The organism is Methyloversatilis thermotolerans, from assembly GCF_000372885.1.
In the GTDB taxonomy this organism is placed as follows: domain Bacteria; phylum Pseudomonadota; class Gammaproteobacteria; order Burkholderiales; family Rhodocyclaceae; genus Methyloversatilis; species Methyloversatilis thermotolerans.
This window is the reverse complement of the sequence record NZ_KB889967.1, coordinates 1663840-1777083: the sequence shown is the minus strand read 5'-3', so window position 1 is coordinate 1777083 and position 113244 is coordinate 1663840. Positions and strand designations below refer to the sequence as shown.

The 113244-nt window shown below is 65.1% G+C and carries 104 protein-coding genes and 1 tRNA gene (1 of these 105 only partly in view); 40 read left to right on the top strand and 65 right to left on the bottom strand.

Features of this window, described 5'->3' with window-relative positions; genetic code table 11:
• Positions 1-17: 17 nt before the first annotated feature.
• Complete coding sequence (locus A3Q7_RS0107750; RefSeq protein WP_018411291.1) at positions 18-935, top strand: helix-turn-helix transcriptional regulator; 918 nt, start codon at positions 18-20, stop codon at positions 933-935.
• Between the two features lie 51 nt (positions 936-986).
• Here the strand turns inward: A3Q7_RS0107750 and A3Q7_RS19615 are convergent, their stop codons facing one another.
• The 6 genes from A3Q7_RS19615 to A3Q7_RS0107720 form a co-directional block, all read right to left on the bottom strand.
• Complete coding sequence (locus A3Q7_RS19615) at positions 987-3338, bottom strand: serine protease (protein ID WP_018411290.1); 2352 nt, start codon at positions 3336-3338, stop codon at positions 987-989.
• Complete coding sequence (locus tag A3Q7_RS0107740) at positions 3335-5197, bottom strand: tetratricopeptide repeat-containing S1 family peptidase (RefSeq protein ID WP_018411289.1); 1863 nt, start codon at positions 5195-5197, stop codon at positions 3335-3337. Before A3Q7_RS0107740 ends, A3Q7_RS19615 begins: the two co-directional genes overlap by 4 nt.
• A 73-nt stretch (positions 5198-5270) precedes the next feature.
• On the bottom strand, positions 5271-7532 hold the full coding sequence (locus A3Q7_RS20275) for a S8 family peptidase (protein WP_198289166.1): 2262 nt from the start codon (positions 7530-7532) through the stop codon (positions 5271-5273).
• A gap of 88 nt (positions 7533-7620) precedes the next feature.
• Positions 7621-8283 carry a hypothetical protein gene (locus tag A3Q7_RS0107730; RefSeq protein WP_018411287.1) on the bottom strand — a complete coding sequence of 221 codons (663 nt, stop codon included), beginning with the start codon at positions 8281-8283 and terminating at the stop codon, positions 7621-7623.
• Positions 8284-8293: 10 nt separating this feature from the next.
• On the bottom strand, positions 8294-8845 hold the full coding sequence (locus A3Q7_RS19605; protein ID WP_018411286.1) for a hypothetical protein: 552 nt from the start codon (positions 8843-8845) through the stop codon (positions 8294-8296).
• 93 nt (positions 8846-8938) lie between these two features.
• The gene (locus A3Q7_RS0107720) at positions 8939-9721 is read right to left on the bottom strand and encodes a DNRLRE domain-containing protein (protein WP_018411285.1); all 783 of its coding nucleotides are present in this window, start codon (positions 9719-9721) and stop codon (positions 8939-8941) included.
• Between the two features lie 324 nt (positions 9722-10045).
• Between A3Q7_RS0107720 and A3Q7_RS0107715 the strand changes: the two genes are divergently transcribed.
• Positions 10046-10384 carry a P-II family nitrogen regulator gene (locus A3Q7_RS0107715; protein WP_018411284.1) on the top strand — a complete coding sequence of 113 codons (339 nt, stop codon included), beginning with the start codon at positions 10046-10048 and terminating at the stop codon, positions 10382-10384.
• Between the two features lie 34 nt (positions 10385-10418).
• Here the strand turns inward: A3Q7_RS0107715 and A3Q7_RS0107710 are convergent, their stop codons facing one another.
• Both A3Q7_RS0107710 and trxB read right to left on the bottom strand, forming a co-directional pair.
• A complete protein-coding gene (locus A3Q7_RS0107710) occupies positions 10419-10991 on the bottom strand; it encodes a Smr/MutS family protein (protein WP_018411283.1) in 573 nt (190 codons plus the stop codon).
• Positions 10992-11033: 42 nt separating this feature from the next.
• On the bottom strand, positions 11034-11990 hold the full coding sequence (trxB, locus tag A3Q7_RS0107705) for a thioredoxin-disulfide reductase (RefSeq protein ID WP_018411282.1): 957 nt from the start codon (positions 11988-11990) through the stop codon (positions 11034-11036).
• 409 nt (positions 11991-12399) lie between these two features.
• Here trxB and A3Q7_RS0107700 point away from each other — a divergent pair, with 409 nt between their 5' ends.
• The 4 genes from A3Q7_RS0107700 to A3Q7_RS0107685 all read left to right on the top strand — a co-directional run bounded on the left by A3Q7_RS0107700 (position 12400) and on the right by A3Q7_RS0107685 (position 17413).
• Positions 12400-13023: a Crp/Fnr family transcriptional regulator gene (locus A3Q7_RS0107700; protein ID WP_018411281.1), complete on the top strand. Its 624-nt coding sequence runs from the start codon at positions 12400-12402 to the stop codon at positions 13021-13023.
• 104 nt (positions 13024-13127) lie between these two features.
• Positions 13128-15407: a DNA translocase FtsK gene (locus tag A3Q7_RS0107695; RefSeq protein ID WP_018411280.1), complete on the top strand. Its 2280-nt coding sequence runs from the start codon at positions 13128-13130 to the stop codon at positions 15405-15407.
• Positions 15408-15412: 5 nt separating this feature from the next.
• Complete coding sequence (gene lolA, locus A3Q7_RS0107690) at positions 15413-16048, top strand: outer membrane lipoprotein chaperone LolA (RefSeq protein WP_026224603.1); 636 nt, start codon at positions 15413-15415, stop codon at positions 16046-16048.
• A gap of 6 nt (positions 16049-16054) precedes the next feature.
• Positions 16055-17413, top strand: a complete 1359-nt coding sequence (locus A3Q7_RS0107685; RefSeq protein WP_018411278.1) for a replication-associated recombination protein A — start codon at positions 16055-16057, stop codon at positions 17411-17413.
• Positions 17414-17541: 128 nt separating this feature from the next.
• Here A3Q7_RS0107685 and A3Q7_RS0107680 read toward each other — a convergent pair whose 3' ends face one another.
• Entirely contained in the window at positions 17542-17808 is a 267-nt protein-coding gene (locus A3Q7_RS0107680; RefSeq protein ID WP_018411277.1) for a hypothetical protein, read from the bottom strand.
• Between the two features lie 160 nt (positions 17809-17968).
• On the opposite strand from A3Q7_RS0107680, the gene serS reads away from it, so the two are divergent.
• From serS to A3Q7_RS0107665, 3 genes are all read left to right on the top strand, one after another.
• Positions 17969-19249, top strand: coding sequence for a serine--tRNA ligase (gene serS, locus A3Q7_RS0107675; protein ID WP_026224602.1), 1281 nt, complete (start codon positions 17969-17971; stop codon positions 19247-19249).
• A 92-nt stretch (positions 19250-19341) separates the two neighbouring features.
• Positions 19342-19431, top strand: a tRNA-Ser gene (locus A3Q7_RS0107670).
• Positions 19432-19491: 60 nt separating this feature from the next.
• The gene (locus tag A3Q7_RS0107665; protein WP_332309903.1) at positions 19492-20781 is read left to right on the top strand and encodes a DUF2254 domain-containing protein; all 1290 of its coding nucleotides are present in this window, start codon (positions 19492-19494) and stop codon (positions 20779-20781) included.
• A 258-nt stretch (positions 20782-21039) separates the two neighbouring features.
• On the opposite strand, the gene A3Q7_RS0107660 is transcribed toward A3Q7_RS0107665, so the two are convergent.
• From A3Q7_RS0107660 to A3Q7_RS0107580, 17 genes are all read right to left on the bottom strand, one after another.
• Positions 21040-21942, bottom strand: a complete 903-nt coding sequence (locus tag A3Q7_RS0107660; protein ID WP_018411274.1) for an NAD(P)-dependent methylenetetrahydromethanopterin dehydrogenase — start codon at positions 21940-21942, stop codon at positions 21040-21042.
• A gap of 140 nt (positions 21943-22082) precedes the next feature.
• Positions 22083-22517 carry a hypothetical protein gene (locus A3Q7_RS0107655; protein WP_018411273.1) on the bottom strand — a complete coding sequence of 145 codons (435 nt, stop codon included), beginning with the start codon at positions 22515-22517 and terminating at the stop codon, positions 22083-22085.
• 13 nt (positions 22518-22530) lie between these two features.
• The gene (locus A3Q7_RS0107650; protein WP_232417861.1) at positions 22531-22809 is read right to left on the bottom strand and encodes a hypothetical protein; all 279 of its coding nucleotides are present in this window, start codon (positions 22807-22809) and stop codon (positions 22531-22533) included.
• A 47-nt stretch (positions 22810-22856) separates the two neighbouring features.
• Entirely contained in the window at positions 22857-23639 is a 783-nt protein-coding gene (locus A3Q7_RS0107645; protein WP_018411271.1) for a peptidylprolyl isomerase, read from the bottom strand.
• Between the two features lie 130 nt (positions 23640-23769).
• Positions 23770-24777: a S1 family peptidase gene (locus A3Q7_RS0107640; protein WP_018411270.1), complete on the bottom strand. Its 1008-nt coding sequence runs from the start codon at positions 24775-24777 to the stop codon at positions 23770-23772.
• On the bottom strand, positions 24774-25553 hold the full coding sequence (locus tag A3Q7_RS0107635) for a quinoprotein dehydrogenase-associated SoxYZ-like carrier (RefSeq protein ID WP_018411269.1): 780 nt from the start codon (positions 25551-25553) through the stop codon (positions 24774-24776). Before A3Q7_RS0107635 ends, A3Q7_RS0107640 begins: the two co-directional genes overlap by 4 nt.
• Positions 25554-25564: 11 nt before the next feature.
• The gene (locus A3Q7_RS0107630) at positions 25565-26095 is read right to left on the bottom strand and encodes an SRPBCC family protein (RefSeq protein WP_018411268.1); all 531 of its coding nucleotides are present in this window, start codon (positions 26093-26095) and stop codon (positions 25565-25567) included.
• Between the two features lie 66 nt (positions 26096-26161).
• Complete coding sequence (locus A3Q7_RS0107625; RefSeq protein ID WP_018411267.1) at positions 26162-27196, bottom strand: vWA domain-containing protein; 1035 nt, start codon at positions 27194-27196, stop codon at positions 26162-26164.
• Positions 27193-27789, bottom strand: a complete 597-nt coding sequence (locus A3Q7_RS19600; protein ID WP_018411266.1) for a hypothetical protein — start codon at positions 27787-27789, stop codon at positions 27193-27195. The genes A3Q7_RS0107625 and A3Q7_RS19600 overlap by 4 nt, the downstream gene beginning before the upstream one ends.
• Positions 27789-28769, bottom strand: a complete 981-nt coding sequence (locus A3Q7_RS0107615; protein WP_018411265.1) for a vWA domain-containing protein — start codon at positions 28767-28769, stop codon at positions 27789-27791. The genes A3Q7_RS19600 and A3Q7_RS0107615 overlap by 1 nt, the downstream gene beginning before the upstream one ends.
• Before the next feature lie 7 nt (positions 28770-28776).
• The gene (locus A3Q7_RS0107610) at positions 28777-29721 is read right to left on the bottom strand and encodes a hypothetical protein (protein WP_018411264.1); all 945 of its coding nucleotides are present in this window, start codon (positions 29719-29721) and stop codon (positions 28777-28779) included.
• On the bottom strand, positions 29718-30563 hold the full coding sequence (locus A3Q7_RS0107605; protein ID WP_018411263.1) for a DUF58 domain-containing protein: 846 nt from the start codon (positions 30561-30563) through the stop codon (positions 29718-29720). The genes A3Q7_RS0107610 and A3Q7_RS0107605 overlap by 4 nt, the downstream gene beginning before the upstream one ends.
• The gene (locus A3Q7_RS0107600) at positions 30560-31582 is read right to left on the bottom strand and encodes an AAA family ATPase (protein WP_018411262.1); all 1023 of its coding nucleotides are present in this window, start codon (positions 31580-31582) and stop codon (positions 30560-30562) included. Before A3Q7_RS0107600 ends, A3Q7_RS0107605 begins: the two co-directional genes overlap by 4 nt.
• Before the next feature lie 90 nt (positions 31583-31672).
• A complete protein-coding gene (locus A3Q7_RS0107595; RefSeq protein ID WP_018411261.1) occupies positions 31673-31954 on the bottom strand; it encodes a hypothetical protein in 282 nt (93 codons plus the stop codon).
• Between the two features lie 78 nt (positions 31955-32032).
• Complete coding sequence (moxG, locus tag A3Q7_RS0107590) at positions 32033-32521, bottom strand: cytochrome c(L), periplasmic (protein WP_018411260.1); 489 nt, start codon at positions 32519-32521, stop codon at positions 32033-32035.
• Complete coding sequence (moxJ, locus tag A3Q7_RS0107585; RefSeq protein WP_026224599.1) at positions 32518-33357, bottom strand: methanol oxidation system protein MoxJ; 840 nt, start codon at positions 33355-33357, stop codon at positions 32518-32520. The genes moxG and moxJ overlap by 4 nt, the downstream gene beginning before the upstream one ends.
• A 57-nt stretch (positions 33358-33414) precedes the next feature.
• Entirely contained in the window at positions 33415-35241 is a 1827-nt protein-coding gene (locus tag A3Q7_RS0107580) for a methanol/ethanol family PQQ-dependent dehydrogenase (protein ID WP_018411258.1), read from the bottom strand.
• Between the two features lie 289 nt (positions 35242-35530).
• Between A3Q7_RS0107580 and A3Q7_RS0107575 the strand changes: the two genes are divergently transcribed.
• The gene (locus A3Q7_RS0107575) at positions 35531-36892 is read left to right on the top strand and encodes an ATP-binding protein (protein ID WP_018411257.1); all 1362 of its coding nucleotides are present in this window, start codon (positions 35531-35533) and stop codon (positions 36890-36892) included.
• Entirely contained in the window at positions 36889-37569 is a 681-nt protein-coding gene (locus A3Q7_RS0107570; RefSeq protein WP_018411256.1) for a response regulator, read from the top strand. The genes A3Q7_RS0107575 and A3Q7_RS0107570 overlap by 4 nt, the downstream gene beginning before the upstream one ends.
• A gap of 117 nt (positions 37570-37686) precedes the next feature.
• On the opposite strand, the gene zigA is transcribed toward A3Q7_RS0107570, so the two are convergent.
• The 3 genes from zigA to A3Q7_RS0107555 form a co-directional block, all read right to left on the bottom strand.
• Positions 37687-38904, bottom strand: a complete 1218-nt coding sequence (zigA, locus tag A3Q7_RS0107565; protein WP_018411255.1) for a zinc metallochaperone GTPase ZigA — start codon at positions 38902-38904, stop codon at positions 37687-37689.
• Positions 38905-38910: 6 nt separating this feature from the next.
• The gene (locus A3Q7_RS0107560) at positions 38911-39549 is read right to left on the bottom strand and encodes a DUF1826 domain-containing protein (RefSeq protein WP_018411254.1); all 639 of its coding nucleotides are present in this window, start codon (positions 39547-39549) and stop codon (positions 38911-38913) included.
• A 70-nt stretch (positions 39550-39619) separates the two neighbouring features.
• Positions 39620-40474 carry an all3515 family Zur-repressed PEP-CTERM protein gene (locus tag A3Q7_RS0107555; RefSeq protein WP_018411253.1) on the bottom strand — a complete coding sequence of 285 codons (855 nt, stop codon included), beginning with the start codon at positions 40472-40474 and terminating at the stop codon, positions 39620-39622.
• A 189-nt stretch (positions 40475-40663) separates the two neighbouring features.
• Here A3Q7_RS0107555 and A3Q7_RS0107550 point away from each other — a divergent pair, with 189 nt between their 5' ends.
• A complete protein-coding gene (locus tag A3Q7_RS0107550) occupies positions 40664-41536 on the top strand; it encodes a PEPxxWA-CTERM sorting domain-containing protein (protein ID WP_232417859.1) in 873 nt (290 codons plus the stop codon).
• A 103-nt stretch (positions 41537-41639) separates the two neighbouring features.
• On the opposite strand, the gene A3Q7_RS0107545 is transcribed toward A3Q7_RS0107550, so the two are convergent.
• On the bottom strand, positions 41640-43574 hold the full coding sequence (locus A3Q7_RS0107545; protein WP_408630408.1) for a TonB-dependent receptor: 1935 nt from the start codon (positions 43572-43574) through the stop codon (positions 41640-41642).
• Positions 43575-43647: 73 nt separating this feature from the next.
• Here A3Q7_RS0107545 and A3Q7_RS0107540 point away from each other — a divergent pair, with 73 nt between their 5' ends.
• Positions 43648-44580: a PEP-CTERM sorting domain-containing protein gene (locus A3Q7_RS0107540; RefSeq protein WP_232417856.1), complete on the top strand. Its 933-nt coding sequence runs from the start codon at positions 43648-43650 to the stop codon at positions 44578-44580.
• A 52-nt stretch (positions 44581-44632) separates the two neighbouring features.
• On the opposite strand, the gene A3Q7_RS19595 is transcribed toward A3Q7_RS0107540, so the two are convergent.
• The 4 genes from A3Q7_RS19595 to A3Q7_RS0107520 are packed head-to-tail and all read right to left on the bottom strand — an operon-like array spanning position 44633 to position 47537.
• Positions 44633-45055 (bottom strand): Fur family transcriptional regulator, encoded by a 423-nt coding sequence (locus A3Q7_RS19595; RefSeq protein WP_018411249.1) that lies wholly within the window; start codon positions 45053-45055, stop codon positions 44633-44635.
• 6 nt (positions 45056-45061) lie between these two features.
• Positions 45062-45751: a histidinol-phosphatase gene (locus A3Q7_RS0107530; RefSeq protein WP_018411248.1), complete on the bottom strand. Its 690-nt coding sequence runs from the start codon at positions 45749-45751 to the stop codon at positions 45062-45064.
• An 11-nt stretch (positions 45752-45762) separates the two neighbouring features.
• A complete protein-coding gene (hda, locus tag A3Q7_RS0107525) occupies positions 45763-46455 on the bottom strand; it encodes a DnaA regulatory inactivator Hda (protein ID WP_018411247.1) in 693 nt (230 codons plus the stop codon).
• The gene (locus tag A3Q7_RS0107520) at positions 46452-47537 is read right to left on the bottom strand and encodes an AI-2E family transporter (protein WP_018411246.1); all 1086 of its coding nucleotides are present in this window, start codon (positions 47535-47537) and stop codon (positions 46452-46454) included. Before A3Q7_RS0107520 ends, hda begins: the two co-directional genes overlap by 4 nt.
• Positions 47538-47681: 144 nt before the next feature.
• On the opposite strand from A3Q7_RS0107520, the gene purM reads away from it, so the two are divergent.
• Positions 47682-48737: a phosphoribosylformylglycinamidine cyclo-ligase gene (gene purM, locus A3Q7_RS0107515; protein ID WP_018411245.1), complete on the top strand. Its 1056-nt coding sequence runs from the start codon at positions 47682-47684 to the stop codon at positions 48735-48737.
• Between the two features lie 193 nt (positions 48738-48930).
• On the opposite strand, the gene rpmG is transcribed toward purM, so the two are convergent.
• The 3 genes from rpmG to radC all read right to left on the bottom strand — a co-directional run bounded on the left by rpmG (position 48931) and on the right by radC (position 50366).
• Positions 48931-49098, bottom strand: coding sequence for a 50S ribosomal protein L33 (gene rpmG / locus A3Q7_RS0107510; RefSeq protein ID WP_018411244.1), 168 nt, complete (start codon positions 49096-49098; stop codon positions 48931-48933).
• A 193-nt stretch (positions 49099-49291) separates the two neighbouring features.
• On the bottom strand, positions 49292-49528 hold the full coding sequence (gene rpmB / locus A3Q7_RS0107505; RefSeq protein WP_026224596.1) for a 50S ribosomal protein L28: 237 nt from the start codon (positions 49526-49528) through the stop codon (positions 49292-49294).
• Positions 49529-49688: 160 nt separating this feature from the next.
• Positions 49689-50366, bottom strand: coding sequence for a RadC family protein (gene radC, locus A3Q7_RS0107500; protein WP_018411242.1), 678 nt, complete (start codon positions 50364-50366; stop codon positions 49689-49691).
• A 45-nt stretch (positions 50367-50411) separates the two neighbouring features.
• Here radC and coaBC point away from each other — a divergent pair, with 45 nt between their 5' ends.
• From coaBC to A3Q7_RS0107485, 3 genes are all read left to right on the top strand, one after another.
• Entirely contained in the window at positions 50412-51620 is a 1209-nt protein-coding gene (gene coaBC, locus A3Q7_RS0107495; protein ID WP_018411241.1) for a bifunctional phosphopantothenoylcysteine decarboxylase/phosphopantothenate--cysteine ligase CoaBC, read from the top strand.
• Positions 51617-52066 carry a dUTP diphosphatase gene (dut, locus tag A3Q7_RS0107490; RefSeq protein ID WP_018411240.1) on the top strand — a complete coding sequence of 150 codons (450 nt, stop codon included), beginning with the start codon at positions 51617-51619 and terminating at the stop codon, positions 52064-52066. The genes coaBC and dut overlap by 4 nt, the downstream gene beginning before the upstream one ends.
• A 169-nt stretch (positions 52067-52235) precedes the next feature.
• Positions 52236-52616, top strand: coding sequence for a c-type cytochrome (locus tag A3Q7_RS0107485; RefSeq protein WP_026224595.1), 381 nt, complete (start codon positions 52236-52238; stop codon positions 52614-52616).
• A gap of 157 nt (positions 52617-52773) precedes the next feature.
• Here A3Q7_RS0107485 and aceB read toward each other — a convergent pair whose 3' ends face one another.
• Positions 52774-54396 carry a malate synthase A gene (gene aceB / locus A3Q7_RS0107480; RefSeq protein ID WP_018411238.1) on the bottom strand — a complete coding sequence of 541 codons (1623 nt, stop codon included), beginning with the start codon at positions 54394-54396 and terminating at the stop codon, positions 52774-52776.
• Positions 54397-54652: 256 nt separating this feature from the next.
• On the opposite strand from aceB, the gene A3Q7_RS19590 reads away from it, so the two are divergent.
• The gene (locus A3Q7_RS19590) at positions 54653-55609 is read left to right on the top strand and encodes a LysR family transcriptional regulator (RefSeq protein ID WP_040570859.1); all 957 of its coding nucleotides are present in this window, start codon (positions 54653-54655) and stop codon (positions 55607-55609) included.
• On the opposite strand, the gene A3Q7_RS0107470 is transcribed toward A3Q7_RS19590, so the two are convergent.
• From A3Q7_RS0107470 to clpS, 5 genes are all read right to left on the bottom strand, one after another.
• The gene (locus tag A3Q7_RS0107470; protein WP_018411236.1) at positions 55599-56207 is read right to left on the bottom strand and encodes a nitroreductase family protein; all 609 of its coding nucleotides are present in this window, start codon (positions 56205-56207) and stop codon (positions 55599-55601) included. The two genes, A3Q7_RS19590 and A3Q7_RS0107470, sit on opposite strands and share 11 nt — an antisense overlap.
• 137 nt (positions 56208-56344) lie before the next feature.
• Positions 56345-57643, bottom strand: coding sequence for an isocitrate lyase (gene aceA / locus A3Q7_RS0107465; protein WP_018411235.1), 1299 nt, complete (start codon positions 57641-57643; stop codon positions 56345-56347).
• A gap of 611 nt (positions 57644-58254) precedes the next feature.
• Positions 58255-58734, bottom strand: coding sequence for a ribonuclease E activity regulator RraA (rraA, locus tag A3Q7_RS0107460; RefSeq protein ID WP_018411234.1), 480 nt, complete (start codon positions 58732-58734; stop codon positions 58255-58257).
• Positions 58735-58817: 83 nt separating this feature from the next.
• Positions 58818-61088, bottom strand: coding sequence for an ATP-dependent Clp protease ATP-binding subunit ClpA (gene clpA / locus A3Q7_RS0107455; RefSeq protein WP_026224593.1), 2271 nt, complete (start codon positions 61086-61088; stop codon positions 58818-58820).
• 1 nt (position 61089) lies between these two features.
• Positions 61090-61398 carry an ATP-dependent Clp protease adapter ClpS gene (clpS, locus tag A3Q7_RS0107450; RefSeq protein WP_018411232.1) on the bottom strand — a complete coding sequence of 103 codons (309 nt, stop codon included), beginning with the start codon at positions 61396-61398 and terminating at the stop codon, positions 61090-61092.
• A 401-nt stretch (positions 61399-61799) separates the two neighbouring features.
• Here clpS and cspE point away from each other — a divergent pair, with 401 nt between their 5' ends.
• Positions 61800-62003 carry a transcription antiterminator/RNA stability regulator CspE gene (cspE, locus tag A3Q7_RS0107445; protein ID WP_018411231.1) on the top strand — a complete coding sequence of 68 codons (204 nt, stop codon included), beginning with the start codon at positions 61800-61802 and terminating at the stop codon, positions 62001-62003.
• Between the two features lie 82 nt (positions 62004-62085).
• Here the strand turns inward: cspE and icd are convergent, their stop codons facing one another.
• Positions 62086-63330 (bottom strand): NADP-dependent isocitrate dehydrogenase, encoded by a 1245-nt coding sequence (icd, locus tag A3Q7_RS0107440; protein WP_018411230.1) that lies wholly within the window; start codon positions 63328-63330, stop codon positions 62086-62088.
• Positions 63331-63507: 177 nt separating this feature from the next.
• On the opposite strand from icd, the gene aceK reads away from it, so the two are divergent.
• From aceK to pdxH, 4 genes are all read left to right on the top strand, one after another.
• Positions 63508-65298: a bifunctional isocitrate dehydrogenase kinase/phosphatase gene (gene aceK / locus A3Q7_RS0107435; protein WP_018411229.1), complete on the top strand. Its 1791-nt coding sequence runs from the start codon at positions 63508-63510 to the stop codon at positions 65296-65298.
• Complete coding sequence (locus A3Q7_RS0107430; RefSeq protein ID WP_018411228.1) at positions 65295-65864, top strand: pseudouridine synthase; 570 nt, start codon at positions 65295-65297, stop codon at positions 65862-65864. Before aceK ends, A3Q7_RS0107430 begins: the two co-directional genes overlap by 4 nt.
• 106 nt (positions 65865-65970) lie before the next feature.
• On the top strand, positions 65971-66408 hold the full coding sequence (locus tag A3Q7_RS0107425) for a DUF192 domain-containing protein (RefSeq protein ID WP_018411227.1): 438 nt from the start codon (positions 65971-65973) through the stop codon (positions 66406-66408).
• Positions 66409-66421: 13 nt separating this feature from the next.
• Positions 66422-67054 carry a pyridoxamine 5'-phosphate oxidase gene (gene pdxH, locus A3Q7_RS0107420; RefSeq protein ID WP_018411226.1) on the top strand — a complete coding sequence of 211 codons (633 nt, stop codon included), beginning with the start codon at positions 66422-66424 and terminating at the stop codon, positions 67052-67054.
• Between the two features lie 75 nt (positions 67055-67129).
• Here the strand turns inward: pdxH and pgi are convergent, their stop codons facing one another.
• From pgi to A3Q7_RS0107395, 5 genes are all read right to left on the bottom strand, one after another.
• The gene (gene pgi, locus A3Q7_RS0107415) at positions 67130-68725 is read right to left on the bottom strand and encodes a glucose-6-phosphate isomerase (RefSeq protein WP_018411225.1); all 1596 of its coding nucleotides are present in this window, start codon (positions 68723-68725) and stop codon (positions 67130-67132) included.
• 31 nt (positions 68726-68756) lie between these two features.
• On the bottom strand, positions 68757-70421 hold the full coding sequence (locus tag A3Q7_RS0107410; RefSeq protein ID WP_026224591.1) for an ArnT family glycosyltransferase: 1665 nt from the start codon (positions 70419-70421) through the stop codon (positions 68757-68759).
• A 186-nt stretch (positions 70422-70607) separates the two neighbouring features.
• Positions 70608-70820 carry a 50S ribosomal protein L31 gene (gene rpmE, locus A3Q7_RS0107405; protein ID WP_018411223.1) on the bottom strand — a complete coding sequence of 71 codons (213 nt, stop codon included), beginning with the start codon at positions 70818-70820 and terminating at the stop codon, positions 70608-70610.
• Between the two features lie 160 nt (positions 70821-70980).
• On the bottom strand, positions 70981-71919 hold the full coding sequence (locus A3Q7_RS0107400; protein ID WP_018411222.1) for a transglutaminase family protein: 939 nt from the start codon (positions 71917-71919) through the stop codon (positions 70981-70983).
• Positions 71916-74372 (bottom strand): circularly permuted type 2 ATP-grasp protein, encoded by a 2457-nt coding sequence (locus tag A3Q7_RS0107395; RefSeq protein ID WP_018411221.1) that lies wholly within the window; start codon positions 74370-74372, stop codon positions 71916-71918. The genes A3Q7_RS0107400 and A3Q7_RS0107395 overlap by 4 nt, the downstream gene beginning before the upstream one ends.
• An 87-nt stretch (positions 74373-74459) precedes the next feature.
• On the opposite strand from A3Q7_RS0107395, the gene A3Q7_RS0107390 reads away from it, so the two are divergent.
• The gene (locus tag A3Q7_RS0107390; protein WP_018411220.1) at positions 74460-75440 is read left to right on the top strand and encodes an NAD(P)/FAD-dependent oxidoreductase; all 981 of its coding nucleotides are present in this window, start codon (positions 74460-74462) and stop codon (positions 75438-75440) included.
• Positions 75441-75791: 351 nt separating this feature from the next.
• Here the strand turns inward: A3Q7_RS0107390 and A3Q7_RS0107385 are convergent, their stop codons facing one another.
• From A3Q7_RS0107385 to urtA, 12 genes are all read right to left on the bottom strand, one after another.
• Positions 75792-77381 carry a methyl-accepting chemotaxis protein gene (locus A3Q7_RS0107385; RefSeq protein WP_018411219.1) on the bottom strand — a complete coding sequence of 530 codons (1590 nt, stop codon included), beginning with the start codon at positions 77379-77381 and terminating at the stop codon, positions 75792-75794.
• A gap of 266 nt (positions 77382-77647) precedes the next feature.
• On the bottom strand, positions 77648-79516 hold the full coding sequence (gene mnmC, locus A3Q7_RS0107380) for a bifunctional tRNA (5-methylaminomethyl-2-thiouridine)(34)-methyltransferase MnmD/FAD-dependent 5-carboxymethylaminomethyl-2-thiouridine(34) oxidoreductase MnmC (RefSeq protein ID WP_040570858.1): 1869 nt from the start codon (positions 79514-79516) through the stop codon (positions 77648-77650).
• Positions 79517-79611: 95 nt separating this feature from the next.
• Positions 79612-81111, bottom strand: coding sequence for a lysine--tRNA ligase (lysS, locus tag A3Q7_RS0107375; RefSeq protein WP_018411217.1), 1500 nt, complete (start codon positions 81109-81111; stop codon positions 79612-79614).
• Between the two features lie 102 nt (positions 81112-81213).
• The gene (gene sugE, locus A3Q7_RS0107370) at positions 81214-81531 is read right to left on the bottom strand and encodes a quaternary ammonium compound efflux SMR transporter SugE (protein ID WP_018411216.1); all 318 of its coding nucleotides are present in this window, start codon (positions 81529-81531) and stop codon (positions 81214-81216) included.
• Between the two features lie 165 nt (positions 81532-81696).
• Positions 81697-82851, bottom strand: coding sequence for a porin family protein (locus A3Q7_RS0107365; protein ID WP_018411215.1), 1155 nt, complete (start codon positions 82849-82851; stop codon positions 81697-81699).
• A gap of 78 nt (positions 82852-82929) precedes the next feature.
• Complete coding sequence (locus tag A3Q7_RS0107360) at positions 82930-83262, bottom strand: FmdB family zinc ribbon protein (protein WP_018411214.1); 333 nt, start codon at positions 83260-83262, stop codon at positions 82930-82932.
• Between the two features lie 10 nt (positions 83263-83272).
• Positions 83273-84505, bottom strand: a complete 1233-nt coding sequence (fmdA, locus tag A3Q7_RS0107355) for a formamidase (protein WP_026224590.1) — start codon at positions 84503-84505, stop codon at positions 83273-83275.
• A 49-nt stretch (positions 84506-84554) separates the two neighbouring features.
• Complete coding sequence (gene urtE / locus A3Q7_RS0107350) at positions 84555-85244, bottom strand: urea ABC transporter ATP-binding subunit UrtE (RefSeq protein ID WP_018411212.1); 690 nt, start codon at positions 85242-85244, stop codon at positions 84555-84557.
• 51 nt (positions 85245-85295) lie between these two features.
• The gene (urtD, locus tag A3Q7_RS0107345; RefSeq protein ID WP_018411211.1) at positions 85296-86039 is read right to left on the bottom strand and encodes an urea ABC transporter ATP-binding protein UrtD; all 744 of its coding nucleotides are present in this window, start codon (positions 86037-86039) and stop codon (positions 85296-85298) included.
• 25 nt (positions 86040-86064) lie between these two features.
• Positions 86065-87249, bottom strand: coding sequence for an urea ABC transporter permease subunit UrtC (gene urtC, locus A3Q7_RS0107340; protein ID WP_018411210.1), 1185 nt, complete (start codon positions 87247-87249; stop codon positions 86065-86067).
• A gap of 37 nt (positions 87250-87286) precedes the next feature.
• On the bottom strand, positions 87287-88201 hold the full coding sequence (gene urtB / locus A3Q7_RS0107335) for an urea ABC transporter permease subunit UrtB (protein ID WP_018411209.1): 915 nt from the start codon (positions 88199-88201) through the stop codon (positions 87287-87289).
• Positions 88202-88282: 81 nt separating this feature from the next.
• The gene (urtA, locus tag A3Q7_RS0107330; RefSeq protein WP_018411208.1) at positions 88283-89554 is read right to left on the bottom strand and encodes an urea ABC transporter substrate-binding protein; all 1272 of its coding nucleotides are present in this window, start codon (positions 89552-89554) and stop codon (positions 88283-88285) included.
• Between the two features lie 352 nt (positions 89555-89906).
• On the opposite strand from urtA, the gene A3Q7_RS0107325 reads away from it, so the two are divergent.
• The 3 genes from A3Q7_RS0107325 to A3Q7_RS0107315 all read left to right on the top strand — a co-directional run bounded on the left by A3Q7_RS0107325 (position 89907) and on the right by A3Q7_RS0107315 (position 95347).
• The gene (locus tag A3Q7_RS0107325) at positions 89907-93305 is read left to right on the top strand and encodes an ATP-binding protein (RefSeq protein WP_018411207.1); all 3399 of its coding nucleotides are present in this window, start codon (positions 89907-89909) and stop codon (positions 93303-93305) included.
• A complete protein-coding gene (locus tag A3Q7_RS0107320; protein ID WP_018411206.1) occupies positions 93289-94200 on the top strand; it encodes a response regulator in 912 nt (303 codons plus the stop codon). The genes A3Q7_RS0107325 and A3Q7_RS0107320 overlap by 17 nt, the downstream gene beginning before the upstream one ends.
• A gap of 112 nt (positions 94201-94312) precedes the next feature.
• Positions 94313-95347 carry a hypothetical protein gene (locus A3Q7_RS0107315; RefSeq protein WP_018411205.1) on the top strand — a complete coding sequence of 345 codons (1035 nt, stop codon included), beginning with the start codon at positions 94313-94315 and terminating at the stop codon, positions 95345-95347.
• Positions 95348-95364: 17 nt separating this feature from the next.
• Here A3Q7_RS0107315 and A3Q7_RS0107310 read toward each other — a convergent pair whose 3' ends face one another.
• On the bottom strand, positions 95365-96321 hold the full coding sequence (locus A3Q7_RS0107310; protein WP_077231329.1) for a glycosyltransferase family protein: 957 nt from the start codon (positions 96319-96321) through the stop codon (positions 95365-95367).
• On the opposite strand from A3Q7_RS0107310, the gene A3Q7_RS0107305 reads away from it, so the two are divergent.
• The 7 genes from A3Q7_RS0107305 (at position 96320) to A3Q7_RS0107275 (ending at position 102251) form a co-directional block, all read left to right on the top strand.
• Entirely contained in the window at positions 96320-97456 is a 1137-nt protein-coding gene (locus tag A3Q7_RS0107305) for an O-antigen ligase family protein (RefSeq protein ID WP_077231328.1), read from the top strand. The genes A3Q7_RS0107310 and A3Q7_RS0107305 overlap by 2 nt on opposite strands.
• Before the next feature lie 81 nt (positions 97457-97537).
• Positions 97538-98524: a glycosyltransferase family 9 protein gene (locus tag A3Q7_RS0107300; RefSeq protein ID WP_018411202.1), complete on the top strand. Its 987-nt coding sequence runs from the start codon at positions 97538-97540 to the stop codon at positions 98522-98524.
• On the top strand, positions 98521-99552 hold the full coding sequence (locus A3Q7_RS0107295; protein ID WP_018411201.1) for a glycosyltransferase family 9 protein: 1032 nt from the start codon (positions 98521-98523) through the stop codon (positions 99550-99552). Before A3Q7_RS0107300 ends, A3Q7_RS0107295 begins: the two co-directional genes overlap by 4 nt.
• Positions 99549-100628 carry a glycosyltransferase gene (locus tag A3Q7_RS0107290; protein WP_018411200.1) on the top strand — a complete coding sequence of 360 codons (1080 nt, stop codon included), beginning with the start codon at positions 99549-99551 and terminating at the stop codon, positions 100626-100628. Before A3Q7_RS0107295 ends, A3Q7_RS0107290 begins: the two co-directional genes overlap by 4 nt.
• 21 nt (positions 100629-100649) lie before the next feature.
• The gene (locus A3Q7_RS0107285) at positions 100650-101294 is read left to right on the top strand and encodes a hypothetical protein (protein WP_018411199.1); all 645 of its coding nucleotides are present in this window, start codon (positions 100650-100652) and stop codon (positions 101292-101294) included.
• Positions 101291-101947: a tRNA (guanine(46)-N(7))-methyltransferase TrmB gene (gene trmB / locus A3Q7_RS0107280; protein WP_018411198.1), complete on the top strand. Its 657-nt coding sequence runs from the start codon at positions 101291-101293 to the stop codon at positions 101945-101947. The genes A3Q7_RS0107285 and trmB overlap by 4 nt, the downstream gene beginning before the upstream one ends.
• Positions 101940-102251 carry a YkgJ family cysteine cluster protein gene (locus tag A3Q7_RS0107275; protein WP_018411197.1) on the top strand — a complete coding sequence of 104 codons (312 nt, stop codon included), beginning with the start codon at positions 101940-101942 and terminating at the stop codon, positions 102249-102251. Before trmB ends, A3Q7_RS0107275 begins: the two co-directional genes overlap by 8 nt.
• Before the next feature lie 8 nt (positions 102252-102259).
• Here the strand turns inward: A3Q7_RS0107275 and murB are convergent, their stop codons facing one another.
• On the bottom strand, positions 102260-103282 hold the full coding sequence (murB, locus tag A3Q7_RS0107270) for a UDP-N-acetylmuramate dehydrogenase (protein WP_026224587.1): 1023 nt from the start codon (positions 103280-103282) through the stop codon (positions 102260-102262).
• Positions 103283-103560: 278 nt separating this feature from the next.
• Between murB and acnB the strand changes: the two genes are divergently transcribed.
• The 3 genes from acnB (at position 103561) to A3Q7_RS0107255 (ending at position 108932) form a co-directional block, all read left to right on the top strand.
• The gene (acnB, locus tag A3Q7_RS0107265) at positions 103561-106152 is read left to right on the top strand and encodes a bifunctional aconitate hydratase 2/2-methylisocitrate dehydratase (RefSeq protein ID WP_018411195.1); all 2592 of its coding nucleotides are present in this window, start codon (positions 103561-103563) and stop codon (positions 106150-106152) included.
• A 424-nt stretch (positions 106153-106576) separates the two neighbouring features.
• Positions 106577-107380 carry a response regulator transcription factor gene (locus A3Q7_RS0107260; protein WP_018411194.1) on the top strand — a complete coding sequence of 268 codons (804 nt, stop codon included), beginning with the start codon at positions 106577-106579 and terminating at the stop codon, positions 107378-107380.
• 46 nt (positions 107381-107426) lie between these two features.
• Positions 107427-108932, top strand: a complete 1506-nt coding sequence (locus A3Q7_RS0107255; protein ID WP_051079117.1) for an FMN-binding glutamate synthase family protein — start codon at positions 107427-107429, stop codon at positions 108930-108932.
• Here A3Q7_RS0107255 and A3Q7_RS0107250 read toward each other — a convergent pair.
• Positions 108923-110002, bottom strand: a complete 1080-nt coding sequence (locus A3Q7_RS0107250) for a 3-deoxy-7-phosphoheptulonate synthase (protein WP_077231399.1) — start codon at positions 110000-110002, stop codon at positions 108923-108925. The genes A3Q7_RS0107255 and A3Q7_RS0107250 overlap by 10 nt on opposite strands.
• Positions 110003-110182: 180 nt before the next feature.
• The gene (locus A3Q7_RS0107245) at positions 110183-111259 is read right to left on the bottom strand and encodes a PQQ-dependent sugar dehydrogenase (protein WP_051079116.1); all 1077 of its coding nucleotides are present in this window, start codon (positions 111257-111259) and stop codon (positions 110183-110185) included.
• 123 nt (positions 111260-111382) lie between these two features.
• Here A3Q7_RS0107245 and A3Q7_RS0107240 point away from each other — a divergent pair, with 123 nt between their 5' ends.
• From A3Q7_RS0107240 to greB, 3 genes are all read left to right on the top strand, one after another.
• Complete coding sequence (locus tag A3Q7_RS0107240; RefSeq protein ID WP_018411190.1) at positions 111383-112234, top strand: endonuclease/exonuclease/phosphatase family protein; 852 nt, start codon at positions 111383-111385, stop codon at positions 112232-112234.
• 422 nt (positions 112235-112656) lie between these two features.
• Entirely contained in the window at positions 112657-112896 is a 240-nt protein-coding gene (locus tag A3Q7_RS0107235) for a DUF3567 family protein (protein ID WP_026224585.1), read from the top strand.
• 135 nt (positions 112897-113031) lie between these two features.
• A protein-coding gene (greB, locus tag A3Q7_RS0107230; RefSeq protein WP_018411188.1) for a transcription elongation factor GreB crosses the window boundary here: on the top strand, positions 113032-113244 show its 5' portion. Its footprint extends 330 nt past the window's final position; the window shows 213 of its 543 coding nt (coding positions 1-213); its start codon is at positions 113032-113034; its stop codon lies beyond the right edge, outside the window.

Genomic DNA, 113244 nt, shown 5'->3' with positions numbered 1-113244 from the left:
GCAGCGGCATCAAGCTGATGGAAGAGGACGGCGTGGCGGTCATTTTCGCGGTGACGCGGCGGTCGGACAGTGGGCCTCTCGCTGGCGACGATTTCGCGCTGTGCGACCGGCTGTCCTGGCATGTCGCGAAGGCTTTTCGCCTGACCTGGGAGCGCCGGGTATCGGCGGACGCAACCGGTGTTGGCTTCGCGGTCATCAACCAGATCGGCGTGCCGGTTTTCCTGCTCGATGGCGATTGCCGTATCGGCTTTTCCAACCGCAGTGCGCGTTCGCTGATATCGGCCGGTGGCGCGCTGTACGCGCTGGATGGCCGCCTTGCGCTGCGACATGCCGACAATGATCGCGCGTTTCGCGCGCTGGCGAAGTCGCTCCATGGCAAGGCGGGCGACGATCGTTTTCCGGCGAGTGCTTACCTGCCTCTCGCGGCGAGTGGACACGAAGGGGTTGTGCGGCCTGCGCGCAGGCATGTGGCCGGCATGATGCTCAGTTCGCTGTTGCCCGAGCGCACGATAGGCGCGTTTGGCACAAGTCCGGCCTTGCTGGCGGTCGCGCACGAACAGCACGGGATGTCGGAACCCGATCCGGCGGTCGTGGCGAGCGCCTTCGGTCTGACCCGGGCGGAAGCGCGCATCGCCATCGCGTTCGCGCTGGGTCTGTCGGTGGAACAGATCGCGGCGCGCCGCTGCAAGGCGGTGAGCACGGTGCGCAGCCAGGTGAAGTCCATGCTCGCCAAGATGGGGTGTACGCGGCAGAGCGAGGTGGTGAGCCGCGTGCTGGCCTTGCCCCTCATCTTTCTGGGCCTGCAGTGCGGTCGTGGCGTGGCGCTCGGGCGGTCAGGACGTGCCCGCGAGGCGACCCTTCAGGCGGGCGCGGTCGTCAGCGCGCGTGGCAGTCGTGCGGCGCATGTGCGCACTGCGCCGGGCGGTCGCGCCTGACGGGCTGCCGTTTCGCGCTCGGCGGCGCGTCCTTCGGTTCCCGTTCGACCCTCACGGCTCCGACACCGCCTTGCTCATCGCTGGCATGTTCTTGATCACCAGCATGCGCAACTGTTCGGCCGACGGCGGGTGCATGCTTTTCAGGCGCACATAGACCTGCTGCAGCTTTTCGGCGTCGCCGCGCTGCGCGTGCACGAAGCCCTTGAGTGACAGTGCCTTGCTGAGCGTCGGGTTCCACGCGATCAGTGAATCCAGGCGCTGCAGTGCCTTGTCGGTCTGGCCGGTGGCGGCGTAGGCCTGCGCGAGATAGAAGCGACCGTCCTCGGCGTCGGGGGCGAGCTGTTCCGCGCGCTCGAGCGCCTCGACCGCGCGCCTCAGTTGCTTCTGATGCAGCAGTGCGTTGCCGAGGTTGATCCAGCTATTGCCGAGATCGGGTTCCAGCCGCACCGCGGTTTCCAGCGCCGACACCGCTTCGGCATAGCGACCCATGCGGTGCAGGGTGTAACCGCGCGTGCTCCAGGCGGCGCCGGATGTCGGGTGCAGCGTGGTGGCGTGGATGGACTGTGCCAGCGCCTTGTCCTGGTCGCCACGCTGGGCTTCGAGTGCGATCTGCGCGAGCAGCGTGTCCAGATCGTCCGGCGTTTCGCGCAGCGCGTCGGCAAGCAGCGCTGCCGCCTCCGCCAGTTCGTTGCTGCGTATCAGCAGATGCGCGACGCCCACCTTGTCCTTGACCTCGGCCCCGGGCGCCGCGGCCAGTCGCCGGCCGTAGGCGATGGCGCCGGGCAGGTCGTTGTCCGCAAATTCGACCGCCATCAGGGCGCGCAATGTCTGCACGTCGTCCGGTCGCTTCGCGAGCACCTTGTCGAGCACGCCGCTCGCCGCGGAGAACTTGCGGTCGCGGGTCAGCAGGCGCGCCTTCAGACGCAGTCCTTCCACGTCCTCGGGATCGCGCTTGAGCACGTCCTCGAGCATCTGCCGGCCGCTGCCGTCGCGGCCGGTTTCGATCAGGATGGCCGCCAGCGTGACCGCGGCCTGGGTGGCCGAGGGGTCGAGTTCAAGCGCCTTGCGCAGCGCGTCCTCGGCATCGGCCAGCCGTCCCTTCGCATAGGCTTCGTTACCCAGAGTGATCAACTGGCCGGCGCGCGAGAAGGCGTCCATGCCCTCGGTCGCGCGCTGCGCGCCGCGCAGATCGCCCTGTGCGAGCAGCACGCGCGACAGCGCGGCCGACCATGCCGCTTCGCCCGGCTGCTGTGCCAGCGCCACGCGCCATGCGCGCGCCGCCTCCGGGTAGCGTTTCGTGCGCTCGGCCAGCTCGGCCAGCAGGGCCCAGGCGAGCGGGTCGCCGGAGCCGCGAGTCGTTGCGCGCAGCGCCAGGGCATAAGCCTGTTCCATGTCACCGAGCCGGGCGAAGTGTCCCGCTTCGATCCGGTCGGCGTATCCGCGCTGGGGGACGAGCGCGCGCACGCGGGCCAGCATGTCGGTCGCATCCTGGTCGCGGCCCGTTTCGTCGAGCAGCGCGTAGAGCTCGATCAATGCCTGGTCGTTGCGCGGGTTCAGTTCGAGTGCCTGCCGCAGGCGCTTCTCGGCGAGTTCGTGCTGGCCGAGATTGCGCAGGGCGAGTGCCTGCAGGCGCCAGGCGTGGCTCACCTCGGGCAGGGCCTGCTGCCACTCGGCGCACAGGGCGTCCAGACCGGCCCAGTCGCGGGCGATGCGCAGGGCCTCGGCCCGGGCCGGCCAGTCGACTTCCGGCGCGGGCGCTGGCGGCAGCACGGGCGCCGGCTTGCCGCGTGCCGGCAGTTCATCGATCCAGGCCACCGGGATCGCGATATTGGTGTTCTGGCCGGTCACCATGACCGCCGTGGTGATGCCGATCAGCCGTCCGCGTCCGTCGAACAGGCCGCCGCCGCTGGATCCGGGCGACAGCGGCGCGGACACGATGAGCACAGGCTGTCCGTCACGTTCCACGATGGCGGACAGCAGGCCGCTGCTGGTGGCAATGCCGAGACCGAGCGGATTGCCCACCGTGACGACCGGTTCGCCGGTCTGCGGCGCTTCGGATGCCGGGCGCCGCTGTGCCGCCGGACCGGCCAGGCCGGGCACGTCGAGGCGACACAGATCGCGCTCCATGTCGGCGAGCACGGCGTTCACCGGCAGATCGCGGCCGTCGCTGCCACGCACCGTGATGGTCCGGGCGAAGCGCACCACATGGCAGTTCGTGACCACCTGCTGCGCGCCGACGATGACGCCGCTGCCTTGTCCGCTTTCGCCGTCTTCGGCCTGCGCGCCTATGGTGACGACCGAGGGCCGGGCGATGTCGAAAGCCGACGGCGCGGCGTGAGCGCTACCGCAGGCCAGCAGCGCCAGCGGCGCGGCCCATCGCTTGAATGTCTGCAGCCGTTTCATCGCGCACCGACCTCCAGCGGAACAATGCAGCACAGTCTCGCCACCTCCGCCTGCGCGGGGTCGAGTTCGCGCAGGCGCAGCCAGGCGCGGCGCACATCGTCGGGCCGGCCCATCGCGGTATAGCTTTCCATCAGCAGATGCCATACGAGGGGCTGGCGTGCTTCCAGTTCCAGCGAGCGCTGGTAATGGGTGTTGGCCTGCGCGTACTGCCCGCGCATGTGGAGCACGACGCCGGTCTGCCGCCAGCCATCGGGCGAATCCGGCCAGCGCGTGGTCCACTCGCTGAACAGGTCCATCGCCTCGTCGAGCATGAGCGCGTCCTTCAGCGCGACCGCGAGCGCCCAGCGCCAGCCCTCCTGTTCGGGTGCGCCCTGCACCGCCTTGCGATAGGCATCCACCGCCTGCGGCAGCATGCCCAGACCGTAGCTCGCATCGCCCAGCGCCTTCCACACCCAGGCTGGGTTGGAGGGGGTGTGCTCGAGACTGCGCCGCAAGGTGGTCAGTGCGTCTCCAGGACGTTTGGCGGCGATCAGCACGAGTCCACGGGCGTACAGCAGGTCGCCGTTGCTGTCGTGATCGGGAAAGGCGTCGATCAAGGCCATGGCGCGCGCAACGCGGCCATTCGCGATCAGCGCGTCGACATAGCCCATCAGGGCCGGCGCCGAGGACGGCGCCAGTTCCCATACCGCCGACTGGTGATGCAGCCAGGCCAAATTGTCGCCGCGCGACTGTGCAAGCCAGCCCAGCAGGTAATGCGATGCCACATTCCATGGCTGCATGGCGAGCGCCCGGCGAGCGGCGCGTTCGGCGGCGTCCGCATCCTGTCTCATCGCGTGGCTGCGCGACAGCGAAATCCAGGCGTCGACATCGGCCGGCCAGCGTTCGGTGAGCGTCTGCGCGGTCTGCAGCGCGTCATTGTCGTTCAGTGCGAACTGCGTGCGCCACAGACCGAAGGCGGCGGCTTTCAGGTCAGCGGCCTGCGCGAGCGCCTGCCGATAGTCGGCGCGCGCCGCCGCCAGTTCGCTGGCCGCTTCGGCGGCTTCGGCGCGCGCACGCAGCGCTTCCGCGTCCTGCGGATGGCGCGTCACCCAGGCCTGCGCATGCTCGCGCAGCCCGGTCCAGTCGCGCGCGGCGCGCAGTTCGTCGGCGCGGGCGATCAGCGCGTCGCGCTCCGACCGCTGCGCGCTGCGCAGTGCGGCGCGCGCGGCGATGTCGTCGAGCCGGGCGGCCGGTACGGCGAGATTCACGTTCTGGCCGCCTTCGAGCGGGCGGTCGATGATGCCGACCAGCCGGCCCTCGGTGTCGAACAGTCCGCCGCCTTCCGAGCCGGCCGCGATGGCGGCGGTGAACTGGATGCGCGCGTCCTCGCCCTGACGATGCAGCTTGGACACCACCCCTTCACTGATGCCGGTGCCCAGGCCGAGCGCATTGCCGAGCGCGAACACGCGGCTGCCCGCCTGGGGCGTCGGCGCGGTCGGCACAGCCGGCAAGGCGGCGAGTTCGGGCGACTCGAGCAGACACAGCTCGCTGTCCGGGTCGCGCGCAGTCACGGCGAGCAGGCGGCTTGCCGTGCCGTCGATGGCCTCGAAGCGGCCCGACAGTTCGCCGCAGCGCGACACGAAACGCCCGCCGCCGAGCGAAACCGCGCTCAGGTTCGCCAGCCGCTGGCCGTCGCCGTCGCTCACCGTCAGCGGCAGCACGAAAGGTGCGCTGGACGTGAATACGGCGCGCGGAATGTTGTCGGCGTGCGCAGCGTCGTCTGCATGCGCGGGGGCCATCGCACCCAGCGCGAGGCAGAGCAGGGCAGCCGCGGTCGGGCTGCGTGGCCGGTCGGCGGACCGGTGTGGCGTCGGGTGCATGCACGGCTCCAGGAATGAGCGCGGCATTATGCAGGATGTGTGTGTCCGCGCGATGTGCAGCCGCGCGACGAAATCAGCGCCGCTTCGCCGCCGCGCCGGCGAGCGCGGCGCCGAGCAGCACCAGTGCCCAGCCGGGCAGCGGCACGTCGCCGTCGCTGCCGGCCACGCTGGCGGTCAGGGCGGTGATGGCGAAACTCACGCTGACCGGCGCGGCGGCGAGCCAGTTCTCGTTGCCGGGCTGGCTGGCCTGCACGGTGCAGGTGCCCGTGGCGATCAGGCTGGCCTGGCTGCCGCTGATGACGCAGACGGCGGGCGTCAGGCTGGCGTAGCTCACGGCAAGCCCGGAACTGGCGCTGGCGGTGAGCGCGACCGGGCCGGCGTCGAGCGCAGTGGCGGCAGGGGTGGGGAAGGCGATGGTCTGGCTGGCGCGTGCCGGCTTGATGGTGAAACTTACCGCGACTGACGCGGCAGCGAGGTAGTCGCCATTTCCGCTCTGGCTGGCAGTGAGGCTGCAGGTGCCGGTGGCGATCAGGGTGGCGGTGCTGCCGCTGACGCTGCAGGTGGCGGGCGTGGTCGATGCGTAAGTCACGGCGAGGCCGGAACTGGCGAGCGCTTCCAGCGTCACGCTGCCCTGGTCCAGCCAGACATCGCCCGGCGACGGGAACACGATGGTCTGTTCCGCGCGTTCGTCGAAAGCGAGCTTGAGCACGACGCTGCCGGTGGCCGCATTGAAGCCATCGACGGCGATGCGGTACTGCGTGCCGGCCGCGACGACGAGGTCCAGCTTGCTCTGCGATCCGTCGCCGCTGTCGTCGTCGCTCGCCCGCAGCGTGAGCGAGGCAAGCGCGCTGCCGGTATAGACCGCGAGCATGGTGTCGAAACTGCTGCCGTTGGTGTCCAGCGTGAGTACGCCGGATGCCGGCGCGGTCCAGGTCCACCACAGCGAACGCGTGGCGGCCGTGCCGTCGTGCGCGGGTTCGTCCGGTTCGCTGCTGGCCAGGGCGTTGCTGCCGCTGTCGCTGTCGGCCGTGCCGCTCAGTTCGCGCGCCGCGGCGAAGGCGTCGTTGCTTTCGGTGCCGACACCGGCCAGCGCGGCGCCCAGGGCCAGGCGCGGGCGCTGCAGGCCGTTGCGCGCGTCGGTGACCGTCGTTCCGCTGAGCGTGAGCCGGCTTTCGATCTGTGCCGGCGTATCGAGCGGGAAGCGCTGCTTCAGCACCGCCACGGCACCCGCCACCATGGGCGACGCGAACGATGTGCCATCCAGCGTGTAGCCATTGACCGTGAGCACGGATCCTGGCGCGAACAGATCGAGCGGTGCGCCGCTGTTGGAATAGCAGGTCACCTTGTCGGCCGCCGTCGTGCTGTCGGTGCAGCCGCTGAACGCGCGCTGGCCGACATTGGCGTCATAGGTGGCGCCGACCGCCAGCGCATTCGCCACGCAGGCCGGCTCGGCGATGCCGGCGGTGAAACTGTCGTTGCCGGTCGCGATCGCCACCACCAGGCCGGCGTTGCGCGCGCGGCGGATTGCCGCGACATAGGGCGAACTGGTGCACGCGCTGGCGTTCTGGGTGCTGTCGCCCAGGCTCAGGTTCAGCGCGACGATGTTGTAGGTCGCGCGCTGCGCGATCGCCCAGTCCATGCCTTCGATCACGTCGGAGTCCCACGCGCCCTCGGGTTCGAACACGTCGATGGCGACGATGGATGTCTGCGGCGCGACCGCCAGCGCGGTCAATGCCACCCGCGTGCCATGGCCGTTGGCGTCGCGCGCATTGTCCTCGGTGGCGGCCTCGTAGGCGGCCACCACCTTGCAGCCGGTGCCCGGCGCCGCGCAGGCACCGAAGGCGCTCAGCGCATGGTCGACGCCGGTATCCAGCACCGCCACGGCCGTGCCTGCGCCCTGGTAGCCGGCGCTCACCGCCGCTGGCTGGCCGATCAGCGGCAGCGCCTGCGCGGAAATCGGCTGGCGCAGCTTGTCCGGGTAGATGGCTTCGACGCGCTCATCGTCGCGCAGGGCGCGCAGTGCCTCCGGCTTCTGCAGCGTCATGGCCAGCATGGGCAGCACGCTGTAGCGACGGCGCACGCTGCCCGCATCATCCGGCACGACCGCGATCACCGCCGCTTTCAGCGCATCGCGGCGGCGCCGCGTCGCGCTGAGGTCGAACACACTGCCGTCGTCCTTCAGTTCGACGATCACCCGAGGCGCTTCGCCGCGATCGAGTGCCGCCGCCAGGTCGGCGTCGACAAAACGCGGCGCAGCCTGTGCCGGCAGGCCGGCCAGCAACGACAGCACGGCGCAGCAGAGCACAGGCACCGGGCGTGGAATTCGGGGGGGCATCGCGATGCTCGCAAACGGGGGGGGCAACCGCGAACCTAGCCCCCGCATGTTCCGCCCGTATTGCATTTTCCTCGTTGGCGAATGGTTGTCATGCGATGGGCTCACCCGCGCGCGAACGCGGCGCTGCAGCGACTCGGGCGGCGGTCCGGCTCGCGAGCGCGATCAGAGGCAGCGCCACAACGCCCGCCAGCACGAAGCGGCCGCCGGATTTCAGGAAGGCGGACCAGACCAGGATGGGTGATGTGCTGTCAGGTGCATGGGCATCGCGGTGCAGTGCCCACAGGTGGGCATCGAGGACGAAAGGCGCGTCGACGGCAAGAAGCAGGGCCAGTGCCGGCAGCGCGAGCAGGCTTCGCAGCGGCCATTCGATCACACGTTGCGCGGGCCATGCGGCGAGCAGTGCGATCAGCGCGGTGGGGGCCAGCCAGAAGGCCGCCAGCGGCGTGGTGATGACGGCGCGCGCGCGCGGATCGGCGAAGGTGACGTGGCTGCCGGTCACCACCAGACGGCGCAAGCCGGCGTCCAGCCTGATCACCGTGTCGGCGCCGCTGCGGGTGACGGACAGTCCGATCACGCGGTGATGCGGGTCGATGGCGTCGATCAGGCTGGCCAGCGGGGCCCGCAGCACCTGCATCAGCGCTTCGCCGTGGCCGATCAGCAAGGCGCCGGTGAGGCACAGCGCGAGCAGTGCGCGCAGCACGGCGCTGCGGAGTGTGCGGCGGTCGACGCGTGCGGCGCCGAGAGGGCTCATGCCTGCGAGCTTACCCATATCCAACGGGCGCTTCGGCGTGCGGCCGGGGCGCGCGCTGCATGATCCATTGCACGTACAGCGCGAGCAGCACCACCAGCGCGAGCGGGCCGATGTAGTTGTGCAGCCAGTCGAACCATTGCGCATCGTGGCGCCACGCGAAGAACAGCGCGGTGATGCGGCCGATGTTGAGCAGCCACACCAGCAGCAGGCCAGTCAGCCAGCCGCCCAGTCGCCAGCGCCAGGGCAGCGGGGCGACCGCGAAGGCGGCACTGATCAGCCACAGCAGTTCGGCGCCGTCGCAGCCCTGCAGTACATTGAGCCCCCCGCCAGGCGCGCGGATGCGCGCACCATCGGCGTAGGCGCCCAGTTCGGGCGCCAGTGCGGATATTGCGGCCACCGTGACGTCGACATTGAGCGTTTCCACCCAGAGACGCCACAGCCATCCGTCCTGCGCGGCGGACCACGCGGCCTGCAGTGCGACGAACAGCGCCACGAAGGCGATCAGTCGCCACCAGGGCAGCCCGTGACCGGTGACATCGGGGGTCGGCGATGGGGTGCTCATCGAGTGTTCAGGATGCGAATGAAAGCTTGCGGACTATGCCCGTGCGGACCCGCTTGATGCGGCCAGGCTGCGCGCACGCGTGCCGCGATGGTATCAGCCCTTGCGCGCGCCATTGCGGCGTCGCTGAACGGCGCTGACCAGTGCGCCACCGAGCAGCGCCAGCGCCCAGCCGGGCAATGGCACGTCGCCGTTGTCGGACATCGCGGGCGGCGTGTATTCAATGGTGAGCATCGGCGCGTCCGGCCCGCCCTCGCGACTGAACAGGCGCTTCGCGTTCTGCGAGCGCACTTCGTCGTCGCGCAGCAGCCAGCCGTGGTTGCTGGCCGGATTGTCGACCCAGGCCTGGATGTGCTGGCGCAGCGTCGGGCTGTCCTGCAGGGTATGGACGCCGGTGCCGGGCATGGTCACGCTGGCGGGCGAACCGGCGTAGTCACCGCCGGCCTGTGCCCACGGTCGCGGCGGTTGCGCGAGGTAGACGCGGTCGGTCCAGGTCACGTCTCCGGCAGTCGCGACATCGCCGCCTCCGCCCGAGCTTTCCGATGGCCCTTCACCCCATGCCGCAGTGAGCGGGTAGAGCAGGGCGCGGTCCTCGGGGGAGGAGCCGACCCCGGCCCGGTTGACCACCAGACGCAGGCTGGCGGCCTGTATGGTCGAACCGGGCGGAATGCCGCTCAGATCGAAGCGCAGCAAGGCGCGCCGGGCTTCGCCACTGGCGATCGAACCGATGAACAGAAAGGCGCCGGACCCGCTGGCGCGGTCGCCGGACGGCGCGAACAAGGTGGCATCGGCGACCGGACGAAGCTGCACGGTGGCCGCGTGCGCGGCAAGCGGGCAGACAAGAATCCACAGGACGGCGATCGACCGGACCCGGCTCATGGCGCAGCTCCGCTGTACAGGGTGCGCAGATTATTTGCATCGAGTTTGACGGTATCGTGTCAACCGCGACGGCGCTTCGCGATGCCACGGCCGGTGACGATCACGGCGACCGTTGCATCGGAGAGGGGGCCGTCGGCAAGCCGGTCGCGGCGGGCGCCGTCAGGCTTTCGCGCTGCGCGCGGGAAGCGGAGGTGGGGCGCCGGCACCGCCGGGCCGACGGGTCGATTTCACCCTGCACAAGCGCACCACGCCCGGGTTTGCAGGCTTGTGCGGTAAGCCCGGCCGATACCTTTATACTTGGCGGCCCCAGCGAGGAGACCACTCATGAAGAAAATCGAAGCCGTCATCAAACCCTTCAAGCTCGACGAAGTGCGCGAGGCGCTTTCGGAAGTCGGCGTCACCGGCCTGACGGTGACCGAAGTCAAGGGTTTCGGTCGGCAGAAGGGCCACACCGAGCTGTATCGTGGCGCCGAGTACGTCGTCGATTTCCTGCCCAAGATCAAGATCGAGGTCATCATTCCGGACGAAGCGGTCGATCCGGCCATCGAAGCCATCATCAAGGCCGCACGTACCGGCAAGATCGGCGACGGCAAGATTTTCGTGATGCCGGTCGAACAGGTGGTGCGCATCCGCACCGGGGAAACCGGAGAATCGGCGATCTGATCGCCGCGCCGAAGCGCTGACGGGTCAGGGCGCTTCAGTCGCGCCCGGACGGCTTGAGCAGCACCATCACGGCACCGGCGCCGCCTTCGTGCGGCCGCGCCTGACAGAAGGCGAGCACTTCGGGTCGGTGCATCAGCCAGCGCAGCACCAGCCCCTTCAGCACCGGCTCGCGTCCGGGTGATCCCAATCCCTTTCCGTGTATCACCCGCACGCAGCGCAGGCCGCGCCGATGCGCGTCGTGCAGGAAACCGATCACGATGTCGTGGGCGGCATCCCGCGTGGCGCCATGCAGATCGATCTGCCCCTGCGACACCCAGCGTCCGCGACGCAGGTCGCGCAATACCTGTCGCGTCAATCCTGCGCGCAGGAAGGACGGTTCCTCGCCGCCCTCGAGACGCAGATCGACGGACAGCGGGCCGCATATCGACTCGGACAGTACCGACATGTCGTCCGCCTCGCGCTGCAGAGGCCAGGCGCGCGGCGGCGGCGTGTCGAGCACGACGCGGTCGTGATGGATGGGATGCACGCCCACCACGGCCTGCCGGAACAGCGCGATGTCTTCCTCGCTGGGGCCGGGCGGAGGTGGACGTTTCTTCTTTGATGACATGACGCCGCGGGCACGGGCGAAACGGACGTGGCGCGGGCGGCCTCAGGCCAGACCGAGGGCATCCAGATAACGCTCGGCATCCAGTGCCGCCATGCAACCGGTACCTGCGCTGGTCACTGCCTGACGGTAGATGTGATCCTGCACATCGCCGGCGGCGAACACGCCGGGAATGCTGGTCGCGGTGAAATTGCCGTTGCGCCCGGCCTGGGTGACGATGTAGCCGCCTTCCATGTCGAGCTGACCTTCGAACAGTGACGTATTCGGCTGGTGGCCGATGGCGATGAACACGCCGGACAGTGCGATGTCCTCGGTGCTGCCATCCTGCGTGGACTTGATGCGCATGCCGGTCACGCCGGTCTTGTCGCCCAGCACCTCGTCGAGGGTACTGTGCCAGCGTATGGTCACCTTGCCCTGTTTGGCCTTGTCGAACAGCTTGTCCTGCAGGATTTTCTCGGACTTGAACTTGTCGCGACGATGAACGACCGTGACGTGGCGGGCGATGTTCGACAGGTAGAGCGCTTCCTCGACCGCAGTATTGCCGCCGCCGATCACCGCGACGTCCTGGTTGCGGTAGAAGAATCCGTCGCAGGTCGCGCAGGCCGACACGCCCTTGCCGGCGAAAGCCTCTTCCGATGGCAGGCCGAGGTATTTGGCGCTGGCGCCGGTGGCGATGATGAGCGCGTCGCAGGTGTATTCGCCACTGTCGCCCACCAGCCGTATCGGCTTTTCCTTCAGATGGGCGGTGTGGATATGGTCGAACACCAGTTCGGTTTCGAAGCGCTCGGCATGCTTCTGGAAACGCGCCATCAGATCAGGCCCCTGAACGCCGTCGGCGTCGGCCGGCCAGTTGTCGACTTCGGTCGTGGTCATGAGCTGGCCGCCCTGCGCGAGACCGGTGACGAGCACAGGCTTCAGGTTGGCGCGTGCGGCATAGACTGCAGCCGTGTAGCCGGCCGGGCCCGAGCCGAGGATGAGGAGGCGGGAATGACGTGCTGCCATGGCTGGAATCCGTTCTTTTCGAATGAGGGGTCAGGTGCTGGAATTGTCGGCTGATTATAGCGACGCGCTGCGGGCCCGCCGGCCGGGCCGGGCGACTGCTCCGTTGCTGCAACACAGATGAAGACTCCGGGACAAACTCTCAAGTTCGCGTCGACCGTGACCGATACTGCTGATAGATATTGGGTCAGTTTGTTTCCGCTGTGAAAAACTACCTATAATCAGGGCCGCTTCAGTGTTTGTGGCTCAAAGGGGTTTGAAACGCCGCGCGGCAGCGGCTTTTGAATTGACCACAGGCGCGACGATCCATTCTGCGGCGCAGCCTGTCTCTCCATCCGGCATGCCCGTATCAGGAGGTTATTTGATGGTAACGGCTCACCCCGTTTCAATTACCGCGCTGCGGACCTTTTCGATGTTCAGCGGGCTGTCCGACAGCAGCCTGGAGCCGGTTGCCAAGGTATCCAATATGCGCCGGGTACCACGCGGATCCATCGTGGTGCGTGCCGGCGACAAGACCGATTTCGTCTACCTCGTCCTGTCCGGCAGCCTGAAGGTTCTGGTGAGCGACGAGGAGGGCCGGGAAGTCATCCTGTCCATGCTCGGTCCGGGCGAACTGTTCGGCGAAATGGGGGTGCTGGACGACAACCCGCGCTCCGCCACCGTCGTGACCGTGGTGCCGAGCGACCTCATCGTGATCGCCAAGAGCGATTTCAAGCGCGTGCTGCAGGAGAACTTCGAGGTGTCGATGTTCATCATGCGCAATCTGGTGGCCCGCCTGCGCACCGCCGACCGCAAGATCGAAAGCCTGGCGCTGATGGATGTCTATGGTCGCGTCGCCCGCCTGCTGCTCGAAATGGCGGATGACGTGAACGGCGAGAAGGTGGTGAACCGCAAGATTTCCAAGCAGGACATCGCGAAAATGATCGGTGCTTCGCGCGAAATGGTGTCCCGCGTCATGAAGGACCTGCACCTGCAGGGCCTGATCGAGGAAACCAATGGCAAGATCCTGTTGCGCGAGCGACTGGAAACCGTCTGACGCCTGCAACCGTTGCAGGCTGATCCACACGGGCCGCGGATGCGGCCCGTGTGCTTTGTATAATCCCGCTTTGCCTTTCCTCCGGCCCTGAGCCATTTTCCTCTGTGGCGAAAGACGCTCAGCAACTACCTCTTCCCGAACGCATCGCCGCCGTCCTGCACGAAGCGCGCTGGCTGGTCCTGGCGGCACTGGCGCTTTACCTTGTCATGGTGCTGGGCGGCTACGATCGCGCCGACCCCGGCTGGTCGCACGCATCGGTGGTCGACACCTTGAGCAATCCGGGGGGGCGCTTCGGTGCCTGGCTTTCCGACCTGGCGCTGTTCCTGTTCGGGCTGTCGGCCTGGTGGTGGGTCATCATGCTGATCGGTGGCTGCTTCTGGCTGTCCGGTCATCCGGACAGCCGCAGCGATCGCCGGCCGCTGTTCATCGCGCTCGGCGGCTTCCTCGTCGTGCTGCTGTCGAGCTGCGCGCTGGAAGCCATGCGTTTCCATAGCCTGGCCGCGCAATTGCCGGTCGGGCCGGGTGGCATGGTGGGCATCGAGTTGGGTCGTCTGCTCACATCCGCCTTCGGGTTTACCGGCAGCACGCTGTTGTTGCTGGTGGCCATCGGCGTTGGTCTGAGTGCGATGACCGGCGTCACCTGGCTGCGCGCGGCCGAGGCGGTCGGGCGCGGGCTGGAACTGGCGTGGTATGGTGCCCTGAGTGCCTGGGCGCGCTGGCGCGATCGCCGCATCGGCGAACAGGTGGCGGAAAAGCGCGAGGCGGTGGTCGAGGCGGAACGGCGCAAGCCGACGCGCAGGCGCGAGCCGGTGCGCATCGAGGTACCCGAGGTCGAGGTGCAGAAGTCGGAACGGGTGGAGAAGGAGCGCCAGCAGACGCTGTTTGCCGATCTGCCGGGTTCGCTGCCGCCGCTGGCGCTGCTCGACGAGGCAAAAGCGGACATCGATCCGCCCAGTCCGGAATCGCTGGAACTGATTTCCCGTCAGATCGAACGCAAGCTGGCTGATTTCAATGTCGAGGTGAAGGTGCTGGCGGCCTATCCGGGCCCGGTCATCACGCGCTACGAAATCGAGCCGGCGACCGGCGTGAAGGGCAGCCAGATCGTCAATCTGGTGAAGGACCTGGCGCGCGCGCTGTCGGTCATGAGCATACGCGTGGTGGAAACGATTCCGGGCAAGAGCTGCATGGGCCTGGAGATTCCGAACACACGGCGGCAGATCGTGCGCTTGTCGGAAATCCTCGGCTCGGCGGTCTATCACGACATGTCCAGCCCGCTCACGATGGCGCTGGGCAAGGACATCGGCGGCCAGCCCATGGTGGCCGATCTCGCGCGCATGCCGCACGTGCTGGTGGCCGGTACCACCGGCTCCGGCAAGTCGGTGGCGATCAACGCGATGATCCTGTCGCTGCTGTACAAGGCCGATCCGAGCAAGGTGCGGCTCATCATGGTCGACCCGAAGATGCTGGAGCTGTCGGTCTACGAGGGTATTCCGCACCTGCTGGCGCCGGTGGTGACCGACATGCGGCACGCGGCGAACGCGCTGAACTGGTGCGTGGGCGAGATGGACCGGCGCTACAAGCTCATGTCGGCGATGGGCGTGCGCAACCTCGCCGGCTACAACAGCAAGATCGCCGACGCCGAAAAGGCGGGCACGCCGCTCACCAATCCGTTCTCGATCACGCCGGAAACGCCCGAGCCGCTGTCCACAATGCCGATGATCGTCGTGGTGATCGACGAACTGGCCGACCTGATGATGGTGGCCGGCAAGAAGATCGAGGAACTGATCGCCCGTCTGGCGCAGAAGGCGCGCGCCGCCGGCATCCACCTGATCCTCGCGACGCAGCGGCCGTCGGTCGACGTGATCACCGGCCTGATCAAGGCCAATGTGCCGACGCGCATCGCCTTCCAGGTGTCGAGCAAGATCGATTCGCGCACCATCCTCGACCAGATGGGCGCCGAGGCGCTGCTTGGGCAGGGCGACATGCTCTATCTCGCGCCCGGCACCGGTGTGCCGATGCGGGTGCACGGTGCTTTCGTCGCCGATGGCGAGGTGCACAAGGTGGTCGAACACCTGAAGACCACCGGTGCGCCGGATTATGTCGAAGGCATCCTCAGCGGCACCGGTGACGACGACGGCGGCGAACTGTCGCTCGACGGCGCCGGTGGCGGTGGCGCCGACGGCGAGTCGGACCCTTTGTACGATCAGGCGGTCGAAGTGGTGCTCAAGACCCGGCGACCGTCCATTTCGCTGGTGCAGCGCCATCTGCGCATCGGCTACAACCGCGCGGCGCGACTGATCGAACAGATGGAACGGTCGGGACTGGTGTCGCCGATGAATGCTACCGGCGGTCGCGAAGTGCTCGCGCCCGCCCGCGAGGAATGATCGTGATGCGCTTGCTTGCCCGCTTTTCCCCCATCGTGCTGATTCTTGGAATGCCGGCGCTTGCCGGCGCCGCCGACGCGATCGGCCAGTTGCGTGCCTTCATCGAATCCACCCAGTCCGGCCGCGCCAGCTTCGACCAGCAGGTGACCGCGAAATCGGGTCGCAAGCCTCAGAACGCCAGCGGCACCATGGCCTTTTCGCGTCCCGGCAAGTTCCGCTGGACCTATGACAAACCGTACTACCAGTTGCTGGTGGGCGACGGCACAAAGCTCTGGGTGCACGACCGCGACCTGAACCAGGTGACGGTGAAGACGCTGGGCGACGCGCTGGCGTCCACCCCGGCCGCGCTGCTCGCCGGGCGCAACGAGCTCGAAAAGAACTTCGAGCTCAGCGAAGGCGGCAGCGAGGATGGCCTGGACTGGGTCGACGCCAAGCCGAAGGCGAACGAAGGCGGCTTCGAAGCGGTGCGCATAGGTTTCAAGGACGGTCTGTTGCGCGGCATGGTGTTGCGCGACAGCTTCGGCCAGACGACGAAGCTGCGTTTTTCCTCCTTCGAGCGCAACCCGGCCATCGATCCGGCACAGTTCCAGTTCACGCCACCGGCGGGTGCCGATGTGATCAGCGACGACCCGAAGAAGTGATGCGCCGTGACTGATCTGTTCGGAGCGCCAGACGAGCCGGAAACGTCACGCGGTGGCCGCGCGGGCGGCCCGACGCCCATCGCCAACGCACCGTTGGCGGAACTGCTTCGTCCGAAGACACCGGACGAGGTGATCGGCCAGCAGCATCTGCTCGGTCCGGGCAAGCCACTGCGGCTTGCGTTCGAATCGGGCGTGCCGCATTCCATGATCCTGTGGGGGCCGCCGGGCGTCGGCAAGACCACGCTGGCGCGGCTGATGGCAAACGCCTTCGACGCGGAATTCATTGCGCTGTCGGCGGTGTTTTCCGGCGTGAAGGACATCCGCGAGGCGATGCAGCGCGCGGAAACGGTCAATGCGAACACCGGCCGGCGCACCATCCTGTTCGTGGACGAGGTGCACCGCTTCAACAAGGCACAGCAGGATGCCTTTCTGCCTTTTGTCGAATCCGGGCTGGTCACCTTCATCGGTGCCACCACCGAAAATCCGAGCTTCGAAGTCAATTCGGCGCTGCTGTCTCGCGCCTCGGTCTATGTGCTGCAGAGCCTGACCGAGGACGAGATGGTGACGCTGTTCGAGCGCGCGCGCAGCGGCGCGCTCGGCGGGCTGACCTTCGATGACGACGCGCGTGCGCGGCTGATCGGTTTTGCCGACGGCGACGCGCGCAAGCTGCTCAATCTGCTCGAACAGCTCAATACCGCGGCGCGCACGGCAAAGGTCGAGCCGGTGACCGCAGCTTTCGTTGACAGCACGCTGTCGCGCAATCTGCGCCGCTTCGACAAGGGCGGCGACGCCTTCTATGACCAGATATCGGCATTGCACAAATCGGTGCGCGGATCGAATCCCGATGCCGCGCTGTACTGGTTCGTGCGCATGCTCGACGGGGGCGCCGACCCGCTCTACCTCGGCCGGCGCATCGTCCGCATGGCGGTGGAGGACATCGGGCTGGCCGATCCGCGCGGGCTGGAACTGTCGCTGCAGGCCTGCCAGACCTATGAGCGTCTGGGTTCTCCGGAAGGCGAACTGGCGCTTGCGCAGGCGGTCGTCTTCCTCGCCTGCGCCGCGAAATCCAATGCGGTCTATATGGCCTATAACGAGGTCCGCCGCTTCGTCGCCGAAGACGGCTCGCGCCCGGTGCCGCTGCATCTGCGCAATGCACCGACCAAGCTCATGAAGAATATGGGCTTCGGCGCCGAGTACCGCTACGCGCACGACGAGGAAGGCGGCTACGCCGCGGGCGAGCGCTATCTGCCCGACGGCATGAAAGACATGCAGTGGTACCGCCCGACCGACCGCGGCATGGAAGCCAAGATCGCCGAAAAGCTGGCCTGGCTGCGCGAACAGGACCGCAAGGTCCGGGGCGACTGAAACTTCGAGCGCTGGACAACATCCGGGATCGAAACCCGCGGCCGGCATGTGCCGCATCGCGGCCAGAGGCCGCTCCCACAACGGCTCGCCCGGACCACGAACGGAGCCGGATTTTTGTGGGAGCGGGCTCAGTGCAGTTCGCGACGGTGGTGCCGGCAGAAGCGCTCGATTGCAGCCTCGCTGCGATGGCGCAGATCGGCATTGGTGTGGGCTTCGGCCTGACGTTGCGCGTCCTTCAGCAGGCGCAGCATGAGTTCGGCGCCACCGTCGCTCTGCAGCATGGCACCGGCCATCGTGGCCGCCAGCATGGTGGGCAGGCCGGTGTACTCGGCGAGAACACCGACTTCGAGTTCGCTCAGATCGCTGTGATCCAGACAATCGCGCAGAGAAAGCATGTCGTTGGCATCCTTCGAATGCGATACATGACTATAACGCCCGCTGCAGTCCGCGCTGTTAGAATTTTATATTGCAGCGGACAGCCGGCGCGGCAGGCTTGCTCAAGCGAGCTGACCGCCCGTGCTGTCCGACCGTTCCATCCGCCACAGGTTTTCTTTCATGCTAGACGCCCAATTGCTGCGCAGCCAGCTCGCTTTCGTACAGGAACGCCTCGCCACCCGCGGCTTCGAACTCGATGTCGCCCGCTTCGAGGCGCTGGAATCCGAACGCAAGCGCATCCAGACCGAAACCCAGGACCTGCAGGCGCGGCGCAATGCCGCATCGAAGCAGATCGGCCAGCTCAAGGCCAAGGGCGAGGACACGTCGGCGGTGATGGCGGAAGTCGCCGGCCTGGGCGACGCGCTGAAGGCCGGCGAGGAGCGTCTTGCCGCGCTGCTGGCCGATATCCAGGCTTTCGTCGCGTCGCTGCCCAACCTGCCGAACGAGTCGGTGCCGGTCGGGCGGTCGGAATCGGACAACGTGGAAGTATTGCGCTGGGGCACGCCGCGCAGCTTCGAGTTCGAAGTGAAGGACCATGTCGACATCGGCACCGGTCTGGGGGGCCTCGATTTTGAAACCGCGACCAAGATCAGCGGCGCGCGCTTCACGCTGCTCAAGGGCGGCATCGCGCGCCTGCACCGCGCGCTCGCGCAGTTCATGCTCGACACGCACACGACCGAACACGGCTACACCGAACTGTACGCACCCTATATGGTTAACGCGGACAGCATGTTCGGCACGGGTCAGTTGCCCAAGTTCGAGGAGGATCTGTTCTCGGTAGCGCGCGGCGACGGCGGCAAGTTCTATCTGATCCCGACCGCCGAAGTGCCGGTGACCAATATCGTGCGCGACACGGTCCAGCCGCTGTCGGCGCTGCCGCTGAAGTTCGTCTGCCACACGCCGTGCTTCCGTTCGGAAGCGGGTTCCTACGGCCGCGACACGCGCGGCATGATCCGTCAGCACCAGTTCGACAAGGTGGAACTGGTGCAGGTCGTGACGCCCGATCGCTCGTGGGACGCACTGGAGGAACTGACCGGCCACGCGGAAACCATCCTGCGCCGGCTGGAACTGCCTTACCGCAAGGTCGCGCTGTGCACCGGCGACATGGGTTTCGGTGCGGCCAAGACCTATGATCTGGAAGTGTGGCTGCCGGCGCAGAACACCTATCGCGAAATTTCGTCGTGCTCGAATTTCGAGGGTTTCCAGGCCCGTCGCATGCAGGCGCGCTTCAAGAACGAACAGGGCAAGAACGAAACCCTGCACACGCTCAACGGCTCCGGCCTCGCGGTCGGCCGCACGCTGGTCGCCATCCTCGAGAACTATCAGCAGGCCGATGGCTCGGTCGTCGTGCCGGAAGCGCTGCGCCCGTGGATGGGCGGCACATCGCTGCTGCAGCCCTGACATGCGAAAACAGCGCCCATGCCTTTCGCGGGCGCAGGGCGCTGTGCTACACTGCGCGCCGCTTCGCGACCATGAAGCTCACGCAGTACCCCGGAGAGGTGGCAGAGTGGTCGAATGTACCTGACTCGAAATCAGGCGTAGGCGCAAGTCTACCGTGGGTTCGAATCCCACCCTCTCCGCCAGATTCCACGTAAAAAAAGCGCCTTGCGGGGCGCTTTTTTTGCTTCCGCGCCAGACGCAGCATGCGGTGCGAAGGACGGCCGAAGGGAGAAAACATGCCACGCTGGTTATGGCTGCTCACGCAGTTGACGCGCAAGCTGTGGCTGCGTGCCACCTTGATCGGAATGCTCGGCGTCGTGGCGGCCGTGCTCTCCGCCGTGGTGGAGCGATACATTCCTTGGGAGATTCCGGGATCCATCGGCGCCGATGCGATCGACAGCCTGCTGAATGTGATTGCGACCAGCATGCTCGCCGTCACCACGTTCTCGCTCAGTGTCACGACCTCGGCGTTCGCATCGGCGACCAGCAATGTGACCCCCCGGGCGACCCGGCTGCTCATGGAGGATCGCACGACACAGAATGTCCTGTCGTCCTTCATCGGTTCCTTCCTTTTCAGCATTGTCGGCATCGTGGTCCTGAAGACCGGGGCCTACGGCGATCGTGGCCGCCTCATCCTGTTCGGCATGACGGTCGCAGTGATCGTGCTCATCGTCGTGACACTGCTGCGCTGGATCGACCACCTGACCCGGCTCGGGCGCGTTGGCGAAACGACGGAACGCGTTGAGCGCGCAACCCGCGAAGCGATCGAGATCCGTTGCGAGACACCCTTCCTCGGCGGCAGGCCGCTGGCGAACGCGGGCGATCTGCCCGCAGGCGGCCTGCAGGTAAGCGCCGGCCGTGTCGGGTATATCCGGAACGTCGACATGACTGCTTTGTCCGCCTGTGCGGATGAGCTTGACCGCGATATCGTGCTTGCCGTCGTACCCGGTGCCTTCGTTTATCCGGACTCTCCGCTCGCACGCATTCCGATCATGCCCTCCGCCAAAAAGATGCAGGAGGCGACCGAAAGGGTGCGCGCGGCTTTTTCAATCGGCAGCGAACGAAGCTTCGATCAGGATCCGCGTTTCGGCCTCGTGGTGATGAGCGAAATCGCGATGCGGGCGCTGTCTCCTGCAGTGAATGATCCTGGCACGGCCATCGACGTGATCGGTCGCAACACCCGTCTGCTGAGTCTGTGGGCCGAAGCAGGGCGGCGCGCAGCGGATGATGTCCCGAAGCATCCACGCATCCACGTGCCGCCCCTCAGCACGGCCGATCTGTTCGAGGATTCATTCATGTTGATCGCGCGTGACGGCGCGGGTCACATCGAAGTGCAACTGCGAATGCGCAAGGCGCTGCAGGCCCTGTCGCGGATGGGTAACGATGATTTCCGCGCGGCTGCCGTGAAACAGGCTGAGTTGGCGCTCGAACGGGCACGGACTGCATTGGTGACAGAGCACGATTTCGTCCGCCTGGCCGATGTCCGCCTCTAGCGGTGTGTCCGCGGCCCGGGAAGCCGGCTTGGTCCGAGTCGCTGACATCCGGAATGTCACATGGCGGGCTGACGGGTGCGGGTTGCGTGCACCCGGCATCGACCGCCATGGTGTCCTCTCGACGGGAAGCCGCTGCAGCCGGGGCGGACGACCCGGATCTGTGGTGTTCGCGCGGCGGCGATCGCAGGCGTGTTGTTGCGATGACCGGCGGGCGGGCTGCGCCTCGACCCGATACCGGATCCGGTCATCGCGGTCAGCTTACTTCGCGTTCGCCAGCTCTTCCAGTGCGAAGGCGTAGGCTTCGGGGAAGTCGATCAGAGCGGCCTTGGCGCTGGTCTGGATGGAGCGGAACAGGCCGAATTGCGTCTTGTACTTCAGGTTGCCGATGGCCAGCGGGCCGATGCTCAGAAAGCTGGTCTTGCCCACGGTGACCGGGATGGCCTTGTCGTTCACGCCCACGCCTTCGACGCCGGACGGCGGCACGGCATTGGTGTCGGCCGCCACCATGAGCTTGCCGCCGGCCTCGAGCACTTCGGCGTCGAGGATGCGGATGCCCGCCTTGGCGGCGCTCACCGCGATTTCGGTGTCGCCCATCACGTTGATCTTGTCGCGATGGGTTTCCGCAGACACCCACTCGACCTTTGCGCCATAGCGCTCACAGAAGCGCAGCGCGGATTTGGAGTCGTCATCGGCAGTGAGCTGACACAGGCGCGCCTTCGCACCCTGGCGGGCGGCCAGGATGGCAGTGCACAGGCCGACCGGTCCGGTGCCGAACACTGATACCACACGGCCGGACAGGCCATTGCCGGTCTTTTCGCGAACAGCCTTCTCGACCAGTGCCACGACGGCTGCCGAGGTGGTGTAGGCGCCATTCGGGTCGGCGAACACGCCCACCTGGAAGTCGCCCACCATTGCATTCTTGGCGGACTGGAACATGTCGGTGGCCATGTGCACATCGCGGCCGCCGAGGAAGATGCCGGTATCGTTGAAGCGCTTGGGCGGGCGACAGAACACTGCGTCCTGGACCAGCGCTGTCACATTCTCCGGGCGGATGCCGGTCAGCGGGATGACCTGGTCGAATCCGGCGTCGGCGGCGATGGTGACGTCGAACGGGCTGATATTGCTGCCGGGGACCAGGAAATACAGGATTCGTTGGGTCATGCTTTTGTCTCCTCGCTTCGCCACATGGGATGGCAGGGATACGTCGCGGCGCGGGATGCGCAGCGCTGTCGTACAGACTGCCTTATCGACTGCGGGGGACGATAACTTGAGCCGGCGCATGACGGCCGGCGCCGGGGGCTTCAGCCGGGAGGGGTACAGTCGGCTTGCCGGCTGCCACTGAGTCCGAAGCGACCGACCATCCAGTCCATGTCGACGCCGCGTTCGCGGTTGAAGTCGCGGATCCAGGCTTCGACGGTGTCACCGAGCGCGCGCACCCCCGCGCTGTCCGGCAGCAGCAGGTCGCTCTGACCCAGATTCCGGGCCCCTGTGCGCAACAGTGCGGTGATGCCCTGCATGAAGGTATCCACGGGAAGCGCGCGGGGGGCCTTGCCGTCGGCACCCAGCGCGACGGCTGGCGTCACCATGACGCTGAGACTGTAGCCATCCTTCAGGCAGACCCGTATCAGTTGTTCGGTGCCAGCAGGGACATAACGGTCTTCCTGGGCGAACGTGGCGGACGGTGTGAGCAGCAACGCGGCCGTACCGGCCAGGGTGGCGAAAATGAGCGCTTTCATGAGGCGTGTTCCATCAAGGGGTATCGATGAAGCGGGCCTCGATGGCTTCCCAGCGCTGAGGCCCCTGGCGGGTTTCGGTGCAGCCCAGCCAGCGTTCCTCGCCCGGCCTGAGCACATGCTTGCCGCGGTCCGCGGTGCGTACATCCATGTACCAGCGTTCGATCCAGACCTGGACGGTGCGCGTGCTGTCGCGGTTGCGCAGACCGCGCAGCACGCCACCCTGCTGCACGCACTGGCTGTCGGCTTCCTGCAGCCATTCGATGGCGGCGAGCGCATCGTCCGCGCTGCGCACGGGAAGTGCTGCAGTGCAAAGGAGCAGGGCGACCGCCGGACTCACCTTCATTTCACGACCGCGCGCGCCTGCAGGTCCTGGATGTAGGCGCGCCACTTGCGCTCGATCAGCGATTCCAGGATGCGCGGTTTCACGTCGTCGAAGCGAGGCGGCTGTGCCGGCCGGACATCCTCGAGCTTGATCACATGCCAGCCGGCAGAGGTATGCAGCGGTGTGTCGGCCACCTTGCCGCGCGACAGCGTCGGCAGCAGGCCGGCGAATTCCGGGCCGAAGCTGCCTTCGACCGTCCATTCGAGCAGACCGCCCGCAGGCGCGGAATCCCGGTCGCGCGACTGGTTCTTCGCCAGTTCCTCGAAGCGCGCGCCCTTGCCCAGTTGCTGGATCAGCGTCCTGGCCTGCGCCTCCTGTTCGACCAGGATGTGGCGCACGCGGTACTCGCGTTCGCCGGCGCGGTTCGCGAGATCGTCGTACACCTTGCGGATTTCGGCTTCACTGGGCTTCGTATTGACGAAGAAGTCCTCGCGCAGCGCGTTGATCATCGCCTGCTGACGCATGAACTCTACGCGTACGGTGAGCGCCTCGCTCTTGCCCAGCTTGCGTTCCGCTTCCTGCGCGAGCACTTCGCGACTGACCAGCTCGTCGCGTGCCTGACGCGACAGTTCGGGCGTGGCCGGACGACCTTGCCGCACCTGTTCCTTGATGATGAAGTCGAGCTGGCTGCGCGGTATGGCCTTGCCGTTGACGGTGGCAATGGTGTCGGTGGTCTGGGCATGGGCAGCGCTGCATGCACAGACGGCGAGCAGCGCGATACGGAGGGTGTGGAGAGCCATGGCTTGTGTTTGTGTTGAGCTCGGAGGGATACGCACTATCCGGAAAGCGGGCGGACCATGCAGGTTATGAATGCCCGCCGATACGGGGATGTCGTCCCAAGTCGGTGCCGTGCCGCAGCATCCGGGCAGTTCAGGGCCGGGCTCCGGGCACCGGCCGCAAGCGTGCGAGCGCGCTGTTCGCGGCCGCCTGGACGTCGCTCAGCCCGGCCAGACGCGCATGTCTTTCGATTCTCTGCAGTTCTATCTCCGAATCGCGCGCCTGTTCCAGCGCGCGCTCGAGGTAGAGCGAAGCCTGCTCGGGCTGCTTGAGCATGCGCGCCGCACGCGCCCGCATGAGCCAGGCGGCCGCTGCGTGCGGTTCGTCGCGCGTCCACTCCGCCGACAGCGCGGCAACGGCGGCCCAGTCCTGCGCCGCGATGGGCTGCAGCAGCCGCATGAAATGGGGTTGATGCGCCGGCAGCTGTTCCCACAGTGCCGAGCCGTTCATCGCCTGCGGAGGCTTCTCCGGGCGCTCACGCAGACGATCCGCCCAGTCGGCGGGCATGGCGAAGTATTCGGTACGTTCGGCACTGGTGAGGAAGGTGGTGATACCGATCAGCCGGCCCGAGGCGTCGAACAGGCCGCCACCGCTGGCACCCTGCAGGAAACCGGCGCTGGTCTGGATGATGTAGCTGCCGCCAGCGGCGTGCAGGTCGAGCACCACGCCGCGCGCGAAGTGCGCTTCCATGCCCCCGGAGTAGCCGTGCGCGATCACCGGCTCACCCAGGTTCAGCGCGCGTGCCGGGCGGATGTCCAGGGCAGGGTAGGGCAGCGGTCCGGCGGTGCGCAACAGGCACAGGTCGCGCGAAATGTCGGCGCGTTCGCCGACCACCGGATGTCGTTCCAGTCCGCGCGACAATACGATGGTGTGGGCGTGCCGTGTCACATGGCAGTTGGTGAGCGCGATATCCGGACCGACCACCACGGCCGATCCGACGGCAAAGCGGTCGCCGTCGCCCAGCGCGGATACCTTGAGTACGGCACGCGACAGGCGGGCCAGTACCTCGGGGTCGGCGGCGGTCGCGAACGAAGCCGGCAGCGAGCCTGCACACATCAGGAACAGGCCGGCGACCAGGTGGGCAAGCCGGCGTGTGTTCATTGTGCGGGTCGGGCCGGAAAGCGTGCCGTGAAACGACGTTCGCGGCTGTCTTCGGCATCGATTTCCAGCACACCGGCGCGTCGTGAAAAGCCGAATCTGAGATAGGGGTTGCGGCTGATCGCGATATCGAGTTCGGCTTCCATCAGCAGTTCGCCATCCTGCCGCACGGTGACCGTGCGCAGGTAATCGGCGGCGACATAGCCACGGGTGTCGAGATCGAATTCGAGACCGGAATGATTGGGGTGGCGGATGCGCAGCTCGGCTTCGCCATGATCGCCCTGGCCGATGCTGCGCAGCATCATGCGGCCGATGTCGCGCTGCGCTTCTTCGTCGTTGCCGCCCAGCGGCGCTGAGCACCCGCCGGCGGCCTTGACGAAGCGCGTGGCCATGAACAGGCGCCCGTCCGCCGTTTCCGCCAGTGCCCGTACCGTGGTGTAGCGCTCTATGCGCACCCGCGTTTCGATGCGCCCCACCGCTTCGCGATGCAGCGTGAAGCGCGCAGCCATCGGTGACGGGTTGCCGTCGATCACCAGCCAGGCGCGGCGGATGCTGCCGCCTTCCGGGCCGATCACGATGGCCATCGGAACGATGGCGGCGTCCTCCGCGCGGTCCGGTGCATCCAGGTCGACCACCTGTGCATCGGCGACCGGCGTGCGTCCGGCGAAATGCGCCTGCTGCAGTCGCGGCCACACCTCGTCCGCGTCCAGCGCGTGCGCGGCGGGCGCGCACAGGGCGCACGCTGCGCTGAACGTCGTGACAAGCAGTGCGGCGCGCATGAGCCGGCGCCTTACTTCAACGCGCCGGATTCAAGACCGCTCTTCAGCGCATCCAGACCGGGACGCATCAGGCCGCGCAGCGCTTTCACCGCGCTTTCGTCATCCATGCCCGGCGGCGGTTCGTTGCCGGTGTCGGCGCGATAGCCGCGCGCCTGCCAGCTCACCTTGCTGCCGCTGCCCTCGGCCTTGACCGAAATGCGGCCGGAGTAGGAACTTGCGGGCAGCACCTTGGGGTCGGTCTCGCCCGAGCGGTAGTTCATGGTCATGCCGGCGGCGTCGATGTCGTCCAGTTGTTCGGTCACCGTGCCCTTGTCCAGCGTCAGCGTGCGGGTCGATCCCGCCTCGCTGCCCTTGTCGGCACTCGAAGCCTTGATCGCCGGATTCCATTTCGCGATGCCGGCGAAATCGCCGACCACCGCCCAGACGGCGGCGGGCGCCGCGTTGATCACGACGGACTCGTCGATTTTCTGCGGCGTCGGTCCGTGCGCGTGCGCGAGCGGGGCGATCAGCGCGATCGCCAGCAGGGTCAAGGTGGTTCTCATGGGATCAGTTCCTCCTGAAGGGGTGGTGAATGGGGGCTGAAGGGGTCGGCGCGATGCGTCCGGTGTTCATGTGCTGACCGGCGTGAGGCGCGATGCCGGCCTCGCGCGGGCAGGCAGCAGGCGGGCGACCGATGCCGGAGCGAGGCTTACGATGAGCAGTGCCAGGCCCGCGAGCGCAAGCAGCGGGCGCAGCGGCATGCGCGTTTCGGCGGTGCGGCCGCCAGGCAGGGCGCGCAACTGCCGGGCCACCTGATCGGCGGAGCGCGCGACTGCGGTGGCGAGGCCGGTGCGCTGTGACAGGTCTTCCAGGATGTCGTCGCGGCGCAGCGACAGGTGATCGTTCTCGGATCCCGGCGCCCGCTGTGGCGCATTCCGGATGTCGCCGCCCATCCGCTCCATGTCGGCGACGGAAAGGGTCGGCGCGCCGGCGCTGGCGAAGCCGGCCGTGTCCTCCGGTGTCCAGTATCCTTCGATGCGGCCCTTCTCGCCCAGCTTGGGTACCGGCTCCGGGCTCTCGCCCCCGACGCCGAACAGCACACCGGGGACCTCGCCCGGCTTGCCGTCCCAGGACGGGATGCGACCGGGGTGCAGGGCGGGCGTCTGGTGGCCGTCGGTGAAGAAGGCGAGCGCCGCGCCCGGCGCCATCCTGCGGATATCGTCCAGTGCCGAGTAGGTGCCGTAGTAAAGATGGCTGTCGGCCGCCCACGCCATGCGCCAGTCGATATGGTCGATTGCATCCGCCAGGCTGCCGCGGCTGCGGCACACGTCTACCGGCATGAGCAGCGGCTGGGTGCGCCGCTCGACGAAGATGGACACGCCGACCTGGGTACCACAGGGGAGCTGGTCAAGCGCCGAGATGGCCAGTTGCTTGGCGAAGTCCAGGCGGCCGATCCGCGCATCGGCCGGTCCGACGTCCTGCGTGTTCATGCTCTGCGTGATGTCGAACACCATCATGTAGGTGCCGACTTCGCGTTCTATCCTGACGGCCGGATCGAACGACGCAATGCCGAAGCACAGGGTCGCTGCGGCGAGCAGCCAGAAGCGTGTGCCTCGGCCGCGCAGCCCGTGCGCCAGCGTGCTGGCCAGTGCGCCGGTCTTCAATGCATGCCTCGCGGAGCACCGACCATTTCGGTCCACGCCGCCTTGTCCGGCAGCGCGTCGTCGTCGACCTTGGTTTCCTTGCCTTCCTTGCGCCAGTTCCTGACTTCGTAGTCGGGTACCAGCACTTGCGCCAGTTCGAGGTTGAAGCGGCTGCCCCAGTCATCGGGTTGTTCGCGCAGTGCGCGGCGGTAGCCGGTCTTGGCCAGTTCGACCAGCGTGATGGCGCGCGCGGCGGCGCCCTCGCCGGTTGCGACCTCGATGGCGCGGCGAAGATAGAGATTGGCGGCATTCACGCGCGCCGCGCGCGCCAGCACCTCGTCATCGCGCAAGGTCGCCTGCGATTCGACCTCGCTGTAGGCCGCCAGCGCAGCGTCGTTGTCGCGCTTGCCGTCCAGTGCGACTGCGCGTGCGAACAGCACCATGGGCGGCGCACCTGCGTCGGCGATGCCGGCCCTGATCTGGCGGTTCGCGTCGTACGCGCGCCAGCCCTGCCACAGTGCGTGTACGCAGGCGGCCGTGGCTGCGGCGGCCAGCAGGTAGAGAAGGGGCGCGGTCTGGCGGCGCAGGGAGCGCCCCAGGGTAGCGGAGGACATCAACGGGACCATGCGGGTACCTCGAGCGAGCGGGCGACAAGCAGCAGCAGGCTGCACAGGAAGGACACGCCCATGAACAGGCCGCCCAGTTCCTGGCGCGGCGGGGTTTCGCGGTAGCGCAGCGGCTGGTTCTGCAGGCGCGCGACGTCGGCGATTGCGCGTGCCAGTGCATCCGGCGTGTCGGCTTCGTACAGGCGGTAGGGCACGCCCAGATCGCGGAAGTACTCGTTCAGGAAGTACTCGGGGGCAGGATCGAAGCCTTTTTCCGGATCGGGCGGGTCGGATGGTCCGCGCCCGCCGGCGGTGCGCAGGAAGATCCAGTACAGCGCGCTGCGGTTCTCCGCAAACAGGCGGCGGATCTGGTTCTGCTTGCGGGCGTCGATCTGCGCCGCGCCATCGGACACCAGCAGCACCACGCGCGAGCCGGTGACCGGCTTGTCCTTGAACTGTTCGAGCGACATGGTCAGACCCGCCGCGATATTGGTCAGGCCGACGCCGGGCGCGGCCGACGCCCTGATTGCTGCGGTGACGGCGTCATGGTCGGCAGTCAGTTCGAGTCCGTGCACCGGGGCGGTGCTGAAGGACACCAGGCCGAACAGGTCGCGCGGACGTTCGCGCACGAAATCCTCGAGCAGGCGCGCGGCCGCGCGTCCCTTCGCTTCGTCGCCCTCCTGCGCGCCGCGACCGGCGAAGCCATCGCTCATGCTGGCACTGCGATCGAGCGTGATGACGATGTGCGCACCGGTGCCGATGCGTTCGATGTCCTCGCCCTGGCGATGCGGGCTGGCCAGGGCGAGCGCCGCCGCCAGCACCGCCAGCGCGCCGAGGGTACGCAGTGCTGCGGCGAGGACGCGCGAGGCTGGATCGTGCGGTACGCCGGGCAGCCAGCCATGTGCCAGGGTGCGCTGGCCGTGCCAGAGCAGCGGCAGCAGCGCGAGCACTGCGGTCCACAGCCATTGCGGATGATCGAATGCAATCATGCCGACCTCAGGCTGCGCGCGACAGGGGCGCCTGCCGTACGCTCGGACCCTTTGCCCTCAGCTTTTCGCGGTCGCGCAGGGCGGCCAGCAAGCGCAGCAGAGCTGCCGGCGAGTCGTAGCCGCCTTGCGGCGGCAATCCGTAGAAGCAGGCGCGCGACGCGGCGAAGGCGGTGCGCAACGCTTCCGACTGATCGGCAAAGGCGGGGTTGTGCGCAATGAAGTCCGGAAGGTTGCTTGCGAACACCGTGGCGCCGGCCGTTTCGTTGCAGGCACCGTGCAGCGCGCGGAAGGCCTGTTGCAGGGCGTCGGCATCGCTGCGGGCGCACAGCGCCCGCACGCTGCGCCAGGCACGTGCGAACGGCCTGGCGCGCTGACCGCCCAGGCGGCCGCCTGCCCACAGCCCTGCCAGCAACAGAAGCACGCCTGCAACGCCCCAACCCAGCGCGCGCAGCAGGGGGGCTCGCGTATCGAACTCGGTCGCGAGGTAGCCGGGATGCACGCTGGAAACGATGTCCTTCTTGGATGCCCAGTGCAGCAGCGGAGCGGTGCTGATTTCGAAAGCCGGCACCTTGATTTCCGCCACCGCATTGTCCTTGCGGAAGCGCAGGCTCTGCGGTGCCATGCGCAGCGTCTGCGGCGCACGCACGCTCTTCATGAGCTGCCACTCGAGCGTATAGACGCGACAGTTGCCGCAGCGCTCAGGCGCGTCGCGAACAGTGAGCTGGCGCAACTCGAACTGGCGGTCGCCCTGGCCCGGTTCGGGCAGGCCGTCGCGATCGGGTGCCCAGCCTGCGGCGACGTCAAGGGTCAGTGTGACCGGTACGGTATCGCCGAGGCGGTAGCCGAAGTTGCGCGGCCATTCGATCTGCTTGAGCGCGACCGTCGCCGCCGCCGGTGCGGAGCACGCGAAAAGCAGCAGCGACAGGAGTGCGGAGGCGGATGACCTTTTCATGTCTGCAGGAAGTAGCGGTTGAACTGCATCGGGTCGATACGGTCGTCGATGAACAGCGGCGGGCGACCGTAGCGCATGGCGATGCGGCGCAGGCGCTCGCGTCGCTCGTTGCGAGCCTCTTCGAAGGCGCGCGCAAGCGCCGGTCGTTGCAGCAGCAGCCGTTCGGCGCCGCTTTCCATGTCGCGCAGCCGCGCGATGCCCCAGCGCGCGCTGGCGCGCTGCTCGCGGCTGTCGCCGAGCACCACCGTGACCACATCGTGGTGTGCCAGGCTGGCCAGTACCTTGCTCATGCGCTCGTCCGGCATGTGCGCATCGGTGAGCAGGAAGACCAGCGAGCGTCGCCGCGGAAGCTGCGGCGCCACGCGCAGCAGGGCGCTGTTGTCGTCGCCATCCGGCACGTGTGCGCGCAGACGCGCAATGGCGGCGCGTGCGCCGGCGGCACTGCGGCAGGGGGGCAGGGCGAGCTCGCGGCGCACCGCGCTGTCGCAGGCGATGAGCGCGAACGGGTCGCCGACGCGCCATGCGGAGTGTGCGATTGCTTCCGCCAGTTCGACCGCAAGGGTGTGCCGGTGCGTTGCACCGCGATAGTCCATCGAGCGCGATACGTCCACCACAACCACGACCGGTACCTGCGCCTGCTGACGGAACAGGCGGATCCATACGCGCTCGGATGGATCACGCAGCGACGCGCGCAGATCGAGGCGACGGGCGTCGCCCTGATCGCCCAGGGGCACGCTGCGCTCGAAGTCGTGACCCGGACCGGCCAGCGTGCCGCGATGGGCGCCCGGCGTCACGGCACGGCTGCGCCAGCGCAGGGCGTAGGCGAGCGCGCTCAAGGTCATGGCGAGGCGACCTGACGCAGCACCTCGGTGACGAATGGACGGGCGTAGAGTGCGCGCTGCGTTTCGTACACCGGACTGAGGCAGAGGCGATGGGCGATCGCCTCGAAGAACACGGTGTGCATGTCTTCCGGTACCAGTCGGTCACGCCCTTCCAGCCAGGCCTGCACGCGCGCTGCGCGCGCCAGCATGGCGACGCCGCGCGGGCTGGCGCCGGACAGGATGAACTGGTCGATATCGACATCGGACAAGCGGACGCCGTAGTCCGCCGGCTGGCGCGTCGCCAGCCACAGGTCGACACCGTAGTCATCGAGCACCGGGCTCGATTGCACGGTGGCCTGTATCGCTTCGGCGACGTCATTGAGGCGGGTGTGATCCAGCATGCCGGGCTCGACTGAGGAAATGAGCGCGTCCGCATCGTGGAAGCGCGTGTCGAACATGAGCCCGCGCAACTGCTCGCGCGCGCTCGGCGCTTCGACCGAAATTTCCATCAGGAAGCGATCGCGCGCTGCCGAGGGCAGTTCGAAGGTTTCCTCGCGCTCGACCCGGTTGCGATCGGCGAACACCTGCATCCACGGCAGACGATATTCGCGGTTGAAGGCGCTTACCGTGCGCTCCGCCATCAGACGCAGCAGCAGGGCGTGCACCTGCGGCCGGGCACGATTGATTTCGTTGAAGAAGAACACCGCCAGTTCGCTGCCTTGCGCGATGAGCGGGCCGGGCTCGACACGCGGACGACCGTCGTCACCCACATAGGTGTGATAGACGAGGTCGCCGGGCATCAGGTCCACAGTGCCTTCGATACGCTGGTAGGCACCACCGATGCCGCGCGCAACGGCCTTCAGCAGCGTGGTCTTGCCCACGCCGACGTCACCTTCCAGCAGCACATGGCCGCGCGAGAACACGGCTATGGTCATCAGACGCACGGTGCGCGGCATGCCGACGAGCACCGTGTTCAGCTGACGTTCGAATTCGAGCGCGTGCGCGCGCCATGTCGACAGGTCAACAGGTTCGGAATGCATCCGGGAATCCAGGTCGGGGTGGCCGCAGTGCGGCGCGGGAAGAAACCGGCCGGACGGGAGGGGATTCCGTCCAGCCGGCATGAAGGACGATCAGTTGACGTCGTACTTGAAGGTGCCGGTGGCGTTCAGGTTTTCCACGCGCTTGGCATTGCGCGCTTCCATGGCCTTGATCGAATCGCCTTGCTTGGAGATTTCCTTGGCGTCGTGCTTGGGGTCGTACTTCGAACCGGCAACCTTGTCCGGGTAGCCCGGCTTCGGTTCCCAGCAGTTGCCCGGAGCCTTGCACTTCGTGCCGTCGTAGGCCTGAGCACCGGCGGCCATCATCAGCAGGGCGGCTGCGGCGGTGATACGGGCTGCAATGCGGATCTTCATTCTCGTTCCTCCGTGGTTGTGTGTGGGTGTTGCGCTGGTCGGCCCGGTACCACCGGGCCGGAAACTGATGCTTCGGTATTACTTGTTTTCCTTGGCCTGCTTCCAGGTGGCCTTGGCCGGATCGCCGCTGTAGATCGAACGTATCCAGGCCATGATGGTCAGGATTTCGTCCTGCGACAGGTGACCGCTCTGCGGGCCCATCATCCCCTGCAGACCGCCGTAGATGCTGGAGAACAGACCCGGGTCGGTCGCGTTGTTGGGATAGGTCCAGTAGTCGTCAGCCAGGCCGGGGCCGAGCTTGCCTTCGGCATGGTGGCCATGACAGCCCGAACACGCAGTGGAGAAGAGCGATTCGCCTTCGGCGATCTTTTCCTTGCTGTCGTTGTACGGGTTGTAGCCGGTCTGCTTGAACTCCTTGACGGCTGCGCTCTCGTCCTTGCCGGAAAAATCCAGCGGCGTGCCTTCGATGGTGTTGAAGAAGCGCGGCGGACTGCCTGCTGCGATGGCGGTGACCAGGGTTCCGCCCATCACGGCGGCCGCGACCCACTTGCTGACTTGAAACTTCATCCTTTGCTGTCCTTCTGTCCCTCTGCCACCGGGTTGGGCGGCATGATGTTTATGCCCTCTGCGCGCAGAACGGCTTCTATATCCCCGCGCGATCGCGCGAGTGCGTCTTCGACCTTGCGCAGGAGTTCCTTGTCGTCCTTGCGCACTGCAATCGCAGTGTCGAAATGGAAGTCCACCGGCTCGCCATTGGATTTCTTCGACTGAGGCGGCACGGTTGCCACCTTGAGCGGTACCGGAGAAGTCTTGATATAGCGCGCGACAGACGGGCCCCAGGCTACGGCGACGTCTATCTCGCCGGCAGCGAGGTCGCGGATGAGCTTTTCGGTGTCATAGCGCACGTAGCGGTTGCGCGGCGCCTTGTTGCCACCCAGTGACATCATGTAGCGGAAGCTGTCCGCATAGCGGCCGATCTGCACCAGCATCACTTCGGCCGGTGTGCCGGGCACAACGCCGATGTGCGCGTTCTGCATGGCGGGGCTTTCCCAGCTCGTCACGTCGTCGCCGAAGTCAGCCCGTGTGACGAATACGTAACTCGAGCGGTAGTAGGCTCGCGTGGTCGCCACACGGGGATCGCCCGCGTCGACGCCCATCATGATGTCGCACTTGCCCTTGTCGAGCAGGTCGCGCACCACGTAGCGCGGATCACTGAAGCCCACGCGCTCGAGCTTCATGTCCATGGCCGCTGCCAGTTTCTCGGCGATGCGGTCTTCGAATCCTTCGCCCTTTTCGTTTGCGTAGGGCATTTCGTTATCGGCTGCGCAGACGCGCAACGTGCCGGCCGCTTGGGCGCCACCTGCGATGGCACACAGCAGAGCCGCAATGAGGGAGTTTTTCATGTGCATCTCCTGCCGGGAAAAGGGCGCGATGCCCGAGGCATCGCGCCCTTCTGAGACTTACAGCGAGAACACCATCACGCCGCCGCCCATCTTGGTGTATTGCTGGAGCTCCTTGAAGGCGCCCACTGCACCAAGACCCGCGGTCGGATCGGTCAGGTCGAACACGAGACCCACGCCAGGCCAGCCACCGACGCCGTAGTAAATGGCGACGTACTGCTTGCCCTTGTGCTCGTAGGTGACCGGGTGGCCGATGACGCCGGACGGGAGCTTGAATTCCCACAGCGTCTTGCCGTTGTCGGCGTCGACCGCCTTGATCATGCCGTCAAGCGTGCCGTAGAACACGAGGTCGCCGGCGGTGCTGGTGGTACCACCCCACACCGAGAACTTCTCGTCCTTGACCCACTTGAATTTCGAGGTCTTCACGTCGTAGGCCTTGACCTGGCCCATGTTGCCGTTGTTGCCCGGGGTGGCATACATGTTCAGGGTGGCGCCCACGAAGAACTGACCTGCGCGGTAGGGCAGCATGAACGGCTCCCAGTCCATGCAGATCATGTTCGTGCCGAGCATGACCAGTTCGCGCTTCTTGTCGATCGAGTCGTGACCCTGGTTGTGATAACCCATGGCGGACGGGCAGATGCCCTTGGCCAGGTGGTCCATGCGGGTCGAGTATTCCGGATCGCGGATGGGCACACCCTTGGCCATGTCATAGCCCTTGAACACGTTCACCGACGGATCGATCTTGTCGGCGCGAACCAGGTTGCCGTTCTCGCGGTTCAGGGTGTAGACGATGCCGTTGCGGTCCGGGTGGGTCAGCAGTTTCTGCTTCTTGCCGTCAACCACTTGCTCGGACAGGCCGATCCAGTTCACGCCGGCGTAATCCCACTCGTCGTGCGGCGTCTTCTGGAAGGCGAACTTGGCCTTGCCGGTCTTCACGTCGCGACCCCAGATGGCCATCGTCCACTTGTTGTCGCCCGGGCGCATGGTTTCGTTCCACGGTGCCGGGTTGCCCGAGCCGTAGTACATCAGCTTGAGGTCCGGGTCGTAGGCGTACCAGCCCCAGTTCGTGCCGCCACCGATCTTCCATGCGTCGCCTTCCCAGGTCGAGGTGCCGAGGCCCTTCTGACCATAGTGCGGGTTCGCCATGTTGAAGTCGTCGGCCAGGTTCAGGTCCTCGTCCGGACCGGTGGCGTAGGCACGCCACACCTGCTTGCCGTCCTTCATGCGGTAGGCGGTGACATAGCCACGCACGCCCAGTTCGGCACCGGACGAGCCGACGATCACCATGTCTTCGACCACCATCGGAGCCTGGGTCAGGGTGGAGCCGACCTTCGGATCGGAGTTCTCCATCTTCCACAGTTCCTTGCCGGTCTTCGCGTCCAGCGCGACGATGTGGCCGTCGAGCTGGGTCTTGAAGATCTTGCCGTCGCCGTAGGCCAGACCACGGTTGACCACGTCGCAGCATGCGACTGCACGCACCGATGCGTCCTGCTTCGGCTTGTGTTCCCACAGGATCTTGTTCGGGTTGTCGAGATCGATCGCGTAGGTGATGTTCGGGAACGGGGTGTGGATGTACATGATGCCGTTCACGACCAGCGGACCACCTTCGTGACCATGCAGAACGCCCGTCGAGAAGGTCCAGGCGGCCTTCAGGTTCTTCACGTTGCTGCGGTTGATCTGCTTCAGGCCGCTGTAGTGGCTGTGGTCATAGTCCTTGCCTTGCATGACCCACTGGCGATCATCCTTCGACAGCTTGATCAGTTCAGCATTGGCCAGCGCTGCACCCGATGCGGATGCCAGCGCGACACCGGCAATCGCGGTGGCGACAGCGCGGCTCAGACGGGTCTTCTGCAGACCGGTCCGGCCGGTTGCACTTTTCAGTGACATAGCGATTTTCTCCTCCTTGGATGGGGCGCGCGGGGATACGCGCATTCACTCGCTTGCGCCCGGCCGGCTGTGGGGACAACCGGTGCCGGACGCAACCCCCACGCAGGTCGTCAGGCGGCGGCCTGCGTGAAAGTCCTGCGAACTATAGGAATGTGCACCGCAGCGATGGCGGTGCCGGATACACCGCAACGAGGGGAATTTGTCCCGCGTGGGTGGCGCTACCATGGCTCCATCCGGATCGCGCGGAGCTTTGCCCGCGAAGCGACATCCCTGCCCTCATCCAGAACGAATGACGCTCAAGAATCGTCTGCTGCTGCTCGTGCTGCTGCTCATGTGCGTATTGCTCGCCACGCACGGCTATCTGCACTACCGCGCCTGGCAGAGTGACTCGGTCGAGGAGATCGAATCCGGTACCCGGCTGGCGCTCATGCTGTTGCCGGAGGACATGCCGCTCACCGCAGGCGACGGCCGTTCGGTCATGCTGGAGTCGCTGCTCGAGCGCGTGAGGCGCATGAAGGACATCCGGCATGTGCGCATCGACGTGCTTGATCTCGCCGGTCGCGTACTCGCATCGTCCGACCATCGCGGAGAGGCGGCGTGGCCCGCGCCCGACGAAGCGCCAGTTCAGGCTTCGGGCACGGTGCGCATGAAGCCGTGGCGACTGAACGGCGAGATTGCCGGTTTCTATCGCGTGTCGCCGATGCCGTCCGACGAAATGCGCGAGAAGTGGGAAGGCTTCAAGCGACTGAGCTATCTCACCGTGGCCTTCAGCGTGTCCGCGGCCTTGCTGCTCTATTGGGCGCTCAGCCGCGCACTGGCGCCGGTGCAGGCCTTGCGTACCGCGCTGCGCCAGATCGAAGCCGGTCAACTCGAGGCGCGACTGCCCGCCTTCCGGTTGCCGGAGCTTGCGGAGCTTTCGGCGTCGTTCAACCGCATGGCCACTTCGTTGGCCGAGGTGAGCCGCGAGCGCAGTTCCTTGCTGCGCAAGATCATGGTGATGGAGGAGCAGACGCGCCGTGCCATCGCACGCGACCTGCACGACGAAATGAGTACCTATATGGTGGCCATGCAGCCGCATGTCGCCGTGCTGTCGGCGGCGTGCCAGCGCGAACCCGCGCTCGAGCGCTATCGCGGCAGTGCGCGGGCGCTGGGCGAGCACCTGGCGCAGTTGCTCGGTCGTGTGCGTGTTCAGCTCGAGTCGCTGCACCCGGCGGAAATCGATGCGCTGGGCCTGTACAACGCGCTGCGGCAACTGGTCGAACAGCGCAGCGCGCAGGCGCCGCGTCCGCTCGAACTGGTGCTCAACCTCGAAGGCGAATCGGTGGATGCGGGTCCGGCGGTCGAGGCGAGCGCCTACCGCATCGTGCAGGAGGCGGTCACCAATGCCTTCAAGCATTCGGATTGTTCGCGCCTGCTCATCGGCGTGAGCGTGGAGCAGGGGCGCGAGGGCCGTCTGCTCAAGCTGGACATCTGGGACGACGGAACGGCCCACGGGATTCCCACCGGCGGCAGTGGCCTCGGCATGCTGGGCATGCGCGAGCGCGCACTGGCGCTGGGCGGGCAGTGCACGGCGGGGCCCGCACCCGGTGGTGGCTGGCGCGTGACGGTGCGCCTGCCCTTTGCACGAACTGAACAGGAGATCGCAGCATGAACAATCGTCCTACCCGCATCCTTCTGGTGGACGACCACGCAGTCGTCCGCACCGGTTACCGGGCCCTGCTGGAAATGAACGAGACGCTGCAGGTGGTCGGCGAGGCCGGCTCGGCCGACGAGGCCTATGCGGCCTACCGCAAGCACACACCCGACGTGGTTGTGATGGACATCATGCTGCCGGGTTCCAGCGGCATCGAAGCGACTCGACGCATCATCGCCTTCGACGAACAGGCGAAGATCCTCATGTTCACGATGTGTTCGCATCCGACCGTCGTGCAGCAGGCGCTGGACGCTGGCGCGCTGGGCGTGCTCACCAAGGACAGCGCACCCGAGGCGCTGGTCGATGGCGTGCAGTCGGTGGCGCGCGGCAAGCGGGTGCTCAGCCGACAGGTCGCGGAAAGCGTCGCCTTCTCGCACTACCTGCCGGAATCCAAGCTGTTCGGCTATCTGACGCCACGCGAATTCGAAATGTGCCGTCTGCTGGTATCCGGCCATTCGATCGATGCCATCGCGGAACAGTTGAATCTCAGTCCGAAGACGGTCGCGAACAAGTTGAGCACCGCACGCCGCAAGCTTGACGTGAGCTCGGACATCGAACTGGTAAAGCTCGCTTCTGAAGTGGGGCTGGTGCCGTGGGTCAATGAACGGCGCATCGGCGTGGAAGCGGGCGGTTAGAACATCGTCGCGCCTGGGCCGGGTCCATCCAGCGGACTCGTGAAGCCCGGGGCGGCGAATGGCGAATGGCGCAGGGGGCGATGGACGGTCGCGCACCGCCCATCGCCCGGATAGCCTTCACTGCGCAGGGGTGTCGTCGTCCTGCACCCGACCCCAGGGGTCGAAGGGGTCGGGAAAGCGCTGCCATGCGGCTTCGCCCAGCGCAATTTCCTCATCGGTCAGCAGACAGGAGGCCAGTCGCTGGCGTATCCAGTCCTCGTCCATGTCCATGCCGATGAACACCAGTTCCTGCCTGCGGTCGCCAAAGGGCTCCTGCCAGCGCGCACGGATCTGCGCCAGATAGTCGCTGTCGGTCGGCCAGTCGGCCCGGTCGACGGCTGCCCACCACAGGCCTGCCGGGCGGTTGCGGCAGATGCCGCCCGCCTGCGCCCACTCGCCTGCGAAGTCCATACGGCTCGCCAGCCAGAAGAAGCCCTTGCTGCGCACGACGCCGGCCCATTCGTCATGAATCAGATTCCAGAAGCGGCGCGGGTGGAAGGGGCGGCGTGCGGTCCATGAAAAGCTGCGTATGCCATAGGTGTCCGATTCGGGCACATGGGTGCCGCGCATTTCCTGCAGCCAGCCGGGCGCTTCCGCGGCGGCTTCGAAATCGAAGCGCCCGGTGTCGAGGATGCGATCCAGCGGCACGCGTCCTTCGGTGGATTCGACGATGTCAGCGCGCGGATTCAGTGCGCGCAGGATGGCATGCAGTCTTTCGCGCTCCTCGTCGCTGACCAGATCACACTTGTTCAGCACGATCACATCGGCGAATTCGACCTGGTCGACCAGCAGGTCCACCACGGTGCGATTGTCGTCCTCGCCGAGCGATTCGCCGCGCTCCGCGATCATGTCGTTGCTTGAATAGTCACGCAGGAAATTCCAGGCATCCACCACGGTCACCATGGTGTCCAGCCGCGCCACCGACGACAGGCTGCCGCCATCCTCGTCCTCGAAGGTGAAGGTTTCCGCCACGGGCAGCGGTTCCGAAATGCCGGTCGACTCGATCAGCAGATAGTCGAAGCGACCGTCGCGCGCAAGCTTCGATACCTCAATCAGCAGATCCTCGCGCAGCGTGCAGCAGATGCAGCCATTCGACATTTCCACCATGCGCGCATCGGTGCGCGACAGTTGCGCGCCTTGAGCCACCAGTTGCGCGTCGATGTTCACTTCGGACATGTCGTTCACGATGACCGCGACGCGTCGGCCTTCGGTGTTGGACAGCACATGGTTCAGCAGGGTGGTCTTGCCGGCGCCGAGAAAGCCGGACAGTACGGTGACGGGAAGTTTCTGATTCATGATGGATTACCAGATGGCATCGAAGGCCGCGACGATGCGCGGCGCGTCGTCTGCGATTTCGGGGGAGCGATGCAGCACGCCGCGGCCGGCCTGGCCGGGCCAGTTCCGACCCTTGAGCAGCAGCAGATCGCCCGCGTCGGCACGATGGATGCCGCGCGCGTCGATCAGGATGTGATCGGTGCCGATGCGGGTGCGATCGGCGCAATCGTCGTCCAGCCACTCGGTCGCCGGGCCGCGCCAGGTCACCAGCAAACGCAGGCTGACCTGATCGACATGCCAGCGCGGGCACATCGCGCGATCCAGTACCTCGATGCGCACACCGAAGCGGGCACTGCCGGTCAGGTCGCACAGCAACTCGCCGCACTGGCGCACATCATCGATCAGCGGGTCGCGGCCCGGGCCGTCCGGCAGCATTGCCGGATCCAGCGTTTCGCCGGCGATGAACACGCCGCGGGGCAGGGCGCGCAGCGCGGCGTGAACCGTCGTCATGTCGAGATAGGTCGCCAGCTCGGGCGGCAGCGGCCGGCGCAGTCGCACCAGATGGCATTCGGGTTCGAAGATGCGTGACACGTCACCCAGCGTGTTCACGGTGGCGGCGACGCCGTGTGGGGTCGCCGCACTACAGGAGTCAAGGCGGTCATTCATGGTGAGGGCTCGCGGGGCATTGCCGAAAAGGGCGGCGCGTCTGCGATGGAGGCGGCCACCCGTTCTTCGATCAGCGACGGCGTCTTGCCACCTGGCTCAGCATGAGCAGGCCGCCCACGAACAAGGCCCAGCTCGCCGGTTCAGGCACCGGTGCCGGGACAGCGAAGTCGATGTAGAAGGTGCCGCTGTCGCGCACGGCGGTGTTGCTGCCCAGATTCACCAGCGAGAACTGAGCGGTGTAGGTGCCTGCGGCGGCGGTCGAATCCACCCAGAAGGTCGGCAGGAAATCGAAGCTGTTGCCCGATCCGAGCAGGTAGAGATTGCCGCTGTCGAACAGGTCCATGTCGCCATTGGCGGCCACCTTCAGGCCCGGTGTGGCGTACTCGAGCTTGAGCGCCACCTGCACGCCGTCCAGCGCGGCATTCCAGCGCTCGCTGCTGCTGTTGAACAGCACGCTTTCGGCGCTCCCGGCCGCACCGCCGGACAGCGACTGTATCGAGGACATGCCGAGGTAGCTGTATTCGTGGTGTGCAACGTCCTCTCCGAGCACGCCGCTGACCCATTTGCCGGCGTAGTCGCCGCTGCCGGTGGTCAGCGCCAGGGTGCCGGGAAGCGGATCGATGCGCGAATACAGTTCGGGCAGCCGGTTGTTCGCGTTCGTGCCATTGATGACCGGCGCATCGGCGGTACCGGAGTAACTGTAGGCACCGATGCCGTGGAAGTGATTGCCGTGATCGAACAGGAAGGTGAGTCGCCCGTAGTTAGGGTTGGCCTGTCCGGCGAAGGTGCCGCTCGTGATCGTGGCGAGGCTGTCGATGCCGATGTAGAAACCGATGCCTTCGTCGGCGCGCAGCGGTTCGGCCGCGTGCGAGGGCAGGCTGACCATCAGGCTTGCGCTCAGTACGAGCAGGGGTGTACGGAACATCTGTGTCTCCTGGATGAGGGATTGGAAAGATGGCTGGCCAGCCACTAACGATAATAAATTATCAATAGAGAGCGCACAAACTCTTTCGATCAAGGCCGGCAAGGTCCGCCGACGCTGTACGTCCTGTCCCAATGCTGTTATTTTTGCAAATGGTAGTGCGTTATCAAAAATCAAGCCACGGAGATTTCCATGTCCTTGCTGTCACATCGCTTCAGAGGGATGTTTCTCGGCCTTGCGTTGTCCGGGGTGTCATCCGTCGCACTGGGCCAATCCATACATTTCGATGTCACCATCAGTCTGGACAAGGGACCCGTGGTCGGCAGCAAACTGGTTGCCGGTGCCTTTGGCGATCTGCCGTTCGCCACGCTGCCGACCGACTACGAAACCGGTGCCTTTGTCTTTCCGGGCAACTTCGGAGATTTCGAAGGGGGGCCGCGCGCCACGGACGACCCGGGCTTCCAGGCGTTCGCCGGTGCGCTGAAGGGCGGCTCGCGCGCCAGCGAGCGGGATCTCATCGGCTTTCGCGCCGTCGGTATCCTGCAGTACTGGGATCCGGTGTCCGGTGTGTGGTCGGACGCCGACGCTGGCGTGGGCGTGCGTCTATATGGCGCAGTGCCTCCGGCTGTCGCCGATGCCTACCTGCTTTACCAGCTCAGTCCGTCACTCGCGCCGCCCAACGCTGTCGCGAACTACCAGTATTACGAGTCAGGCACCTTGTTTACCGGTGAGGGCATTTCGGGCCCTGCGATGGCGGTCATTGATGACGCCTCCTCGTCAGGTGCCTTCCATGCTCACCTTGACTGGTTCATCGAGGGTAACGCACCGGTTGGCGCCTACATGGTGACCCTGCAATTGACCGACTCCACCACCATCGGTGGCAAAGGGCGCTACGTCGACTCCGATCCTTTCCAGGTGCTGTTCAACTACGGGCTGGATTCCGCGAGTTATCAGGCCGCCTTCCAGTCCAGGCTGTCGGCGCCGGTTCCGGAGCCCGCGACCTGGGCCTTCCTGCTGGCCGGCTTTGCCGCACTGTCCATCGCTGCGCGGCGCCGCCCGGGCTGACCATTCCAGCCGCCACGGGTCTCTTGTCTGTCCCGGGTGGCGAGCGGATCCTTCTGCAAGAGGCGCATGTCCGCCCGAGCCGCCGCACGCCGTGACCGGGGTCTCAGAACTCCAGGCTGGCGGCCACTTCGATGCTGCGTCCCGGCTCAGGCGAAAAATTACGCAGCAGAGAGGTGGCGTTGCGCGCGTCTGCGTCGAGCAGATTGCGGGCGCGCAGCGACAGCGTGAGCATCCTTTGTTCGCCAAGTGCGCGCCTGTGACTGAGGTTGGCATCCAGCCGTGTGTAGCCGTCGGTCGTCGTTTCGCCGGTACCGGGCCTGTCCTGGTCGGCATAGCGCGTGAGACGCAGACGGCCGGTCCAGCTTTCATGCCGGAACGACAGCTCGCTGCCGAAACGCAGCGGCGGCAGGCGTGGCACGTCTTCCCGCAGACGGGTCAATCGTCCCTTAACCTCGTCCGCGAACAGTGAAAGTTCCACGCGTCCCCAGCCCTGACTGTCCCAACCGCGGGCGATTTCCGCCTCGAAGCCATGCAGCCTCGCGTCGGACTGACTGAAGTTGGTGACCGGCAGGCACTCCTCCAGGCGGACGCAGGCTGGCCGGATGCGTTCCTCATCCGTGTCATAGAAGAAGTTGGGCACGGTGCGCTGATAGATGAAGTCGTCGAAGCGGTTAACGAACAGATTGATCCGCGCGCGCCAGGTCGAGTCGTCGTACTCGATCAGCCATTCGCGTCCGTGCAGGGTTTCGCTTCCCAGGTCGAGATTGCCGACGTCGTAAGTGCGCGTGGCCAGGTGAGGGCCCAGCGAATAGAGTTCGTGGATTTCCGGCGCACGCTGCGCATGGGACAACACCGTTCCGATGCGCAGTGATGGCGTCATCCGCCAGTAGGCTGCGAGAGTGCGGCTGTTCGCGTTGAACTTCCGGTCGGGCAGGTCGACCACTGTGGTGGCCAGTTCGCGCTCGCCCGCCTGCATCCTTGTCAGTTCGGCGCGTGCGCCGGCTTCCAGGGTAAGGCTTCGCCAGTTCATCCGCTGCGTGACATAGACGGCCGAACTGCGCAGTTCGGTCCGCGGAATGAAGGATTCCAGCCCGACGGCCGAGAATCGCCGCTGTACATGATGGACACCCACGGTGCCCGCGAAGTTTTCGCCCAGCGCGTGCTCCGCCTCCAGGCGCTGTTCGATGGCCTTGTTGCGAAAGGTGGTGGCAATCGTTCCGTCGTCGATTTCGTCGTGACGGTACTCGATGTGCGCGCCGGTATAGCGCAGCGTCTGCAACCATCCTTCGCCCAGCCACTCCGCGCGGGTATCGACACGGCGGTTATCCATGTCTATGCGAGTACGGTCGTCGCCACCGTGACTGTGACCCGGTGCAGGCGGAATGCCGTAGTTGTTGGAGCTGTTGTTGACCGCGGCGCCGAACAGCGCGTCGCCGATGAACACCGTGCCCCCGAGCGTGCCGCCGGCCGAGCGTGCATCGCTGTTGTAGAGACGGCCACAGCTGTTGCGGGTATTGATCTGACCGAACTGCTGGAAAACCGCAGCGTCGTCCACTGCACAGCCTGCAATGTGGCTGTCGCTGCGGTCGCGCGCAAAGCCGCTCGCGCGAAGTGCGACCGGTCCGCCGCCGGTATCAAGTTTCAGGGCATTCACCCGTTCGCGGCCGTTGCTGCCATAGCTCGAGGAGGCTGTTCCCGATACGGGGCGGGACGGGGGCCGCAACGGAATGCGCCCGTCGTCGACATCGATCGCTCCGCCGAGAGCTCCGCCTCCGTAGCGCAATATGGCCGGGCCGCGGAGTACGCGTATCGATTCCGCCAGCGTCGCGTCGGCCGTCGATGCATGATCCGGGCTGAACGTGCTGGCGTCATGAGTCGCTCCGCCATTGCTCAGCACTTTCACCCGGGTACCGCTCAGACCCCGGATCACCGGCAGGCCGACTCCCGCGCCGAAGGTGGTGTTATGGACACCGGCTTCGTCTCCGACCGTTTCACCCACGGTCGATCCCCGGCGATCACGCAGCGCGTTGCCCCGCAACTCGTTCTGTTGCAATCCTGGCGAGGGAGAAGCCTCGGGAAGGCGGACCGCTTCAACTTCGACATCGGGCAACGTGAGCGCATCGTCGCTGGCGGTCGACGTGCCCTGGGCCGAAAGGAGTGAAGGGAAGGCGGCAAGTGCCCACCATATTGGCAAGCGAGGCAGGACTGCGCGGGCACACATGGAGGAGGCGGTACGAAGAGGAAGAGGTGCAAATTGTGATAATAGTAACGTATTATCGATATTGACCGGAGCGAACCCGTATCCGGACACCCTCTTCACCGTCCAGGAGATATCAATGAAGTTTTCTGCATTGCGCCAGTTCGGCGCCGCGCTCTTTGTGGCGCTGTTGTCCTCGACCGCGGCTCATGCCCAGCATCTGCACGCAGGCGATGTCGAGATCGGAAGCGCGTCCGGGGTCATCGTGGTTGATCCGGAAGCTCTGGCACAGCACGCGTCCAATGGCTATGCGCTGTTCGAAGGCGATTTCCGCGATCTTTCCGGAGGTGTGTTCGGCACGGACGATCCGGGCTTCATTTCGGAAGAGGGCGCGCTGACGCCGAGTGACATCATCTACTTCCGGGGCATCGGTTCGCTCATGACGTGGAGCGGCGCGAACTGGGTCGTTTCAACCGCCGCTGTATCGCTCAGCATCGAGGATGCATTGGGGGAACTCACCGTGTTCAGCGGCAGCGGCATAAGCTCGCCGCAAGGCATCATCGGGCAGGTGAATGGTGCAGGCGAAATCCACGAGCATCTGGATTTCGACCTGCTGGGTGCTGATCGCGCGCTTGCGTCGGCCTATCTCATCACCTTGCAGATCGGCAGTGATCTGAACGGGTTTTCGCAACCGTTTTACGTGGTGATGAATGCCGGACTGGACGAAGAGGTATTCGAAAGTGCGGTCGGTGCATTGACAGCGCCTGTGCCCGAACCTGCTTCCTGGGCGCTGCTGCTCGCAGGTGTCGGCATGCTGTCGCTGGTTGCGCGTCGGCGGGCGGGCTGACTCCGGACCGGGACGTCCGCGCCCTCGGCCCGTGCGGCAAGGGTGCGGATGTTCAATCGTGACGGTGCGTACAGGCCTTGGGTTCTGTGCGAGTCTCGTCGCCATCATCGCCGCACTTTGCACAGCGCCCGTACAGGGTAATGTCATGTGCGTCCACCGAAAACCCTGCTGGTGCGAGTGAAGACCAGTCGGTGGCGCATTCCCCGATATCGAATACCCGACCGCAGCAACGGCACTTGAAGTGGTGGTGATGGCCCAGATGTGCTTCCTCGTACCGGGGCGCTTCGCCAGGGATGTCCACCTCGCGGATCACGCCTTCTTCCAGCAGAACCTTGATGTTGCGATAGACCGTCGCGAGGCCGAGTGCCGGCGCTTCGCTGCGCGCCAGCGAGTGCAGTTCGGACGGCGACAGCGGACGCCCGGCGTGCTGGATCGCGCCCAGGATCGCCGCGCGCTGGCGGGTATTCCGTTCCATCGCCACTCAATCCTCGCTTTCTACCGCCTGGCCGGCATGAAGGTGCATGATCTGCCAGCCTTGTTCGCGCGCATAGGCCTCAAGTGTGGGGTCGGGGTCGACCGCCACCGGATGATGCACGCGCTTGAGCAGCGGCAGATCGTTCAGTGAATCACTGTAGAAGCTGGTGCGCTTGAAACTGCCGAAATAGAGGCCCAGTTCTTCCAGCCAGCGCTCCACGCGTTCTATCTTGCCTTCGCGGAAGGCCGGGGTGCCGCGCGGTTTGCCGGTGAACTGACCGTTCTCCTGGGCGGGTATGGTGGCCACCAGGTGCGGGATGTCCAGTTCGCGCGCGATCGGACCCGTGATGAAACTGTTGGTGGCGGTGACGATGGCGCACAGCGCTCCGCTTTCGAGGTGGGCATTGACCAGACCGCGCGCGCCGTCGGTGAGGCGCGGGTGGATCTGTTTCACCATGAATTCCGCGTGCCAGGCGTCGAGCTGTTCGCGCGGATGGCGCGACAGCGGAGCAAGCTGGAAGTCCAGGAACTCGTGGATATCCAGCGTACCGGCCTTGTACTGAGCGTAGAAAGTCGCATTGCGCACTTCGTACAGTTCGCGATCGAGCACGCCCTTGGAAATCAGGAATTGCGCCCACTCGAAATCGGAATCGCCAGCGAGAAGCGTGTTGTCGAGGTCGAAAAGTACCAGTTCCATCCGTGTTCCCATCAGATCAGTCGTGTCTGCATGACTTCGCGCAGCAGCGGCAGTGTGACCGGACGCTGGCGGGTCAGAGAATGCTCGTCCAGCAGGTCGAGCACGCCCAGCAGAGAACGTATGTCGCGCCTGCCGTGGCGCATCAGGTAGTCGAAAACTTCGGGGTCGATCTTCATGCCGCGCGCCGCCGCGTGAGCGTGCAGCAACTCGATGCGTTCTTCGTCATGCAGCGGCTGTATGCAGAAGGGCAGCATCTGCCCGATTCGCGTGCGCAGATCCTCTCGCAGAGACAGTTCGCGGGGCGCCGCGTTTCCTGCCGCCACCACGGTGATTCCGCGCCCCTGGGCGAGATTGATCGCACGGAACAGCGCACCCTGTGCCCCGGTATCGAGAAGATGTACGTCGTCGAACAGCCATAACCCGGCTCGGGTCGCTTCGAGAGCGGCGATCAGGGTGTCGGCTGCGGTGAGATTGATCTGTTCGGCTTCCAGGTAGAGGCCGCGCGCAACGGATTCGGCAGCGAGCGCACGCAGAAGGTGGGTGCGTCCGCTGCCACTGTCGCCCCAAAGGTAGACCGAGAGGCCCGGATGCGGCCCGGTCATCGTTCGCAGGTGCGCGATCAGGTCGCGATTGGCGCCGGCAACGAAGTTATTGAGGCTGGGTGCAGCAATTGGGCGGATGTCGAGCAGGAGCTGGCGCATCATTCGAGAATCTTGGGACCGTCGCCCTGATAGAAACCGCTTGCAAGGTAATGCCGGCGTACCTCGCGCAAACCGACCAGAAGCGCTGCCGAAGCGGGAAGCGCCACCAGCACGCCGACGAAACCGAACAGCTGACCGAAGGCCATCAGGGCGAAGATCACGGCCAGCGGATGCAGCCCGATGCGCTCGCCGACCAGCCATGGCGTCAACACAAAGCTCTCCAGCAACTGGCCCAGTCCGTAGACGATGGCCACGCCTATCATGGGTGACCAGCCCTGGAACTGCAGGGCCGCGACCAGCAGCGACAGCAGCAGGCCGGTCGAGAAACCGACATATGGAATGAACCCGAGCAGACCCGACAGCAGGCCGAGAGGCAGGGCGTAATCGACGCCGGCCAGCCAGAGGCCGATGCTGTAGAAGGCGGCAAGCGCAGCCATCACGGCCAGCTGACCGCGCAGGAATTCGGCCAGCACGGCATCGATCTCGTCCGCCATGGCGAGTGCGCGCTGCAACCAGGGGCGCGGGATGAATGTCGCGACGCGGTGCCTCAGATCCTTCCAGTCGCGCATCAGATAGAACATCACCACGGGCGTGAGCAGCACGTTGGCAACGACTCCGACAATGACCGCACCCTGGCTGGTCACGTACTCGAGAGCCAGCATCAGGTAGTCCTGCGCGCTCGACCAGTTCTTCGTGATGAAGCGCTTCAGACTGTCGACGTCAAGCTGCAGATTGATACCCAGGTGACCGCTCAACCAGGGCATCAAACGGTCGTGCGCGGCAGTCAGATAGGCAGGCAGACGCTCGACCAGGGTGCGTACCTCCTGCTGGATCACCGGTACCAGGATGAGGATGAGGCCGATCACCATGCCGATCACCAGCACGATGACCATCACCACAGCGAGCGTGCGCGGCACGCCGCGCCGGTGAAGGCGTTCGACCAGTGGCTCGAAGATGTAGGCCAGTACCAGCCCGAGCATGAAGGGCGAAATCGTCGGCCCGAGAAGCCAGATCAGCCCGATCAGGGCAGCCCCCACCCCGGTCCAGAGCACGGTCTGTCTGCGGTTGATGCCGGAAGGACTCATGAGGAGGGGTGTGCGGAGGTAGAATGCGCACCCTCGGGGTGTGATGCGCTGTGGAACGTGTAGGAATGCGCGCAGTTTAGCAAGATTCCACCCCGGGCTTCCGTTCATTCATCCCGTTTCCGCGGCGCTTGCGCCCCATATGTCATGACATCATCCAAGGACACCCGCACTTCCCTCAGTTATGCCTCCGCTGGCGTGGATATCGATGCCGGCGATGCATTGGTCGAGCGCATCAAGCCGCTGGCCAGGCGCACGATGCGGCCCGAGGTGCTGGGCGGGATCGGCGGGTTCGGTGCGCTGTTCGAGGTGTCGAAGCAGTATCGCGAGCCGGTGCTGGTATCCGGGACCGACGGTGTGGGTACCAAGCTGAAGCTCGCGTTCCAGCTCGACGGACATGACACGGTAGGGCAGGACCTCGTGGCCATGAGCGTCAACGACATCCTGGTGCAGGGTGCCGAACCTGTGTTCTTCCTCGATTACTTCGCTTGCGGCAGGCTTGACGTCGACACGGCTGCTCGCGTCGTTGGCGGCATCGCGCGGGGCTGTGAACTGGCGGGCTGCGCGCTGATCGGCGGCGAAACGGCCGAAATGCCCGGCATGTACCCTGCCGGGGAATACGATCTCGCTGGTTTCGCCGTCGGCATTGTCGAGAAAAGTGCGCTCATCACTGGCGAAACCATCGCGGAGGGCGATGTGGTGCTGGGGCTCGCTTCCAGCGGTGCGCATTCGAACGGTTACTCGTTGTTGCGCAAGATACTCGAGCGTGACGCGCCGGATCTCGATGCGGATTTCCACGGCCGGTCGCTGCGCGAAACCGTGCTCGCACCGACGCGCATCTATGTGAAGTCGCTGCTCGGACTGATGAAGCAGGCGCCGGGCATGGTCAAGGGGCTGGCCCACATCACGGGCGGTGGCCTGCTGGACAATGTGCCGCGCGTCCTGCCCGAAGGGCTGGCGGCACATATCGACGCGTCGTCCTGGCCCATGCCGCCTTTGTTCGCCTGGTTGCGCGAAGCGGGCAATGTTGCCGAACAGGAAATGTACCGCGTATTCAATTGCGGCATCGGCATGGTGGTCATCGTGTCGGCCGCGGATGCCGATCGCGCGAGCGAAGCGCTGGCCCGGGCGGGCGAGCAGGTGTTCCGCATCGGCCGTATCGAACGCTGTGCGTCGGGTGAAGCGCAGACGGTGGTGCGCTGACGAAGGTGGCAACGTGATGGTTTGATTGCCGGCCTGCCCGGCGCAGCGACCGGATGTGCCGCTGCATGTCGCGCGCGGGAAGGGCAAAACAAGGGCAATAAAACAAGGGCAATAAAAAACCCGCCGGCGGCGGGTTTTTTATTGCCCGGGGGCCGGCTGTCACATATCGCGACCAACCTGCGCCCGCAAGGACTTACTTGAGTTTGGTTTCCTTGTACATCACGTGCTTGCGCGCCTTGGGATCGAACTTCATGATCTCCATCTTCTCCGGCATGGTGCGCTTGTTTTTCGACGTGGTGTAGAAGTGACCGGTGCCGGCAGTCGATTCCAGCTTGATCTTGTCGCGTCCGCCCTTGGCCATGACGTGTTTCCTTCCTGTCTATGCCGGCTGCTCAGCCGGATCTGTCTGTATCGCCCCGGCTCCGCCGGCAGCTTGAATTCCGATGCTTGCGAACAAGCCCGGCGGTTTTGAATCTTGCGGCGACTGCCGGAATCCGCCCATCACGATTCGATCTGGCGCAGCGTCCGGCAGGAACGCGAGAACGGGTACGTGCTCAGACCTTCTCGCCGCGGGCGCGGATGTCGGCCAGAACGGCTTCGATGCCCTTCTTGTCGATCGTACGCAGACCCTTGGTGCTGACGCGCAGGCTCACGAACCGGCTTTCGGACTCCAGCCAGAAACGGCGTTGCTGGAGATTCGGCAGGAAGCGACGCTTGGTCTTGTTGTTGGCGTGGGACACATTGTTGCCCACCATCGGCGCCTTCCCCGTAACTTGGCAAACGCGGGACATGTTTCGAGCTCCAGAATCGCAAAAGCTCGCGAGTATAGCGAATGAACGCCCGGATGTTCAAGTGCCGGCTTCGAACCGGAACTGTTTGCGCGCCGTCCCGGTACATGCCGCGCCTGCGGGCAGGCGCGGCAGCGAGGCGTTTACCGCGCCGTAGGCGCACTCACAGCATGCCGCGTTCAGCGAAGGAACAACTGCAGCCGGTTCCGACGATCAGGTGGTCCAGGACCCGCACGTCTACGAGTGCCAGGGCCTGTTTCAAGGTTTGCGTGAGGAATTCGTCGGCACGTGAAGGTTCGGCGAGGCCGGATGGGTGATTGTGCGCGAGGATCACAGCCGCCGCATTGTACGCAAGCGCCCGCTTGACGACTTCACGGGGATACACGCTGGTCTGCGTCAGTGTCCCGCGGAACAGCTCTTCGGCGGCGATAAGCCGATTCTGCGCATCCAGCAGCAACACCATGAATACTTCGTGCGCAAGTCCGCCCAGTCGCAGCATGAGCCATTCGCGCACTGCTGAAGGCGAGGACAGCGCGTCGCGTGAGCGCATCTGTTCCTTCAGCGCGCGGCGAGCGAGCTCCATCGTTGCCTTGAGCTGGGCCGCCTTCGCTTCACCCATGCCGCGGATGCTGCACAGTTGGCCGATGCTGGCGCCGGACAGCGCCAGCACGCTGTGATCGAAGTGCTGCAGCAGATCGTGCGCCAGTTCGACGGCCGACTTGCCGCGGACACCGACGCGCAGGAATATCGCCAGCAGTTCAGCCGACGACAACGCTTCCGGTCCCTGTCGGATCAGGCGCTCGCGGGGGCGCAGATCCTCGTTCCAGTCCTTGATGGCCATCGCGCTACAATCCGGGATCGATCCTGCTCAGGATAATCCATTGTCATGAATCCGCAAGGTGTGCTTGCTGCGCGTACCGTCATTCTCGGCGTCACCGGCGGTGTCGCGGCTTACAAGTCGGCCGAGCTTGCCCGCCTGCTGGTGAAGGCGGGCACCCGTGTACGGGTCGTGATGACCGAGTCTGCGAAACACTTCATCGGCGCGGCGACCTTCCAGGCGATCACCGGCGAACCGGTCTGGTCCGACCTCTGGGATGCTCGCATGCCCAACGGCATGGCCCATATCGACCTTGGCCGGGACGCCGCCATGGTGATCGTTGCTCCGGCCACTGCAGACGTGCTTGCGCGTCTCGCCCAGGGGCGGGCGGATGATCTGCTCACCACGCTCTGCCTGGCGCGGGACGCGGGATGCGCGCTGATGGTTGCGCCGGCGATGAACCGTCAGATGTGGGAACACCCGGCCACCCGCCGCAATCTGGAAACGTTGCGCGGCGACGGCGTCCTTGTTGCCGGGCCGGCCAGTGGCGACCAGGCATGTGGCGAGGTCGGGATGGGCCGCATGCTGGAGCCGCAGGACATCCTTGATGCCATAGTGTCAGCCTGTTCGCCGAAGCATCTGGTCGGACGCCGCGTGCTGATCACCGCCGGGCCGACGTCGGAAGCCATCGATCCGGTGCGCGTCATCACCAACATCAGCTCGGGCCGCATGGGTTACGCGCTCGCAGCGGCCGCGGTGCGCGCCGGTGCGGATGTCACCTTGATCAGCGGTCCCACCGCCCTGTCGGTACCCGCTGGTACGACGCGCATTGACGTGTCGTCCGCCCGGGACATGCACCAGGCGGTACTGCAGCGCTATCGGGATCAGGATGTGTTCATTTCGGTGGCGGCGGTGGCGGATTACCGACCGGCAGCACCCAGCGACAGCAAGATCAAGAAGAGCGGTGACACGCTGACGCTTGAACTGGTTCGCAACCCTGACATCCTGGCCGACATCGCCGCGCGTGACGACGCGCCCTTCTGCGTCGGCTTCGCAGCCGAAAGCGGCGATCTCGACGCCTACGCGCAGGCGAAGCGCAGCGCGAAGAAGCTTCCGCTGGTAGTCGGCAATCTGGTGGCGGATGGGCTGGGTGGCGAGGACACCCGGGTCGTGCTTTACGACGATGCCGGCCGCCATGAGCTGCCCCGCGCACACAAGTCCACCGTGGCCGATGCCATCATCTGCCACGTCGCATCCCTCATTGGAAAGTCTGCATGAGCACTCTCGACTACCGCATTCTCGACGAACGTCTGAAGGGCATGGAGCCCGCTTATGCTACATCCGGCTCCGCCGGACTTGACCTGCGCGCCTGTATCGATGCGACCGAGGTGATCCGGCCCGGGAACACGATACTTGTGCCGAGCGGCATCGCGATACACCTCGCCGACCCCCGCCTGGCAGCGGTCGTGCTGCCTCGTTCCGGCCTGGGCCACAAGCACGGCATCGTGCTCGGCAACCTGGTCGGGCTGATCGATTCCGATTACCAAGGCCAGATTTTTGTGTCGGTCTGGAACCGGGGGGCGGAGGATTTTGTCCTTCAGCCGCTGGAGAGAATTGCTCAACTGGTCGTTATTCCGGTTGTGCAGGTCGATCTGCGTCAGGTGGAAACATTCGAGGCTTCGGAACGCGGGGAAGGCGGCTTTGGCTCGACCGGTCGCGGTTGATGCTGGAAGAAGTCTTTTTTTTCGATCCACTACTGCGGTAAAGTTGCAGGTTCAGGAAAGCCAGCCATAAGCCGACATTTCCCCGGACCGGCAGGTGATGTCATCCCGACGGCCGATACGAACGTTTTTTCAACTGCAACCCCTACCCAATCATTGAGGAGAGCTGATTGTGATTCGCAAAACTCTGGCAACTGTCGTGCTGGCTGCGCTGGCCTCCACCGCCATGGCGCAGGAGGCACCGTACAAGGTTGCCGAAGGTAACAAGGTGGATGCCAAGACCCTGATGGGCTGGAAGACCTGGCGTTCGGCAGCCTGTGAGCGTTGCCATGGTCCGAATCAGGAAGGCATGGTCGGCCCGTCGCTGATCGAAGCGCTCAAGAAGTATTCGAAGGACGAATTCATCGGCATCGTGGTCGAGGGCAATCGTGCCGCTCAGGGCATGCCTCCGCATCCCTTCCTGAAGGGCGAGAAGATCGATGCCCTCTATTCCTACCTGAAGGGTCGCTCGGACGGCAAGATCGCTCCGGGCAAGGTCACCGCGATGGAGTGATCCGCGGGACGGACTCCGTTTCCCGGCTGAAACCCGCCTCATGGCGGGTTTTTTGTTTTCCGGGCGGGTCGCATGAACGAGGGCGGCTGCCGCAATTGGCCGGTCAACGAAAAACGGCGCCCTTGTGGGGCGCCGTCCGGAAGCTGCAGGGGTAGGCTTACACCATGCGTTCGTAAGCCGGCAGCGTCAGAAAGTCTTCCAGTTCTTCGGACACACACATGTCGCCGAACAGCTGTGCGGCGCGGGCGTAGGTATCGGAGTACGCGGGACCGAGCAGGTTGCGGATGTTTTCCAGCTCCTGCGCAATCAGTTCCCGCACCATGTCCGCCGTCACCTTGCGTCCGTCGTCAAGCTTGCCCTTCGGGCTGCGGATCCATGACCACACCTGGGCACGGCTGATTTCCGCAGTGGCGGCATCTTCCATCAGCCCATGGATGGGCACGCATCCATTGCCATCCATCCATGCGCCCAGATACTGGATGCCCACATTGATATTGGTGCGCAGACCGCTCTCGCTGATCGGGCCTTCTGGACGGAAGTCGAGCAGATCCGCTGCCGTGTAGCTGACATCAAGCTGCTTGTCGATCTGGTTCGGGCGGTCACCGAGCACCGCGACGAACTCTTGCATTGCGGCCTCGACCAGGCCCGGGTGAGCAACCCAGCCTCCGTCGTACCCGTCCTTGGCGTCGCGACGCTTGTCCGAACGGATACCCTCCATCGCCTTTTCGTTCGCTGCTGGATCCTTCTTGTTCGGGATGAGCGCACTCATCCCGCCGATGGCCGGCGCACCGCGTCTGTGGCAGGTCTTGATCAGCGACAGTGCGTAGGCGCGCATGAACGGCACGGTCATCGTGATCTTGCTGCGATCGGCGAGACAGAAGTTGCGATCCTTGCGGAACACCTTGATGCAGCTGAAGATGTAGTCCCAACGGCCGGCGTTCAGCCCTGCGCTGTGATCCCGCAGCTCATAGAGGATTTCGTCCATTTCGAAGGCGGCGTGCAGCGTTTCGATCAGCACCGTGGCCTTGATCGTGCCGCGCGGAATGCCGAGCGCTTCCTGGGCAGCAACGAAAATGTCGTTCCACAGGCGTGCTTCGCGATGGCTCTGCAGCTTGGGCAGGTAGAAGAAGGGGCCCGAGCCGCGTGCGATCAGTTCCTTCGCGTTGTGATAGAAGTACAGCCAGAAGTCGAACAGGCCTCCGGACACGCGCTGTCCGTCGACCGTCACGTGCTTCTCGTCGAGGTGCCAGCCACGAGGACGCACCTGCAGCACCGCAACCTTGTCGTTCAGCGAGTACAGCTTGCCGTTCTGTTCGACGCTGATCGTGCCACGCACGGCGTCGCGCAGATTGATCTGGCCCTGGATCTGGTTATCCCAGGAGGGCGAGTTCGAGTCCTCGAAATCGCTCATATAGCTGTCGGCACCGGCATTCAGCGCGTTGATGATCATCTTGCGCTCGGTCGGACCGGTGATTTCGATGCGACGGCGTTCGAGCGCCTCTGGCAGAGGCGCGATCTTCCAGTTGCCTTCGCGCACATGCAGCGTATCGGCAAGGAAATCCATGGGTGCGCCGGCATCGAGTTCGGCCGCGCGCTTTGCGCGCGCCGCGAGCAGATCGCGGCGACGCGGCTCGAACTTGCGGTGCAGTTCGGCGAGCAGCGACAGCGCCTCGGGTGTGAGTAGGGTCTGGTATTCGGCGCTGACCGGCGCGGAGATGCTCAGGCCCTCGGGCAGTTCCATGGCGCGGTTCAGATTGTCTGCGGATTCAGCGATGGTCATGTGCGTACGCTCCGGTGATCGGTTTCAGGGGCCCGGCTGCAATCGCGTTTCACGCTGCGCGTTCCGGACATCGGAGTCCCGCCTGCACATTCCACGCCTTGCCCGGTGGGGCTGGCGTCAGGACTCCCTCTCGCTTCCGATGCATCTGACCGGCTCGTGCCCGGCATGAATTGCTGCATCTGCACAAATACTAGACTTTCCTTATGTATCCGTTAAGATTTCCTTAAGTACATTGATTTTTTACTTCCAGTACAAGATGGATCGGTTCAAGGAGATAGAGTCCTTCGTTTCGGTGGCGGTACAGGGGAGCCTTTCGGCGGCAGCCAAGCTTGAGGGCGTCCAGCCGGCAGTCATCGGTCGGCGCATGGATGCCCTGGAAGAGCGACTGGGCGTGAAATTGATGCTGCGCACGACGCGCAAGCTCACGCTCACCCATGAGGGCAGTGCCTATCTCGAGGATTGCCAGCGCATCCTGAACGAACTGGCGAGTGCGGATGCCGCCGTGAGTGCGGGGGGAGCAAAGGCCACCGGCCTGCTGCGGGTGAGTGCGCCGGCCGGCTTTGGCCGTCGCCATGTCGCGCCGCTGGTCAAGCGTTTCATGGGGCTGAATCCGGAGGTGAAGATATCGCTGGATCTGACCGACCGCATGGTGGATCTGGTCAATGAGAACGTCGACTGCGCAGTGAGGATAGGGAGCCTGCCCGATTCCAGCATGATCAGTATCAAATTGGGCGAAACCCGGCGCGTTGTCGTGGCCAGCCCCGACTATCTCGCTCGCTATGGCAAACCCGGGCATCCGTACGACCTGCTGCAGCATCGTATTCTTGCCTTGGGTCCCAACCGCTCTCAGGCGCGTGGCTGGAGCTTCATGGCTCACGGCGAACCGATCGCCCTGCGCATCAACCACATGGTGGAGTGCAATGACGGTGCGGTGCTGAGGGACTGGGCGCTAAGCGGGCTTGGGCTCGCCTGGCGTTCCTATTGGGAAGTTCGCGAGGATCTGGCGACCGGCGCGTTGGTGGAGGTGCTTGGCGATTTCGCGGCGCCGCCGATGGGCATCTACGCCTTGTTCCCGCAGCGCCGGCATCTGCCGCTGCGGGTCCGGCTGTTCGTAGATCTGCTCAAGCTGACCTACGGCGATCTTGCCTACTGGGAATCCGGAGGCACCCATATGCCTGAACTGCCGTCGTCGGAAGACGTGATCAGCGGCTGAACCGGTTCCTCACCACGATCTGATCCAGTGGCAGTTGACCGCCGCGCGGACGCGCCGGCTCTGTTGCCTTGCCGATCGCGATCATCATGGCGATCAGGTGATCCGCGGGCAGGGCGATGAGCTCACCTACGGCGTCGAAATCGAAACCGTCCATCGGGCAGGAGTCATAGCCCATCGCCCGGGCACCGAGCATCAGGGTCTGCGCAATGATGCCGCTCGAGCGCAGCGCCTCATCGCGTTGAACCTGCTCGCGCCCCTGATAGTAGTGCTGAATTGCCGGCAGCATGAAGTCCTGCACCGGTCCGGGTGCGTTGCGCCAGTAGCGGGCAGGATCCTTCTGCCACGCCTTCGTGTCGGCACACAGAACGATGAGGAGGGAGGCGTCAGTGACCTGAGCCTGATCCCACGCCGCGGCCCGTATCCGTGCGCGCAGGTCGGCGTCATCCACGAGCACCAGGCGCCAGTGCTGGATGTTGAAGGCGGTGGGTGACAGCAAGGCGAGTGACAGCAGGTGCTCTTGCTCGCTGTCGGACAGGCGGTGCCTCGGGTCGAAGTGCTTGACTGCACGTCGGGTTTCTATGGCTTCGAAAGTATCCATGATGGACTTGGATGAGGTGGAGGGCCTGCCTCAGGCCACTGCCCGCCGCGGAAGTTTCCCGAGCGGCCAACAAAAAAAGCCGTCCGGCTGTCGCCGGGCGGCTTCCAAGGCAAGGCCACCGCAGTGGCCCGTGAAACTCAGTGGAACTGCTCTTCTTCGGTCGAACCGGTCAGCGCGGTCACCGACGAGGTACCGCCCTGGATGGTGGTGGTCACGTCGTCGAAGTAGCCGGTGCCAACTTCCTGCTGGTGCGACACGAAGGTGTAACCGCGATCGCGCGCCGCGAATTCCGGCTCCTGCACCTTCTCCACATAGGCCGACATGCCACGTTCGACGTAGTCCTGGGCCAGATCGAACATGTGGTACCACATGTTGTGGATGCCTGCCAGGGTGATGAACTGGTATTTGTAGCCCATGGCGCCCAGTTCGCGCTGGAACTTGGCAATGGTGGCGTCGTCCAGGTTCTTCTTCCAGTTGAACGAGGGCGAGCAGTTGTAGGCCAGCATCTTACCCGGGAACTTGGCATGGATTGCATCCGCGAAAGCCTTGGCGAAGGCGAGGTCCGGCGTGCCGGTTTCGCACCAGATCAGGTCGGCGTACGGGGCGTAGGCCAGACCGCGCGAAATGGCCTGCTCCAGGCCCTTGCGGGTCTTGTAGAAACCTTCCGAGGTGCGTTCGCCCGTCACGAAGGGCTTGTCGATCGGATCGCAGTCGCTGGTCAGCAGATCGGCCGCTTCAGCGTCGGTACGGGCCAGGATCAGGGTCGGCACGCCATAGACGTCGGCAGCGAGACGGGCGGCGATCAGCTTCTGAACGGCTTCCTGGGTCGGCACCAGCACCTTGCCGCCCATATGGCCGCACTTCTTGACGGAAGCGAGCTGGTCTTCGAAGTGCACGCCTGCAGCGCCTGCACGGATCATCGCCTTCATCAGTTCGTGGGCGTTCAGCACACCACCGAAACCTGCCTCGGCATCCGCCACGATGGGCGCGAAATAGTCGATGTAGCCCTTGTCACCCTTGTAGATACCCTTGGCGTGCTGGATTTCATCGGCGCGCTTGAAGCTGTTGTTGATGCGGCTCACGACGGTCGGTACCGAATCCACCGGGTACAGCGACTGATCGGGATACATCGCTTCGTACGAGTTGTTGTCGGCAGCGACTTGCCAGCCCGACAGGTAGATCGCCTTGACGCCGGCCTTCACCTGCTGCATGGCCTGACCACCGGTCAGTGCACCCAGGCAGTTGATGAAGGGTTCGTTGTTGACCAGATCCCACAGCTTTTCCGCGCCACGGCGAGCCAGTGTGTACTCGACCGGGAAAGAGCCGCGCAGGCGATACACATCCTCGGCGGTGTACCCGCGCTTGATACCCTTCCAGCGGGGATTTTCGTCCCAGTCCTTCTGGATTGCGGCGATTTCCTGTTCTTTCGTGCTCATTTGCATGTCCTCGAAGAAAAAAACAATCCGAACAGGTGGCCTGCACCACCCGAATACCCTGACTCGCAGAAGTCAAAAGCTGTCCGATACCCCTGTCGGACGCACCGGACCGACATTCTCCGGCCGTTCAACCGAAGAGGGCCGATGCACGACACCCGTGAGGACCGGATGGTGCGGTGGCAGCCACGCGGTCGGGCAAGCGGGAAGCCTGTGCATCGATCCGACGACACAAGCTATCGTGATGTTCGTCAGTATAAAGAGGCTTTGGGCAGACAACAAGAGGTCTTGTATAAGACATAAGAAATATGATTTCTTTTTGAAACAGGTGCTTGGCTATCCGTGCGCGCGGGGCTGTGAAAAAAGAGCCCTGACTTGTGAAGAAGTCGATGTTGGCCCCTGAGGTGCGGTCTTCTGCGAGGACCGAAGCGAGCGGGTTCGTCCGTCCGATACCCCGTGGGAGAACTTCGCGCGCATGGGCCCTGTCCGGGCCGGAGGATTGAGGGGTGCTTACGGGAAGAAGCCCCGCCAGGGGTGGGCGAGGAACCAGGGTGCAACGGGGCGTTGCGCGCGTACGAGGCGGGGAAGGACGGTGCGGTCGCTCCGGAGGGCGATCAGATCAACGGCCGTGCGCTGACGATGACGCCATCGCCGTCGGCGTATAGATGATGCCCTGGAACGAAATCGATGCCACCGAAGTTCACGGTGATGTCGACCTGACCTTCGTTCCGCTTCACCGTTTTGAGTGGGTGGGTACCCAGCGCAAACACGCCGATGTCCATGTTCCCGATGGCCGCAGAATCCCGGATGCAGCCGTAGACGACCACACCGGACCAGTCGTTTTTTGCCGCGAGTGCGGCGATCTGGTCACCGACCAGCGCGCGTCGCATCGATGCACCACCGTCTATCACCAGGACCTTGCCCTGTCCAGGCGCTTCCAGCGCCTTGCGCACGAGGCCGTTGTCCTCGAACAGCTTGAGCGTCGTGATCCGTCCGGCGAAGGCCTTGCGCCCGCCAAAACTGCGGAACATCGGTGCACAGATGCGCACATCGCTCTCGAACTGATCGCACAGATCTGCGGTGGAAATATCCATGGGCATCCTTCCGGTCATGACACACAAAAAAGAGGCGGCCATTATGGCCGCCTCGCTTTGCTGCAGGAAGGTGTGACGCGCAATCAGGCCGGAGCCGTGGCTTCCTCTTCGTCGAACACCAGTTTCACCTTCTTGTCCGCATCCAGGTCGATGGTCACCTTGCCGCCGCCGGTCAGGCGACCGAACAGCAGCTCGTCCGCGAGCGCCGAACGTATCGTGTCCTGGATCAGGCGTGCCATTGGCCGCGCACCCATCAGCGGATCGAATCCCGCGTCGGCCAGCCATTCCCGCAGCGCTTCCGAGAACACCACCTCGACCTTCTTCTCCTGCAACTGGCCTTCGAGCTGCATGAGGAACTTGTCGACCACACGCAGGATGATTTCGCGATCCAGCGGACGGAAGGAAATGATGGCATCCAGCCGGTTGCGGAATTCCGGCGTGAACATGCGCTTGATGTCGTTCATCTCGTCACCCGGCTGCCGCTCGGCAGTGAAGCCGATGACCGACTTCTGCAGCGTTTCCTGGCCGGCGTTGGTGGTCATGATGATGACCACGTTGCGGAAATCGGCCTGACGACCGTTGTTGTCGGTCAGCGTGCCGTGATCCATCACCTGCAGCAGGATGTTGAAAATGTCCGGATGCGCCTTTTCGATCTCGTCCAGCAGCAGTACGGCGTGCGGCTTCTTGGTGACCGCCTCGGTCAGCAGCCCGCCCTGGTCGAAACCGACATAACCCGGGGGCGCGCCGATCAGCCGGCTCACCGCGTGCCGTTCCATGTACTCGGACATGTCGAAGCGGATCAGTTCGATACCCATGCAGTACGCGAGCTGACGTGCGACTTCGGTCTTGCCGACGCCGGTGGGGCCGCTGAACAGGAAGGAACCGATGGGCTTGTTCGGATTGCCCAGGCCCGATCGCGACATCTTGATGGCTGTCGCCAGCGCGTCGATCGCCTTGTCCTGACCGAATACCATGTTCTTCAGGTCGCGGTCGAGATTGCGCAATGCCGAACGGTCGTCGTTGGACACGTGCTGAGATGGCACGCGCGCGATCTTCGCGACGATTTCCTCGATTTCGGTTTTGCCGATCACCTTCTTCTGCTTCGACTTCGGCAGTACGCGCTGCGCGGCGCCCGCTTCGTCGATCACGTCGATGGCCTTGTCCGGCAGATGGCGGTCGTTGATGTAGCGGGCAGACAGTTCCGCTGCGGAAGACAGCGCCGTAGCCGAATACTTCACGCCGTGGTGCTGCTCGAAACGCGACTTCAGGCCCTTGAGGATGGACACCGTCTCCTCGACACTGGGCTCATTCACGTCGATCTTCTGGAAACGGCGCGACAGCGCGTGATCCTTCTCGAACACCCCGCGATACTCGGTGTAGGTGGTCGCGCCGATGCACTTGAGCTGGCCCGACGACAGCGCCGGCTTGAGCAGATTGGACGCGTCGAGCGTGCCGCCCGAAGCGGCGCCCGCACCGATCAGGGTATGGATCTCGTCGATGAAAAGGATGGCGTTCGGGTTGTCGAGCAGTTGCTTGAGTACCGACTTCAAACGTTGCTCGAAATCACCGCGGTACTTGGTTCCGGCCAGCAGCGCACCCATGTCGAGCGCATAGATGGTGGCATCCGCGAGAATGTCGGGCACACGACCTTCGATGATGCGGCGAGCCAGACCTTCCGCGATCGCGGTCTTGCCTACGCCGGCTTCGCCCACCAGCAAGGGGTTGTTCTTGCGCCGACGGCACAGGGTCTGGATCACGCGTTCCAGCTCGTGGTCGCGACCGATCAGCGGATCGATCTTACCCATCAAGGCCTGCGCATTCAGGTTCTGCGTGAAGCTGTCCAGCGCACCGCCCGCCTGACCGCCTTCCTGCTCCTGCTCGCCCTGATCCGATTCCGGCTTGGCAGCCGCGGCCGGCTGGGCGGTCTTGGTGATGCCGTGCGAGATGTAATTGACGATGTCCAGCCGGGTGACTCCCTGACGCTGCAGGAAGTACACCGCGTGCGAATCCTTCTCGCCAAAGATCGCAACCAGTACATTCGCGCCGGTCACTTCCTTCTTGCCGGAGGACTGCACGTGCAGGATGGCGCGCTGGATCACACGCTGGAAGCCGAGCGTCGGCTGCGTGTCGATTTCCTCGCTGCCATCGACCACCGGCGTGTGCTCGTTGATGAAGGCCGACAGTTCCTTGCGGAGCTCGTCGATGTTCACGGCGCATGCTCGCAACACCTCGGCAGCCGAGGGATTGTCGAGCAGTGCGAGCAGCAGATGCTCTACCGTAATGAATTCATGGCGTTTCTGTCTGGCTTCGACAAAGGCCATGTGTAGGCTGACTTCAAGCTCCTGCGCGATCATCTCAATTTTCCTCCATCACACACGCCAGGGGGTGCTGATGCTGGCGGGCAAAGGTACACACCTGTTCCACTTTCGATGCTGCAACGTCCTTGGGGTATATGCCACACACGCCGGCACCCTCCGTATGTACCTTGAGCATGATGCGCGTGGCCTGTTCCCGGTTCATGCCGAAAAATTTCTGCAGAACTCCGACCACGAAATCCATGGGGGTGTAATCGTCATTCAACACCATGACCTTGAAGAGAGGTGGGGGCTTGACCCTCGTCTTTTCAAGCTCGAGGAGTGAATCATCCTGCTTGCGCGTAACCATGAGTCCATTCTAATCACAATCCAAGGGTGTGCAACACGAGAAAAAGAAGCTTCTTTTGCAGTTTGTGTGGACCACTTGGCAATGTTCGGAACCGAGCGGCGACGCGGGTTTTCGTCCGGGTTGTACGCGTCCTGCCGTGTTGCGCGCGCCGTGCTCCGATGGAGGCCCTGGCGCTTGCAGGCGCCGTCTTCCGTATTGCAGCATTGAAACGTGTTGACCGCCCGCGGCTTCTGGGCTAAAAGCCGTTTTGTGTTTGGTTCAAGCTCTCGAGCGCTCACAGTTCTACTACGGCGTCGATCCGGCGCGCGGTCGGTAGTTCCCGAGGTCAGAACATCAGAACTTGAAGTACAAACATGTACGGGAGCTTCGGCTCATTTGAGAGGTTGAGAGGAAAAGATCAAATGGCAACTGGTACTGTGAAGTGGTTCAATGATTCCAAGGGTTACGGTTTCATCACCCCGGACGATGGTAGCGAAGACCTGTTCGCGCACTTCTCCGCAATCCAGATGGGCGGTTTCAAGACCCTGAAGGAAGGTCAGAAGGTGAGTTTTGACGTGACCCAGGGTCCGAAGGGAAAGCAGGCCGCCAATATCCAGGCCGTCTGATCGTCCTTGGTCGAACCAACAAAAAACCCGGCGCATGCCGGGTTTTTTGTTTTCCGGGCCCGGATCAGGCCGGGACCCGGCTTCACATGCGGGCGATCATGGCGCGACCGAACTCCGAGCATGACACCTCGGTCGCACCTTCCATCAGACGGGCAAAATCGTAGGTGACCTGTCTGTCGCCGATGGCGCGTTCCATCGACGTGATGATGAGGTCGGCAGCTTCGTTCCAGCCCATGTGGCGCAACATCATTTCAGCCGACAGGATGAGCGACCCGGGATTCACCTTGTCCAGCCCGGCGTATTTTGGCGCCGTGCCGTGCGTGGCTTCGAATACCGCGTAGGAATCGGAAATGTTCGCGCCCGGCGCGATGCCGATGCCGCCCACCTGTGCCGCCAGTGCGTCCGAAATGTAGTCGCCGTTCAGGTTCAGCGTGGCAATGACGTCGTAGTCCGCGGGGCGCAGCAGGATCTGCTGCAGGAAGGCGTCGGCAATGGCGTCCTTCACCACGATGTCGCGGCCTGTGTTCGGGTTCTTGAACCGGCACCACGGGCCACCGTCGATCGGCTCCGCACCGAACTCGTTTTGCGCGATGGCATAACCGAAGTCGCGGAAGCCACCTTCGGTAAACTTCATGATGTTGCCCTTGTGCACGAAGGTCACCGACTTGCGGTCGTGATCGACCGCATACTGCAGTGCCTTGCGTATCAGGCGCTCGGAACCTTCACGCGATACCGGCTTGATGCCGATGGCCGAGGTTTCCGGGAAGCGGATCTTCTTGACGCCCATCTCGTCGCGCAGGAACTTGATCACCTTGTGCGCACCGTCCGATTCCGCCTGCCACTCGATGCCGGCGTAGATGTCCTCGGTGTTCTCGCGGAAAATGACCATGTCGACGAGATCGGGTTGCTTGACCGGGCTGGGGACGCCCTTGAAATAGCGCACCGGGCGCAGGCATACGTACAGGTCCAGTTCCTGGCGCAGTGCGACGTTCAGCGAACGGATGCCGCCGCCCACCGGCGTGGTCATCGGACCCTTGATCGAAACAACATATTCCTTCAGCGCAGCCAGCGTGTCGTCCGGAAGCCACACATCCGGACCGTAAAGACGCGTCGACTTCTCGCCGGCATACACTTCCATCCAGGTGATCCTGCGCTTGCCGCCATAGGCTTTCGCGACCGCGGCGTCGACCACGTCCTTCATGACCGGCGTGATGTCCACGCCGATGCCATCACCTTCGATGAAGGGGATGATGGGGTTGTCCGGCGTGGGTTGTCCGGCGACGATTTTGCTCCCCTCGGTGGGAACCTTGATGTGACTGGTGCTCATGCCATCCAGCTCCTTGGTGTGTTGTCTGGTTATTGTCCCGGAGGCGGGTGTGCCACCGGGGGGCCTCGACGATTATCTCCCAATCGGTGCTGTTGCGACAGGCGCGCCACCGCAGTGTTCCGCCCCGGGCGGCTGCCGTCGCCATAGAATTCGCACAATGCTCACTTTGGCGAACAGATGATGAATCTTCCCGCAGGTCAGAATCAGGTGGCGCTGGCGATCGCACAGGCGCTGATCGAAGGTTTCGACAAGCACTACACCTTGTTCCGCAGCGCAAGCGCTCGTGCGAAAGAGCGCTTCGAGCAGGCGGACTGGGCCGGCCAGCAGCGGTGCATACGCGACCGCATCCAGTACTACGATGATCGTGTGCAGGAATGCGTGGATCGCCTGCACAACGAGTTCCATGCCGATTCGCTCGACGACAATACCTGGCAGCAGGCAAAGTTGCTCTACATCGGCCTGCTGGTCAATCACAAGCAGCCGGAACTGGCCGAGACCTTCTTCAATTCGGTCACCACCAAGATCCTGCATCGCAAGTACTTCCATAACGACTTCATCTTCGTCCGGCCGGCCATTTCGACCGAACTGATCGAGAGCAACCCGCCCACCTGGCGCAGCTACTACCCGAACAACACCGGACTGCGCACTGCAGTGAAGCGGATATTCCTTGATTTCGGCTGGCAACGTCCTTTCACCGACCTGGATCGTGACGTCGACTGCATCATGCGAGCAGCGCTCGAGCACGTGGGTGGCACCTGGCCGGCCGGCGAGGCGAATTTCCAGATCCAGGTGCTCAGCTCAGCCTATTACCGGAACAAGGCTGCGTACGTGATCGGGCGCGCGGTCAATGGCCATCACGAGTATCCCTTCCTGGTGACCGTGTTGCACGACCGCAAGGGCGGATTGTTCCTTGACACCATACTGCTCGAACCGTGGCGCATCAGCGTGCTGTTCTCGCTGTCGCGTGCCTACTTCATGTCGGACATGCAGGTGCCTTCGGCGAACGTGCAGTTCCTGCGCATCCTGATGCCGAAGAAGCCGCCGTCCGAGATCTACACCATGCTTGGCCTGGGCAAGCAGGGGAAGACCATGTTCTTCCGTGACCTCATCAGCCACCTGCGCCATTCGAACGACAATTTTGTCGAAGCGCCCGGCATACGCGGACTGGTCATGCTGGTGTTCATGCTTCCGTCCTATCCCTACGTGTTCAAGATCATCAAGGACAAGTTCGGCAGTTCGAAGGACACCGACCGGGCGACGGTGAAGAAGAAGTTCGTCATGGTGAAGCAGGTCGACCGGGTGGGCCGCATGGCCGACACGATCGAGTTCTCGGATATCGCGCTGCCGACGCATCGTTTCGCGCCGGAACTGCTGGCACAGATCGAGGAACTGGCGCCGTCGATGATAGAGCGCGATGGCGACACCCTGGTGGTCCGCCATTGCTACATCGAACGCCGCATGACGCCGCTGAACATGTATCTGGAGAAGGCGACCGAGGAGCAGATCGACCATGCCGTATTCGAGTACGGCAACGCGATCCGCGAACTGGCCGTGGCCAACATTTTCCCGGGCGATCTGCTTTGGAAGAACTTCGGCGTGACGCGCTATGGCCGCGTGGTGTTCTACGACTACGACGAGATCGAGTACCTGACCGACTGCAACTTCCGCCGCATTCCGCCGGCACCCAGCCCCGAGTACGAAATGTCCGGCGAGGTGTGGTATTCGGTGGCGCGCAACGACATCTTTCCGGAAGAGTTCGCCACCTTCCTGCTGTCGTCGCCCAAGGTGCGCAGTGCCTTCCTGAAGTATCACCGCGACTTGCTGGATGTGAAGTTCTGGCAGGAGACGCAGCAGCGCATACGCGACGGCTACATCCAGGACTTCTTTCCATACCCGGAAGAACTGCGCTTCGCGCGGCGGTTCCGGCGCGCACGTGACGAGCCGGCCGTGGCGGCCGCCGGGACGTGAGCCGCCTCATCCTGCTGAACAAGCCCTATGGCGTGATCTGCCAGTTTTCGCCGGACGGCTTGCATCCCACGCTGGCGGACTTCGTACCGGTACCGGAGGTCTATCCGGCGGGTCGGCTGGACACGGACAGCGAGGGATTGCTTCTGCTGACCGATGACGGCGCATTGCAGCATCGCATCACGGACCCGCGACACAAGCTGGTCAAGCGTTACCGTGTGCAGGTCGAGCGCGAGCCCGACGCCGAGGCCCTGCAGCGCATGCGCAGCGGGCTGCCGCTCAAGGACGGACCGACGCGTCCGTGCAGCGTGCAGCGCATCGCCGAGCCGGCGACTCTGTGGCCACGCGAGCCTCCGGTCCGGCATCGCCTCAATGTGCCGACCTGCTGGCTGGAGATCGGTCTGTCGGAAGGGCGCAACCGGCAGGTGAGGCGGATGACGGCCGCGATCGGCCATCCGACACTGCGCCTGATCCGCGTGGCGATCGGTCCGTGGCAGCTGGGTGATCTGCAGCCCGGTCAATGGATGGAGGTGCCAGCCGTACTGCCGGAGCGCCGCGACCGCCGATGACCCCGTGCCGCGGCTGCGTTCGGCGACGCAGCGCGAGCGGACTGACGCGCATCAAGACGGATCCGGTCGTGATGCGTCATCATCGCGGCCTGTCCTGAGGATTCGAATGAAGAAGCTTGTCCATTTTGCCTGCTGCCTGTACGCGGCTGTGGGTGTCGCGCATGCCGAATTGCCGGTCGGCGAGGTGTCGGTCGGGCTGTACCGGCTCAGTGCCGAGATTGCGCACACGCGGGACGCACGCATGACCGGCCTGATGCATCGCACGGAACTGGGGGCGGATGCGGGCATGCTGTTCGTGTTTCCCTCCAGCCAGGTACAGTGCATGTGGATGCGCAACACCTTGATTCCGCTCAGCGTCGCATTCATCGACGACCAGGGCGTCATCATCAACATCGAGGACATGCAGCCGCAGACCGAAACGCCGCACTGCGCGAAGCGGGCTGCACGCTATGCCCTCGAAACCCGTGCCGGCTGGTTCGCCGCGCGCAAGCTCGGTGCGGGCGTCCGGCTTGGCGGGCTGGAACGCGTGCCGGCTCCGCAATGAAGAAGGAGTTCAGATGGATCCCGTTCATCATCGCACCGACTACATCAGCGGCACGCTCGACGAAACCGATGCGGCCAACAATCCGATAGACCAGTTCCGGTTCTGGTTCGCCGAGGCCGGGCAGGCGATAGAGCGGGATCCGAATGCGATGACCCTGTCGACCGTGGGACCCGACGGCAGGCCAAGCGGACGCATCGTGTTGCTGCGCGGCTACGGCGAGGACGGTTTCGTGTTCTTCACCAACTATGACAGCCGCAAGGGCCGGGAGCTGGCCCAGAATGCCCATGCCAGCCTGCTGTTCTTCTGGGCGCCCCTGGAAAGGCAGGTGCGGATCGAGGGAACAGTCAGCAAGGTGACGCCAGCGGAATCCGATGCCTATTTCGAGCTGCGCCCGGTGGGCAATCGTCTGGGGGCCTGGGCGTCGCCGCAGAGCCACGAGATTCCGAGCCGTGAATCGCTGGTGCAAAGGGTGCGCGAATTCGAGGCGCGATTCGGCGATGCACCGCCGCGTCCCGAGAACTGGGGCGGCTATCGCCTGAAAGCCGATAGCATCGAATTCTGGCAGGGCAGGGCCGATCGACTGCACGACCGCCTGCTTTACTGCCGCGAAGGAGCAAACTGGACGCGCGTTCGTCTGGCGCCCTGAAAGGGCGGAGCGACGCGCCCGGCGGTAACGCGCTGCCGTGGCCAGGGCGTGAGCCGGCCACCGGCTTGTTCCGTTTCAGCCCTGATCGCCGTCGATGGCAGCGAACAGACCGCGTGTCGACGCGTCGGCATCCGCGGGCAATCGGCCGGAGGCGAGTGCCCGCGCCATCTGCTTGCCGTACTCGACGCCATACTGGTCGAAGCTGTTGATGCCCAGCAGCCAGCCCTGCACGAACACCTTGTGTTCATACAGGGCGATCAACTGGCCAAGCGCGCGCGGTGAAACAGGTGGCATGAGCACCGTGGTGCTGGGCTGGTTCCCCGGGCAGGCTACATGAGGCGCCAGGCGGGTTGCTTCCTGCTCGCTCAGGCCGGCATTGCGCAATTCCTCCATTGCCTCGTCGCGCGTCTTGCCGCGCATCAGCGCCGCACTTTGGGCGAGCGCGTTCAGTTGAACCATGCGGCTGCGTTCATCGTCACCCCCGCGCGATACGATGAAATGCATCGGCATCATGCGCGTGCCCTGATAGAGCTGCTGGTGATAGGCGTGCTGACCCACGATTCCCGATCCCCCCCAGACTACCGGCGATGTGGGGACGCGGCTGAGGTCACCAGTCGAGGTGCAGCGCTTGCCGTTGCTTTCCATCTCGAGCTGCTGCAGGTAGGCGGGCAGGCTGCGCAGCAGATGGCTGTAGGGCAGAACCGCGAGCGTTTCGAGGCCCAGTCCGCTGGCGTTCCAGAAATCGACCAGGCCGAACAGCACCGGCAGGTTGCGATCCAGTGGCGCCGACGTGAAATGCTCGTCCATGGCGCGCGCACCATCCAGCATTTCGCCGAAGGCCTGCATGCCGATCGCGCAGGCCAGAGGCAGCGATATCGACGACCATACCGAATAGCGTCCCCCGACCCACTCCGGCAGGAACAGGCAGCGCTGCGCCGGTACGCCAAGTTCCTGTGCCGCAGCCGGCCGGTTGGTCACCGCGAACAGATGCTGTCCGACCGCGGCCGAGCCCAGCCCGTCTGCCAGCCACTCCATCGCCGCTTTCGCATTCGCCAGCGTCTCTTGCGTCGTGAAGCTCTTGGACGAAATGATGAACACGGTATGTGCCGGTTTGCAGTCCCGCAGAGCGAGGTGCAGAGCGGCGGGATCGAGGTTGGCGACAAATTTCACGACCGGACCGTCCACCTGCGGTTCGAGCGCTTCCATCGCCAGTCTGGGGCCCAGATCGGAGCCACCTATGCCCAGGTTGATCACATGCGTGATGGTCTGACCCGTGGCGCCGAGCAGTTCGCGATTCCGGATCTGGCGCACCCAGTGCTCAAGCGCGGCACGGCAATCACGTACCACCTCCGAGTGGGACCCTCCGTCGCGACCGCGCATGGCCATGTGCAGGGCCGCACGTCGTTCGGTGAAATTGATCTCCTCGCCCGCGGCGAGCGCGCGGATGCCGCTCGCCAGATCGAGTTCGCGTGCCAGTGCGATCAGCAGTGTCACGGTTTCGTCGTCGATGCGCTGCTTCGAGTAATCGAGCAACCAGCCGTCGTACCGCGCCGAAAAGCGCGCGAAGCGGCCTTTGTCCTGCTCGAAGAAATTGCGCAGATGCACGCGCGAAAGCTGGATTGCCTTCGATCGCAAGGCGGGCCATGCGGAGGTCTGCATCAACAGGTTCATGTCATCCGGTGTCCCGAGTAAGGTTGTCGGTTCATTCCCGCAGATACAGCAGGAAACGCTCATGGCGGTCGCCCGGACGGCGCCCTTCCCACTCGAGCGTCCATCCCTCGCCCGGAGACGGCGCCCGACTGCCGCGGCCATGGTAGGCGATGAGTGCCTTGCAGGCATCCGCCGTATTCCCGACCATGTTGAGCGGCTTGAGTTTCAGGAAATAGTAGAGCGCTGCGCGTTGACTTTCCTGCAATCCGGAATAGACAACACATTCAGTGTCGGCAGGCATGCGTCCGGCAAGCTGACGGGCGATATCGCGGTAGCTGCGACCGTAATCCACCCACGGCAACCAGAGACTGCATACGAGAAGCCATATCAATACCACGCCGCAGGCCCAACTGACCGCTCCGCGAGTGGGCGTTCGTGGCGAACGCCACAACAGGATCATCCAGGCCAGACTGGCCACGGCCGCCACGGACACCGCAGGCCAGGAGAAGGGCATGGTGAAACCGGGCTCCAGCCGAGCAAACGTGCGCGCCAGACGCTCCGGCCAGCCCGCCACCATGGCTATCCAGCCGAGCCAGACAAGCGCCCCCACCAGCGTAAAGGTCATGATGCCGAACCAGTCGAGCGCATTGGCCGCTCCACGGCGCAGTCTGGGCCACCCGCTGCTGCCCAGTACGGCCAGAGGCGCGAGCATCGGCAGGGCAAGCTGATTGCGTCCGTTGCCGCCCCCCGCAAGTTGCACGAACAGCAACAGCAGTACGGTAAGCGGCAGCATGAGCACCGGTGAGCGCCACTGATTGCGGCGCTGCCAGAGTGCCCACAAGGCCACCGGCAGTGCGGGCCACGCATACCAGGCGAGCAGCTTGAGCCATACGGTTGTGCTGTTTGCCAGGGCGTCGAGGTCCGGTGTCAGGTTGGCGACTTCGGCGGCGAGCACGCGCCCGGCGAGCGCGGGTGCCGACGCATGGAGGGCGAACAGCCAGCTAGCAGCGAGCAGCGAACCGGCGAGGGCGCCTGCCGGCAGGGCCAGCATGCGGCCCGGCGTGGCGGCCACAGTGCGCCAGACAGGCAGCAGCGGCATGGTGAAGGTTGCCACGAGCAGCAGTGCGGTCAGCCAGAGGCCGGTGCCGAGGCCGGACAATGCCAGCCCGAGCCCGAGGACGGCGGCGCCGTGTACCGGGCGACGCGCGATCAGGGCGAGCGCCCACATGGTCAGGCCGATGGCGGCGAGCGCCACGGTCAGCGACTGCGCGTCATGCAGATGGGTGATGGCACCGATGCTCGCGATACCGATGAGCGGTGCAATGCGCGCGGCGGGAGCGCCATAGAGTTCGCGCGCCGCCCCCGCGCTGCCCAGCAGCCAGAGGCTGACGAAAAGCGCGCTGGCCAGCCGGGCGGCATCGGCGAAGGTCAACCCCACCCATTCGCCGGCCATGCCGGCCAGAGCGGCCGTCCAGTGATACAGCGGACCGCCGTCAAGCGATATCTGGCCGGCCAGCCGGGGGATCAGCCATTCGCCGCTGCGCGCGAATCCCAGCGCGACGGCAATATGTTCGGCGTCGTCGCCTTTCCACGGGTCGCGGCCGAACAATCCGGTCAGGACGTAGAGCAGGCACAGGGCGATGACGAAGACGGTCTGAGGTGGATCGCTGATCAGCGGGTGACGGGATGGGGGCGGGGGCGTCGGCTGCATCGTCATGAGGGCGGGACAGGAGGCGGCGATTGTAGGGGCTTGCCGGAGGCCGCGGCATCGTCGGCCACGGCGGTCCTCGGTGGTCTGCAGAGGTCCGCAGTACTCTGTTGCCGGCAAACAAAAAAGGCAGCCCGTGGGCTGCCTTTTTCGGATCGGGCGGAAATCAGCCGAAAGCCTTGCCGGCCAACGAAATCAGCCGCGAGCCGTACCGGCGTACTTCTGGCGGAAGCGCTCGACGCGACCGGCTGTATCGACGATCTTCTGCTTGCCGGTGTAGAACGGATGGCAGGACGCGCACACTTCGATGTGCAGCGGTTTGCCCAGCGTGGAGCGGGTTTCGAACGTGTTGCCGCAGGAGCAGGTCACGGCGACGACGTCGTAGCTGGGATGTATGCCTTGTTTCATGCTGGTGTCTTTCTAAAGCGCGCGAAGGCGGGCAGCCTCGTGCTTGTCATCGAACCCCGGGTCGGCTGAGCCGTGGGAAACCCGCGACCACGTCGCATTCCGGTTTCCGTAGCTGTGCAGACGGTGCCCGCGGAGGAAAGGCGGGATTATGTCGGGATTTTCATTCCCGTTCAAGGGGCTGCGTGGCTTTCCGCAGCAGTTCCGCCGTGCCCGCTTCATGTTCCGGCAGCACGGTGACCGAAACGTCCACTGTGTGTTCGCCGCCGCCAAGTATGACGCCGCGCATGGGTGTGACATCGCTGAAATCGCGTCCCCACGCGAGGGTGATGTGCTGCTTCCCGGGCTGCACGCAGTTGGTGGGATCCACGTCCAGCCAGCCCTGGCCCGGGCAGAACACCGATACCCAGGCATGCGAGGCGTCCGCGCCGATCAGACGCGGTTGCCCGGGCGGTGGCTCGGTGAGCAGATAGCCGCTCACATAACGCGCCGGCAGGCCCAGCGAGCGCAGGCAGCCGATCATGAAGTGGGCCAGGTCCTGGCAGACGCCGCGTTTTTCGCGGAGCAGCGTTTCCAGCGGGGTGCTCACCGTGGTGGCTTCGGGATCGAATTCGAAATCGCGATGGATGCGGCGCATCAATGCCAGCGTGGCGTCCAGCATGGGCCTTCCGCGATGGAAATCCAGCCGTGCATAGCGTGCCAGCGCCATCAGCGGTTCGACATGCGGGCTGGTGTACACGAACTGGCATGGTTCCAGCAGCGGAGCGGTGCCGACCTGCCGCAGGCGGTCGCGGACATGTTCCCACGGAGGTGATACCGCGGTCTGCGGGCACTCGGCGGCGCCCACGTCAACGATTGCGTGCGAGAACACCTCCAGTGTGTCGTGCGTCTGCGCGATCGTGAGTTGCTCGATCGCATTGCCGAAGTAGTCGCTGCGGGACTCGCGTTCCACGGGGGGCGGATCGATGTCGATCCGATGCGCCTGCGTGCGCTGCCGCGGTGTTTTGCGCGGCGTGAGATGCAGCAACTGGCGCGAAAGGGTCACTGGCCAGGCGTAGCGGTAGCGGGTGCGATGCATGACCACATAGCGCTCGCTGCTCACGCCATGTCTCCGCTGTCGTTGCGCCATGCGCTGTCGGCGTGGCTGAAGAAGCGCACGCCCAGTTGTTCGGAAAGCGAGTACGCGGCGGAAGCCAGTCTGTCCAGCACATCGGCAAGATGCGTCGAACCCGTGTGAAGGTCACTGTCCGCACGCAGCGACAGCAGATCGGCTACCGCGTCGCTGAGCAGGATGCCGTCGAGCGTACCGAACTGCGCATTGAGGCGTGCCACATAGTCGGTCAGACCCAGCGCCTGGTAGGCCACCGAGCGCGGATTGGTTTCGTCGCATATCAGCAGGTCCAGCACCGGCAGCCACAATGGACGCGTCATGTAGCGCGAGCGGTAGGTGATGGCGCTGTCGGCCAGTTCGAGCAGCCAGTCGGGCGCGACGTCGGGACCGCTGTCCAGTGCGTGCCGCAACATATTGCACAGGAACTGAAGCCGTTCGATGCGTCGCCCGATCGACAGGAAGCGCCAGCCCTGATCTCGTGTCATGCCGTCCAGCGTGAAGCCGGACAGCGTCATCATGTCGCGCACGCAGCGATCGAGGTGCTCGAGTATTTCGCCTGACTCACGGGCGTGACTGCGGGCGCTTTCCTCGTTGAGCCGGCTCACCACGCGCCAGTTGTCAAGCGAAAGCCGTTCGCGCAGGCTGAATGCGACGTGCGACAGCCGGTGCAGGTCGGCCGCCAGCGACCCCGGTGCGGATGCATCCAGGGCGGCGGAACGCAAGGCATCGCCGCTGGCGGGTGCCGGCTCCGCGGGCAGCAGACCCACACGTCGGCACAGGCCGGACAATGGATGGTCGTCAATGTCGTCCTGCTCGATGTGCAAGGCGATGGCCGCGCGCAGCATGCGTGCCTCGTTGTCGCACCGCTCGCAGTAGCGGCCGAACCAGAACAGGTTCTCGACGATGCGGCTGGACAGGTTGCTGCCGGCGCGGACCAGTTCCGACGCGGTGACAGTGCGTCTGAGCAGGCTGAAGGAATTGACGGCCCCGTGCGTGAGCACCCAGGTGTCCTTGCTCGCTCCACCGCGCTGCATCGCAATCACTCGCACATCGCGCTCGGACGCTACACGCGCCAGCCCGCCCGGCATGACGGCATAGCCGTCGGGCGATGCACAGGCGAATACGCGAAGGCCGACCGCCCGTGCTGCGAGCGGGCGCGTACGTTGCGCGTCCCAGACCGGGGTCTGTGAAAGTTGTATCAGCTCCTGCGCCACGTAGTGGTGAGGGCGGGCACGCATGCGCGCGATCAGCGCTGCGCGCGCCTTGCGGTCAAGATCGGCACCGAATACCGAATCGATGCGCAACTGGGGGAAGGCGGGCTTGATCACCAGATTGTCGAGCCGGCTGATCGCGTCATCGAGCGCCGCTTCCTCGCCGCACCACCAGGTGGCCAGCGAGGGCATGGCCAGCGGCTCGCCCAGCAGCCTCTCGCACAGTCCGGGAAGGAAGCCGAGCAGGGCACCGGATTCCAGCAGGTTGGATCCCAGTGCGTTGGCGATCAGGACCGTTCCGCGGCGCGCCGCATCCAGCAGGCCGGGCACGCCCAACGCCGAATCGGCGCGCAGTTCAAGCGGATCGCAGAAATCGTCGTCGAGACGCCGCAGGATGGCGTGCACGCGGCGCAGGCCGGACAGGTTCTTCAGCCAGACCTTGCCGTCGCGCACCAGCAGATCCGAGCCCTCGACCAGCGGGAAGCCGAGGTAGCGGGCGAGATAGGCATGTTCGAAATAGGTTTCGTTGTAGGGCCCCGGCGTCAGCAGCACGGTGAGAGGAGGGCCGTCGCCTTCCGGTGCATGCTGGTCCAGCGTGTCGCGCAGCGTCGCGAAGAAGCTGGCCAGATGCTGTACGCGCATGTCGCGGAACTGTTCCGAGAACACGCGCGAGATGACCAGCCGGTTCTCCAGCGAATAGCCGGCTCCCGAGGGTGCCTGCGTGCGGTCGGCCAGCACCCACCAGCGGCCGTCCGGCGAACGCGCCAGATCGGCGGCGTACAGGTGCAGATGGCGGTCGCCAGGAACCCGTATGCCGTGACAGGGTCGCAGGAATCCGGAATGGCCGAATACCAGAGCGGGCGGCAGCAGCCCCTCGTTCAGAAGATGCTGGGGACCGTAGATGTCGAGCAGGATGCGATTGAGCAGTTCGGCGCGCTGGGCGATGGCTGCCTCGATGCCTGCCCATTCGTCGGGTGGGATCACCAGCGGGAGCAGATCCAGTTCCCATGGGCGTTCGACACCGCGCGGATCCGCGTATACGTTGTACGTGACACCGTTCTCGCGGATCTGTCGTCGCACCGACTCCAGTCTTTCCTGCATCTGCGCCGGGTTCGCACGCGCTACCGTGTCGAACAGGCTCAGCCAGTGCGGACGCAGTTTGCCGGGCGCCGACAGCATTTCGTCGTAGCGCCCGGGCGTCAGCGGATAGTGTTCAAGCAGTCGGTCGGACATGGCGTGCGAAGTGCGGCGCACCTTCGGGTCAGCCCCGAAACGTAGCACAGCACGTGCCCGCCCGGCGCTTCATCGGAGTATCGAGACATGCGGAATGTGGCAGTGATCGGAGCGGGCATGGCGGGTTGCGTGGTGGCGCGCCGCCTGGTCGACGCCGGGCTTTCTGTCCATGTATTCGACAAGGGGCGCGCGGCAGGCGGGCGGATGGCCAGCCGGCGGGCGGGATTGCGTCGCTTCGATCACGGTGCCCAGTTCATGACCGTCCGTGGCCACGCGATGAGGTCGTGGCTCGACGACTGGCAGCGGGCCGGCGTGATTGCGCCGTGGGAGGGGGCGTGCACGGCCGACAACGCGCGCTGGGTGGCCGTACCCGGCATGAATGCGCTGGCGCCGCGCATGCTGTGGGGCGCCGAACTGCACGCCGGAACACGCGTCCTGGCGCTGCGACGGGACCGGTACGGCTTCGCGCTGATGACCGAAGCGGGCCCTGTGGCCGATTGTTTCGACGCGGTGGTGCTGACCATGCCGGCCCCTCAGGCGACAGAACTTCTGCGCAGCAGCGACCTCGAGCATGCCGAAGCCATGCGGGCCGATCTGGACCGTGTCCGCTACGAACCCTGCTGGAGCCTGATGCTGGCATTCGACAGCCGGCTGCCGGTCGAGGACGTTTTGCGACCGGCCGCCGGCCCGCTGTCCTGGGCTGCGCGCGACAGCAGCAAGCCGCAGCGCGATCCGTCCCAGGAGTGCTGGGTGGCGCATGCGGGCGCCGACTGGTCGACAACCCACCTCGAGTCGGCGCCGGAGGACATCGCGACCGCGCTCACACAGTCCTTCCTCGCGCAGATACCGGGCTCGCCGTCACCCGTGCATCAGACTGCCCACCGCTGGCGCTATGCGCGGGTCAGCCGCGCGCTCGGCCGCCCCTGTCTGTGGCACCCGGAGATCGGCCTGGGATACGCCTCCGATGGCTGCATCGGCGCGCGCATCGAGGATGCCTTCGACAGCGGTTTCGCGCTGGCGGACAGTCTGCTTGGACAAGACCTCGCATCGTCCGGCCGCCGTCCGTGAAATCGGGGTTCGACCTTTGAACGCCCTTGCGCGACAAGTCAAACGACAGATCCGGAGTCCATCAAGAACGGTCGCGGACTTCCGTAACGGCGCCAGCCGGTGGGGCCGTTTTCCGCGCTTGCCGGGGTGCCGGACATCCCGATGCTCGTGCCCTCCCGGGCTCGCCGGCCGTGCCGGATCGCCCGTACGCTGTGGCTTGCCTGCCGAAGGCATTCAGCGGATCGGCGATGGCCGTCGCGCGAAGCGGGGCGGGGACTGATCGGCTTCCGGCCGCCCGGCAGTCCACCGACCGTTCCGCTCCCAGTGCATGCGAGCGACGGTGGGGCGCTCCTCGCGCGGCGGTAGCCCGGATCAGTTCAGCGCGCTTTCCAGGTGCTTGACCAGAGCGCGCATCGCGCTGGACGTGTCGCGCAGATTGGACGTGGAATCGCCGATCGACTGCACGCTGACATTGGTCTGTTCCACGGTATTCGAAATCCGCTCCATGCTGATCGCGACCTCGTGCGAGGTCTGCGACTGCTGACGCAACATCTGGGTGATTTCCTCGGAGTAGTTCGCGGCCTGCCGGCTGGCATCCCAGATGCCCTGCAGGCCGTTGCTGCTGGCCTCGATCTCTCCGGTCGAGCGCGTCACTTCGCCTGCGGTGCGACTCATGGTTTCCACTGCGGAACCTGCGAGCGAAATGATGTCCTGCACGGCAGTACCGATGTCCTTGGTGCTGGTGCGCGTACGCTCGGCAAGTTTGCGCACCTCGTCAGCCACGACCGCAAAGCCGCGCCCCTGTTCTCCCGCTCGCGCTGCCTCGATCGCCGCATTCAGTGCCAGCAGATTGGTCTGTTCGGCGATGTCGTTGATCACCTGCGACACTTCGCGGATCTTTTCGACCGAGGCGTTCACCTCGGAGATGCGCGTCTGCGACTCGTTCACCACGTCGACGACCCGATGGCTGCTCGATATGCCGGCCTCCATGGTACGCATCGCTTCCTGCGCGCTCTGTTCGGTGCGCTTGACCGCTTCCAGACTGCGGTCGGTGTTGTTCGAAACTTCGTTGATGGATACGCTCATCTGTTCCATCGCGGCGGCAACCTGCATCACGTTCTCGCCCTGGGCCGACGTGGATTTGATGAGTACGCGCATGGCGTCGTCAAGTTCGCGCGAGCGGTCCTCGACCTCGCGCGCGCTCACCAGCACGTCCGCGAACATGGCGCGCAGATGGATGCGCATCACTTCTGCCGCAACGAAGAGCGGGCGGGTCGGCCCGGCGGGCGCTTCGATGCGCTTGCCGAGCTTGCCTTCGTCCAGTTCCAGCAGCGTGCGATGAAGCGTATGGAGTGTGTTGCCGAACGCGTAGTGCTGGTAGGCGGCGGCGCCCAGAGCGAGCAGGGCTGACGTTGCCGCCAGTCCCAGGCCGACCGGTCCGCCGACGACTGCGCCAGCGACAGCGAGCGAGGCTCCGCCCGCGCCCAGCATCCAGCCGCGCGCCGAAGGACTTATGGCCGACTTGGGCAACGCTGTGCGGGGCAGCCGAGCGCTCTTTTCCCGTACTGCCCGGTACAGCGCCTCCGCCGCGGCGACGTCCTCGCGCGACGGGGTGTTGCGCACCGACTGGTAGCCGATGGTCCGCCCGTCCTGCGTGATCGGTGTGACGAACGCTTCCACCCAGTAGTGATCGCCGTTCTTTGCCCGGTTCTTCACGAATCCGCGCCAGGGCTGCCCCGCCTTGACCGTTACCCACAAATCCTCGAACGCTTCCGGCGGCATGTCCGGGTGACGCACGACGTTGTGGCTGTGCCCGATCAGCTCCTCCCGGGAAAAGCCGCTGATGTTGACGAATGAATCATTCGCATAGGTGATGATGCCCTTGATGTCCGTCTTGGTGACGATGGGCTTGCCCGGCTCGAGGAATACTTCTTTCTGCGTGACCGGCAGATTGATTTTCACGGTGCGCCTCCTGGTGAATACGATGACGGGCTACTTGCAGGGCCGACTGACGCTGACGTCGTGTGCTCTTGTTCTCGTTCGTTCAGCATGCATGCGATCCGGACATGACCGGACTCCAGCCCTGTTTCGCCATCCTCGGGGCGGTCCGGCCCGGTGACGAGCGGGGGACTTGGCCATGCCGGGCACGACGATGTCGGAGTTAACGGATGGACCGTCGCATTCTTCAGGGGGAAAACACGCTTTCGGACGCGAAGGTTTGATTTCGATCAGACCTGGCCGGCGAAGCGGGCCGGCGATACGGCGCGCACCAGGTCGCCTTCCAGCGGAAGAGGTTCGCCGCACAGGCTGGACGCCAGCATTTCGGCCGCGAGCGGACTCCATACCAGGCCGCGGGCGCCCAGCCCGGTAAACAGTGCCTGCCCGTCGGCGGCCTCTCCGATGACGGGAAGGCGGTCCGGTGTGGCGGTGCGAAATGCAACGCGGCCGTGCAGGCGGTCGGTCGATGGAAGGGAAGGCAGGGCATCGGGCAGCAGGCGCTGCAGCCGCAACAGATTGCCGGCATGGCTGTCTTCGCGCACGGTCGCGTCGCTGTCGCCGATGTCGAAGCTGGCGCCTATGTTGACATCGCCATCCGCCGTTGGACAGATATAGCCTTCACGGCATACCGTCACATGCAGCCTGGGCAGAAGATGTCGCGGCAGGCGGGTGATCTGTCCACGTACCCGGCTCAGTGGCAGAGCGCCGGAATGCAGCGCCGACGCATCCGCCGCGTTCGCCAGCACGACGACGTCTGTGTCCAGAGCGAAGCCGTCGCGGCCGATGATGCGCCAGCCTGCCGCGCGCGGCTCGAGTCCGAGCGCCGTCGTCGACATCCTTGTTTCTATATGGCTGCCGCCGCGCCGGATATGGGCTTCGCACAGGCTGGCCGGGTTGACCCAGGCGCCGCGCGGAAACCACCAACCGCCCTGCGCGACTTCGTAACCGATGCGGCGGCTCATTTCCCAGGCGGAGAGGTAGCGCACAAAGGCGCCGGGCAGCGCCCGGCTCTCGGCCACATCCCGCTGCAGGGCTTCGTGCGCATCGTCGTGCGCGATCTGCATCACGCCGGTCGGACCCCACTTCAGCTCGTGTCCTTCGCTGTCGAGCCGGCGCAGATGCGCCGAAGCATGCAGGAAGGCGGCACGCGAGAAGCGCGCCATCACGCTGTCGTCGCGCGCGACCATGGGCCGCAGCACGCCGGCAGGATTGCCGGACGCTTCCTGCGCCGGCCGGGCATGACGTTCGATCAGGACGCAGTTTACGCCCCGCGCAGCCAGCCTTTCCGCCAGCGCGCAGCCGGCCAGTCCGGCGCCGATCACGGCCACGCGTTGAGGCGGCCGGACGACCGGACGATGGCGCTGTGCCGCAGCGGCGGCGGATGGGTGCAGTTGCCCGACCAGCATGTGCCGTTTGGGTCCGAAGCCGGCCGCCTTGTCGGTCTGGAAACCGGCGCGGCCCAGTGCGTCGCGCACCGCGGAGGCAACGCTCCAGGTGGCCAGGGTCGCATCCGGCATGGCCAGTCGCGCCAGTTGCCTGCAGATGGTGGGGGACCACAGTTCGGGATTGCGTGCCGGCGAAAATCCGTCGAGATAGATGGCATCGGCGCGCGCCGTCAGTTGCGGCAGCATCTGTTCGGCGTCACCCAGCGCCAGCGTGAGGATGATGCGTCCGCCCTCGAACTCGATGCGATGCAGTCCGCGCACCGGCAGCGGCCAGCGCTCGACCAGCTTCTGCGCCATGTCGCTCATTTCGGCCGGCAACAGACGCTGATAGGCAAGCGACAGATCGTATTGCGCGAACGGATGCTTTTCGACCGACACGAAGTGCAGCCGGTCGCACCGTGCGTTGCTGTCGCGCCAGGCGCGCCAGGTGGCGAGAAAGTTCAGGCCGAGGCCGAAGCCGGTTTCCAGCACGACGAAGCGCTCACGACCCGCCCAGCGTCCGGGCAGCCCGTTGCCGGCGAGGAAGACATGCTGTGCCTGCGCCAGCGCACCGTCCGACGAGTGGTAAACGTCGCCGTAGGCGGTCGAGCGCGGCGTCCCGTCGTCGGCGAACTCGAGCGGGGCCGGAACCAGAGGCTGAAGAGGTCGGGACATGGTGCAGTCACTGGAAAGCAGAACGCCGATCAGGACCGGCGCCGCAGGCATCGGTTCGATCGGCGTTCATCGGGGGGATCCGGACGGGCGGATGCTTACTCGCGCCGCATCTGCGGAAACAGGATGACGTCGCGGATATTGGCCGAATCGGTGAGCAGCATGACCAGCCGGTCTATGCCTATGCCGCAGCCACCGGTCGGAGGCAGACCGTGCTCGAGCGCGCGGATGTAATCGGCGTCGAAATACATCGCCTCCTCGTCGCCGGCATCCTTCGCCTTCACCTGTTCGTGGAAGCGCGCGGCCTGGTCTTCCGGGTCGTTCAGTTCGGAAAAACCGTTGGCGATCTCGCGGCCGACGATGAACAGTTCGAAGCGCTCGGTGATGTCAGGCTGCGTGTCCGAACGACGCGCCAGCGGGCTCACTTCGGCCGGGTAGTCAATGATGAAGGTGGGCTCCCACAGTTGCGCTTCGGCGCAGGCTTCGAACAGTTGCAACTGCAGCGAGCCGAGGCCGCCCGGCTTCACCTTTTCGCCGTGGGTCACGATGGCCTGCTTCACGAAGGCTGCGTCGGACAGTTGCGCTTCGCTGTACTGCGGGTTGTACTTGCGTATGGCCTGCACGATGGTGAGCCGGTGGAAAGGCTGACCCAGATCGAGCTCTCGGCCCTGGTACATGAAGTTCGTCGTACCCAGCGCCTGTTCGGCGCAGTGGCGCAGCAGGTATTCGGTGTAGTCCATCAGTTGCCGGTAGTCGGCATAGGCCTGATAGAACTCCATCATGGTGAATTCCGGGTTGTGGCGCGGACTGATGCCCTCGTTCCGGAAATTGCGGTTGATCTCGAACACCTTTTCGAAACCGCCGACCACCAGACGCTTCAGATAAAGCTCGGGCGCGATGCGCAGGAAGAGCTCCATGTCCAGCGCATTGTGGTGGGTCTTGAAGGGCTTGGCCGCGGCGCCGCCGGGGATGGGATGCATCATCGGCGTTTCCACCTCGAGGAAGCCCTGGCGCGTCATTTCGGCCCGGATGGCGCTCATCATGCGGCTGCGCGCGACGAAGGTGGCGCGCGAGGCATCGTTGGTGATCAGATCCAGATAGCGGTAGCGGTACTTGGATTCCTGGTCGGCCAGACCGTGGAATTTTTCGGGCAGCGGACGCAGCGCCTTGGACAGCAGCCGGATGCTGTCGCACTTGACGGTCAGTTCGCCGGTGCGGGTGCGGAACAGCGTGCCGGAACAGCCCACGATGTCGCCCAGATCCCAGTGCTTGAAAGCGCCGTGCACCGCCTCGCCGACACCGTCGTTGGTGACATAGAGCTGGATGCGGCCGGACATGTCCTGGATGGTGGCGAAACTGGCCTTGCCCATTACGCGCTTGAGCATGATGCGACCCGCGATCTGCACGCGTTCGCCCTGCGCCTCCAGCATTTCGGCCGTGCTGTTGACGTGTTGCGCCGTGATTTCGCCCGCGTAGTGGGCGCGATGGAAGTCGTTCGGAAAGGCGCCGCCCGTCTCGCGCCACTGACGCAGTTTCTCTCGCCGCTCCGCAATGATGTGGTTGTCGTCGTCTGCGGGCGGTGCGGCGTGGTCGGTCATGACTGGAACCTGTCTCGGCGCGCGTGAAATGCGCGGCTGTTGAATGTTGAACCGACGATTTTCGCCGATTGCAGCCGGACGGCACAAGTACGCCGAGGGTATTCAGCCGGACGCGAACTTCAGCCCGACGATGCCGGCAATGATGAGCATCAGGCAGAGCAGGCGCCACAGCGTCGCGGGCTCGTGATAGAACAGGATGCCGACGATGACCGAGCCGACCGCGCCTATGCCGGTCCATACGGCGTAGGCGGTGCCCACCGGCAGGCTTCGTGTGGCCTGGCCAAGAAGCCAGACGCTGGCGGCGATGGCGGCGGCGGTGAACAGCGAAGGCCACAGACGGGTGAAACCTTCACTTTGCTTCAATCCGATCGCCCAGGCCACTTCGAGCAGGCCGGCGATCACGAGCAGTATCCAGGGCATGGAACGGACGGGGGTTTCTTTGGGTGAATATTAGTTTCTTTTTGATAAACACTCAAGCGCTGGAGCGCTGCAGCGAGGCGTGCCGATGTGAACAAAAAAGGGCACGCCCGGAGGCGTGCCCTGAAAAACGCTGTCCCGATGTCCTGCCCACCGGGACGGCGTGGATCAGTACATGAGCTGCACACCGACGATGAACTTGTCGGTATCTGCAACGGTGCTGTTCTCGATGTCGGAGTACACCGCGGTGACGCGCGCGTTGTGGCCGGCCATGACATAGGTGACGCCGAAGTCCCACTGCTTGAAGCTGTTGTTGGCCGAGTCGTCAGCGTCGAATTTCTGGTAGCGCACATAGGGCTGGAACTTGCCGATGCCCACCTGTGTGGGGATCAGATAGGCCAGCGTCGCCAGATAGGCGTCACCCTGAGTGGCGCCGCCGCAGTTGTTGCTCAGGCTGGCCGCGGTACATTGCGCCGAGGTGGCGTCGGTGATGCCATCGGTGTCGTAGTCGTAGTAGGCGCCCTCGGCGGTCAGCACGCCGCCGCCGGCCAGCTTGGTTTCGAACAGCGCATCGATGTTCCAGGCGCGGTAATCACCCTTGGTCAGCGCGGTGCCCACGCCGTCCTTCTGGAACTGGTAGGCGGCGCCGACGGTGAACACTTCCTTCTGGCCGAAATAGCTGTTGGTGCCGTAGTAACCCAGTTCCGGATCGAGGAAGCTGTAGGCGAGGCGGCCGGCATACAGCGGTTCGTCGCCATCGTTGGACAGGCCGGAGGCGCGGTTCTTGCCCTGATAGGCACCGACTGCGTACAGCAGCTTGCCGCCGGCCACATTGCCCCACAGCAGCGCACCGTCATCGCGGCCGACGTTGCGCGCCGGATACTGGGACACGCCGGGGTATTCCCACACATTGGCGAAATAGGGGCCGGCCAGGTTGGCGCGGTCGGTCGGCGGCAGCATGCGGCCGAACCACAGATTGATGCCGTCGGCCAGTTCGAACTGGGCCACCGCATCGATCACCTGCATCGAGTCGTCGCTCTTCTTTTCGAAGTTGATCATGCCGCCGATGTTCTTGGTGATCTTGCCGCTGGTGATGATACGGACCGAATCCAGCGTGAAGTCGCTCGAACGGGAGCCGTCCGGAGCCGCATCTTTCTGGCTGGTGTAGGAACTGCGCGCCCACATGCTCAGCGACAGATAGCTTTCACCGGGACCGGCCACGGTGACGCCGGCCTGCGCGCTGCCGCAGGCAGCCAGGGCGACGGCCAGCGCGCCCAGGCGCGGCAGGGCCGAAGCGGAACGGGTATTGGATATGTTTTTCATGATGCGGGACTCCCGGGTTGTTGAGGTACGAAAGCGATTTCAGGGGCTGTTGATCGGGGGCTGGGCCGTTGCCTGGAGTCAGTGACTGATCATCCAGGGGCGCTTGGTCGGGAAGGCCTTGGAGCCATCCCGACCGACCGCGGTGGTCTTGTTCGTCTTGCCGCCGCTGCAGCACGAACATCCCGGTCCGTGCGTGCGGCTGGCGAGCCTGGGTTCGTGTCGCGACCGCTCGTTCGTGGCATGCGCCTGCCGGAGCTGGCCGGGCATGTCGGCGAACGAGGGCGCCGCGATCAGCACGCGCGAGGCGGGCGTGCCGCATTCGGGGCAGAGGCAGGGCGCATCCCGCTGCGCGATGCTGCGCAGCGCGGAAAAGCTGCCATGCGCCTCGCACTGATAGTCGTAGGTCGGCATGGCAGCGTCCTCAGACCACGTCTTCGGAGATCGGCATCTGGATGCTGCCGTCGATGAACTTCTGCGGACCGGCTTCGGTCGGCATGATGTCGAAGTCGAAAATGTCGGTCGGCAGCCACAGCGTCGCGCATGCGTTCGGGATGTCGACCACGCCGCTGATATGGCCCTGTACCGGAGCGGTACCCAGGATGGAGTAGGCCTGAGCACCCGAGTAGCCGAACTTCTTCAGGTATTCGATCGCATTGAGGCAGGCCTGGCGGTAGGCCACATGCACATCCAGATAGTGCTGCTTGCCCTGCTCGTCGACCGAAATGCCCTCGAAGATGAGGTAGTCGTCGTACTTGGGCGTGATCGGGCTGGGCTTGAAGATCGGGTTCTTCACGCCGTACTTCTTCATGCCGTCCTTGATGATGTTCACGCGCAGGTGCAGCCAGCCGGCCATTTCGATGGCGCCGCAGAAGGTGATTTCACCGTCGCCCTGCGAGAAGTGCAGGTCGCCCATGGACAGGCCGCCGCCCTTCACATAGACCGGGAAGTAGATGCGCGAGCCGCGCGACAGGTCCTTGATGTCGCAGTTGCCGCCGTGTTCGCGCGGCGGCACCGTGCGCGCACCTTCCATCGCGGCCTTGTCGCGCGCTTCACCCTGCAGGCGGCCCATGTGGGCGGTCGGTGCGCACGGCGGGCAGCCCAGCGGCGGCACGCGTTCCGGGTCGGTGTTGATGAAGTCGATTTCGCGCTTGTTCCATTCCTCGAGCAGCTTGGGATCCGGCAGGCAGCCAATGAGCCCGGGGTGGATGAGACCGGCGTACTTCACGCCGGGCACGTGGCGTGACTCGGTGAACATGCCCTTGATGTCCCAGATCGACTTCTGCGCCAGCGGGAAATGGTCGGTCAGGAAGCCGCCACCGTTCTTCTTCGAAAAGAAGCCGTTGAAGCCCCACAGACTGTCTTCCTTGGCGCCGATGTCCAGGATGTCGACCACCAGCAGGTCGCCCGGCTCGCAGCCTTCGACGCCGATCGGGCCGGACAGGAAGTGCACCGTCGTCAGATCGACGTCGCGCACATCATCCGCACTGTCGTTGTTCTGGATGTAGCCGCCGGTCCAGTCATAGGTTTCGATCTTGAAATCGTCACCCGGCTTCACCCAGACCACGATGGGAATGTCCGGGTGCCAGCGGTTGTGGACCATGTCGTTCTCGTAGGGCGACTGCTTCAGGTCGACCTTGATCAGGGTCTCTGCCATGTTCATCTCCTTGGATGGAAGGGGCTGTTTGTGGGCGATGAGGGGTGGATCAGACGGACAGGAACTGCTTGATGCGCGCGGTGTCCGTCTCTGCGCGCGTGCTTTCATGCACCAGGCGGCCGCCTTCGATGACGAACAGGCGATCGGCCACGTCCATCGCGAAACTCAGCACCTGTTCCGACACGACGATGGTGATTTCCCGCAGCTTGCGGATTTCGTTCAGCGCCTTCGCGATGTCCTTGATGATCGAGGGCTGTATGCCTTCGGTCGGCTCATCCAGCAGCAGCACCTTGGGATCGGTTACCAGCGCACGCGCGATGGCGAGCTGCTGCTGCTGCCCGCCGGACAGGTTGCCGCCCTTGCGGCGGCGCATGTCCCACAGCACAGGGAACAGCGCGTAGATCTCTTCCGGCACCTTCTTGACCCTGGCGTTCTCCAGCCCGGTCTCGATGTTTTCCTGCACCGTGAGGGTGGGGAAGATCATCCGGCCCTGCGGCACATAGGCGATGCCCTTGGCCACGCGCTTGAAGCTTTCGTCCTTGTGCACGTCGTTGCCGGCGACCTGGATGCTGCCGCTCTTCAGCGGCAGGATGCCGATCAGGGACTTGAACAGCGTGGTCTTTCCCATGCCGTTGCGACCCATGATGGCGACCGTCTCGTTCTTGTTCGCCTCGAAGGAAATGCCGTGCAGCGCTTCGCTCTGGCCGTAGGCGACGTGAAGGTCCGTGACGTTGAGCATGATGATGTCCTTTGCGTTAAGCGGGTCCGCGGACCCGTCTCGGTGGTCCGTTCAATGACCCAGGTAGACGTCGATCACCTTCGGGTCGGCCTGCACCTTTTCCATCGATCCTTCGGCGAGGATCTTTCCCTGGTGCATGACGGTGACCTTGTGGGCGATGCGCTTGACGAAATCCATGTCGTGCTCGATCACGATCACCGAGCGGCCCTTGCAGATGCGTTGCAGCAGGTCTGCCGTCAGTTCGCGTTCGCGCACGCTCATGCCGGCGATCGGCTCGTCCAGCATCAGCAGCTCCGGCTCCTGCATCAGCAGCATGCCGATCTCCAGCCACTGCTTCTGGCCGTGCGACAGCAGGCCGGCTTCCATGTCGAGCGCGTCTGCCAGACCGATTTCGGACGCCACCGACTGCACCCGCTCCTTCACCTCGTCGGTGCAGCGGAAGCCCAGGGCGCCCAGCACACTGCGCCCGCTCGGGAAGGACACCTCGAGGTTCTTGAACACCGACAGGTTTTCGTAGATCGACGGGGTCTGGAACTTGCGTCCCACGCCGGCTCGCACGATCTTGTGTTCTGCCAGCTTGGTCATTTCCTGGTTCTTGAACTTGATGCTGCCGCCGCTCGCCTTGGTCTTGCCGCAGATCAGGTCGAGCAGCGTGGTCTTGCCGGCGCCATTCGGGCCGATGATCACGCGCAGCTCGCCGCGATCCACATAGAGCGTCAGGTTGTCGATCGCCTTGAACCCGTCGAAGGACACGGTGAGGTCCTCGATCGCCAGTACGAAATCTGTATTGCTCATGTCGTTCTCCGGTCTTGTCGGTCACTCAGGCGGACTGTCCCTGCACGCCCTTGGGCAGCGAGGATTCCGGTGCGGTCTTGGGGGTGTGAGCGCTTGACGCGGGCGCTTCCATCGACGGCGCCGGGGGCGATGACTTGCGCCGCGACAGCCAGGGCTTGACGTGGCTTTCGTACAGGCCGGCCAGACCGTTGGGGAAGGCGAGCACCACACCGATGAACAGGGCGGCCATCAGGAACAGCCACAGGTCGGGCGCGCTTTCGGAGAAGTAGGTCTTGCCGAAATTCACCAGCAGCGCGCCATACACCGCGCCAACCAGTGACATGCGACCGCCTACCGCGGCGAAGATGACCATTTCGATCGACGGCACGATGCCGACGAAGGACGGCGACATGAAGCCCACCTGCAGCGTGAACATGGCGCCGCCGATGGCCGATATGCCGGCCGCGAGCACGAAGGCGAACACCTTGAACATCGACACGTCGTAGCCGGAGAAGCGCACGCGGTCTTCCTTGTCGCGCATCGCCAGCAGCAGGGTGCCCAGCTTGGACATCTGTATCCAGCGGCACAGCAGGATGACGCCGATCAGCAGGCCGGCATTGACGAAGTACAGGACGTACTTCGAGCTGTCGTCGCGGATGTCCCAACCCATCAGCGTCTTCAGGTCGGTGATGCCGTTCACCCCGCCGGTGTAGCCCTGCTGGCCGATGATGAGCACGGTCAGGATGAGGGCGACGGCCTGCGTGATGATGGCGAAATACACGCCGCCGACGCGCCGCTTGAACATCGCGAAGCTCACGATGAAGGCGAGGATCATGGGCACCGCCACCACCGCCAGCACGGTGAAGCTGAAGCTGTGGAAGGGCTGCCACCAGATCGGCAGTTCGGTGAGCTGGTTCCAGTCCATGAAGTCGGGAATGCCCGGCGTGCTCTGGATCTTGGTCGCTTCCGGATCGGAAGCTTCCAGCTTCAGGAACATGGCCATCATGTAACCGCCCAGGCCGAAGAACACGCCCTGGCCGAGGCTCAGAATGCCGCCATAGCCCCACAGCATGACCAGGCCAACGGCGACGAATGCGTAGGTCAGGTACTTGCCGACGAGGTTCAGACGGAAGATGTCCATCGTCAGCGGGAATACCACCATGATCAGCAACGCGAGGATGAGGATGCTCCCCATTCCGCTGCGTGCGACCCAGTTCTTGAATGCGTCCATGTGAATCTCCGGGAGTTTCGAAATCGGTCCGAGTCGCTCAGCGGCGGATCTTCGAGGCGAAGAGGCCTTGCGGGCGGATCATCAGGATGGTCACGATGAGCAGCAGCGTGAGCACCTTGGCCATCGAGCCGGTCAGGAAGAACTCGGAGATGGACTGCGTCTGTGCGATGCCGAAGGCCGATGCAACGGTTCCGAGCAGCGATGCGGCGCCGCCGAAGGTCACGACCAGGAAGGCATCCACGATGTAGAGCGAGCCCGAGGTCGGTCCGGTCGAACCTATGGTGGTGAAGGCCGCGCCGGCGACACCGGCGATGCCGCAGCCGATGGCGAACGTGAGGCGGTCGGTGCGCTTGGTGTTGATGCCGGTCGCATTGGCCATGGGGCGGTTGGCGACGGTGGCGCGGACACGCAGACCCCAGCGCGACTTGTACAGCGCGAGCAGCACGCCGCCGGTCACCAGTGCCGTGAGTGCCAGCACGAACAGACCGTTGATCGGAATGTCCAGACCTTCGGACGGTGCCCAGGACCCCATGAGCCAGTCAGGCAGCGTCGGGCTGACTTCCTTCGGGCCGAAGGTGGAACGGAACACTTGCTGCATGCCCAGAGACAGGCCCCAGGTGGCGAGCAGCGTGTCGAGAGGACGTTTGTACAGATGTCGTATCAGTGCCCATTCGGTCAGCCATCCGAAGCCGAAGGCGATCAGGAAGGCGAACACGATGGCCACCGGGAAATAGGCCTGCATGAGCCCCGGCGCATAGGTTTCGGTCAGGCTGGAGAACAGGAAGATGGTGTAGGCGCCTATGGTCATGAATTCGCCATGCGCCATGTTGATGACGCCCATCTGGCCGAAGATGATGGCCAGACCGAGACCCATGAGCAGCAGCACCGAGAACAGGCTCAGGCCGGCGAAGCCCTGCATGAGGGCGATGTTGTAGATTTCGTCGAATGACATGGCGGACCTCCAGACGGGGAATCAAGGCAGGAATCTGGGGGGCGAAAACCGTCCCGGCGCGTGGCCGGGACGGCACGCCGATTACTGGTAGCCCTTCGGGAACGGGTTCGGCTCGATCAGGTCGGCGGACTCGGCCACCACCTTGAACGTGCCATCCGGCTGACCCTGGGCAATGCGGGCCTTCGACCACAGGTGGTGGTTCTCATGGACCTTCACATAGCCTTCGGGCGCGGTCTTCAGTTCGATGCCGGGGGAGGCGGCGACCACCTTGTCCACATCGAAGCTGCCTGCCTTCTCGACTGCGGCCTTCCACAGCCACGGGCCGAGGTAGCCGGCCTGGGTCACGTCGCCGATGACCGACTTCGGGCCATAGGCCTTCTTGAACGCTTCGACGAATGCCTTGTTGTTCGGGTTGTCCAGCGTCTGGAAGTACTTCATCGAGGAGTAGAAGCCGGCGAAGTTTTCACCGCCCACGCCCAGCATTTCGTCTTCGGTGACCGACAGCGTCAGCAGGAACTGCTTGGCGCCGGTGATGCCGGCGGCCTTGAGCTGCTTGTAGAAGGCGACATTGGAACCGCCGACCACGGTGACGAAGATCACGTCCGGCTTGGCCACCTTGATCTTGTTGATGAGCGAGTTGAAGTTGGTATGACCCAGCGGGTAGTACTCCTCGCCGACCACCTTGCCCAGCTTGCCCACGGTTTCGATGTGCTTGCGCGCGATCTTCATCGAGGTGCGCGGCCAGATGTAGTCCGAGCCGACCAGGAAGTAGGTCTTGGCGCTCTTTTCCTTCGCCGCCCAGTCCAAGCCCCAGATGATCTGCTGGGTGGCTTCCTGGCCGGTGTAGATCACGTTCTTGGATTGCTCGAGTCCTTCGTAGAAGGTCGGGTAGTAGAGCAGGCCGTTTTCCTTTTCGAACACCGGCAGCACTGCCTTGCGCGAGGCGGAGGTCCAGCAGCCGAACACGCAGGCCACGCGGTCGTTCACCAGCAGCTTCTTGGACTTCTCGGCGAAGGTCGGCCAGTCGGACGCGCCGTCTTCCTTGATCACCTTGATCTTGCGACCGAGGATGCCGCCCATTGCATTGATCTGGTCGATCGCGAGCTGTTCGGCCTGGATGGAGCCGGTTTCCGAAATCGCCATCGTGCCGGTGGCGGAGTGAAGCTGACCCACGATCACTTCGGTATCGGTCACCGCGAGCTTGGTCGTGTTGACCTTGGCCGTCGGGAACTGCGCGTTGCCGAAGCTCACGCCCGGCACCATCAATGCCGGAGCGGCCGCCATGCCGAGCAGCACCTTGCGGCGTTGTTCGTCGGTCAGCGTCGCCGGAATCGTGTCTTTCTTGTCAGCCATATCGTTTCTCCTGAGCGGAAGGGGTTGGGGAGCTTCAGGCGATACGTCTGCGGTGGTGGGCGCAAGGTGCTTTCACCGCAGTCGTTCGCTGCGGTGCGAAAATTAGAGGTCGGGCCTGTGTAAGCGAATACGTCAATCGACGTATGCGTATGCGCGGCGCCACAGTCATGGCGCGCGGGCTTCGGTGATATGGTGAAGTCCTGCGCTGCGCATTTGCACCACGATGTCGCTGCGGGCACCATCCGGGTGCGTGGCGCGGAGGGAAGCTGCATTTTGGCTCCGGCCGGCACGCCATCGTGCCGCCGGAGCATTTCTTGCATGGGCGGTCTTGCCAGTTCGAACCACCGTCCCGATGTCAGAAGCTACCCACCAGATATTCAAGATCCGCCGCGACTACAACACCTGGGTTGCGAACGAGACGCTCGAGGATTACGCGCTGCGCTACACCCCGCGCAGCTTCCGCAAGTGGTCGGAATGGCGTGTCGCCAATACCGCTTTCGGTGCCGTGTCCTTTCTCGCGCTGGAGGTGATCGGCGCCGCGATGGCGCTGAACTACGGCTTCACCAACGCGCTGTACGCCATCCTTCTGGTCGGGCTCATCACCTTCCTGACCGGGCTGCCCATCAGTTACTGCGCCGCCAAGTACGGCGTCGACATGGATCTGCTGACGCGCGGCGCCGGCTTCGGCTACCTCGGCTCCACCATCACCTCTCTGGTCTACGCGAGCTTCACCTTCATCTTCTTCGCCATCGAGGCGTCCATCATGGCGCTCGCTTTCGAGATGTATTTCGGCCTGCCGCTGGCGTGGAGCTATCTGCTGTGCTCCGTGGTGGTGATACCGCTGGTGATCCACGGCGTCACCTTGATCAGCCGCATTCAGCTATGGACGCAACCGGTGTGGCTGATACTGCTGGCACTGCCCTATATCGCGATCTGGATGAAGGAACCGCGGCTGTACTCCGAGTTCACGACGCTCAGCGGCCGCAGTTCGGGCGGCAGCGGATTCGACTGGGTCATGTTCGGTTCGGCGGCGACCGTGGCGATATCGCTGGTGGTGCAGATTGGCGAGCAGGTGGACTACCTGCGCTTCCTGCCGGAAAAGACGCGCGAGAACCGGGTGCGCTGGTGGACCTCGGTTCTCGTCGCGGGGCCGGGCTGGGTGGTGCCGGGCATGATCAAGATGCTGGGGGGCGCCTTTCTCGCCTTCGTGGCCCTGCAGGCCATGGTGCCGGTGGACCGCGCAGTCGAACCGACCCAGATGTATCTCGCCGGATTCGGCTATGTCTTCGAGTCCCCTGCAGTGGTGATGGCGGTGACCGCACTGTTCGTCATCGTGTCCCAGCTCAAGATCAACGTCACCAACGCCTACGCGGGTTCGCTGGCGTGGTCCAATTTCTTCGCCCGGCTCACCCACAGCCATCCCGGCCGCGTCGTGTGGCTGGTGTTCAATGTGGTGATCGCGCTGTTGCTCATGCTGCTCGGCGTGTTCGAGGCGCTGGAGCATGTGCTGGGCCTGTATGCCAACCTGGCCATCGCCTGGGTGGGGGCGCTGGTGGCCGATCTGGTGATCAACAAGCCGCTCGGGCTGTCGCCGGCACACATCGAATTCAAGCGCGCCCACCTGTACGAACTCAATCCGGTCGGCCTGGGCTCCATGGCCATTGCCACGGTGATTTCGGTGGTGGCCCACACCGGCTGGCTGGGCGACCTCGCGCAGGCCTTCTCGCCCTTCCTGTCGCTGGCCGCCGCCTTCATCGCCGCGCCGCTGATTGCGCTGGGTACCCGCGGCCGCTTCTACCTCGCGCGCCGCAGCGCCATGCACTGGCAGCCTGGCGAGACGGTGACCTGCCATGTCTGCGAGAACGGTTTCGAAGCGGAGGACATGGCGTATTGCCCGGCCTACGGGCAGCCCATCTGCTCACTGTGCTGCACCCTGGAATCGCGCTGCCATGACCGCTGCAAGACCGATGCGAGCGCGGCGGACCAACTGCACGCGGTGCTCAATGCCATCCTGCCGGTGACGCTTGCGCGGCGGGTCAATTTCCGGGTCGGACATTTCCTGGTCGTATTCCTGTCGCTCACCGTGCTGCTCGCGGTCATTTTCGGTGTGGTGTTCTACCAGGAAGCCATCGTCGGCGGCTTGTATCCCGCGGCGCGCGAAAGCCTGCAGCTCACCTTGCTCAAGACCTTCGCGCTGCTGGTGCTGCTGTGCGCCGTGTGCGCGTGGTGGATCGTGCTCGGTTCGGAGAGCCGGCGTCTGGCGCAGGACGAATCGAACCGGCAGAACCAGTTGCTGATGCGCGAAATCGATGCCCACCGCAGGACGGACCTGGCGCTGCAGAAGGCGAAGGACGCGGCCGAATCGGCAAACCTCGCCAAGACGCGCTACGTGACCGGTATCAGCCACGAACTGCGTACGCCCCTGAACAGCATCCTGGGCTACGCGCAGATCCTGCTGCGCGAAAGCGGGCGGGCGGGCGGCGACGATACCCACAAGCGCGCGCTGAATACCATACTGCGCAGTGGCGAACACCTGCTGGGGCTGATAGACGGCCTGCTCGATCTTGCGCGCATCGAGGCGGGCAAGCTCAGGCTGGATCCTGCACCGATGTCCATGCGCGAACTGCTGGATGACCTGGCCAAGATGTTCGAGCCCCAGGCCGCGCGCAAGGGTCTGGGGTTCCGTGTCGAAACGACCGGCCGCATGCCCGATTACGTGCGGGTGGATGCCAAGCGTCTGCGCCAGGTGCTGATCAATCTGCTGGCCAACGCGGTCAAGTTCACCGAGCGCGGCGAGGTGGTGCTGCGTGTCGATTACCGGATGGAGGTGGCCCGCTTCGAAATCATCGACACCGGTCCGGGCATCGCGCCGGAGGACCACGCACGCATCTTCATGCCCTTCGAGCGCAGCAGCAGCGGCCGCATGGTAGCCGAGCCGGGCACCGGTCTGGGCCTGAGCATCACCCGCATGCTCAGTTCGCTGATGGGCGGCGAGCTGACCCTGGACAGTCAGACCGGGCGTGGATCGACCTTCAAGCTCAGGCTCTACCTGCCGGAATACCTGTCGGTGCCGACACCGGCCCGTCCCACCCGGCGCGTCATCGGCTACGAGGGGCCGCGGCGACGGGTGCTGCTGGTGGACGACGACGCGACCCAGCGCGACATGTTGACCAGCATGCTGCAGCCGCTGGGCTTCGACATCGACGAGGCCGATGGCGGCGAACAGGCGCTCGCCCGCGTCGCGCGCGCGCGTCCGGACGTGGTGCTGCTGGACATCAATATGGACGGCATGGATGGCTGGGAAACCGCCCGTCGCCTGCGCGAATTCGCCGGTGAACCGATTCCGGTCATCATGGTGTCGGCCAATGTGTTCGAAAATCGTGGCGAGCTGTTGCGCAGTGCAGGCTGTGCGGGCTTCGTGCCCAAACCCGTCCTAGAATCCGAACTTCTGGATCAGGTGCGCGATGCGCTCGACCTCACCTGGCATGTCGACGAGCCGGTGCACGTCGAGCCGGCGCGCGTCGAAGTGGCCGCCGATGCGCCGCTGGTGGCGCTGGACGACGAGGAAAGGGCGGCGCTTCTGCGGCTGTCCCGACTGGGTCACGTGAACGGCATCACCACCTTGCTCGATGCGATTTCCGAGCGATCCGATGCCGCCCGGGAAGACTGCCGTCGCCTGCGTGCATTGATCGATGGCTTCGACCTGATCCGCTTCACACAATTGCTACAACGTGATGCCCATGCACTCTGATTCGGAATTCCAGAAACCTGTCGTGCTGGTGGTCGATGACGCGCCCGATTCGCTGGGCTTCCTGTGCGACGCGCTGTCGCAGGCCGGCTACACGGTGCTTATCGCCAATGATGGAGAATCCGCGCTGGCCCGCCTGGAATGGGTGGTGCCGGATGCCATCCTGCTCGATGCAGTCATGCCCGGCCTGTCCGGCTTCGAAACCTGCCGTCGCATTCGCGACGAACCGGGCCTTACCCACATCCCGGTCATCTTCATGACCGGGCTTTCCGGTACCGCGGAAGTGGTGGAGGGCTTCACCGCCGGCGGGACCGATTACGTGGTCAAACCGGTGCGCGTGGAAGAGGTGCTGGCAAGATTGCAGGCACATGTGCGCAACGCGCGTGCGGTGCGCATTGCGCGCCAGGCCGTTGACGTGGCGGGTCTGGGCGTACTGGTGGTCGATGCGCTGGGCCGCGTGGCCTGGCGTTCCCCGCGTGCGGCCGAATGCCTCAGCCAGTTCGGCATCGACCCGGCTGCCAGCACGGCTGACTGGCTGGGCAATCCGGCGCAGCTTGACACCGATCCGGCTGCCGAGGCGCGTTGTCTGCGCGAACTGGGTGACCAGGCGCTGTTCGCGCGCAGCCTGGGTGCGGTCGGCCTGGGCGAGCACATGCTGCTGCTCGATGTGCGTCGTCGCGGCGAGTCGAGTACCCGCGTTGCCGGCGCCCAGCTCACACCGCGCGAGGCCGAGGTACTGTCCTGGCTGGCCAAGGGCAAGACCAACCGGGATATCGGCGACATCCTGGGCATGAGCCCGCGCACGGTGAACAAGCACCTCGAGCACATCTACGAGAAACTCGGTGTGGAGACGCGCGCCGCGGCGGCGGCGTTGGCGATGCGGGCGTCAAGCGACTGAACGGACCGGCCGGATCGCGCGGCGGACGAGTGGATGCCGATATCCGCTCACACCAGGTGGGGCACAAACGGCTAATATCGCGCCTTTCCTGAATCGCCCCTGTCTGTCCGGCATGTCCGACTCCCAGACTGTCGCCGTCTATTTCGTCGCCTCGCCACTGCAGTACCTGGCTGCGCGGCGCATCGCCCAGCAGCATGAGGCTGGCGCGCGACAGGTGCTGGTCTGGTACAAGCCAGGCATGCGCCCGGCGGTGGATCCGTCGGAATGGGATCGCTGTATATATATGCCTTGGCCGCGCTGGGAACCATTGCCAGGCCCCTTCGGCGTGCACCGCCGCCTGCTGCAGAACCTGACACGGGTCGCCGAAGAGGTGGGGACTTGCGACCGACTGGTCCTGCACAGCGCCGTGTTCGACACCGAAGCGATCAACTATTTCCTGCATGCCCTGCCGAGGCTGTGCGGCGCGCGTCAGATGCAGGCCCGCATCCTGCCCGATGGACTGGTGTCCGTCCGGCGCTATCCGCTCACCCCGACCAAGCGCTGTCTGCAGCGTCTGCGCAGGCTGCGCAGGCTTGTTGCGCCGATGTTGAGCTATACCTGCTTCGATGGCGACCGCATCGGATCTGACGCTTCGTTCTGTGACCGCATCTACGTGCTGTCCGGCTGGCCGCACGAGTATCCGCCGTCAAAGGTGGTGGTACTGCCTCCGCTGGTCGATGTGCAGGCGCAGCCGGGTGAGGCCGGCGTGCGACGCGCGCTGGTCGTCGGTCAGCCGCTCACCGGCACCGGTCTGATGGATGCTGTCGACGTGGCAGGCGTAACCCGGCGCATACATGACTGGCTGGCCGGTCTGGGCGTGACCCGCGTGGATTACAAGGCCCACCCCAAGGATCCTGCACGGGAGCTTTTCCATCCGGATTACGTGGTGACTGAGCCGGATTGCGCGCTGGAGACACATATGGCGCGCACCGCCTACTGCGCGGTCGCCGGCGTGCGTTCGTCAGCGCTCGTCATGGCGCGCCAGATCTACCCGCTCGAAGTACCGGTGAGAGCCTTTGGCTGGGCATCGGTGAACTTCAAGTCGCCAAAGGAAGCGGCCGACATGCGGGGTGGCTTCCAGGCGGCTGGTGTGGATATAGAACCATGAATGTGGCCGGCATACCGTTATCGGTCACAATACGCATGCGCGTTGGTGACGATATAGGTGGGTATCCCGCCGCGCGCCAGTGCGTCACAGAAGTCGATGTGCTCGCAGCGTCCAGGTTCGACTTCAAGCGGCCAGTCGGCGAGGCTTTCGAGCAGCACCGAGCGCCGGATCAGGGCGAGGCCGCCGAACGCGGAGCGCACCGGAAGGTCTGCGCCGGCGGACGGGTCGATCAGGTTATTGTGGCATTTGCGGCAGCCGGCAAACGGACAATGCGGAAAGGTCTGCGCGATCCCGTCGATGTCGAGGGCGAAGGTGTCGAAATAGTGGCGTTCACGGATTCCGCGCGATCTGGCGATGAGATGACGGCCCACACGGAACAGGCGTCGCATGCCATACGTGTAGGCAGTGAACAGACCGTGGCCGTCGTGACGGGCGGCGCTGGCAAGCAGTGCGTTCATCGTTGCGAGCGAGAAGTAGATGTCCGCATCGAGCATGAGAATCCAGTCGGCCTCCTCGTCCACCGCTTCCGCGCGCATGCGGCGGCGGAGGTGGCTCAGCTTCGCCGTCCTGTGCAGGCGGTCACGGATGCGGTCAGGCCCCAGCTTGACCAGCCGGCCGCCGAGGCGGTCGACCAGCCGGGCGGCGCGGCGCACCGTGGCGTCCCGCGAGCCATCCTCGATGAATACCACACGCACCGCATCGAACATGCATCCAAGATCGGCGCACACCTCGCCAAGATAATCGAGCCAGCCTGCGCAGTCGCGCAGCAGTGCGCAGATGACGAGGGTGCCGTGGCGGGCGGCGCCGGCAGTTTCTGGATTTGGAGATTGAAGTTTGACTATTGATGGCATCGTGCAGCGAGCGGAGGGACAGCCGTCCCATATTGTGCAGTCGATCTGGTCTGCGCTGTTTGCAGCTTTTTTCGCTTTCTTCTTTTTCCTGCCCGATCTGTCTTCGCTGATCGCCAAGTGCATGTTGATCGCCGCGCTACCCTTCTACTGGATGACCCGTGACCGGGCGGGCGCGGTGCGCTGGGCGCCGCTGTGTCTCATGCTTCTGCCGCTGCTCGTCCATCTGGTCAGCATGGCGGCGCATGGCTGGGATCTGCGGCAACTGGCGCGCCCTGCGCATCTGCTGCTCTCGGTCTTGCTGTGCATCGCCTTGCATCCGTTACGCCTGCGGACATCCTGGATCACTGGCGGGATGGCTCTGGGCCTGCTTCCGGCGCTGCTGGTCGCGGTCCATGAACGCCATGTCCTGCAGGCGGATCGCGTGTTCGGCCCCCTGTCCGGTGCCGATTTCGGCAATTTCGCTGCGTCGCTTTCGCTGCCCTTCATAATGGGCGGGCTCTTCATGGACGGTCGCACTTGGTCGCGTGCGAGCAGGCTGGCCTATGTCGCTGCAGGTATCGCCGCAGCGCTGATCGCGTTCTGGTCGGGCAGCCGTACCGCCTGGCTCATCATGATCGTCACCGCCTGCGTGCTGCCGCTCCTGGGCGCCGTATCCCCGGCGCGGCGCGGTCGGCTGTGGTGGGGGGCGGCGCTCATGATCGTACCGCTGGTCGTCGCCTGGCCGGTGTTCAGCGAGCGCATGCAGAGGATGGTGCAGGAGGTGGCCGCCTTCATGACGGCCGACGTGGCAAGCTATCAAGGCACCTCCATGGGCATCAGGCTGGAAAGCCTGCAGATCGGGCTGCAGCTGTGCGAGGCCCATCCGCTGGGCGGCATCGGCTTTCTCGGTTTCAAGGAGCATGTGCGGGGACTGGCGGACGCGGGCCTCATCTCGCGGGATATCCCTGGATTCTTCGGCATGTTGCACAATCAGTTCCTCGACTTCTGCGTGCTGGGCGGCCTTCCCGCATTGATCGCCCTGTGCGCGTTCTGGGGCGGCATGCTGTCGATCGCGTCGGCCGTGGCCGTGCGCACCACCGATCATCGTGACAAGCTGCTCGCGCTCTGTCTGGCATCCGTGCTGATCGGCTACTTCATCAGTGCCACGGGTGGATCGATGTTCAGTTCGACCAAGGGATCGGTGTTTCTCGGCGTCTGTCTGGTCCTGCTTTTCCTGCTCGACACGATGCGCCGGCCTGGCGGCCAGGCGGGGCACTGAACGATGCACGGCGCCTCAGTCCACAGATCCCTGAGCCGGCCTGCGGACGGTTCCAGGGCCCGGCCCATCGATCGTGCTCTGGTGATTCATCATCGCAGCGGCATCGGCGATCTGGTGTGGCACATCCCGTACATCCGGGCGATTGCAGCGCACACCGCGGACGGTCGCGTGTCGGTCATGGCCAAGCCTTCCTGCCGCGCGGCCGACGTGCTGGCCGGCGAATCCTGCGTGGCCGAAGTGATCGACTACGACTACAGGCCCCGTGCCGGAGAACAGCGTCGCGGCAGGCATGAAGGGCTGCGCGGCATGTTCGAACTGGTGCGCAGCCTGCGCAGTCGCGGTTTCTCCCACGTGTTCATCTTCTCGTCGCGCGTGCGCTACGGCTTGATGACGCTGGCTGCGGGCATCCCGCATCGTGCCGGCTTCGGCTTCGGCTCCATCGAGCGCCTGTTCCTGAACATGCCTCCCTTCATCGAGCGCCACGCGGGCGCCGGCAACTGGGTGTATCCCGAGGCGACCTCGTTCGCGCGCGCGCACGGTTTCGTCGACGTTGCCGTCACGCCGCGCCTGGCCATTCCCGCGCCGCTGATCGCCGAGGTGGCGGCGGACATCGCGACCTTGCGCAGGCCGGTCGTGGCGATGGCCATCGGTACGTCGGAAGCGCGCAAGGACTGGGGCAGCGACAACTTCGCACGGCTGGCGCAGCGGCTGGCCGAGGCCGGGCTGGGCATTGTGCTGCTCGGCGGGCCAGCCGAATTGGCGGTCGGCGAACGCATAGTGGCATCTGCAGGATGTCCGCCAGACGTCGTGCGCGCTTTCTGTCAGCGCTCGGTACTCAGGTCGGCGGCGCTGCTGACGCACTGCGCGCTGTGTGTCGGCAATGATACCGGTGTCCTGAATGTGGCGGCGGCCTCCGGTGTGCCGGCGCTCGGGCTGTTCGGCGCGACGCGCCCGCTCGCGCATGATCCCCTGCTCGATGGCATCGAGGGAGAGGGCATGTCGGCCATCCATCCGGAGGCGGTGTTCGCGCGCATCCGGGCTCGGCTCGCAGCCGACCAGCCATCGTGAACAGGATACTTGTCGTCCGTACTTCGGCGATCGGCGATGTCGTGTTCGCGTCGCCGATCACGGCGGCGCTCCGCCGTTCGCATCCTGATGCGTTCATCGCGTGGCTGGTGGAGCCTGCCATGGCCGACCTGATCATCGACGATCCGTGCCTGGACGAGGTCATCACCTGGCCGAAGTCCGAATGGAAGGCGCTGTGGCGGGACGGGCGGCGCTGGACGCTGCTGCGTCGCGTGATCGAGTTTCGCCGGCGACTGCGCGCCTTCCGTTTCGATACCGTGCTCGATCTGCAGGGCCTGTTCAAGAGCGGTCTGCTGGCCTGGATGACCGGGGCACCGCGGCGCATCGGCCTCGATTCACGCGAGGGCAGCGCGCTGTTCATGTCCGAGGTGGTCGAGCGCGGCGGCGATGCGGCACGCATCAGTTCGGAGTATCTGCATCTGGCACGTCATCTCGGACTGGACTGTGGCGACTTCCTGCCGCGGCTTTCGGTGACACCACCCGCGGCGCTCGCCGCCGACCGACTGATGGCGGAACACCGTCTGCGGGCCCGAAGCTATGCGGTCTGTGCGCCGTTCACGACGCGACCGCAGAAGCACTGGTTCGAGGACGCCTGGCAGTCACTCTGCCGGATCCTCGTCGAGCGGGGCCTCACGCCGGTATTGCTGGGCGGACCGGCGGACGCCGAGGCGGCAGCGTGCATCGCGTCAGCCGATGCGCGCATCGTGAATCTGGCCGGTCGCACCCGGCTGCACGAGGCCGCAGCCGTCGTGCGTTCGGCCGGCCTTGTTGTCGGTGTCGATACCGGGCTGACCCATATGGGCATCGCCTTCGACGTGCCCACGGTGGCGCTGTTCGGATCCACCTGCCCCTACACGATCACCGGCCGCGACAACGCGCGGGTAATCTGGCTCGGTATGCAATGTTCGCCCTGTCGCCGCAATCCCACCTGCGGCGGTGCCTTCACCTGCCTGCGCGACATCACGCCGGCGCGGGTGATGGAGGAGGTCGACCGGGTGCTGGCGGCATGAAAATCCTGCATGTGGAGGCGGGCAAACACTACTACGGCGGCGCTCGGCAGGTGGCTTACATCGTCGAGGGCCTGGCCCGGCGCGGCGTGAGCAATGTGCTGGCCTGCCCGCGGGGCGCGGCCATTGCCGGCGCCTGCGCCAGCAATGCCGAAGTGGTGGAAATGAGGATGGGCGGCGATGCCGACGCCGGCATGGCTCTGCGGCTGGCGGCGCTCATCAGGCGCGTGCGACCGGATGTGGTCCATCTGCACAGCCGGCGAGGGGCCGATCTCTGGGGGGGCTTTGCCGCGCGTCTGACCGGCGCGCGCTGCGTGCTGTCGCGACGTGTCGACAATCCGGAGCCGCGCTGGCTGGTGGCCCTGAAGTACCGCTTGTACGACCATGTCATCACCATTTCGGAAGGCATACGCCAGGTTCTGCTCGCCGAGGGTCTGGCGCCCGGTCGGGTAAGCTGCGTACGCAGTGCGGTCGACGCCGCACCCTATCTCGAACCGGTCGACCGCATCGCCTTCCGCCGCGAATTCGGCGTGCCGGAGGATGCGCAGGTCATCGGCATGGTGGCGCAGCTGATCCCGCGCAAGGGGCATCGCTACCTGATCGACGCGGTAGGGCGGCTGAGCGCCAGCCATCCCGGTGTCCACGTCGTGTTCTTCGGCCAGGGAGCGCTGCGCGACGATCTGGAAGCCGAGGTATATCGCTGCGGACTGGGCAGCCGCGTCCATTTCGCCGGCTTCCGGAGCGATCTTGCGCGCTGGCTCGGCGGGCTCGACGTCCTGGCGCATCCGGCGGACATGGAAGGTCTGGGGGTCTCGCTGCTGCAGGCGTCGGCGGCTGCGCTGCCCATCGTCACCTCGCGCGCGGGCGGATTGCCCGAAGCGGTGGTCGACGGCATCACCGGCGTGCTGATCGAACCGGGCGATGTCGCAGCGCTGGCGCAGGCGCTGCAGCGGCTGCTCGACGACCCGTCTCTGTGCCGCCGGCTTGGCCAGGCAGGTCGCGCGCGCATCCTCGAACAGTTTTCGGTCGACGCGATGGTCGAGGGCAATCTTGCCGTCTATCGTCGCCTGCTTTACTGACATCCCTGTGAAAGTGCATACATGAGCAAGACCGATCGCCTCATCATCGTGCTGCTGATCGCCTATACCGCGATGCTGGCGCTGTTGCCGCGGGTATTGAGCGAGCAGGTCTTCATCTGGACCTTCTCCGAACAAGGGCCGTTCGAACAGCTTTCCATACTGGGCTGGCTCGGCTGCGCCATGGTCGTGCTGCTGCGCATCCGGCCCTTCGGCACCCGCGCTGCCGCATTCGTGCTGTTGTGCCTGGCCTTTGCCGCGCGCGAAGCCGACTGGCACAAGCTGTTCACCGGCGAGAGCTTTCTGAAGAACAGCTTCTATCGTGATGCCGCGCGCCCGTTCGAGGAAAAGGTCATCTGCGCGGTGATCGCCCTGTTGCTCGTGTCGCTGGTGCTTCATGCCGGCTGGGTGATCGCCCGCTTCCTCTTCCTGCAGGGCGGCTGGCGCTCGCGCTCCGGCCTGTGGCTTCTTGCCGGAACGGTGCTGGTGGTCGCCGGCAAGCTGATCGATCGCCTGCCGGCCGTGCTGTCGGTCGACTACGGCATCGAACTGGGTTCGTTCGCCAAGCACTACGCCACCGCTTTCGAAGAAGGGCTGGAAATGGCGCATCCGCTGATACTGGCCTGGTCGGTGTGGATCAGCCAGACCGGCCGCCGCTATCTGTCATGAACGCGGCCGGCGCGGCGTCACGCGTGCCGACGAGTGCGCAGCAGGGGCCGCACGATCAACTGACTGCGCTGATCGCCCGGCGCACCGGCCACCCGTTCCGCCGACCGGCCGCAGCTTACAGCGCGGAGGCGTTCAGCGTATTCCAGGCTTTCTGCGCGCCGGGCGAAGCACTCATCATCGACAGCTGTTGCGGTACCGGCGAAAGTACGCGGCATCTGGCGGAAAGCCACCCGCGCCACAAGGTGGTGGGCGTGGATCAGTCGGCGCACCGGCTGAGCCGCGCGCCTGCCATGCCGCCCAACGGCCTGCTGCTGCGTGCCGACATGGTGGATGTCTGGCAGCTCATGCATGCCCAGGGCTATCGTCCGGACGCTCAGTACATGCTCTATCCCAACCCGTGGCCCAAGATCGGCCATGTCGCACGTCGCTGGCCGGCGCATCCGGTGTTTCCGACGGTGCTCGCGCTTGGAGGCCGGATCGAGTGCCGCAGCAACTGGCGCATCTATGTCGAGGAATTCGCGCTGGCGGTACGACTGCTCACGGGCCGCGAGGCGAGCGTGTGGAGTTTCGTGCCGGATCCGGTTCTGACGCCCTTCGAGCGCAAGTACACGGCCAGCGGCCATACCCTGTTCCGATGCGTGGTCGATGCCTGATCCGGCGTTCGACTGTACGGCGTGCGGCGCGTGCTGCGCCTGCTTTCGCGTCGATTTCCATCCGTCCTGTGGCGAGGCGCAGGGCGGTCTGGTGCCCGAGGGCTTCTATGACGAACTGAATCCGGCGATCGCGCGCATGCGCGGAACCGACCATGTGTCGCCGCGCTGTCTCGCCTTGTGCGGGACGATAGGGCAGGCGGTCCGGTGTGTCATCTACGACGAGCGGCCTGACCCGTGCCGGGAATTCGAAGCCGGATCGCCCGCCTGCCTGCGTGCGCGGCGCCGGCACGGGCTGCCGGAATGAGCCCGCGCTCAGCGCACGATGAGCGGTTCCGGTTCCAGCCACACGCCGAAGCGGTCGCGCACGCTGGACTGGATGTCCGCGGCCAGCGCCAGCAGTTCGCCCGCCGTCGCGTGGCCGTGATTGACCAGCACCAGGGCCTGCCGCTCATGCACGCCGGCATCGCCGCGCCGTACGCCCTTCCAGCCGCAGCGGTCGATGAACCACGCGGCCGCGAACTTCACCGCGCCATCGGGTGCCGGATAGTGCGGCACTTCGGGATGCTCGGCCAGCAAACGGCTGGCGGCGTCGCCCGCGAGCACAGGGTTGCGGAAGAAGCTGCCGGCATTGCCGAGTTGCGCGGGGTCGGGCAGTTTGCGGCGGCGCACCGCGCAGACCGCGCGATACACGTCGTGCGGGGTCGCTTGCGCGATTCCCGTGGCGGCCAGCTCGCGTTGCAGATCGGCATAATCGGCGCGCACGTCGGGCCGCAGGGTCAGCTTGAAGGCGACGCGCGTGATGATGGCGCGGCCGGCGAGGTCCCGCTTGAACACGCTGTCGCGATAGGCAAGCTGGCAGGCGTCCCGATCCAGCCGCAGCCAGCGGCGATCGGACCGGTCCCAGGCCTCCACATGATCGAGCCGGTCGGCCAGTTCAAGCCCGTAGGCGCCGATGTTCTGTACCGGGGCGGCACCGACCGTACCCGGAATGAGCGCGAGGTTCTCCAGGCCGTACCAGCCCTGGGCGAGCGTATGGGTGACCCAGTCATGCCAGGCCTCGCCGGCCGCCACGGCCACCGTGATGTGCTCGCCATCGACGGTGAGTACATCGATGCCGCGCGTGCGCATGTGCAGCACGGTTCCGGGGAAGTCCGCGCCGAACACGATATTGCTGCCGCCGCCGAGTATCAGCAGCGGCTCGCCCGACGCATCCGCCTCTGCCGTAAGGGCGGGCAGGGCGCGGGCGTCGTCTACAAGGCGCAGGCGGGCCGCGCGGGCGGCCAGATGCAGCGTGTTGAACGCGCTCAGATCAGCATCGATCAGGGCAGGCTGCATGGCAGGCGGTCGCTGTATATCCGGCCGCGAAGTATAGCGGCCGACGCTGCGGAACACCGACTGCCGGCCTTGGCTTGAAATGCGATAAAAGATATCATATATAAGACTTGAGCCGCGCCGGTCGGCTGGGTAGCGACCCAGCAGGACCTGGCATCGCCGCAGTGCGAAGCCCGGCGGCGGTGAAAGCAGCGGATTTTCTGTCCGCGTCGTCGTGCGACGCACCATGCCTGGAGGCGTCGTTCTATGATGCGGTATACCCGTCTACCGGAGGACTTACCGTGCTTCAAGCTTACCGTGCCCATGCTGCCGAGCGCGCCGCGCTCGGCATTCCGCCGCTCGCGCTGGATGCGAAGCAGACCGCCGAACTGATCGAGCTGATCAAGAACCCGCCCGCCGGCGAGGAGGCTTTCCTGCTCGAGCTGCTGACTCATCGCGTGCCGCCTGGCGTGGATGACGCCGCCAAGGTGAAGGCGTCCTTCCTCGCCGCTGTCGCGCATGGCGACGTGAAGGTCGGCCTGATTTCCAGGGCCAAGGCGACGGAACTGCTGGGCACCATGGTCGGTGGCTACAACGTGAAGCCACTGATTGACCTGCTGGACGACGCCGAAGTTGCCGCGGTCGCTGCCGAGGGCCTGAAGAAGACCCTGCTCATGTTCGACTTCTTCCACGACGTCGCCGAGAAGGCGAAGGCCGGCAATGCCAAGGCCAAGGAAGTCGTGCAGTCCTGGGCCGACGCCGAGTGGTTCACCAGCCGCCCGGAAGTGCCGCAGTCCATCACGGTCACCGTGTTCAAGGTGCCGGGCGAAACCAATACCGACGACCTGTCGCCGGCGCCGGACGCGACCACCCGCCCGGACATTCCGATGCACTATCTGGCGATGCTGAAGAACACCCGCCCGGACGCGGCCTTCAAGCCGGAAGAGGATGGCAAGCGCGGCCCGATGCAGTTCATCGAGGACCTGAAGAAGAAAGGCCACCTGGTCGCCTATGTCGGCGACGTGGTCGGCACCGGCTCGTCGCGCAAGTCGGCAACCAACTCGGTCATCTGGGCCACCGGCCAGGACATCCCCTACGTACCGAACAAGCGCTTCGGCGGCGTCACGCTGGGCGGCAAGATCGCCCCGATCTTCTTCAACACGCAGGAAGACTCCGGCTCGTTGCCTATCGAAGTCGATGTGTCGAAGCTGGAAATGGGCGACGTGATCGACGTGCTGCCGTACGACGGCAAGATCGTCCGTAACGGCGAGACGGTCGCCGAATTCGCACTCAAGAGCGAAGTGCTGCTGGACGAAGTGCGCGCCGGCGGCCGCATCAACCTCATCATCGGCCGCTCGTTGACCGCCAAGGCGCGCGACTTCCTCGGCTTGGGGGCATCGACGCTGTTCCGTCTGCCGAAGGCGCCGGTCGATACCGGCAAGGGCTACACGCTGGCGCAGAAAATGGTCGGCCGCGCCTGTGGCCTGCCCGAGGGTAAAGGCATCCGCCCGGGTACCTACTGCGAACCGAAGATGACCACGGTCGGCTCGCAGGACACCACCGGTCCGATGACCCGCGACGAACTGAAGGATCTGGCCTGCCTCGGCTTCTCGGCCGACCTGGTCATGCAGTCCTTCTGCCACACCGCCGCCTATCCGAAGCCGGTGGACGTGAAAATGCACCGCGAACTGCCCGCCTTCATCTCGAACCGCGGCGGCGTTGCGCTGCGTCCGGGCGACGGCGTGATCCACTCCTGGCTGAACCGCCTGCTGCTTCCGGATACGGTCGGTACCGGTGGCGACTCGCACACCCGCTTCCCGATCGGCATTTCCTTCCCGGCCGGTTCCGGTCTGGTCGCCTTCGGCGCCGCCACTGGCGTGATGCCGCTGGACATGCCGGAATCGGTGCTGGTGCGCTTCAAGGGCACGATGCAGCCGGGTGTCACGCTGCGCGATCTGGTGCATGCGATTCCGCTGTACGCGATCAAGGCCGGTCTGCTGACCGTGGCCAAGCAGGGCAAGAAGAACGTGTTCTCCGGCCGCATTCTCGAAATCGAAGGTCTGCCCGACCTGAAGGTCGAACAGGCCTTCGAACTGTCGGATGCGTCGGCCGAACGTTCGGCCGCCGGCTGCACGATCAAGCTGAACAAGGAGCCGGTGCAGGAGTACCTGCGTTCCAACATCGTGCTGATGAAGAACATGATCGCCAACGGCTACCAGGACGCCCGCACGCTGGAGCGCCGCATCAAGTCGGTCGAAGCCTGGCTGGCCGATCCGCAGTTGCTGGAAGCGGATGCCGACGCTGAATACGCGGCCGTGATCGAGATCGATCTGAACGACATCAAGGAACCCATCGTCTGCTGCCCGAACGATCCGGACGACGCCAGGTTCATGTCGGAAGTCAGCGGCACGAAGATCGACGAGGTGTTCGTCGGCTCGTGCATGACCAATATCGGCCACTTCCGTGCCGCCGGCAAGATACTGGAAGGCAAGAAGGACATTCCGGTGCGCCTGTGGATCGCGCCGCCGACCAAGATGGACGCGTCGGAACTGACCAAGGAAGGCTATTACGCCACCCTGGGCGGTGCCGGTGCCCGCATGGAAATGCCCGGCTGCTCGCTGTGCATGGGCAATCAGGCGCAGATCAAGGAAGGCAGCACCTGCATGTCGACCTCGACCCGCAACTTCCCGAACCGTCTGGGCAAGAACACCCATGTGTTTCTGGGCTCGGCCGAACTGGCCGCGGTGTGCTCCAAGCTGGGCCGCATCCCGACCGCCGAGGAATACATGGCGGAAATCGGCGTCGTGACGCAGAATGCCGACAAGATCTACAAGTACATGAACTTCGACCAGATCGAGGAGTATGTCGATACCGCGAAGGAAGTGACCGTCTGAGCCGATTGCCGGCATGCCGGCGCCGTTCGCGGCCCCGGATATGCCGGTTGCCGCCGGAGGCCGGAGAAGGCCCGCACACCGTGCGGGTTTTTTTTCGCCCGGCCGATGCCGGCGCGCTTTCGCAGGAGCGACCGCAGGTCGCGATGCGGCGCAGGCTGGCCGCGGGCTTCGTTCGACGCTGCAATCGCGGGCAAGCCCGCTCCTACGCAAACCCGGCTCCGCTCGCGGGCAGGGCGCGCTGTCGTGGGAGCGGCCTCTGGCCGCGATGCGGGGTGGGCGGGCCGCAGGCTTCGTTCGGGAGGGGGGCGAGCGGTGCTCGCTCCTACGGCAGGCATCGCGCCGTTCGCGGCCCGCAGCTTGGCCGGATTCATGTTGCAGTGCATTCCTGCCGTAAACGCCTGTATCCCTTATCCCGGTAGATGCCATGTCCGCCAATTTCTTTCAGCTCGACGTCCTGCTGGTCGAACCTTCCCCGGTCCAGATGAAAATCATCCGCGAGCGGGTGACCACGGCGGGCATCATCCATATCCGTGAAGCGGAAACGATGCAGGCGGCGCTCGAAGCGATGCAGTGGCACCGGCCGGATGTCGTGATCAGCGCGCTCTATCTGCCGGATGGCGATGGCACGGCGCTGGTGAAGGCCATGCGCGCCACGCCCGAGCTGCAGCAGACAGCTTTCGTGCTCGTGTCGAGCGAAACCCGTCCGCAGGCGCTGGACGAGGTGCGCCAGTCCGGTGTCTGCGGCATCCTGCCCAAGCCTTTCTCCGGCGCCCAGTTGCAGCGCGTGCTCACCGCTACGCTGGATTATCTTGCCGACGAACAGGCGGCCAACGATGACGACATTGACTACGAAGCCCTGCGCGTGCTGCTGGTGGACGACAGTCCGAACGCCCGGCGCTTCATGCGCCGCGTACTGACCAATCTCGGACTGAGCAATATCGTCGAGGCGGGCAATGGTCGCGAGGCAGTCAGCCTGCTCGAACAGACCATGTTCGATCTGGTGGTGACCGACTACAACATGCCGGAAATGGATGGACGCGCCCTGGTCGAATACGTGCGCGGTCAGAGCTGGCAGGCGTCGGTGCCCATCCTGATGGTGACCAGCGAATCCGACATGGGGCGTCTGGCCGCGGTCGAACAGGCCGGTGTGTCCGGCATCTGCGACAAACCCTTCGAACCGGCCACGATACGCGGACTGTTGCGCGGCGCATTGCAGCACGCGGCCTGAAGGCGCTTGTCGGGCGGGCGGTACGCCAGGTCGCGGGAGACCCAGCATGGACGTTCTGATGCCTGTTTTCCAGATCGGCGCGGGCGTGCTGATCGCCTTGCTCGTGGCATCGGGGCTGTTCTGGCTCTATCTGCAGGACAGCCGGCAGACCCGCCACACCATATTGCGCAACTACCCGGTGATCGGGCATCTGCGCTACTTCTTCGAGCAGCTCGGAGAGTACTTCCGGCAGTACTTCTTCCTCGGCGATCGCGAGGAAATGCCGTTCAACCGCGCCACCCGCGGCTGGGTCTACCGGCTCGCCAAGAACGAAGGCGGTCTCATCGGCTTCGGCTCGACCTATGCCCTGCACGAGCCGGGGGCGCTCATTTTCGTCAACGCGCCCTTTCCGGTGCTGGAGGAAGACAGGGAAGCCACGCCGCCGCTGGTGATCGGAGAGGGCTGGTGTGAGCGCCCCTTCACTGCGCGATCCATCGTCAATATCAGCGGCATGAGTTATGGCGCAATCTCGCGTCCCGCGGTACAGGCATTGTCGACCGGCGCGGCGCGCGCCGGATGCTGGCTGGGCACCGGTGAGGGCGGCTTGTCTCCCTACCACCTCGAAGGCGGCTGCGATGTCGTCATGCAGATCGGTACCGCCAAGTACGGCGTGCGCGACGAGCAGGGGCGGCTGTCGGACGCCCGCCTGCGCGAACTGGCGGCTGTCGAATCGGTGCGGGCGTTCGAAATCAAACTGTCGCAGGGCGCCAAGCCGGGCAAGGGCGGGGTATTGCCCGGCGCCAAGGTGACCGCGGAAATTGCACGCATACGCGGCATCCCGGTGGGGATGGATTCCATCAGCCCGAACCGGCACCCGGACATCGGCAATGTCGAACAGTTGCTCGACTGCATCGCCCGTGTGCGCGCGGTGACAGGCAAGCCGGTGGGCATCAAGATCGCGCTGGGAGGATGGCACTTCCTGAACGAACTGTGCGAAGCCATCCTGCGTCGCGGCCTCGACTGCGCGCCGGACTACATCGCGATCGATGGCGGCGAAGGCGGCTCGGGGGCGGCACCACAGGCGCTGGCCGACCATGTCGCGCTGTCGATAGACGAGGCGCTGCCGCGTACCGTCGATGCGCTGATCGAATCCGGGCTGCGCGCGCGTATCAAGGTGGTCGCCGCCGGCAAGCTGGTCACCTCGGCGCGCGCCGCATGGGCGCTGGCGGCGGGAGCGGATTTCGTCAATACCGCGCGCGGCTTCATGTTCTCGCTGGGCTGCATACAGGCGCTGCGCTGCCACGCCAATACCTGTCCCACCGGCATCACCACGCACAATCCGAAACTGCAGCGCGGGCTGGTGGTCGCGGACAAGGCCGAGCGCGTCGCCCATTACGCGCTCAACATGAATCACGAGATCGACATGATCGCGCACTCGTGCGGATTGAAGCATGCGCGCGAATTCCGCCGCGAGCATGCGCGCATCGTGCAGCCCAACGGTCAGAGCGTCGCGCTCAACGTGCTCTATCCCTACCCGGCGGCGCCGGCCGGCCAGGTACTGCGTCAGGCCTGAGCGCGCCGGACAAGCGCATCGCCGGCCGTTCCGGACAGCGCGCGCAGCATGTGTTCGGTGGTCGCCCAGTCCACGCAGCCGTCGGTGACCGAACAGCCATAGCGAAGCTGCGACAGATCCCCGGGAATCGCCTGGTTGCCGGCATTCAGGTGGCTTTCGATCATGACGCCGACGATGGAGCGGTTGCCGTCACGGATCTGGCCGGCGACATCGGCCAGCACCAGCGGCTGCATGTCCGGTTTCTTGAACGAGTTGGCGTGCGAACAATCGACCACGATATTGGGTGCCAGGCCTGCCTTTGCCAGCGCCTGTTCGGCCAGGGCGACGCTCACCGAATCGTAGTTGGGCCGGCCTGCGCCGCCGCGCAGCACCAGATGTCCGTGCGGATTGCCGCGCGTGCGGATGATGCTGGTGCGGCCGTAACGGTTGATGCCGAGGAAGCTGTGCGGCCGCGAGGCCGAAATGATGCCGTTGATCGCGGCATCGAGATCGCCGTCGGTGGCGTTCTTGAAGCCCACCGGCGTGGACAGTCCGCTGGACATTTCGCGATGCGTCTGCGACTCCGAGGTGCGCGCGCCGATGGCGGTCCACGAGATCAGATCGCCGAGATACTGCGGCGAGATCGGGTCCAGCGCCTCGGTGGCCGCCGGCAGTCCCAGTTCGGCGACATCGAGCAGGAAGCCCCGGGCGCGGCGCATGCCTTCCTCGATCTGGAAACTGTCATCCATGAAGGGATCGTTGATATAGCCCTTCCAGCCGACCGCGGTACGCGGCTTCTCGAAGTACACCCGCATCACGAGAAGCAGCGTGGACGACAATTCGTCGGACAGTGCGCGCAGACGGTGCGCGTATTCCATGCAGGCGACCGGATCATGCATGGAACAGGGGCCGACCACGACCAACAGCCGCGGATCGCGCCGTTCCAGTATGGCGCGTACCGCGGCGCGACCGCGCGCGACCGAGGCGGCGGCCGCTTCGCTCAGGGGCGCCTCGCCCTTGATGTCCGCGGGCGCCGGCATGAGTGCGAAGCTTTCGATGTGTCCGTCTTCGAGCAGGCTTTCGTCATTCATGATGTCCATCCTTCCGCGCAGCGGTCGTGCGCTGCCATGAACCACTCTATCGCGACGCGCGTCACGCATCCATGCGCTCAGTCAAGGCCGTGCGCGAAGGCTTGTCAAACGGATGGGCGAGGACAGCGGCGCTCGCCGCAGGCCGGGCGGGATGACCACGCTCCGGAATGGCGCGACCCGTTACTGCATGGCGTGACGGGTTCCGTTCCAGCGCACGCGATAGATTGCGTTCGCCGTGTCATCGGATACCAGCAGGGTGCCATCGGGCATCACCAGTACGTCGGCCGGTCTTCCGTGTACCGCCTCGCCGGGGCCGAGGAAGCCTTCCACGAACGGCGTGTAGCTTACGATGCGTGAACCGTCCAGCCGGGCCATCATGACGCGGTAGCCGTCCTTGCTGCTGCGGTTCCATGAACCGTGCTCGGCGACGAAGAGCGCGCCCCGGTATTCGTCGGGAAACTGCTGTCCGGTGTAGAAGCGCATGCCCAGGGGGGCGACATGAGCGCCCAGCTTCCAGGCCGGTGCGACATAGTCGCCGCACGACTTGCCCTTGCCGAATTCCGGGTCCAGCACGCTGCCGCCATGGCAGTAGGGGTAACCGAAATGCTGGTTGATGGCGCTGACCCGGTTGATCTCGCAGGGCGGCGTGTCATCGCCCATCCAGTCGCGGCCATTGTCGGTGAACCACAGTTCGCCGGTCTGCGGGTGCCAGTCGAAGCCGACCGTGTTGCGCACGCCTCGGGCATACACTTCCAGCCCGCTGCCATCGGCATTCATGCGCATGATGTTGGAAAAGCCATCCCGGTCGCGATCGCAGATGTTGCACGGTGCGCCCACCGGCACATACAGCTTGTCATCCGGCCCGAAGGCGATGAATTTCCAGCCATGCGCCGTTTCCTTCGGGAAGCGATCGCTCACCAGCACCGGCTTCGGCGGCGCGTCCAGACGGTTGTCGATGTCCGGCAGCCGGACGATGCGATCGAGCGAGGACACATAGAGGTCGCCCTTGCGCCAGGCGACCCCGACCGGCATGTTCAGACCATCGGCAATTTTCGTGCTGCGTCCGGCCTTCATGGTTTTCGGATCGAAGCTCACTGCGCTGACATGGCCCTCACGCGAACCGACATACAACCGTCCCGGGGCTCCGAGGGTCATGGCGCGGGGGTTGTCCACGCGTGCCCACAGTTCTATCGTGAAACCGGGGGGCACACGCAAGCTGTCAAGCGCGGTAGCGGCGGCCATTGCGGGGGCGGCCATGAAGCCGAGGATACATGTGGCGAGCAGTCCTGCTATTTTTCCTGTCATTGCGGTCTGTTTCCCGATGGGTCTCGAAGTCGGATCGACCCCGCAGAACGAGCGATGTTCCGGAGGACGGGCGACATGAAGCTGGTGAGCTGGAACATTCAGTGGGCGCGCGGCTGCGATGGCCGGGTGAGCACGCAGCGCATTGCCGACACAATACGCGCGCGCGGCGATCCAGACCTCATCTGCCTGCAGGAAGTGGCCATCGGTTACAGGGATCTGCCCGGCATGTACGGCGAGGATCAGGTCGCGCAGTTCGCAGCGCTGTTTCCGTCCCACCTTCCTGTCTTTGCGCCCGCCAGCGAACAATGGGATCGCCAGGGACGGCGAAGCTGTTTCGGCAATCTGCTGTTGTCGAGGCTGCCGGTACGCGCGGCGTGGCGGCGACTGCTGCCCTGGCCGGCGGACGACAGCGTGCCCAGCATGCAGCGCTCGCTGGCCGAAGTGTCGGTCGATTCTCCGGGAGGGCCGCTGCGGGTGCTGTGCACCCACCTCGAGTATTACTCGCGGCGACAGCGGCAGGCGCAGATCGAGGCCCTGCGTGCGCTATCGGCCGAGGTGTCGGATCATCGGCGCCATCCCGCTCCGGTCAAGGACAGCAATCCGGCGTTCCAGCCTCCATTGCGGCCGGGAGCAGCCCTTCTGTGCGGCGATTTCAACTGTACGGCGGACAGTCCGGAGTTCCGGCGGCTGCTTGCGGCGGCAGGGGACGCGGACGCGAACTGGGTGGATCTGTGGTCGCATCTGTACCCGGGAACGCCTCATCCGCACACGGTCGGCCTGCATGGTGCCGACTGGCCCGATCATCCCTACTGCTGCGATTTCGCGCTTGCCACGCCGGCGCTGCTCCCGCGTATCCGGGCCGTCGAGGTCGACATGCAGACCGACGCATCCGACCATCAGCCGCTGTGGGTGACGCTGGTCGGCTGAATCCGGCCGTCCGTCACCATTGTTTGCACTCCGCCGGTCGGCCGCCGGCGCCGGGTATGGTTGCGGGCCTTGCAGGCGGTGCCAGGCCGGACGCCCGCAGCGCGGCGGGGTCGAGCCCGACGAGGGACGGCGGCGGGGGGCGATCCACGCGCCCGGCAGGCCGGATGAACTTCGCTCGTCATCCGGCAGTCATCCGGATGCGTTGTGTAATGCGTGATCACGGGTTCAGGTGCTGCGAGCAAGGCCGTAGACAGACTTGAAAGGCGCTCGAACCCACCCCATTTCAACCTGGACACGACAAGATGCAATGGGCGGCCCGCCGGCCGTCCGGGACATGCAGAACCGGTGGCTTGGCGCACGCCGGCAACAGGAGGAGAGCGCGCAGGAAGCAATGTCGGCGGACCCAACCATGGAGAGTCATCATGCATATCATGTTCAACAATCCGCTGGTGTATGTGGTCGAGTACGCAGGTCTTGAAGCCGTGGAAGTGATCGACAAGAGGATAGGTCGCGGAGTGCTGATACGCGACGATGCGGCGCGTCGCTTCCGTGAAGAGCTGCAAGCGCTGGTTGACCACGAGGAAGAGGTCGGCCCCGAGGAATTCGATGCCTTCATGGGCCCGTGGGAAGCGCTGCTGACCCAGCCCGCCATCTACCACTGACCCCGCCGGCCGGCGCCAGGGCGCCGGCCTTCGCGGCGGCATCAGCCGCCAGCCCTATTTCTCCGGTCCCGCCTGCGCCACCTCTTCTGTAAGATTGCAGACCTGTCACCGAGGTGTGCATCCGATTCCCCAGGCATGAGCAAGGCATTCACGAAGGAAACAGACAGCGAGGACGACGATCCCGAAGTCGGCAGCGCGCTGCCGCCAGGCAGCAAGAATTACATGACCCTGTCCGGCTACGGGCGATTGCGCGCCGAACTGGACGAACTGGTCCGCACCGAGCGGCCGCGCATCGTGGAAACCGTCGCCTGGGCGGCGTCCAACGGCGACCGGTCGGAAAACGGGGAC

Coding starts and splice junctions, on each gene's coding strand:
- A3Q7_RS0107750 (WP_018411291.1), top strand. CDS start 18: ATGGAAGAGGACGGCGTGGCGGTCATTTTCGCGGTGACGCGGCGGTCG.
- A3Q7_RS19615 (WP_018411290.1), bottom strand. CDS start 3,338: ATGAAACGGCTGCAGACATTCAAGCGATGGGCCGCGCCGCTGGCGCTG.
- A3Q7_RS0107740 (WP_018411289.1), bottom strand. CDS start 5,197: ATGCACCCGACGCCACACCGGTCCGCCGACCGGCCACGCAGCCCGACC.
- A3Q7_RS20275 (WP_198289166.1), bottom strand. CDS start 7,532: ATGCCCCCCCGAATTCCACGCCCGGTGCCTGTGCTCTGCTGCGCCGTG.
- A3Q7_RS0107730 (WP_018411287.1), bottom strand. CDS start 8,283: ATGAGCCCTCTCGGCGCCGCACGCGTCGACCGCCGCACACTCCGCAGC.
- A3Q7_RS19605 (WP_018411286.1), bottom strand. CDS start 8,845: ATGAGCACCCCATCGCCGACCCCCGATGTCACCGGTCACGGGCTGCCC.
- A3Q7_RS0107720 (WP_018411285.1), bottom strand. CDS start 9,721: ATGAGCCGGGTCCGGTCGATCGCCGTCCTGTGGATTCTTGTCTGCCCG.
- A3Q7_RS0107715 (WP_018411284.1), top strand. CDS start 10,046: ATGAAGAAAATCGAAGCCGTCATCAAACCCTTCAAGCTCGACGAAGTG.
- A3Q7_RS0107710 (WP_018411283.1), bottom strand. CDS start 10,991: ATGTCATCAAAGAAGAAACGTCCACCTCCGCCCGGCCCCAGCGAGGAA.
- trxB (WP_018411282.1), bottom strand. CDS start 11,990: ATGGCAGCACGTCATTCCCGCCTCCTCATCCTCGGCTCGGGCCCGGCC.
- A3Q7_RS0107700 (WP_018411281.1), top strand. CDS start 12,400: ATGTTCAGCGGGCTGTCCGACAGCAGCCTGGAGCCGGTTGCCAAGGTA.
- lolA (WP_026224603.1), top strand. CDS start 15,413: ATGCGCTTGCTTGCCCGCTTTTCCCCCATCGTGCTGATTCTTGGAATG.
- A3Q7_RS0107680 (WP_018411277.1), bottom strand. CDS start 17,808: ATGCTTTCTCTGCGCGATTGTCTGGATCACAGCGATCTGAGCGAACTC.
- serS (WP_026224602.1), top strand. CDS start 17,969: ATGCTAGACGCCCAATTGCTGCGCAGCCAGCTCGCTTTCGTACAGGAA.
- A3Q7_RS0107665 (WP_332309903.1), top strand. CDS start 19,492: ATGCGGTGCGAAGGACGGCCGAAGGGAGAAAACATGCCACGCTGGTTA.
- A3Q7_RS0107660 (WP_018411274.1), bottom strand. CDS start 21,942: ATGACCCAACGAATCCTGTATTTCCTGGTCCCCGGCAGCAATATCAGC.
- A3Q7_RS0107655 (WP_018411273.1), bottom strand. CDS start 22,517: ATGAAAGCGCTCATTTTCGCCACCCTGGCCGGTACGGCCGCGTTGCTG.
- A3Q7_RS0107645 (WP_018411271.1), bottom strand. CDS start 23,639: ATGGCTCTCCACACCCTCCGTATCGCGCTGCTCGCCGTCTGTGCATGC.
- A3Q7_RS0107640 (WP_018411270.1), bottom strand. CDS start 24,777: ATGAACACACGCCGGCTTGCCCACCTGGTCGCCGGCCTGTTCCTGATG.
- A3Q7_RS0107635 (WP_018411269.1), bottom strand. CDS start 25,553: ATGCGCGCCGCACTGCTTGTCACGACGTTCAGCGCAGCGTGCGCCCTG.
- A3Q7_RS0107630 (WP_018411268.1), bottom strand. CDS start 26,095: ATGAGAACCACCTTGACCCTGCTGGCGATCGCGCTGATCGCCCCGCTC.
- A3Q7_RS19600 (WP_018411266.1), bottom strand. CDS start 27,789: ATGTCCTCCGCTACCCTGGGGCGCTCCCTGCGCCGCCAGACCGCGCCC.
- A3Q7_RS0107615 (WP_018411265.1), bottom strand. CDS start 28,769: ATGATTGCATTCGATCATCCGCAATGGCTGTGGACCGCAGTGCTCGCG.
- A3Q7_RS0107610 (WP_018411264.1), bottom strand. CDS start 29,721: ATGAAAAGGTCATCCGCCTCCGCACTCCTGTCGCTGCTGCTTTTCGCG.
- A3Q7_RS0107605 (WP_018411263.1), bottom strand. CDS start 30,563: ATGACCTTGAGCGCGCTCGCCTACGCCCTGCGCTGGCGCAGCCGTGCC.
- A3Q7_RS0107600 (WP_018411262.1), bottom strand. CDS start 31,582: ATGCATTCCGAACCTGTTGACCTGTCGACATGGCGCGCGCACGCGCTC.
- A3Q7_RS0107595 (WP_018411261.1), bottom strand. CDS start 31,954: ATGAAGATCCGCATTGCAGCCCGTATCACCGCCGCAGCCGCCCTGCTG.
- moxG (WP_018411260.1), bottom strand. CDS start 32,521: ATGAAGTTTCAAGTCAGCAAGTGGGTCGCGGCCGCCGTGATGGGCGGA.
- moxJ (WP_026224599.1), bottom strand. CDS start 33,357: ATGAAAAACTCCCTCATTGCGGCTCTGCTGTGTGCCATCGCAGGTGGC.
- A3Q7_RS0107580 (WP_018411258.1), bottom strand. CDS start 35,241: ATGTCACTGAAAAGTGCAACCGGCCGGACCGGTCTGCAGAAGACCCGT.
- A3Q7_RS0107575 (WP_018411257.1), top strand. CDS start 35,531: ATGACGCTCAAGAATCGTCTGCTGCTGCTCGTGCTGCTGCTCATGTGC.
- A3Q7_RS0107570 (WP_018411256.1), top strand. CDS start 36,889: ATGAACAATCGTCCTACCCGCATCCTTCTGGTGGACGACCACGCAGTC.
- zigA (WP_018411255.1), bottom strand. CDS start 38,904: ATGAATCAGAAACTTCCCGTCACCGTACTGTCCGGCTTTCTCGGCGCC.
- A3Q7_RS0107560 (WP_018411254.1), bottom strand. CDS start 39,549: ATGAATGACCGCCTTGACTCCTGTAGTGCGGCGACCCCACACGGCGTC.
- A3Q7_RS0107555 (WP_018411253.1), bottom strand. CDS start 40,474: ATGTTCCGTACACCCCTGCTCGTACTGAGCGCAAGCCTGATGGTCAGC.
- A3Q7_RS0107550 (WP_232417859.1), top strand. CDS start 40,664: ATGTCCTTGCTGTCACATCGCTTCAGAGGGATGTTTCTCGGCCTTGCG.
- A3Q7_RS19595 (WP_018411249.1), bottom strand. CDS start 45,055: ATGGAACGGAATACCCGCCAGCGCGCGGCGATCCTGGGCGCGATCCAG.
- A3Q7_RS0107530 (WP_018411248.1), bottom strand. CDS start 45,751: ATGGAACTGGTACTTTTCGACCTCGACAACACGCTTCTCGCTGGCGAT.
- hda (WP_018411247.1), bottom strand. CDS start 46,455: ATGATGCGCCAGCTCCTGCTCGACATCCGCCCAATTGCTGCACCCAGC.
- A3Q7_RS0107520 (WP_018411246.1), bottom strand. CDS start 47,537: ATGAGTCCTTCCGGCATCAACCGCAGACAGACCGTGCTCTGGACCGGG.
- purM (WP_018411245.1), top strand. CDS start 47,682: ATGACATCATCCAAGGACACCCGCACTTCCCTCAGTTATGCCTCCGCT.
- rpmG (WP_018411244.1), bottom strand. CDS start 49,098: ATGGCCAAGGGCGGACGCGACAAGATCAAGCTGGAATCGACTGCCGGC.
- rpmB (WP_026224596.1), bottom strand. CDS start 49,528: ATGTCCCGCGTTTGCCAAGTTACGGGGAAGGCGCCGATGGTGGGCAAC.
- radC (WP_018411242.1), bottom strand. CDS start 50,366: ATGGCCATCAAGGACTGGAACGAGGATCTGCGCCCCCGCGAGCGCCTG.
- coaBC (WP_018411241.1), top strand. CDS start 50,412: ATGAATCCGCAAGGTGTGCTTGCTGCGCGTACCGTCATTCTCGGCGTC.
- dut (WP_018411240.1), top strand. CDS start 51,617: ATGAGCACTCTCGACTACCGCATTCTCGACGAACGTCTGAAGGGCATG.
- aceB (WP_018411238.1), bottom strand. CDS start 54,396: ATGACCATCGCTGAATCCGCAGACAATCTGAACCGCGCCATGGAACTG.
- A3Q7_RS19590 (WP_040570859.1), top strand. CDS start 54,653: ATGGATCGGTTCAAGGAGATAGAGTCCTTCGTTTCGGTGGCGGTACAG.
- A3Q7_RS0107470 (WP_018411236.1), bottom strand. CDS start 56,207: ATGGATACTTTCGAAGCCATAGAAACCCGACGTGCAGTCAAGCACTTC.
- aceA (WP_018411235.1), bottom strand. CDS start 57,643: ATGAGCACGAAAGAACAGGAAATCGCCGCAATCCAGAAGGACTGGGAC.
- rraA (WP_018411234.1), bottom strand. CDS start 58,734: ATGGATATTTCCACCGCAGATCTGTGCGATCAGTTCGAGAGCGATGTG.
- clpA (WP_026224593.1), bottom strand. CDS start 61,088: ATGATCGCGCAGGAGCTTGAAGTCAGCCTACACATGGCCTTTGTCGAA.
- clpS (WP_018411232.1), bottom strand. CDS start 61,398: ATGGTTACGCGCAAGCAGGATGATTCACTCCTCGAGCTTGAAAAGACG.
- cspE (WP_018411231.1), top strand. CDS start 61,800: ATGGCAACTGGTACTGTGAAGTGGTTCAATGATTCCAAGGGTTACGGT.
- icd (WP_018411230.1), bottom strand. CDS start 63,330: ATGAGCACCAGTCACATCAAGGTTCCCACCGAGGGGAGCAAAATCGTC.
- aceK (WP_018411229.1), top strand. CDS start 63,508: ATGATGAATCTTCCCGCAGGTCAGAATCAGGTGGCGCTGGCGATCGCA.
- A3Q7_RS0107425 (WP_018411227.1), top strand. CDS start 65,971: ATGAAGAAGCTTGTCCATTTTGCCTGCTGCCTGTACGCGGCTGTGGGT.
- pdxH (WP_018411226.1), top strand. CDS start 66,422: ATGGATCCCGTTCATCATCGCACCGACTACATCAGCGGCACGCTCGAC.
- pgi (WP_018411225.1), bottom strand. CDS start 68,725: ATGAACCTGTTGATGCAGACCTCCGCATGGCCCGCCTTGCGATCGAAG.
- A3Q7_RS0107410 (WP_026224591.1), bottom strand. CDS start 70,421: ATGACGATGCAGCCGACGCCCCCGCCCCCATCCCGTCACCCGCTGATC.
- rpmE (WP_018411223.1), bottom strand. CDS start 70,820: ATGAAACAAGGCATACATCCCAGCTACGACGTCGTCGCCGTGACCTGC.
- A3Q7_RS0107395 (WP_018411221.1), bottom strand. CDS start 74,372: ATGTCCGACCGACTGCTTGAACACTATCCGCTGACGCCCGGGCGCTAC.
- A3Q7_RS0107390 (WP_018411220.1), top strand. CDS start 74,460: ATGCGGAATGTGGCAGTGATCGGAGCGGGCATGGCGGGTTGCGTGGTG.
- mnmC (WP_040570858.1), bottom strand. CDS start 79,516: ATGTCCCGACCTCTTCAGCCTCTGGTTCCGGCCCCGCTCGAGTTCGCC.
- lysS (WP_018411217.1), bottom strand. CDS start 81,111: ATGACCGACCACGCCGCACCGCCCGCAGACGACGACAACCACATCATT.
- sugE (WP_018411216.1), bottom strand. CDS start 81,531: ATGCCCTGGATACTGCTCGTGATCGCCGGCCTGCTCGAAGTGGCCTGG.
- A3Q7_RS0107365 (WP_018411215.1), bottom strand. CDS start 82,851: ATGAAAAACATATCCAATACCCGTTCCGCTTCGGCCCTGCCGCGCCTG.
- A3Q7_RS0107360 (WP_018411214.1), bottom strand. CDS start 83,262: ATGCCGACCTACGACTATCAGTGCGAGGCGCATGGCAGCTTTTCCGCG.
- fmdA (WP_026224590.1), bottom strand. CDS start 84,505: ATGGCAGAGACCCTGATCAAGGTCGACCTGAAGCAGTCGCCCTACGAG.
- urtE (WP_018411212.1), bottom strand. CDS start 85,244: ATGCTCAACGTCACGGACCTTCACGTCGCCTACGGCCAGAGCGAAGCG.
- urtD (WP_018411211.1), bottom strand. CDS start 86,039: ATGAGCAATACAGATTTCGTACTGGCGATCGAGGACCTCACCGTGTCC.
- urtC (WP_018411210.1), bottom strand. CDS start 87,249: ATGGACGCATTCAAGAACTGGGTCGCACGCAGCGGAATGGGGAGCATC.
- urtB (WP_018411209.1), bottom strand. CDS start 88,201: ATGTCATTCGACGAAATCTACAACATCGCCCTCATGCAGGGCTTCGCC.
- urtA (WP_018411208.1), bottom strand. CDS start 89,554: ATGGCTGACAAGAAAGACACGATTCCGGCGACGCTGACCGACGAACAA.
- A3Q7_RS0107325 (WP_018411207.1), top strand. CDS start 89,907: ATGTCAGAAGCTACCCACCAGATATTCAAGATCCGCCGCGACTACAAC.
- A3Q7_RS0107320 (WP_018411206.1), top strand. CDS start 93,289: ATGCCCATGCACTCTGATTCGGAATTCCAGAAACCTGTCGTGCTGGTG.
- A3Q7_RS0107315 (WP_018411205.1), top strand. CDS start 94,313: ATGTCCGACTCCCAGACTGTCGCCGTCTATTTCGTCGCCTCGCCACTG.
- A3Q7_RS0107305 (WP_077231328.1), top strand. CDS start 96,320: ATGTTGATCGCCGCGCTACCCTTCTACTGGATGACCCGTGACCGGGCG.
- A3Q7_RS0107310 (WP_077231329.1), bottom strand. CDS start 96,321: ATGCACTTGGCGATCAGCGAAGACAGATCGGGCAGGAAAAAGAAGAAA.
- A3Q7_RS0107290 (WP_018411200.1), top strand. CDS start 99,549: ATGAAAATCCTGCATGTGGAGGCGGGCAAACACTACTACGGCGGCGCT.
- A3Q7_RS0107285 (WP_018411199.1), top strand. CDS start 100,650: ATGAGCAAGACCGATCGCCTCATCATCGTGCTGCTGATCGCCTATACC.
- trmB (WP_018411198.1), top strand. CDS start 101,291: ATGAACGCGGCCGGCGCGGCGTCACGCGTGCCGACGAGTGCGCAGCAG.
- A3Q7_RS0107275 (WP_018411197.1), top strand. CDS start 101,940: ATGCCTGATCCGGCGTTCGACTGTACGGCGTGCGGCGCGTGCTGCGCC.
- murB (WP_026224587.1), bottom strand. CDS start 103,282: ATGCAGCCTGCCCTGATCGATGCTGATCTGAGCGCGTTCAACACGCTG.
- A3Q7_RS0107260 (WP_018411194.1), top strand. CDS start 106,577: ATGTCCGCCAATTTCTTTCAGCTCGACGTCCTGCTGGTCGAACCTTCC.
- A3Q7_RS0107255 (WP_051079117.1), top strand. CDS start 107,427: ATGGACGTTCTGATGCCTGTTTTCCAGATCGGCGCGGGCGTGCTGATC.
- A3Q7_RS0107250 (WP_077231399.1), bottom strand. CDS start 110,002: ATGAATGACGAAAGCCTGCTCGAAGACGGACACATCGAAAGCTTCGCA.
- A3Q7_RS0107245 (WP_051079116.1), bottom strand. CDS start 111,259: ATGGCCGCCCCCGCAATGGCCGCCGCTACCGCGCTTGACAGCTTGCGT.
- A3Q7_RS0107240 (WP_018411190.1), top strand. CDS start 111,383: ATGAAGCTGGTGAGCTGGAACATTCAGTGGGCGCGCGGCTGCGATGGC.
- A3Q7_RS0107235 (WP_026224585.1), top strand. CDS start 112,657: ATGCATATCATGTTCAACAATCCGCTGGTGTATGTGGTCGAGTACGCA.